The organism is Ensifer sp. Root423 (assembly GCF_001426275.1).
Lineage (GTDB): Bacteria > Pseudomonadota > Alphaproteobacteria > Rhizobiales > Rhizobiaceae > Ensifer > Ensifer adhaerens.
Map to the genome: position 1 here is coordinate 230687 of NZ_LMEG01000043.1, position 115343 is coordinate 346029.

The 115343-nt window shown below is 63.3% G+C and carries 100 protein-coding genes and 2 pseudogenes (2 of these 102 running past the window's edge); 79 read left to right on the forward strand and 23 right to left on the reverse strand.

Annotation, left to right across the window (positions count from 1 at the left end):
- From urtC to ASD01_RS26360, 4 genes are all read left to right on the forward strand, one after another.
- Window positions 1–598, forward strand: partial view of an urea ABC transporter permease subunit UrtC gene (gene urtC, locus ASD01_RS26345; RefSeq protein WP_060644672.1) — the 3' portion only. Its footprint begins 551 nt before the window's first position; only the last 598 of its 1149 coding nucleotides appear in the window; its start codon lies beyond the left edge, outside the window; it ends in the stop codon at window positions 596–598.
- A gap of 4 nt (window positions 599–602) precedes the next feature.
- On the forward strand, window positions 603–1367 hold the full coding sequence (gene urtD, locus ASD01_RS26350) for an urea ABC transporter ATP-binding protein UrtD (RefSeq protein ID WP_060530435.1): 765 nt from the start codon (window positions 603–605) through the stop codon (window positions 1365–1367).
- A gap of 35 nt (window positions 1368–1402) precedes the next feature.
- Window positions 1403–2098, forward strand: coding sequence for an urea ABC transporter ATP-binding subunit UrtE (gene urtE / locus ASD01_RS26355; protein ID WP_029742910.1), 696 nt, complete (start codon window positions 1403–1405; stop codon window positions 2096–2098).
- A 306-nt stretch (window positions 2099–2404) separates the two neighbouring features.
- Window positions 2405–2863, forward strand: a complete 459-nt coding sequence (locus ASD01_RS26360; RefSeq protein WP_029742909.1) for an RrF2 family transcriptional regulator — start codon at window positions 2405–2407, stop codon at window positions 2861–2863.
- Between the two features lie 100 nt (window positions 2864–2963).
- Here ASD01_RS26360 and ASD01_RS26365 read toward each other — a convergent pair whose 3' ends face one another.
- Window positions 2964–3638: an SDR family NAD(P)-dependent oxidoreductase gene (locus ASD01_RS26365; RefSeq protein ID WP_060644674.1), complete on the reverse strand. Its 675-nt coding sequence runs from the start codon at window positions 3636–3638 to the stop codon at window positions 2964–2966.
- Window positions 3639–3689: 51 nt separating this feature from the next.
- On the opposite strand from ASD01_RS26365, the gene ASD01_RS26370 reads away from it, so the two are divergent.
- The 3 genes from ASD01_RS26370 to ASD01_RS26380 all read left to right on the forward strand — a co-directional run bounded on the left by ASD01_RS26370 (window position 3690) and on the right by ASD01_RS26380 (window position 6321).
- Window positions 3690–4316, forward strand: a complete 627-nt coding sequence (locus tag ASD01_RS26370) for a Crp/Fnr family transcriptional regulator (protein WP_060644676.1) — start codon at window positions 3690–3692, stop codon at window positions 4314–4316.
- A 57-nt stretch (window positions 4317–4373) separates the two neighbouring features.
- Window positions 4374–4949: a class I SAM-dependent methyltransferase gene (locus ASD01_RS26375; RefSeq protein WP_060530437.1), complete on the forward strand. Its 576-nt coding sequence runs from the start codon at window positions 4374–4376 to the stop codon at window positions 4947–4949.
- A gap of 145 nt (window positions 4950–5094) precedes the next feature.
- Window positions 5095–6321 (forward strand): acyl-CoA dehydrogenase family protein, encoded by a 1227-nt coding sequence (locus ASD01_RS26380; protein ID WP_051659709.1) that lies wholly within the window; start codon window positions 5095–5097, stop codon window positions 6319–6321.
- 79 nt (window positions 6322–6400) lie between these two features.
- Here ASD01_RS26380 and ASD01_RS26385 read toward each other — a convergent pair whose 3' ends face one another.
- Together ASD01_RS26385 and ASD01_RS26390 are read right to left on the reverse strand one after the other, a co-directional pair.
- Entirely contained in the window at window positions 6401–7798 is a 1398-nt protein-coding gene (locus ASD01_RS26385) for an LLM class flavin-dependent oxidoreductase (RefSeq protein ID WP_060644678.1), read from the reverse strand.
- Window positions 7799–7877: 79 nt separating this feature from the next.
- Window positions 7878–9095: an SfnB family sulfur acquisition oxidoreductase gene (locus ASD01_RS26390; RefSeq protein ID WP_060530440.1), complete on the reverse strand. Its 1218-nt coding sequence runs from the start codon at window positions 9093–9095 to the stop codon at window positions 7878–7880.
- 396 nt (window positions 9096–9491) lie between these two features.
- Here ASD01_RS26390 and ASD01_RS26395 point away from each other — a divergent pair, with 396 nt between their 5' ends.
- The 14 genes from ASD01_RS26395 (at window position 9492) to ASD01_RS36990 (ending at window position 26922) form a co-directional block, all read left to right on the forward strand.
- Complete coding sequence (locus ASD01_RS26395; RefSeq protein WP_034805768.1) at window positions 9492–9878, forward strand: BRA0787 family protein; 387 nt, start codon at window positions 9492–9494, stop codon at window positions 9876–9878.
- Between the two features lie 157 nt (window positions 9879–10035).
- Window positions 10036–10938, forward strand: coding sequence for a LysR family transcriptional regulator (locus ASD01_RS26400; RefSeq protein WP_034805970.1), 903 nt, complete (start codon window positions 10036–10038; stop codon window positions 10936–10938).
- 89 nt (window positions 10939–11027) lie between these two features.
- Entirely contained in the window at window positions 11028–11516 is a 489-nt protein-coding gene (locus tag ASD01_RS26405) for a GAF domain-containing protein (protein WP_034805770.1), read from the forward strand.
- Between the two features lie 57 nt (window positions 11517–11573).
- Window positions 11574–12692, forward strand: coding sequence for an NAD(P)-binding domain-containing protein (locus tag ASD01_RS26410; RefSeq protein ID WP_060530441.1), 1119 nt, complete (start codon window positions 11574–11576; stop codon window positions 12690–12692).
- A gap of 215 nt (window positions 12693–12907) precedes the next feature.
- Window positions 12908–13852: an ABC transporter permease gene (locus ASD01_RS26415; RefSeq protein ID WP_060522018.1), complete on the forward strand. Its 945-nt coding sequence runs from the start codon at window positions 12908–12910 to the stop codon at window positions 13850–13852.
- Window positions 13849–14667: an ABC transporter permease gene (locus ASD01_RS26420; protein ID WP_060644680.1), complete on the forward strand. Its 819-nt coding sequence runs from the start codon at window positions 13849–13851 to the stop codon at window positions 14665–14667. Before ASD01_RS26415 ends, ASD01_RS26420 begins: the two co-directional genes overlap by 4 nt.
- Window positions 14664–16292 (forward strand): ABC transporter ATP-binding protein, encoded by a 1629-nt coding sequence (locus ASD01_RS26425; protein WP_060644681.1) that lies wholly within the window; start codon window positions 14664–14666, stop codon window positions 16290–16292. Before ASD01_RS26420 ends, ASD01_RS26425 begins: the two co-directional genes overlap by 4 nt.
- Window position 16293: 1 nt before the next feature.
- A complete protein-coding gene (locus ASD01_RS26430) occupies window positions 16294–17151 on the forward strand; it encodes a serine hydrolase (protein ID WP_060522020.1) in 858 nt (285 codons plus the stop codon).
- A gap of 37 nt (window positions 17152–17188) precedes the next feature.
- Window positions 17189–18733, forward strand: a complete 1545-nt coding sequence (locus ASD01_RS26435) for an ABC transporter substrate-binding protein (protein ID WP_060522021.1) — start codon at window positions 17189–17191, stop codon at window positions 18731–18733.
- A gap of 113 nt (window positions 18734–18846) precedes the next feature.
- A complete protein-coding gene (locus tag ASD01_RS26440) occupies window positions 18847–20286 on the forward strand; it encodes a M20 family metallopeptidase (RefSeq protein ID WP_060644683.1) in 1440 nt (479 codons plus the stop codon).
- 250 nt (window positions 20287–20536) lie between these two features.
- Window positions 20537–21796, forward strand: a complete 1260-nt coding sequence (gene repA, locus ASD01_RS26445) for a plasmid partitioning protein RepA (protein ID WP_060644791.1) — start codon at window positions 20537–20539, stop codon at window positions 21794–21796.
- A gap of 5 nt (window positions 21797–21801) precedes the next feature.
- The gene (gene repB / locus ASD01_RS26450; protein ID WP_060644684.1) at window positions 21802–22878 is read left to right on the forward strand and encodes a plasmid partitioning protein RepB; all 1077 of its coding nucleotides are present in this window, start codon (window positions 21802–21804) and stop codon (window positions 22876–22878) included.
- Between the two features lie 341 nt (window positions 22879–23219).
- On the forward strand, window positions 23220–26087 hold the full coding sequence (locus ASD01_RS26455) for a DNA translocase FtsK (protein ID WP_060644686.1): 2868 nt from the start codon (window positions 23220–23222) through the stop codon (window positions 26085–26087).
- Window positions 26088–26238: 151 nt separating this feature from the next.
- Window positions 26239–26922: a DUF930 domain-containing protein gene (locus tag ASD01_RS36990; protein ID WP_244495307.1), complete on the forward strand. Its 684-nt coding sequence runs from the start codon at window positions 26239–26241 to the stop codon at window positions 26920–26922.
- A gap of 76 nt (window positions 26923–26998) precedes the next feature.
- Here ASD01_RS36990 and ASD01_RS26465 read toward each other — a convergent pair whose 3' ends face one another.
- The 6 genes from ASD01_RS26465 to ASD01_RS26485 form a co-directional block, all read right to left on the reverse strand.
- A complete protein-coding gene (locus ASD01_RS26465; protein WP_060644687.1) occupies window positions 26999–27877 on the reverse strand; it encodes an SDR family NAD(P)-dependent oxidoreductase in 879 nt (292 codons plus the stop codon).
- Entirely contained in the window at window positions 27874–28656 is a 783-nt protein-coding gene (locus ASD01_RS26470; protein WP_060644690.1) for a hypothetical protein, read from the reverse strand. Before ASD01_RS26470 ends, ASD01_RS26465 begins: the two co-directional genes overlap by 4 nt.
- A 10-nt stretch (window positions 28657–28666) precedes the next feature.
- Window positions 28667–29254, reverse strand: coding sequence for a protein-S-isoprenylcysteine O-methyltransferase (locus ASD01_RS26475; RefSeq protein WP_034805804.1), 588 nt, complete (start codon window positions 29252–29254; stop codon window positions 28667–28669).
- A gap of 218 nt (window positions 29255–29472) precedes the next feature.
- Entirely contained in the window at window positions 29473–30045 is a 573-nt protein-coding gene (locus ASD01_RS26480; RefSeq protein WP_060581005.1) for a hypothetical protein, read from the reverse strand.
- Window positions 30046–30190: 145 nt separating this feature from the next.
- Window positions 30191–30322, reverse strand: coding sequence for an ABC transporter (locus ASD01_RS36995; RefSeq protein ID WP_077963089.1), 132 nt, complete (start codon window positions 30320–30322; stop codon window positions 30191–30193).
- A gap of 190 nt (window positions 30323–30512) precedes the next feature.
- Complete coding sequence (locus tag ASD01_RS26485) at window positions 30513–31100, reverse strand: L,D-transpeptidase (RefSeq protein WP_060530487.1); 588 nt, start codon at window positions 31098–31100, stop codon at window positions 30513–30515.
- Window positions 31101–31430: 330 nt separating this feature from the next.
- Between ASD01_RS26485 and ASD01_RS26490 the strand changes: the two genes are divergently transcribed.
- From ASD01_RS26490 to ASD01_RS26550, 13 genes are all read left to right on the forward strand, one after another.
- Window positions 31431–32186, forward strand: coding sequence for an SDR family NAD(P)-dependent oxidoreductase (locus ASD01_RS26490; protein ID WP_034805810.1), 756 nt, complete (start codon window positions 31431–31433; stop codon window positions 32184–32186).
- A 180-nt stretch (window positions 32187–32366) separates the two neighbouring features.
- On the forward strand, window positions 32367–33440 hold the full coding sequence (locus tag ASD01_RS26495) for a LacI family DNA-binding transcriptional regulator (RefSeq protein ID WP_034805813.1): 1074 nt from the start codon (window positions 32367–32369) through the stop codon (window positions 33438–33440).
- Window positions 33441–33459: 19 nt separating this feature from the next.
- Window positions 33460–34206, forward strand: coding sequence for a transporter substrate-binding domain-containing protein (locus tag ASD01_RS26500; RefSeq protein ID WP_034805816.1), 747 nt, complete (start codon window positions 33460–33462; stop codon window positions 34204–34206).
- A gap of 74 nt (window positions 34207–34280) precedes the next feature.
- Window positions 34281–35936, forward strand: coding sequence for an amino acid ABC transporter permease (locus ASD01_RS26505; RefSeq protein ID WP_060644691.1), 1656 nt, complete (start codon window positions 34281–34283; stop codon window positions 35934–35936).
- Window positions 35937–35946: 10 nt separating this feature from the next.
- On the forward strand, window positions 35947–36609 hold the full coding sequence (locus ASD01_RS26510) for an SDR family oxidoreductase (protein ID WP_060644693.1): 663 nt from the start codon (window positions 35947–35949) through the stop codon (window positions 36607–36609).
- A 12-nt stretch (window positions 36610–36621) separates the two neighbouring features.
- The gene (locus ASD01_RS26515) at window positions 36622–39654 is read left to right on the forward strand and encodes an aminotransferase class III-fold pyridoxal phosphate-dependent enzyme (protein ID WP_060644695.1); all 3033 of its coding nucleotides are present in this window, start codon (window positions 36622–36624) and stop codon (window positions 39652–39654) included.
- Window positions 39655–39848: 194 nt separating this feature from the next.
- A complete protein-coding gene (locus ASD01_RS26520; protein WP_060522036.1) occupies window positions 39849–40997 on the forward strand; it encodes an ABC transporter ATP-binding protein in 1149 nt (382 codons plus the stop codon).
- Window positions 40998–41017: 20 nt separating this feature from the next.
- Window positions 41018–42247, forward strand: coding sequence for an ABC transporter substrate-binding protein (locus ASD01_RS26525; protein WP_060581002.1), 1230 nt, complete (start codon window positions 41018–41020; stop codon window positions 42245–42247).
- 25 nt (window positions 42248–42272) lie between these two features.
- The gene (locus tag ASD01_RS26530) at window positions 42273–43226 is read left to right on the forward strand and encodes a carbohydrate ABC transporter permease (RefSeq protein WP_244495308.1); all 954 of its coding nucleotides are present in this window, start codon (window positions 42273–42275) and stop codon (window positions 43224–43226) included.
- The gene (locus tag ASD01_RS26535) at window positions 43219–44031 is read left to right on the forward strand and encodes a carbohydrate ABC transporter permease (protein ID WP_034805833.1); all 813 of its coding nucleotides are present in this window, start codon (window positions 43219–43221) and stop codon (window positions 44029–44031) included. Before ASD01_RS26530 ends, ASD01_RS26535 begins: the two co-directional genes overlap by 8 nt.
- A 4-nt stretch (window positions 44032–44035) precedes the next feature.
- Window positions 44036–45739, forward strand: a complete 1704-nt coding sequence (locus tag ASD01_RS26540; RefSeq protein WP_060644698.1) for an amylo-alpha-1,6-glucosidase — start codon at window positions 44036–44038, stop codon at window positions 45737–45739.
- Window positions 45740–45753: 14 nt separating this feature from the next.
- Complete coding sequence (locus ASD01_RS26545; RefSeq protein ID WP_034805837.1) at window positions 45754–46788, forward strand: LacI family DNA-binding transcriptional regulator; 1035 nt, start codon at window positions 45754–45756, stop codon at window positions 46786–46788.
- Window positions 46789–46914: 126 nt separating this feature from the next.
- The gene (locus ASD01_RS26550; protein ID WP_060644700.1) at window positions 46915–48927 is read left to right on the forward strand and encodes a beta-galactosidase; all 2013 of its coding nucleotides are present in this window, start codon (window positions 46915–46917) and stop codon (window positions 48925–48927) included.
- A gap of 104 nt (window positions 48928–49031) precedes the next feature.
- Here ASD01_RS26550 and pcaF read toward each other — a convergent pair whose 3' ends face one another.
- From pcaF to ASD01_RS26565, 3 genes are read right to left on the reverse strand one after another with little or no spacing between them, the layout of a single operon-like run.
- Complete coding sequence (gene pcaF, locus ASD01_RS26555; RefSeq protein ID WP_060644702.1) at window positions 49032–50237, reverse strand: 3-oxoadipyl-CoA thiolase; 1206 nt, start codon at window positions 50235–50237, stop codon at window positions 49032–49034.
- Window positions 50237–51019: a CoA-transferase subunit beta gene (locus ASD01_RS26560; protein WP_060522042.1), complete on the reverse strand. Its 783-nt coding sequence runs from the start codon at window positions 51017–51019 to the stop codon at window positions 50237–50239. Before ASD01_RS26560 ends, pcaF begins: the two co-directional genes overlap by 1 nt.
- Before the next feature lie 11 nt (window positions 51020–51030).
- Window positions 51031–51891, reverse strand: a complete 861-nt coding sequence (locus tag ASD01_RS26565) for a CoA transferase subunit A (RefSeq protein ID WP_060580997.1) — start codon at window positions 51889–51891, stop codon at window positions 51031–51033.
- Between the two features lie 180 nt (window positions 51892–52071).
- On the opposite strand from ASD01_RS26565, the gene ASD01_RS26570 reads away from it, so the two are divergent.
- The 4 genes from ASD01_RS26570 to ASD01_RS26585 all read left to right on the forward strand — a co-directional run bounded on the left by ASD01_RS26570 (window position 52072) and on the right by ASD01_RS26585 (window position 60575).
- Entirely contained in the window at window positions 52072–52827 is a 756-nt protein-coding gene (locus tag ASD01_RS26570) for an IclR family transcriptional regulator (RefSeq protein ID WP_060580996.1), read from the forward strand.
- A gap of 548 nt (window positions 52828–53375) precedes the next feature.
- A complete protein-coding gene (locus ASD01_RS26575) occupies window positions 53376–54359 on the forward strand; it encodes a LytTR family transcriptional regulator DNA-binding domain-containing protein (protein ID WP_060644704.1) in 984 nt (327 codons plus the stop codon).
- 253 nt (window positions 54360–54612) lie between these two features.
- Entirely contained in the window at window positions 54613–59598 is a 4986-nt protein-coding gene (locus ASD01_RS26580) for an autotransporter domain-containing protein (RefSeq protein ID WP_060644706.1), read from the forward strand.
- Between the two features lie 314 nt (window positions 59599–59912).
- Window positions 59913–60575 (forward strand): sulfite oxidase-like oxidoreductase, encoded by a 663-nt coding sequence (locus ASD01_RS26585; RefSeq protein ID WP_060644708.1) that lies wholly within the window; start codon window positions 59913–59915, stop codon window positions 60573–60575.
- On the opposite strand, the gene ASD01_RS26590 is transcribed toward ASD01_RS26585, so the two are convergent.
- Together ASD01_RS26590 and ASD01_RS26595 are read right to left on the reverse strand one after the other, a co-directional pair.
- Window positions 60560–61225: a TetR/AcrR family transcriptional regulator gene (locus ASD01_RS26590; RefSeq protein WP_060580992.1), complete on the reverse strand. Its 666-nt coding sequence runs from the start codon at window positions 61223–61225 to the stop codon at window positions 60560–60562. The two genes, ASD01_RS26585 and ASD01_RS26590, sit on opposite strands and share 16 nt — an antisense overlap.
- Window positions 61210–62679, reverse strand: coding sequence for an amidase (locus tag ASD01_RS26595; RefSeq protein ID WP_060644710.1), 1470 nt, complete (start codon window positions 62677–62679; stop codon window positions 61210–61212). Before ASD01_RS26595 ends, ASD01_RS26590 begins: the two co-directional genes overlap by 16 nt.
- 31 nt (window positions 62680–62710) lie before the next feature.
- On the opposite strand from ASD01_RS26595, the gene ASD01_RS35790 reads away from it, so the two are divergent.
- Together ASD01_RS35790 and olsE are read left to right on the forward strand one after the other, a co-directional pair.
- Entirely contained in the window at window positions 62711–63154 is a 444-nt protein-coding gene (locus ASD01_RS35790; RefSeq protein ID WP_143556290.1) for a hypothetical protein, read from the forward strand.
- The gene (olsE, locus tag ASD01_RS26600; protein WP_060644712.1) at window positions 63154–64095 is read left to right on the forward strand and encodes an ornithine lipid hydroxylase OlsE; all 942 of its coding nucleotides are present in this window, start codon (window positions 63154–63156) and stop codon (window positions 64093–64095) included. The genes ASD01_RS35790 and olsE overlap by 1 nt, the downstream gene beginning before the upstream one ends.
- Before the next feature lie 29 nt (window positions 64096–64124).
- On the opposite strand, the gene ASD01_RS26605 is transcribed toward olsE, so the two are convergent.
- The gene (locus ASD01_RS26605) at window positions 64125–65012 is read right to left on the reverse strand and encodes a LysR substrate-binding domain-containing protein (protein WP_060644714.1); all 888 of its coding nucleotides are present in this window, start codon (window positions 65010–65012) and stop codon (window positions 64125–64127) included.
- A gap of 98 nt (window positions 65013–65110) precedes the next feature.
- Here ASD01_RS26605 and ASD01_RS26610 point away from each other — a divergent pair, with 98 nt between their 5' ends.
- The 5 genes from ASD01_RS26610 to ASD01_RS26630 are packed head-to-tail and all read left to right on the forward strand — an operon-like array spanning window position 65111 to window position 70434.
- Window positions 65111–66205: an ABC transporter substrate-binding protein gene (locus ASD01_RS26610; RefSeq protein ID WP_082584697.1), complete on the forward strand. Its 1095-nt coding sequence runs from the start codon at window positions 65111–65113 to the stop codon at window positions 66203–66205.
- A 42-nt stretch (window positions 66206–66247) separates the two neighbouring features.
- On the forward strand, window positions 66248–67612 hold the full coding sequence (locus ASD01_RS26615; RefSeq protein ID WP_063979537.1) for an MATE family efflux transporter: 1365 nt from the start codon (window positions 66248–66250) through the stop codon (window positions 67610–67612).
- Window positions 67609–68619 (forward strand): FecCD family ABC transporter permease, encoded by a 1011-nt coding sequence (locus ASD01_RS26620; RefSeq protein WP_060644716.1) that lies wholly within the window; start codon window positions 67609–67611, stop codon window positions 68617–68619. The genes ASD01_RS26615 and ASD01_RS26620 overlap by 4 nt, the downstream gene beginning before the upstream one ends.
- Window positions 68616–69644, forward strand: coding sequence for a FecCD family ABC transporter permease (locus tag ASD01_RS26625; RefSeq protein ID WP_082584698.1), 1029 nt, complete (start codon window positions 68616–68618; stop codon window positions 69642–69644). The genes ASD01_RS26620 and ASD01_RS26625 overlap by 4 nt, the downstream gene beginning before the upstream one ends.
- 7 nt (window positions 69645–69651) lie before the next feature.
- Window positions 69652–70434, forward strand: coding sequence for an ABC transporter ATP-binding protein (locus tag ASD01_RS26630; protein ID WP_060644795.1), 783 nt, complete (start codon window positions 69652–69654; stop codon window positions 70432–70434).
- Window positions 70435–70481: 47 nt separating this feature from the next.
- Here the strand turns inward: ASD01_RS26630 and ASD01_RS26635 are convergent, their stop codons facing one another.
- Together ASD01_RS26635 and ASD01_RS26640 are read right to left on the reverse strand one after the other, a co-directional pair.
- A complete protein-coding gene (locus ASD01_RS26635; RefSeq protein WP_060644718.1) occupies window positions 70482–71930 on the reverse strand; it encodes an NCS1 family nucleobase:cation symporter-1 in 1449 nt (482 codons plus the stop codon).
- 145 nt (window positions 71931–72075) lie between these two features.
- Window positions 72076–72963: a helix-turn-helix domain-containing protein gene (locus ASD01_RS26640; RefSeq protein ID WP_060644720.1), complete on the reverse strand. Its 888-nt coding sequence runs from the start codon at window positions 72961–72963 to the stop codon at window positions 72076–72078.
- Between the two features lie 128 nt (window positions 72964–73091).
- Here ASD01_RS26640 and pobA point away from each other — a divergent pair, with 128 nt between their 5' ends.
- Window positions 73092–74264 (forward strand): 4-hydroxybenzoate 3-monooxygenase, encoded by a 1173-nt coding sequence (gene pobA, locus ASD01_RS26645; RefSeq protein ID WP_060522056.1) that lies wholly within the window; start codon window positions 73092–73094, stop codon window positions 74262–74264.
- Here the strand turns inward: pobA and ASD01_RS26650 are convergent.
- Together ASD01_RS26650 and ASD01_RS26655 are read right to left on the reverse strand one after the other, a co-directional pair.
- Complete coding sequence (locus ASD01_RS26650) at window positions 74258–74800, reverse strand: GNAT family N-acetyltransferase (RefSeq protein WP_060522057.1); 543 nt, start codon at window positions 74798–74800, stop codon at window positions 74258–74260. The genes pobA and ASD01_RS26650 overlap by 7 nt on opposite strands.
- 86 nt (window positions 74801–74886) lie before the next feature.
- Window positions 74887–75801 (reverse strand): LysR substrate-binding domain-containing protein, encoded by a 915-nt coding sequence (locus tag ASD01_RS26655; RefSeq protein ID WP_034805874.1) that lies wholly within the window; start codon window positions 75799–75801, stop codon window positions 74887–74889.
- A 300-nt stretch (window positions 75802–76101) separates the two neighbouring features.
- Here ASD01_RS26655 and ASD01_RS26660 point away from each other — a divergent pair, with 300 nt between their 5' ends.
- The 18 genes and pseudogenes from ASD01_RS26660 to ASD01_RS26745 all read left to right on the forward strand — a co-directional run bounded on the left by ASD01_RS26660 (window position 76102) and on the right by ASD01_RS26745 (window position 93280).
- Window positions 76102–77208, forward strand: coding sequence for an extracellular solute-binding protein (locus ASD01_RS26660; protein ID WP_060644721.1), 1107 nt, complete (start codon window positions 76102–76104; stop codon window positions 77206–77208).
- Between the two features lie 113 nt (window positions 77209–77321).
- Window positions 77322–78308 carry an ABC transporter permease gene (locus ASD01_RS26665; RefSeq protein ID WP_156623706.1) on the forward strand — a complete coding sequence of 329 codons (987 nt, stop codon included), beginning with the start codon at window positions 77322–77324 and terminating at the stop codon, window positions 78306–78308.
- A complete protein-coding gene (locus ASD01_RS26670; RefSeq protein ID WP_034805885.1) occupies window positions 78308–79102 on the forward strand; it encodes an ABC transporter permease in 795 nt (264 codons plus the stop codon). Before ASD01_RS26665 ends, ASD01_RS26670 begins: the two co-directional genes overlap by 1 nt.
- Window positions 79102–80184 carry an ABC transporter ATP-binding protein gene (locus ASD01_RS26675; protein WP_060580985.1) on the forward strand — a complete coding sequence of 361 codons (1083 nt, stop codon included), beginning with the start codon at window positions 79102–79104 and terminating at the stop codon, window positions 80182–80184. The genes ASD01_RS26670 and ASD01_RS26675 overlap by 1 nt, the downstream gene beginning before the upstream one ends.
- A gap of 69 nt (window positions 80185–80253) precedes the next feature.
- Entirely contained in the window at window positions 80254–81363 is a 1110-nt protein-coding gene (locus tag ASD01_RS26680; protein ID WP_176960305.1) for an NAD/NADP octopine/nopaline dehydrogenase family protein, read from the forward strand.
- On the forward strand, window positions 81364–82551 hold the full coding sequence (locus tag ASD01_RS26685) for a glycine C-acetyltransferase (protein ID WP_060644724.1): 1188 nt from the start codon (window positions 81364–81366) through the stop codon (window positions 82549–82551).
- A gap of 90 nt (window positions 82552–82641) precedes the next feature.
- A pseudogene (locus ASD01_RS26690) lies at window positions 82642–82869 on the forward strand (aminotransferase class I/II-fold pyridoxal phosphate-dependent enzyme); the annotation flags it as partial.
- 11 nt (window positions 82870–82880) lie between these two features.
- On the forward strand, window positions 82881–83701 hold an 821-nt coding region (locus ASD01_RS35025), incomplete at its 3' end, for an alcohol dehydrogenase catalytic domain-containing protein (protein WP_244495309.1).
- 1 nt (window position 83702) lies between these two features.
- Window positions 83703–84114: pseudogene (locus ASD01_RS37000) on the forward strand (zinc-binding dehydrogenase); the annotation flags it as partial.
- Window positions 84115–84242: 128 nt separating this feature from the next.
- Window positions 84243–85238 (forward strand): LysR family transcriptional regulator, encoded by a 996-nt coding sequence (locus ASD01_RS26705; protein WP_060520883.1) that lies wholly within the window; start codon window positions 84243–84245, stop codon window positions 85236–85238.
- A gap of 63 nt (window positions 85239–85301) precedes the next feature.
- On the forward strand, window positions 85302–86402 hold the full coding sequence (locus tag ASD01_RS26710) for an extracellular solute-binding protein (protein WP_060584579.1): 1101 nt from the start codon (window positions 85302–85304) through the stop codon (window positions 86400–86402).
- A 78-nt stretch (window positions 86403–86480) separates the two neighbouring features.
- Window positions 86481–87461, forward strand: coding sequence for an ABC transporter permease (locus ASD01_RS26715; protein WP_060529775.1), 981 nt, complete (start codon window positions 86481–86483; stop codon window positions 87459–87461).
- 9 nt (window positions 87462–87470) lie between these two features.
- Window positions 87471–88262 (forward strand): ABC transporter permease, encoded by a 792-nt coding sequence (locus ASD01_RS26720; protein ID WP_060584577.1) that lies wholly within the window; start codon window positions 87471–87473, stop codon window positions 88260–88262.
- Window positions 88263–88267: 5 nt separating this feature from the next.
- Window positions 88268–89338: an ABC transporter ATP-binding protein gene (locus tag ASD01_RS26725; RefSeq protein WP_034801840.1), complete on the forward strand. Its 1071-nt coding sequence runs from the start codon at window positions 88268–88270 to the stop codon at window positions 89336–89338.
- A gap of 13 nt (window positions 89339–89351) precedes the next feature.
- Window positions 89352–90821 carry an NAD(P)-binding domain-containing protein gene (locus ASD01_RS26730; protein ID WP_060644729.1) on the forward strand — a complete coding sequence of 490 codons (1470 nt, stop codon included), beginning with the start codon at window positions 89352–89354 and terminating at the stop codon, window positions 90819–90821.
- 31 nt (window positions 90822–90852) lie between these two features.
- On the forward strand, window positions 90853–91353 hold the full coding sequence (locus ASD01_RS26735) for a CMD domain-containing protein (protein WP_060520885.1): 501 nt from the start codon (window positions 90853–90855) through the stop codon (window positions 91351–91353).
- Window position 91354: 1 nt separating this feature from the next.
- A complete protein-coding gene (locus tag ASD01_RS26740; protein WP_060644730.1) occupies window positions 91355–91933 on the forward strand; it encodes a peroxidase-related enzyme in 579 nt (192 codons plus the stop codon).
- Window positions 91934–93280, forward strand: coding sequence for an MATE family efflux transporter (locus ASD01_RS26745; RefSeq protein WP_060529779.1), 1347 nt, complete (start codon window positions 91934–91936; stop codon window positions 93278–93280).
- 18 nt (window positions 93281–93298) lie between these two features.
- Here ASD01_RS26745 and ASD01_RS26750 read toward each other — a convergent pair whose 3' ends face one another.
- Window positions 93299–94537, reverse strand: a complete 1239-nt coding sequence (locus ASD01_RS26750) for an NAD(P)/FAD-dependent oxidoreductase (RefSeq protein ID WP_060644732.1) — start codon at window positions 94535–94537, stop codon at window positions 93299–93301.
- Window positions 94538–94562: 25 nt separating this feature from the next.
- A complete protein-coding gene (locus ASD01_RS26755) occupies window positions 94563–95387 on the reverse strand; it encodes a M55 family metallopeptidase (protein WP_060644734.1) in 825 nt (274 codons plus the stop codon).
- 111 nt (window positions 95388–95498) lie between these two features.
- On the opposite strand from ASD01_RS26755, the gene ASD01_RS26760 reads away from it, so the two are divergent.
- From ASD01_RS26760 to ASD01_RS26800, 9 genes are all read left to right on the forward strand, one after another.
- Window positions 95499–96956, forward strand: a complete 1458-nt coding sequence (locus ASD01_RS26760) for a M81 family metallopeptidase (RefSeq protein ID WP_060644735.1) — start codon at window positions 95499–95501, stop codon at window positions 96954–96956.
- A 175-nt stretch (window positions 96957–97131) separates the two neighbouring features.
- The gene (locus tag ASD01_RS26765) at window positions 97132–97764 is read left to right on the forward strand and encodes a helix-turn-helix domain-containing protein (protein WP_034801861.1); all 633 of its coding nucleotides are present in this window, start codon (window positions 97132–97134) and stop codon (window positions 97762–97764) included.
- A gap of 123 nt (window positions 97765–97887) precedes the next feature.
- A complete protein-coding gene (locus ASD01_RS26770; RefSeq protein ID WP_034801826.1) occupies window positions 97888–99429 on the forward strand; it encodes an ABC transporter substrate-binding protein in 1542 nt (513 codons plus the stop codon).
- 132 nt (window positions 99430–99561) lie between these two features.
- Window positions 99562–100575, forward strand: a complete 1014-nt coding sequence (locus tag ASD01_RS26775) for an ABC transporter permease (RefSeq protein ID WP_034801824.1) — start codon at window positions 99562–99564, stop codon at window positions 100573–100575.
- 2 nt (window positions 100576–100577) lie between these two features.
- Window positions 100578–101486, forward strand: coding sequence for a D,D-dipeptide ABC transporter permease (gene ddpC / locus ASD01_RS26780; RefSeq protein ID WP_060520890.1), 909 nt, complete (start codon window positions 100578–100580; stop codon window positions 101484–101486).
- Entirely contained in the window at window positions 101483–102508 is a 1026-nt protein-coding gene (locus ASD01_RS26785) for an ABC transporter ATP-binding protein (RefSeq protein ID WP_082584699.1), read from the forward strand. The genes ddpC and ASD01_RS26785 overlap by 4 nt, the downstream gene beginning before the upstream one ends.
- Complete coding sequence (locus ASD01_RS26790) at window positions 102505–103497, forward strand: oligopeptide/dipeptide ABC transporter ATP-binding protein (protein WP_060644737.1); 993 nt, start codon at window positions 102505–102507, stop codon at window positions 103495–103497. Before ASD01_RS26785 ends, ASD01_RS26790 begins: the two co-directional genes overlap by 4 nt.
- A gap of 389 nt (window positions 103498–103886) precedes the next feature.
- Entirely contained in the window at window positions 103887–104711 is an 825-nt protein-coding gene (locus ASD01_RS26795) for a creatininase family protein (RefSeq protein WP_060644739.1), read from the forward strand.
- Window positions 104712–104768: 57 nt separating this feature from the next.
- Window positions 104769–106388 (forward strand): ABC transporter substrate-binding protein, encoded by a 1620-nt coding sequence (locus ASD01_RS26800; protein ID WP_082584700.1) that lies wholly within the window; start codon window positions 104769–104771, stop codon window positions 106386–106388.
- Window positions 106389–106748: 360 nt separating this feature from the next.
- Here the strand turns inward: ASD01_RS26800 and ASD01_RS26805 are convergent, their stop codons facing one another.
- Both ASD01_RS26805 and ASD01_RS26810 read right to left on the reverse strand, forming a co-directional pair.
- On the reverse strand, window positions 106749–107360 hold the full coding sequence (locus ASD01_RS26805; protein ID WP_060644742.1) for an outer membrane protein: 612 nt from the start codon (window positions 107358–107360) through the stop codon (window positions 106749–106751).
- A gap of 97 nt (window positions 107361–107457) precedes the next feature.
- On the reverse strand, window positions 107458–108612 hold the full coding sequence (locus ASD01_RS26810) for an ATP-binding protein (RefSeq protein WP_060644744.1): 1155 nt from the start codon (window positions 108610–108612) through the stop codon (window positions 107458–107460).
- A 398-nt stretch (window positions 108613–109010) separates the two neighbouring features.
- On the opposite strand from ASD01_RS26810, the gene ASD01_RS26815 reads away from it, so the two are divergent.
- From ASD01_RS26815 to ASD01_RS26840, 6 genes are all read left to right on the forward strand, one after another.
- The gene (locus ASD01_RS26815) at window positions 109011–109847 is read left to right on the forward strand and encodes a MurR/RpiR family transcriptional regulator (RefSeq protein WP_063891251.1); all 837 of its coding nucleotides are present in this window, start codon (window positions 109011–109013) and stop codon (window positions 109845–109847) included.
- A 130-nt stretch (window positions 109848–109977) separates the two neighbouring features.
- Window positions 109978–111099: an ABC transporter substrate-binding protein gene (locus tag ASD01_RS26820; protein WP_060644746.1), complete on the forward strand. Its 1122-nt coding sequence runs from the start codon at window positions 109978–109980 to the stop codon at window positions 111097–111099.
- Window positions 111100–111160: 61 nt separating this feature from the next.
- Window positions 111161–112906: an ABC transporter permease gene (locus ASD01_RS26825; protein ID WP_060529787.1), complete on the forward strand. Its 1746-nt coding sequence runs from the start codon at window positions 111161–111163 to the stop codon at window positions 112904–112906.
- Entirely contained in the window at window positions 112903–114003 is a 1101-nt protein-coding gene (locus ASD01_RS26830) for an ABC transporter ATP-binding protein (protein ID WP_060520903.1), read from the forward strand. The genes ASD01_RS26825 and ASD01_RS26830 overlap by 4 nt, the downstream gene beginning before the upstream one ends.
- On the forward strand, window positions 114000–114605 hold the full coding sequence (locus ASD01_RS26835; protein WP_034801808.1) for a histidine phosphatase family protein: 606 nt from the start codon (window positions 114000–114002) through the stop codon (window positions 114603–114605). Before ASD01_RS26830 ends, ASD01_RS26835 begins: the two co-directional genes overlap by 4 nt.
- A gap of 22 nt (window positions 114606–114627) precedes the next feature.
- On the forward strand, window positions 114628–115343 hold the 5' portion of the coding sequence (locus ASD01_RS26840; RefSeq protein WP_060529789.1) for a Na/Pi cotransporter family protein. The gene runs 970 nt beyond the window's last position; the window shows 716 of its 1686 coding nt (coding positions 1–716); its start codon is at window positions 114628–114630; its stop codon lies beyond the right edge, outside the window.

The window sequence follows — 115343 nt, forward strand, 5'->3', positions numbered from 1 at the left end:
CGGCGGCAACAACGGCCTCACCGACTTCAAGGACATCCTCGGCTTCAACATCCAGGCTAACGGCACGCGCGCCGCCTTGTTCGCTGCCTCGGCGCTGATGCTGGCGCTCTGCCTGATCCTGACGTCGGCGATCGTGCGTTCCAAGTACGGCAAGGTGCTCGTGGCAGTCCGCGACGCGGAAAGCCGGACGCGCTTCCTCGGCTACCGGGTCGAGCACATCAAGCTCTTTGCCTTCACCCTATCGGCGATGATGGCCGGCATTGCCGGCGCACTCTATGTGCCCCAGGTCGGCATCATCAATCCCGGCGAGTTCGAGCCCGGCAATTCGATCGAAGTGGTGATCTGGACGGCGGTCGGCGGGCGCGGCACGCTGATCGGCCCGATCGTCGGCGCCATTCTCGTCAATGGCGGCAAGAGCATCTTCACGGCAGCGTTCCCGGAATTCTGGCTCTTTGCGCTCGGCGGCCTCTTCGTGCTCGTCACCCTGTTCCTGCCGAAGGGCGTCGTCGGAACGGCTGGCGCGTACTTCGCCCGCCGTCAGACGCGGGCGGCTGAAACACCGGACAATCTGGCCGTTGAACCCATGGCGGCGGAGTAACGACATGAACCAGACAATCGGGCAGACCAAGCCGACCAGCCTTCTCTATCTCGACGGCGTCTCCGTCTCCTTCGACGGCTTCAAGGCGTTGAATGCGCTCTCCTTCGTCATCGAACCCGGCGAGCTACGAGCGATCATCGGCCCGAACGGCGCTGGCAAGACGACGATGATGGACATCATCACCGGCAAGACGCGGCCGGACGAGGGGCAGGTGTTCTTCAAGGGCGAGATCGACCTGTCGAAAAAGGACGAAGCGGAGATCGCTTCGCTCGGCATCGGCCGCAAATTCCAGAAGCCGACGGTGTTTGAAAGCCACACGGTTTGGGACAATCTCGAGCTGGCGCTCAACCGCAAGCGCGGCGTGTTTCCGACACTCTTTTACCGACTGACGGCAGCGGACAAGGCTCGGATCGAGGAGATCCTTGCGACCATCCGCATGTCGTCGCGCAGCAGCGATCTCGCCGCCAACCTTTCGCACGGGCAGAAGCAATGGCTGGAGATCGGCATGCTGCTTGCCCAGGAGCCGGAACTGCTGCTGGTCGACGAACCGGTCGCCGGCATGACCGACGCGGAAACTGCCGAGACAGCCATCCTGCTGAAGGAGATCGCCAAGACCCGATCGGTCGTGGTTGTCGAGCACGACATGGGCTTCATCCGTGAACTCGGCGTCAAGGTCACCTGCCTTGCTGAAGGGGCGGTGCTGGCGGAAGGCTCGATCGACTTTGTCAGCAGCGATCCGAAGGTGATCGAGAACTACCTTGGCCGGTGATGACCCACACCGAAAATCCAAAAGGAGGGCGCGCCATGCTCAGCGTCGAAAACGTCAATCTTCACTACGGCGCCGCGCAGGCGCTGCGAAACGTGTCGATCACGGCCGAGATGGGCAAGATCACCTGCGTGCTCGGGCGCAATGGCGTCGGCAAGTCGAGCCTGCTTCGGGCGATCACCGGTCAGCATCCGGTCAGCGCCGGCGCGATCGACTTCAACGGCGCAGCACTCGCCGGCATGGCGCCCTATCGGCGGGCAAAAGAAGGCATCGGCTACGTCCCCCAGGGGCGTGAAATCTTCCCGCTGCTGACGGTCAAGGAGAACCTGGAGACCGGCTATGCGCCCCTGAAGCGCGGCGACCGCTCGATACCCGAGGACGTCTTCAACCTCTTTCCGGTGTTGCGCTCGATGCTTGGTCGCCGTGGCGGCGACCTCTCCGGCGGGCAGCAGCAGCAACTGGCGATCGGCCGCGCGCTGGTGACGCGACCGAAGATCCTTGTGCTCGACGAGCCGACCGAAGGCATCCAGCCCTCGATCATCAAGGATATCGGCCGGGCTATCCGCTATCTCAGGGATTCGACCGGCATGGCGATCCTCTTGGTCGAGCAGTATCTCGATTTCTGTCGCGAACTCGCCGACCACGTCTACATCCTCGATCGGGGCGCTGTGGTCCACGAGGGCGCAGCCGAAACGCTGGACACATCAGAGGCGCGCCGCCATCTGACGGTGTGATCGCATCCTGAACAGTTACACCTGCGGTGCTCCGGCGTCGGGTTTCGCGGCGTCCGAGGCAAGCGACTGCTGGCTCTTGAGGCAAAGCCACCTTCTCAAGGGAGCGGAAATTCTCCCCCTGCCATAAAAGCGCCTTCTAAAATCACTAAATCTATGCAGTAACTGACGTATTTTATTGAGAATGGTGCAGTTTGGGTGTAGGACATCCTAAGCGAAAGAGTGCGGCCGTCACAACCCGTTACCCCCGGTAAATGCCGCGGGAAGGGGCGTTGTGGCGGCTTTCCTTGTTCAGGAAAGTGAAGTGACATGTTGACCAAAAAAGGAAAATACGGGCTCAAGGCCCTTGTCGACCTGGCTCAACTGGAGCCCGGAGAGACCGCCTTCATCACCGAGATCGCCACGCGGAACAATATTCCGAAAAAGTTCCTGGACGCGATCCTGCTCGAACTGCGCAATGCCGGCATCCTGCGCTCGAAGAAGGGCCCGGGCGGCGGCTATTCGCTCTCCCGGCCAGCCTCCGACATCCGCATCGGCCAGGTCATCCGCACGCTCGACGGTCCCCTGGCGCCGATCCGCTGCGCCAGCCGCACCGCGTTCGAGGCCTGCGACGACTGTGCCGATCCGGTCAACTGTCATGTGCGCAAGTCGATGAGCAACGTTCGCGACGCGATCGCCTCGATCCTCGACAACATGACGCTGGAGCAGTTCGCCGCCAACGACAACGCGTCCGAGATCGTCGCCTTGAGGGACGCGGAGGCTGGCTAACCTTCGCGCAAAGGCCCGCTGTGGGGCCTGCGATCGCAAGATGCCGCTTGAGAACTGCAGCGTCACAGCTTTCTGATGATCGCGGCGGCTGCAGGCGGCGCTATGATTTCGAGCAGGCGCAGCAATCGCGCCTTGCCGACATGGATGCGGGTTGCGCCCGGCTCGAGCGCACGCAGGATTTCCTTCGCCGCATAGGCCGCGCTGACCTGCCCTTTCCCCGCCCTGATGTCATCGGGGTATCGACGAGCGGCAGCACCACATCAACCACTTTGACTGCGCCTGCCTGGTGCTGGACGGAAAGTGCATCCGAAAACATGCGCAGCCCCGCCTTGGTGGCGCTGTAGACCGCCGCCGTCGATTTCGGATAACGGGCGAGTGCTGAGCCGACATTGACGATGACGAAGGGGCGCCCGGGCGTCTTCGGCAGAAGCAGCCGCGACAGCAGCATCGGCGCGACGAGATTGGTATCGACTTCGTCCGCGATTTGTCCGGCGTCGTAATGCGGGTTGTCGAATCGGACATTGTGCTGGATGGCCGCGTTGTTGATGAGACCGTCGATCGGATCGCCCGCCATCTTGGCTCCGCAGGCGTTGGTTGCGGCCCGATCGCAGAGATCGAGCACCCGCGTTTCGATCCTCCGGTTTCGCAGCGTCAAGTCCTCCAGTCGCTCCCGGTCGCGGCCAAGTGCTAAGACATTGTGCCCTCTCGCGGCCAGTTGCAGTGCGATCTCCCTGCCGAATCCCGAGCTTGCCCCGGTGACGACGTAGCGTGCCATGTGATCTATTTCCCGTTGTTGCGCAGTCGAATCTGCAACGGGAGGACGGGGATGGCATTAACCGAAGTTAAGCGCGCAGAGGGCGCTGCGATTTCGCTGTTCGAGCGCATCGCCCGGCATCCGCTGGCGCAGGCGGAGCGACTGGCCGAGGCGATGCAGGTGCGCAGCGTGGGGGCTGGCGAAGCGATCTTCCATCAGGATGAGCCGCATCCCTATGTCTATGTGATCGAGCGCGGCCTGGTGAAGCTCACCTATCTGCGTGCCAATGGCGAGGAGTGGATCAAGTCCTTCGCCATCGAAGGGCGGTTCTTTGCGAGCCTCTCGGCGCTGGTGCCCGCCGGGCGGGCGAGCTTTTCGGCAATTGCGGTCGAGGAGAGCCGCCTCGAGAAAATTCCGTTCGTGACGCTGCAGGCGCTGGCCGACACCGACCTTGGCTGGTCGCGGATGATCCGAAGTGCGCTGATGATGCTTGCCGAGCGCAAGGAGCGCCGTGAACGCCAGTTCCTGACGCTTGATCCCGAGGAGCGCTATCGCGCACTGCTCGTCGAGGAACCGGAGGTGGTCGCACGGGTGCCGCAGAAGGACCTCGCCGGCTATCTCGGCATCACCCCGGTCGGCCTCAGCCGCATCGCCAAGCGAGTGCGGGGGGAGGCCGACACCAGGCTTAACCCGGGTTAATGCGCGGCATCCGACAAGGAGCGATACCAGGCACCGTTGCAACAACGGAGGCGCGACTTGACCAAACAGAAAGCGGCATCGGATTTCCTGCTCTTCCTCAGATCCTGGGCGGCTAGACCGCTGGAGGTCGCGGCGATCGCGCCTTCGAGCAGACGGCTGGCGGTCGCCATGACCACCGAGATCGGACCGCTCTCCGGCAATGTGCTCGAACTTGGGCCTGGCACCGGAGCCTTCACGCGGGCACTGCTTCGCAACGGCGTTTACGAGGACAATCTCATCCTGGTGGAGCGCAATCCGGCTTTCGCTATGCTGCTGCGGGAGCGGTTCCCGAGCGCGACGCTGATCGAGGGCGACGCCCAGCACCTGGCCCTGCCGGCGGTGAAGTCCGTCGGGGCGGCGATCAGCGGCCTGCCACTTCTGTCCATGCCGGCGCAGACCGTGCGGGCGATCCTCGCCTCGGTCTTTCATCACCTTGCCGAGGATGGAAGCCTGTTCCAGTTCACCTATGGACCGCGATGCCCGATCTCGCTCCAGGTTCTGGGCGAGCTTGGGCTCAAGGCCTCCTTTCGGCGCTGGGTGCCGCTCAACCTGCCGCCTGCCAGCGTCTATCGCATTTCCCGGAATAGTGCCTGAGCGCGATGGCCCCGTTTCCCGCCGGCGCGTGGGCGGCACCGGGTGACAGGTAAGACTTTCTCGGGCTTCCGCCCAAGTCAAAATCCATTTGCTGTCATTGTCTATAGAATAAGTTCATTATTACGCCTCAACCAAGGAGAGGCGGATGAGCAACGTACACTTCCTCAGAGAACCGGCGCCGGTGAACGCCGAACATGACGAAAGGCGACGGGAGCTTTTTGCCCGTGCCGAGGCGCTGTCAACCGATCTTGCCCGTCGGGGCGCCGAACTCGACCGGGTGGGCGCGCCGCCGCGCGAGGAGATCGAGGCGCTCCGCCAGGCTGGTCTGTTGACGGCGTTGCATTCGCCGGAGATCGGTGGGGCCGGCTTGAGCTGGATCGACGGGCTGCGGCTGGTGCGCATCGTCGCGCGCGGCGAAAGCTCGATCGGGCAATTGCTGGGCTACCACTACGTCAATAGCCAATACGTCTATTGGGCCGCCGCCGATCCCCGGCAAGCCTGGGTGCTGGGCGCCGAAACGGTCGAGCGGCAGCTCTACTGGGGTGCAGCCGTCAACCCGCGCGACCCCGGCCTGACGCTCGAGCGGCGCGGCGCGCACTACGTCTTGAACGGCCGCAAGACGTTTTCGACCGGCGCGCATGTCTCCGACCGCATCAACGTCAATGCCACACTCGACGGCAAGATCGCCAATTTCGTCGTGCCCACCGACCGTCCCGGCTATATCGCGAACGACGACTGGGACAATATCGGCCAGCGCCTGTCGGACAGCGGCAGCGTCGAGTTCCGCGACTTTCCGGTTTATGGGCGAGACTTCATCCAGGCGCTTGCCGAACCCTTAGATCCGCCACCGGTGCAGGCGACCTTCAACACGCCGCTGATCCAGCTCGTCTTCGTCAATTTCTATCTCGGCACGGCGCAGGGGGCGCTGGCAGCAGCGCTCGACTACGTCCGCAGCACAACGCGTCCCTGGGTGACGTCCGGCGTCGAGCGTGCCGGCGACGACCCCTATATCCTTGAGGCGATCGGCGAGCTCCAGACGAACCTGAAGGCGTCGGTTGCGCTGGCCGATGCGGCTGCGGCAGCGGTCGAAGCGGCCTTGTCCGAGGGCAGCTCGGTAACGGCCGAGGCGCGGGGCGCGGCGGCGATCGAGGCCTATGCGGCCAAGGTGCATTCCACCCACGTGGCGCTCGACGTGACGGCAAGGGTGTTCGAATTGATGGGCGCGCGCGCCACGGCTGGGCACTATCGCTTCGACCGCTACTGGCGCAATGTCCGCACCCACACGCTGCATGACCCGGTCGCCTACAAGGCGCGCGAGGTCGGCGACTTTGCGCTCAACGGTCGGATCCCGCCGATAAGCCTTTACAGCTGAACCTGACGCATAGGGTGACTGTGCGTAGAAAAACGCCGCCTGAACAAAGGTTCCGGCGGCGTTTCTTTGATGTCTTCGCTTAAGCGGAGGCCGCGATCGTCTGCCGCTGGCCGGCGAGGTCGCGATAGCCGGCGCCCGGATGCGGCGCTGCAAGCCTCGGACCGGCCCCGAAGAGCTTTTCGCGGAGCGTGCCTTCGCGGTAGCCGGTCTTGTAGACGCCGCGCCTTTGCAGTTCCGGCACCAGCAGCTCGACGGCGTCTTCGAAGGTCCCGGGCGTGATGGCATAGGCAAGGTTGAAGCCGTCGACATCGGTCTCCTCGACCCATTCCTGCAGGAGATCGGCGACCGTCGAGGGCGAGCCGACGAAGACGGGGCCGAAGCCGCCGATACCCACCCAGTCGGCCATTTCGCGCACGGTCCACACCCGATCCGGGTCGATGGTCGTAAAGGTCTCGACGGCCGATTGCACCGCGTTGGTGTAACGGTGGCGAAGCGGCTCGTCCGGGGCGAACTGGCCGAAATCGATGCCTGTCCAGCCGGAGATCAGCGCCAGGGCACCCTCGTAGGACACGTGGCTGCGGTATTCGTCGAACTTCTTCTTCGCCTCCGCGTCGGTTTCGCCGAGGATCACCGTCTGCAGATTGAAGGCGAGGATTTCGCGTGGGTTGCGGCCGGCGCGCGCGGCTGCCTCGCGGACATTGGCGACATAGCGCTTCAATACGGTTTTGGATGGCGCGGCGACGAAGATGCATTCGGCGTGCGCCCCGGCAAAGTCCTTGCCGCGGCTCGAAGAGCCGGCCTGGTAGAGCACGGGCGTGCGCTGCGGCGACGGTTCGCTCAGGTGAATGCCGGGAACCGTGAAGTGGCGGCCGTGATGGTTGATCGGATGCACTTTTTCCGGATGGGTGAAGATACCGCTTGCCCGATCGCGCACGACGGCGCCGTCCTCCCAGCTTCCTTCCCAGAGCTTGTAGCAGACCTCCAGATATTCCTCGGCGAGATCATAGCGGTCGTCGTGGCGCGCCTGCTGCGCCTGGCCGATGTTGAGCGCGCCGCTGTTGAGGTAGGAGGTGACGATGTTCCAGCCGACACGCCCCCGGGTCAGATGGTCGAGCGTCGAGATGCGGCGGGCGAAGGTATAGGGATGCTCGAAGGAGAGCGACGCCGTCAGCCCGAAGCCGAGATGCTCGGTCTCGTAGGCCATGGTCGGCACCAGTTGCAGCGGGTCGTTGACCGGGACCTGGGCCGAATGCCGAAGGGCTGCATCCGCATTGCCGTTCAGCACGTCATAGACGCCCAGCACGTCGGCGATGAACAGGCCGTCGAACTTGCCGCGCTCGAGCGTTTTTGCCAGATGCACCCAGTAATCGAGATCCTTGTAGCGCCAGGACTGGTCGCGCGGATGGGTCCAGAGCCCTGGCGACTGGTGGCCGACGCAGTTCATGTCAAAGGCATTCAGCCGGATTTCGCGGCTCATGGGGCTCTCCTTCGGGCAAGGTTGGGCGTTGCCCAAAGCGCCGGTCACGCCTCGGGACGATCGCGCGCGGTCGATGGGCTCAGAGTGCGCCGTTCTTCGGCGGCTTGATGCCGTTCAGGTGGTAGTTGCCGACAACGTGATGCTTCCAGCGCACCGGGTCGTGCAGCGTGTGGGTGCGGGCGTTTCGCCAATGGCGGTCGAGGTTGAGGCCGATCTTCGTCGATGCGGTGCCGGCGAGTTCGAAGAGCGTGTTGCTCGCTTCCAAGGCGATTTCGGTCGTCAGGACCTTTGCCGCGGCAACGGCAAGCGTCGCTTCGATCACGCTTTCCTCGGTACCGTTGATCTGGGCGACGTCGACCTTTTTGCCGGCACGCTCCACCGTGGCCGTTGCCGCCTCCAGGCGGATGGCAAGCTGGCCGATGCGGGCGATCGTCAACGGATCGTCGGCCGCCCGTTCGGCGCCACTGTCCATCCAGGGGCGCGCATGATTGCGGACAAAGTCGAGGGTTTCGGCAAAGGCTGCCCGGGCAATGCCGAGATCGATGCCGGCATGGATGATCTGGCCGACGCTACCGATCGTCGTCGGCCTTTCGAAGCCGCGGTGATGGCGCACCACCGCATCGGCGGCCACATAGACGTTCTGCAGCACGGTCGTGCCGCTGCCGGTCGTGCGCTGGCCGAAGCCGTCCCAGTCGTCGATGATCTGCAAGCCCTCCGCGCCGCGCGGCACGAAGGCCATGGTCAGCTTGTCGTTCGGATCAAGGGCGAAGATGACGATCCATTCGGCAAACAACACGCCGGTCGAATAATATTTGCGCCCGTTCAGACGGAAGCCGGGGCCGTCGCAGGAAAGCCGGGTCTCATAGTCGCCGACGGTTTTCGTGCCACGCTCCGAAAGGGCGTTGCCGAAACGGTCGCCGGCAAGCGCCCGGCCGAAGAAAAAGGCCTTTTGCTCCTCGGTGCCATCGGTACGCAGCGCCTCGAGAATGTAGAAATGGTTCTGCGGGATCTGGCCGATCGAGGAATCCGCTTCCGAAAGGATGGCGGTGACTTCGGCAAGAACGGCATTGGAGACGTCTATGCCGTCATACTCCGGCGGCACGGTGATCGCCAGCAGGCCGGATTGGGCGAGCGCATCGAGCTCGTCGAAGGGCAGAATGCGATCCGTGTCCCGCTCGTTGGCACTCCCTGCAAATTCCGCCGCCAGCTCACGCGCGATCGACAGCGCTTCCTCTTCGCTTTCGATCCGGTGCGCCGGGGCTCTAGTTTTCTCGGAAAGCCGCGAGATCGTTCCCATGTGACTGCTCCCTGTCGATTGAGGTGCATATCAGTGAATTATCTGGCCTGATCGGGTAAGATAGTATATTCTATAGAAATTATCGATTTGAGTATTTCGTTTCGGCCTTGATGGCGACTTGGTGTTTACCTTCGGGTCGGGATGGGTAAGATCGATTCGGGGGAAGGCCAGGGAAGAGGACCCTGGTGACGGTCGGCGGCGTGTATGCTCACCGATTTCCCGCCAAAATTGACTGCGGCTCAGGGAACCATCGCCCGATTTGTGCATTTGCCTCATCGCCTGCAGTTTGACCCGTCGTGTGGCCCCAGAGTATCGGCCACCCGGCACGAACACAAACATATGCTGACAGAATTGGCCATTCGCGTTTCCCGGCCTTAACCACTGAAGGAGACACAAATGACGAATTTCCTGCCTGCTCTCCATGAAGGGCACGCCTCCATCACGCTGCAGAACCTGTTTCGTGATGCTCTGGAGGCCTATGATGACTGGGGCGCCAACATGCCCGAGCCCATCGTTGCGTTCGAAGGCAAGCGCATTCCCATCAGCGAGGTCTTCGACTGGATGAAACCTTGCAGCGACATCATGCCGGCAAACCTCATCGGCATCGTAACCGACCGACTGAACAAGCCGTGGAGCGGTGAAGGGCCGCTCGACGCCATGACCGTCTCGACGGCCGCGCGTGTCATGTCGGTGCTGACGCGGCGGCAGCTGCGCAGCTTCGGTCGCGGCTCGATCGAGATCTTCGCCGACCGCTTCAACCATCCGGTCCACGCCAGCGCGTGAGACCGGTGACCTCAGAGGAGCGCGCGTGCGCGCTCCTCGTTCCCGGCGGGTATCCGTCACGGATTTCCCCGCACCTTGCCGACCCCTTCCTTGAAGCATCGCCTTCCCGTAAACACGAGGGGAGAGCAAGCGGATGTTCGAGCGGACCGGGGGCGGCGTGAATTTTCGACAATTGGAAGTGCTGCGCACGCTGTTGGCGACCGGATCGACGATTGCGGCCGCCAAGACGATGGGGCTCAGCCAGTCCGGCGTCAGCCGGCTGTTGCAGCAGCTCGAGGAAGAGCTGTCGCTGACGCTTTTTGCCCGTGACAAGGGCCGGCTGATTGCGACGCCCGAGGCGATGAAGCTCGCCGAGGATGCGGAGCATATCTTGCTCGGCATCGACCGGTTCACCAATCTGGCGCAGGACCTGCGCAGCGGCGCAGTCGGCCCAGAGGTCGTGCGCATCGGCCTGCCGAACAGCATGTCCGAGACCTTCGCCCCGGCGATGCTCGCCGACTATGCCAAGGATTTTCCCGGCGTGCGCGTCGAAACCTTCTTCGACACGACCGTTGCGATCGCCCGCCTCGTCGAGCAGCGCATCATCGATTTCGGCTTCCTGCGTTATGAGGGGCAGCTGAGCGCCGGTCTCGAAATGCAGCCGGTCGCAACCGGCCTCAGCGTCTGCGTCATGGAAAAGGGGCACACGCTTTCGCAGCACGAAACCGTGACGCCGAAGGAACTGCGCGGCGTGCCCTTGATCCTGATCGGCCGCCGCCGGCCGACGCGGGTCATGCTCGACGAGATCTTCCGCAAGGCCGGCGTGCCGCAAAAGGTCAAGATCGAGACCCACAGCAACAGCTCGGCCTGCGCCTACGCGGCCTACGGCCTTGGGGTCGCGATCATCAGCAGCTTCTTTGCCAATCTGCACCGGCACCTACCGATCGAGATCCGTCCGTTTTCGCCGCACCTCACCCAGGATTTCGGCGTCGCGACGGCGGCTGGCGTACCGCTGTCGCTTGCAGCCCAAGCCATGATTGACTGCCTCAAAAGGCAGGTCGCCGCTTCGCAGCAGCCGTGAGACAATGGCCTCAAGGTTGCGGCCATTGGCAATGGGACGGGCGCGACACTACATTGCCGGCCGATACGAACATTAGAGCGGATAAGATCATGTTTCAGGCAGCCACCATCGACACAGGCGACAAGCGCGCTTTCTATGCGGAGTTGGCCCAGCAGCTCGAATCGCTGCTTCATGGCGAGCCGAACCTGATCGCCAACGCGGCCAATACGTCGGCGCTGATGTTCCAGACCATGCCGAGCCTCAATTGGGCGGGGTTTTATTTCCTCGAAACCGACGACGAACTCGTGCTGGGACCGTTCCAGGGCAAGCCTGCCTGTGTGCGCATCGCCGTCGGCCGCGGGGTCTGCGGAACGGCCGTCAAGGAAGACCGCTCGATCCTTGTGGAAGACGTCCATGCCTTTCCGGGGCACATCGCCTGCGATGCGGCCTCGCGCTCGGAACTCGTGGTTCCGGTGCGGCGTGACGGCCGGGTGATCGGCGTCATCGATCTCGACAGCCCGGAGCCTGCACGCTTCGACCGCGACGACCAGATCGGCATCGAAAAACTTGCGGCGATCTTCGCAGCGGCAATTGCATAGGGCCGCCGCCGTGGATGATCTGGCAAGGACTGACAGGCTTTTGCTTCGGGCCGCACCATGACGGATGCGGCTCAGCCTGTCGATGTCGAAACGCATGCGCGCGTGGCCCGCAAGATCGACATCGTCGTCATCGGCGCCGGGCAGGCGGGATTGTCTTCGGCCTATCACCTGGGCCGGCTCGGGCTGGCGCCTCACAGGCAATATGTCGTCATCGACCGGTCGCCGCAGCCGGGCGGGGCCTGGCAGTTTCGCTGGCCGTCGCTGACCTTGAATACGGTCAACGGTATTCACGATCTTCCCGGCATGAGATTTTCCGAAGCGGTCGATACCAGCAAGGGCGAGGTTCACGCGGCCGTCGCCGTGCCGCAGTATTACGGCGCCTATGAGAAGGCATTCGGTCTGCCGGTCCGCCGGCCGGTGGCCGTCAAGGTCGTGTGTGACCGGGGCGAGCGCTTCAGGGTCGAGACGGACGACGGGGCTTATGCTGCCCGCGGCATCATCAACGCGACCGGCACCTGGGAGGCCCCCTATATCCCGCCCTATCCGGGAGCGGAGCGCTTCAAGGGGCACCAGCTGCACACGAAGGATTATCAGTCGGCAGCGCAATTCGCGGGGCAGCATGTGCTGGTCGTCGGCGGCGGCATCTCCGCCATCCAGCTGCTCGATGAAATATCGCAGGTGACATCGACCACGTGGGTAACGCGGGAGGAGCCGGCCTTCCGCGACGAACCGTTTACGCCAGAGGTTGGACGCGCCGCCGTAGCCATGGTCGAGGACCGGGTTCGCCGCGGCCTGCCGCCGGGCTCGGTCGTCTCGGTGACGGGCATTCCGGTGACACCTGCGATCATGGCCGCGCGTGCACGCGGCGCGCTCGAGCGCCAGCCGATGTTTGCCGAAATGACCGAAAACGGCGTGCGCTGGTCCGACGGGCGCGAACTGGCCGTCGACGTCATCCTCTGGAGCACCGGCTTCAGAAGCGCGCTCGATCACCTGGCGCCGCTGCAACTGCGCAATGCTGACGGCGGTATCCTGATGACCGGTCGGCTGGCGACTCAGGTGGCAAAAGACCCGCGCATCCATCTCGTCGGCTACGGGCCGTCGGCTTCCACCATCGGTGCGAACCGGGCAGGAGGCGCTGCCGCCCGCGAACTGGCCGATTTTCTTCATCTGACCTGAGGAAGCCGGCGCGATCGCGCCGGCTTCCTCGCCAGCGAGCAGCCGGGCAGCGCCCACCCGGTCGCGATGAAGTTGCATGCCCTTTTCATAGAGGTATGACATTTACTCATAATATTGCGCGATTTTTTCCAATCGATCATAGTCCCTGCAACAAGAGAGCCGACGGGCAGGAGAATCGCGGTAACGCGTGCGGCCTGCCTCAGTACGGGGAACCCATGATCAAATTCATTCTCAATCGTCTCGTGATGGCGATACCGACGATCGTGATCGTCTCGGTTGCCGTCTTCACGCTTATCCGCCTCATTCCCGGTGATCCGGCAGCGCTGATGCTCGGCGATATGGCCGAACCGCAGCAGATTGCCGCGTTGCGCGCGGAGCTCGGTCTCGACCGCAGCATCCCGGAGCAATTCGTCATCTGGGCCGGCAACATCCTCTCCGGCGATTTCGGCACCTCGATCGTCACCGGCGAGCCGGTGCTGCATCTGGTCGTCAGCCGCTTCTTCGTCAGTGCCGAAATCGTCGTCATCGCCGTGTTTCTCGCGAGCCTTATCGCGGTTCCGGCCGGCGTCATCGCCGCCTGGCGGCAGAACAGCCTGACCGACCTGGCGCTTGTCGGTTCGGCGACCGTGCTTCTGTCGATCCCAACCTTCTGGCTCGGTCTTCTCTTGCTGCTCGCCTTCGGCCTGAAGCTCGGCTGGCTGCCGGTGCTTGGCTACGTGCCGATCTCGGAGAACTGGAAGGCCGGCCTTCTCTATCTGGTGCTGCCGGTCATGACGCTTGTCATCCACGAGATGGGCGTGATCATCCGCATGGCCCGCGCCTCTACGCTCGAAGTGTTGCGGCTCGATTACATCACCCATGCCCGCGCCAAGGGGCTTTCGGAAAGTGCCGTTCTCTGGCGCCACGCCTTCAAGAACGCCTTCGGCCCGACCTGGACGATGATTGGCCTGATCCTCGGCAACCTGCTTGGCGGCATCGCCGTCATCGAGACGGTGTTCACCATTCCGGGTCTCGGCCGCCTGATGGTCGATGCGATCTTCCAGCGCGACTATCCGGTGATCCAGGGCTGCCTGCTGCTCGTCGCCTTCTCCTATGTCGTCGTCAATCTGGTGGTCGACCTCCTCTATCCTCTCTTCGATCCGCGGGTGGTGGCAGAATGAGAAAGCTCACTTTCAACGGCGCCATCGGCGGCGGCCTGATCGGCCTGCTGGTCATCACCGCCCTCACCGGCCTTTTCTGGACGCCTTATGATCCGATGGCGCTCGGCTTCACCGCGCGGCTTGCCGCACCCGGTGCAGCGCACTGGCTCGGCACCGACGAGTTCGGCCGCGATGTCGCCACCCGCCTGATGGTCGGCGCCCGTGCCAGCGTCTGGATCGGCTTCCTGACCGTCACCTTCGCCGTCGTCTTCGGCACCTTCATCGGCATCGTCAGCGGCTATGCGCGCGGCTGGGTCGATGGCGTGATCATGGCGATCAACAACGCCCTCCTGGCCTTTCCCGGCATCCTGCTGGCGCTCGGCCTGCTCGCCGTCTTCGGCGCCAACCAGTACGGCATCATCTTCGCGCTCGGCATCGCCTATACGCCGTCAATGGCCCGCGTGGTGCGCGGAGCGGTGCTGTCGCTGCGCGAACGCGAATTCATCGAGGCGTCGCGGGTGATGGGCAATGGCGAGATTTATACGATGCTGCGCCATATCCTGCCGAACTGCGTCGCGCCGATCACGGTGCTTGCCACCTCGATGTTCGGCTGGGCGATCCTCTCGGAAAGCGCGCTTTCCTTCCTCGGTCTCGGCGTGCCGCCACCGGCACCCACCTGGGGAAACATGCTCGCCGCCGGCCGCCCCTTCATCGAACAGGCCGTCTGGCTCGGTTTCTTCCCCGGTCTCTGCATCGCTCTCACTTTGCTCGGCATCAACCTTCTGGGCGACGCGCTACGCGACCGTCTCGACCCCCGCATGCGAGGCCTGAAATGACCGGCAATCCTCTTCTCAGTGTCCAGCGCCTTTCGCTTGCCGTCACTCACTCCGGCAACCAGGTAGTGAAGAACGTCAGCTTTGACGTCGCGCCCGGCGAAATCGTCGGCATCGTCGGCGAAAGCGGCTCCGGCAAGACACTGGCGACACGCGCGATCATCGGGCTCATTCCGCCGGCCGTCCGCCGTATCGGCGGCACGATCCTCTACCGGGGTAAGGATGTGCTCGGCATGAAGGACCGGGATCTCCGCCAGCTGCGCGGCGGGGAGGTCGGCGTCGTCTTCCAGGAGCCGATGACCTCGCTCAACCCGTCGATGACCATCGGCCGGCAGCTCGAGGAAGGGCTGATCCTGCACACAAAGATGTCGGTCGAGGAGCGCCGCACGGCGATTCTCTCGATGCTTGGTCGCGTCGGCATACGCGAGCCGGAGCGGGCGTTGACCGCCTATCCACACGAGTTCTCCGGCGGCATGCGCCAGCGCATCATGCTCGCCTCGGTGATGCTGTTGAAGCCAGCCTTGCTGATCGCAGACGAGCCGACGACCGCGCTCGATGCCGTCGTCCAGCGCGACGTCATGGAGCTGATGGTCGAGTTGACCCAGGCCGAGGGCACTGCAGTGCTGCTCATCAGCCACGACCTGCCGATGGTCGCCCGCTACACCAACCGTTTCGTGGTGATGGAAAAGGGCGTCGTCGTCGAGCAGGGGCTGACCGAGGAGATCCTGCATGCGCCGCAGCATCCCTATACCCGCAAGCTGCTTTCGTCGCTGCCGTTCCGTGGTGCTGCGCGTGAGCTCGACATGACCCGCACGCCGATGGTTTCGGCGCGCAATATTGTCGTCGAGTATCCCGGCCGCAAGGGTCTCTTCCGCAGGCACGAGCCGAAGCGCGCGCTGCACGGCGTCAGCGTCGATATCCATGTCGGAGAGGTCGTGGCACTGGTCGGCGGTTCCGGTTCCGGCAAGACGACGCTCGGCCGCACCATCGCAGGCCTCGTCCAGCAGGCCGAAGGCGACATCCTGTTCCAGGGCCGCGAGCGCAGCGCCGACTGGCGCGATTATAGGCTGAACTGCCAGATGGTCTTCCAGGATCCCTATTCGTCGCTCGATCCGCGCATGACCATTCAGGCGCTGGTCGAGGAAGCGCTGCGGCTGGTGCCGGATCTCGACACGCCGGCCAAGCGTCGCCGTGCGCTCGAAACGCTTGAGGAAGTCGGGCTCAGCGCCGATTTCGCCAATCGCTATCCGCATGAGCTCTCGGGCGGCCAGCGCCAGCGTGTGGCTATCGCCCGCGCCATCGCACGGCGGCCAAAATTCCTGATCGCCGACGAGCCGGTGTCGGCGCTCGACGTAACCGTTCGCTCTCAGGTGCTGGAACTCTTCTCGAACCTGCAGAAGCGCTACGGCTTCTCGTGCCTGTTCATCAGCCACGACCTCGGCGTCGTCGAGCAGGTCGCCGACCGCGTCATCGTCATGCAGGACGGGCGCATCATCGAAGAAGGCGACCGCAACCGGATCTTCGATGCGCCGAAGGAGGCCTATACCCGCAAGCTGCTGTCGGCGATCCCGGCGCTCGATCTCAACCAGACCGGTGGCGTCACCCTCAAATGGCGGCTGGAGGCCTGAGATGAGCACGGAAATTAAGACCGGTGCGATCGCGGACGAACTCCACGCGATCGCCGACGCGGAGCCCTTCGTCACCCGCTTCCTCGTGCGCAATCTCCAGACCGGTGAAACCATCGGCCGTGGCGAGGGTGAGGAAACACCATCTGCCAGCACCCGCAAGACCTCGATCATGATGGCGGCGCTGAAGGCGGTGGCAGAAGGCCGGCTTCATCTTGACGAGCGCATCACCTACGAAGCACGGCTCGCCCAGGAAGTGGCGAGCGGGATGTTCCGCTACTTGACGCCTGGAATCGTCATTTCGCTGCGCGACGCGATCGTCGGCATGATGGTTCTGAGCGACAATGTCTGCACCAAGATGGTGTTCGAGCGGCTGACGCTTGAAGAGGTCGACGGCTATTGCAAGGCGCTCGGCATGGTGGGCACGCACCATCGCTTCCTCATTCCGCCGCTGGCGCTCAAACCCGATCATTCGCTGGCCGACGTCACGACGACGACGGCTGCCGACCAGGTGATGCTGCTGGAACTGATCCTCGCCGCCGAGCACGATGCCGCTGCTGCCGCCAGACTTGGCATCACGGTCGAGCTCGCCGCCTTCGCTGTGCAGACGCTGAAGAACCAGGTTTTGCGCTATGGCATCCGCTCGCGGCTGCCCTTCGATACGGTCGCCGCCTGCAAGGGGGGTCGCGGCAAACGCGGCCGCATGGATGCCGGCGTCGTCTATCGCGACGGCAAGCCGCTCTATGCGATCGCCGCCTTCACCGACGGCGTACCCGCGCTGATGCCCGACGGCACGCCCGGCTACACCATCGCGCTCGAAACCATCGGCAAGCTGTCACAGGCCTGCTGGCGCGCCTTTTGAACCGACAACACCAACAATCAGAAAAGAGAGAGGAACCATGAAAACCATACTTCTTGCCGGAACCATGCTGATGAGCGCGATCGCGCTCGGCCATGCGCGTGACCTGACGGTCGCCCAGAGCTCGGACATCCGCAGCAACGAGCCCGGCGTCAACCGCGACGGCAACACCGACTCGGTGATCTTCCACATCGTCGAAGGTCTGGTCGGCTACGCCGAGAACGGCGAAGTGAAGCCGCTGCTCGCGAAAAGCTTCGAGGTTTCGCCCGATGGCCTGACCTATACGTTCAAGCTGCGCGACGACGTGAAGTTCCACAACGGTAAGGCGCTGACCGCGGAAGACGTGGTCTGGAACTGGAATCGCTACATGAAGCCGGAGACCAAGTGGACCTGCGCCGGCGACTTCGACGGCAGCAAGTCGATCAAGGTGACGAGCGTCGCCGCAGCCGACGCCTCCACCGTCACCATGAGTATCGAGAAGCCTTCGGCCGTCTTTCTCGGCCTGATGGCCCGGCCGGAATGCGGCTACACCGGCATCGTCTCCCAAGATTCCGTCGGCGCCGACGGCGCTTACACTGCGCCCATCGGCACCGGCCCGTTCAAGTGGGCGGAATGGAAGAAGGGCGAATATGTCCGGCTCGAAAAGAACGCCGACTACGTCTCACCCGCCAATGACGGCAAGCCCGATGGCATGGTCGGCTCGAAGCGGCCGCTCGTCGACGGCATCAAGTTCATGGTGATCCCGGACGCCTCGACCGTGAAGACCGGCCTGCTTTCGGGCGCGCTCGACACCGCCGAAGTCTCGGCCGATCTCATTGCCGAGTTCAAGGACAGCGACACGATGCAACTCATCGTCAAGCGCAACAACGGCAAGAACCTGCTTTACTTCCAGACCCGCGACAAGATCCTGAGCAACGTTGCGGTTCGCCGCGCCATGGCCGAAGCGCTCGACCTCGACCAGCTCGTCGCCGCTGTTTCCAACGGCACCGGCGAAGCCAACGCATCGATGGTCTCGGCCGACTCGATCTTCTACTCCGACGTCCAGAAGAAGAAGATCCCGATGGATCTCGAAAAAGCGAAGAAGAACCTGGCTGATGCCGGCTACAACGGCGAGCCGATCACCATCATCGCCAACAAGCGCGGCAACGTGCCGAGCTTCCCCGCTGCCGTCGTCGCCCAGGCGATGATGCAGCAGGTGGGCCTCAACGTGCAGATCGAAGTGCTCGACTATGCGACCCAGGTCGATCGCCGCCGTTCCGGCAACTATCAGGTGATCTCGCAGTCGGTGTCGCCGCGTCTCGATCCGGCGCTGATGTACAGCTTCTATGTCGGCAACAAGGACAAGAACGCCTCGCTGATGTGGGACAACCCAAAGGCGGTTGAACTGATGAAGGCGGCCTATGTCGAGGCCGACCAGGCCAAGCGCCAGGCGATCTTCGACGAGTTCCACCAGCTGATGCTCGACGAGGTCCCCGGCATCTTCATGTACGACATGGTCGACATCTGGGGCGCCACCAAGAAGCTGCACGGCCAGCCGGTCTGGCAGTCCAACACCCGCCTCTGGGAAGTGACGCTCGACGACTGATGCGGGCGTAGTCCGTTTTCCCCAGCGGATGGCGGCCGTTTGCCGCCCTCCGCACCTCCTTAGACAAAACTGCTGATGCGACCGCGCCCCGCGCCGTCGCAAAAGGATGATTGATGCCAAATCCAGCCGCCCGGACCGCCCTTGTCGACACGATCGAAGCGCTGAAGCCCGAATTCGCCGCAATGAGCGACGCGATCTGGGACCATGCGGAACTGAGTTTTCATGAGGAAAAGTCGGTAGCGACGCAGATCGCCATGCTGGAGAAGCATGGGTTTCGCGTGTCGCGCGGACTGGCGGACATCGATACCGCCTTCGTCGGCGAGAGCGGGCAGGGCCTGCCGGTGATCGCCTTTCTTGGTGAGTTCGACGCGCTTGCGGGTCTGAGCCAGGTGGCCGGCGTCGCCGAGGCGAAAGCGCTCACTGAGGGCGGTACGGGCCATGGTTGCGGTCACAATCTGCTCGGCACGGGTTCGCTGCTCGCTGCCGTCGCGCTTGCCCGCTACCTCAAGGAAAACGACTTGCCGGGTACGGTGCGCTATTACGGCTGCCCCGGCGAGGAGGGCGGTTCCGGCAAGACCTTCATGGCACGCGCCGGCATCTTCGCTGATGTCGATACGGCGCTGACCTGGCACCCGGCACCCTTCAACGGCGTACGCTCGACCAACAATCTCGCCGTTCTTGAAATCTATTACCGCTTCAAGGGCGTCGCCGCGCACGCATCGAACGGTGCCCATCTCGGCCGCAGCGCGCTCGACGCGCTGGAACTGATGAATGTCGGCGTCAACTTCCTGAGGGAGCATATGCCGCAGGATTGCCGCGTGCACTATGCGATCACCGATGCCGGCGGCAAGGCGGCAAACGTCGTCCAGGCCCGCGCCGAGGCGCTCTATCTCGTGCGGGCGCCGCAGATGCCCGAGGCCTTAGCGCTCGCTGCCCGCATCGACAAGACCGCCAAGGGGGCGGCGATGATGACGGAGACCGAGGTCGAGATCGTCTTTGACCGGGCGGCGACCAATCTGCTGCCCAACATCGCGCTGGAAACGGCGATCCACGACAACATGGTGGCGCTCGGGCCGGTTCCCTTCGACGAGGCCGATATCGCCTTTGCCAAGGACATCCAGAAGACGCTGACGCAGGAAGCAATTTCGAGCAGCATCCGGCTTTACCAGATCAAGGGCGATGTATTTGCGAACAGCCGCATGGACGGTTCGACCGGTCTGCATCTCGGCCTTCGCGATTTCGAGGGCCAGTCGCATTTCCGCGCCGGTTCGACCGATGTCGGCGACGTCAGCTGGATCACGCCGACCGCGCAATGCTGGGCGCCCGCCTGGGCGATCGGTACGGCGCCGCACACCTGGCAGGTGGTGGCGCAGGGCAAGAGCCCAGCCGCCCACAAGGCTTTCGCCCACGCGGCAAAATCACTGGCCACGACCGGCCTCGACCTGATCCTCGATGCCGATCTTTTGGCACGGGCAAAGGCCGAGTGGCGTGAAAAGACCGAGGGCAAGCCCTACCAATGCCCGATCCCGGATCATATCGGTCCGAAACTCTAAAATCATTTTTTCGATGCCTGCAAACGCCCGCGCCACCCCGCGGGCGTTTCGTTTTGTCGGCGTCCGGAACGTCTGCCCGGTGAGTGCACGCGCCTTTGAATGGCGCCAGACTCTTGACGCGAATCGCAGGCTCCGGCATCTCTGTTACGGAGTTTTCCGAATAAGTGCCGATTGGCCGTATTTGAATTGAATCTCTGTTAGCGTGATGTGGCGCCGTTGGGCCGCTGACGCGCGCAAGGAGCATGGCAGAATGAATATGACGGCAACCCAGGCAAGACAGGACGCGGTTCACTCCCAGGCACGCCGTCCGGCCGACGAAGCGATCGCGGCCGATGCCCGCGCGCTTTCCGAACAGTTGAAGGCGATGCGCGAGCGCCTGTTCGCGCCGACGGCGATGAAGACACTGCGCAGCTTCACCTCGGGCGAGGCGGCCAAGCTGATCGGCGTTTCTGACGGCTATCTGCGCCAGCTCTCGCTTGCCGGTGAAGGCCCGCAGCCCGATACCGGGCTTGGCGGCCGCCGCTCCTATTCACTCTCCGACATCAATGCGCTTCGCCGGCACTTGGCCGAACAGGCGCTTGCCAAGGGCAATGCCGCCAAGGCGCGCAGCTATCTCAAGTGGCGCGATGCGGAAGCGGGCGAACACCTGCAGGTGATCTCGGTCACCAACTTCAAGGGCGGCTCCGGCAAGACCACATCGTCGGTGCATATCGCGCAATATCTGGCGTTGACCGGCCACCGCGTGCTCGCCGTCGACCTCGACCCGCAGGCCTCGCTGTCCGCACTCTTCGGTTACCAGCCGGAACTCGACCTTACCGGCAACGACACGCTCTATGGCGCGATCCGCTACGACGCCGAGGCGCGGCCGTTGAAGGACATCATCCGCAAGACCTATTTCGACGGCCTCGATCTCGTGCCGGGAAATCTCGAGCTGCAGGAGTTCGAGCACACGACGCCGCAGGCACTGAGCGCCCGTCACAATGGCACGGACGCTGGCCCGCTGTTCTTCGCCCGCGTGCAGGCCGCCCTTGCGAGCGTTGCCGACGACTATGACGTCGTCATCATCGACTGCCCGCCGCAGCTCGGCTATCTGACGCTGTCAGCGCTCTGCGCCTCGACGTCCGTCGTCGTCACTGTGCATCCGCAGATGCTCGACGTCGCCTCGATGAACCAGTTTCTCTACATGACGTCGGACCTCCTGAGCGTCGTGCGCGAGGCCGGTGGCGAACTCAACTTCGACTTCCTGCGCTACCTCGTCACCCGCTTCGAGCCGAACGACGGGCCGCAGGCCCAGATTGTCGGCTTCATGCGTTCGCTCTTCGGCGACCGGGTGTTGACCTCGGCCATGGTGAAGTCCACCGCGGTTTCCGATGCCGGCCTGACGAAGCAGACGCTCTACGAGGTCGGACGCGAGAATTTTACCCGCGCCACCTATGACCGCGCGATCGAATCGCTGAACGCCGTCAACGGCGAGATCGAAACGCTCATTCACGCGGCCTGGGGGCGCTGACCGACATGGCTGGCAACCGCAAGAACGAACTGCGCGCACTCTTTTCCGGCAATGTCGCCCCGGCGGCGCCTGCCGCGGAAGCGGATGACAAGGCGCCCGCCGCACCAAGCGTGCAGCCGGCAAAGCCAGTCGTGGTCCCCGCCGCCCAGGCCGACGTGCCGCGGGCCGCCTCCGGCGCGATCAAGGCCATGGGTCTTTCGCTTGGAAGTATCACCCGCGAGGCGGAAGAGGCCCGTGCGCTGCGTGAGGCCCTGCATCAGGGCGAGCGCGTCGTCGAGCTCGATCCGGAGCTGATCGATGCGTCTTTCGTCGGCGACCGCCTGACCGACGGCGAGACCGACGATCCGGAATTCCTGGCGCTCGCCGACAGTATCCGCGACAGCGGCCAGCAGTCGCCGATCCTCGTGCGCCCGCACCCGCAGAAGCAAGGCCGCTACCAGACCGCCTACGGCCATCGTCGTCTCAATGCCGTGCGCAGCCTCGGCATCAAGGTCAAGGCCATCGTCCGGCCGCTGACTGACGACGAGCTGGTGCTGGCGCAGGGCAAGGAAAACGCCGAGCGGCGCAACCTGTCCTTCATCGAGCGTGCCATGTTTGCGTCGGCGCTCGCCGACCGCGGCTTCGACCGCAAGGTGATCGGCGAGGCGCTCGCCGTGCAGAAGAGCGAGCTGTCGCGCCTCCTGCAGGTGGCCGAAGGCGTGCCGCCGGCGATTGCCCGCGCGATCGGCCCGGCACCGAAGGTCGGCCGCGAACGCTGGATGGCCTTCGGCGCGCTGCTTGAGGATATGGTGACCGTCGAACTGGCGCAGGAGGAGTGCCGCTCGCGCCGCTTCCTCGAAGCCGAAAGCGACCAGCGGTTCCAGATCGTCTTCGCGCGCCTGTCGCGCAAACCGAAGCCGGACACAGCGGCCAAGCCGGAGACGCTGGTCGACGCCGGCGGACGCGCCTTTGCCAAGCTCAAGCGCGACGGCAAGAATGCCCGCATCGAGTTCTCAGTCGATGTCGATCCAGCCTTCATCGACGAGGTCGTCGAACTGCTTGCCAAGCAGCATGCGGTGTTCGCGGCGGGCCGCGAAGGCTGAACGAAGTCTGCCCTTCTGAAAGTTCCAACCGGGCCTGCGTGACGCTCTCACGCAGGCCCGATTCGTTTTCCCGGCGGAGCCGATGGCAGGCCGCCGCGAGCATCCCCGTGCGATCGCCGCTATCGCCTCCATCCAAGAAATATTTTCGGCCGTGTGAGGCCGGCGACGGGATGTCGCGGCGGCCTTGGGACGTCGGGCATTGCCGTTGCATGGAGCCCACAGAAAGGCAGCAATCGACCACGGATCCCGGTTCGAAACGGGGCGTTGGAAGGGACTTGTTAACCTTCATTTCCTATCGCTTAGAAGGCCCCGCGGCGATGTCTCTAGCTCTTCCAGGACCCATGCGTATTCCCAGGACAAACTTCTCACAGGCTGCTTTGCATGATGCAAACCAGGCGGATTATTTCGATGGTCCGCAGGATGATGCGTTGAGCGGTATGCCCACCCATGAGGCGGAACCCGCCGACCCCTATCAGTTGTACGAGGCGCCGGCGGCGCCTCGCCGGCCGGCGAACCAGCAGGCTGAAACCACGAGCCGTGCGACCCGCCTCTATGGGCAGGGTTCCGCCTACGCTCCTGCACAGGTGACGTCGACGATGAGCGAACCCTTGCCGACCCTTTCGGAGATTGCCGGCCACTACGGCGATTCCACCTGGGAGAGCCATTTCTTCCTGGCGCCGAACGTGCGCTTCACCCGCACGCCCGAGCGCGAATTCATGAAGCGACGCGCGCCGCAGGTCGAAGAAGGCGAAACGGCAACCGAAGTCGAAGAGGCGATCGTCGCGGTGGCGGCGGAGCCTGCTGCGGTCTTGGTGGAAACCGTTGAGCCCGTCGCGACGGCCACGGTCGAGCCGGTACAGACGGAAGCTTCGGCCGTTGCTGATGACGAGGCGCCGCTGGCCGAGGTCGCGCTGCCGTCCTACAGCCCGTCCGAACTATTGCGCATGCTGACCAACCAGTTGCCCACTTGGACCGCCGCGCAAAACACGATCGAGCCGGCCATGCTCGCGCGTGTCGAAGCTCCGGCCGACGAGGGCGTAGCCCTTGCGCCCGTTCTGACGACGCAGATCGCCGTTTCCGCGCCGGTCGCCGAAGTCCAACCCGCGCCCGCTCAGGCAGGCGACGCTTCCGTCGATCAGGGCGCTGCGCATTCTGTCTTCCTGTCGGATTTCGCCTTCTTCGAATTCGGCCCGGCCGACGATGCTGAGGTTGCCGCCACGGACGCCACCCATCCGAAACCCTTTGTCGAGACGCCAGCCCCGGTTGCGATGACGCCCGCCATCGTTCCCGTCGCCGTTGCGCCTATTGCGGTCACGCCGCCAGCGCCCGTGCGCCCGGTTGAAATACGCCGTATGCCGCCGACGGCGATCACTTCGCTGTTCCGTGTTGTCGATGTCCGCGGCGCAAAGCCGGAGGATGTGCCAGCCCAGCAACCGCCCGCCGCCGCTGAGGCCGTTGCCGACGCTGCGCCGGCACCCGTTGCCGTGGCTGAAGAACCGGTGACTATAGCCGCCGCTGAAATCATTGACGCCGCACCGGTCGAAATCGAACAGCCGGCGCCGGTTGCCACGAAGGCGGCCATCACCATGCCGGCGCAGGTCACGCGCGCGCCCAGCAATATGCCGGCGATCGGCTCGACCGACCGCGCGCCGAGCGCCGACGGCTACGAGTTCCCATCCGAGGAACTGCTGCAGGAAGCGCCCGTCGGTCAGGGCTTCTTCATGACGCAGGAGCAGCTGGAACAGAATGCCGGCCTGCTCGAAAGCGTGCTCGAAGATTTCGGCGTCAAGGGTGAAATCATCCATGTTCGCCCCGGCCCGGTCGTCACGCTCTATGAATTCGAGCCGGCGCCCGGTGTGAAATCGTCGCGCGTCATCAACCTTGCCGACGATATCGCCCGCTCCATGTCGGCGCTTTCGGCCCGCGTCGCGGTCGTGCCCGGCCGCAACGTCATCGGTATCGAACTGCCGAATGCCACCCGCGAGACCGTCTATTTCCGCGAGCTGATCGAATCTGTCGATTTCCGCAAGACTGGCTACAAGCTGGCGCTTTGCCTGGGCAAGACGATCGGCGGCGAGCCTGTCATTGCAGAGCTTGCGAAGATGCCGCATCTGCTCGTCGCCGGCACCACCGGCTCGGGCAAGTCGGTCGCGATCAACACCATGATCCTGTCGCTGCTCTATCGGTTGAGCCCGGATCAGTGCCGCCTGATCATGGTCGATCCGAAGATGCTCGAACTCTCCGTCTATGACGGCATCCCGCATCTGCTCACCCCCGTCGTAACCGACCCCAAGAAGGCGGTCATGGCGCTGAAGTGGGCCGTTCGCGAGATGGAAGACCGCTACCGCAAGATGTCGCGGCTCGGTGTGCGCAATATCGACGGCTACAACCAGCGCGCTGCCGCTGCCCGTGAAAAGGGCGAACCGGTGATGTGCACGGTGCAGACCGGTTTCGAAAAGGGCACCGGCGAGCCGCTGTTCGAACAGCAGGAAATGGACCTGGCGCCGATGCCGTACATCGTCGTCATCGTCGACGAGATGGCCGACCTGATGATGGTCGCCGGCAAGGAAATCGAAGGCGCGATCCAGCGGCTGGCGCAGATGGCGCGTGCTGCCGGTATCCACCTGATCATGGCGACGCAGCGTCCTTCGGTCGATGTCATCACCGGCACGATCAAGGCGAACTTCCCGACCCGCATCTCGTTCCAGGTGACCTCGAAGATCGACAGCCGCACGATCCTTGGCGAGCAGGGTGCCGAGCAGCTGCTCGGCCAGGGCGACATGCTGCACATGCAGGGCGGCGGACGCATCGCCCGTGTCCATGGCCCGTTCGTTTCGGATCTTGAGGTCGAACACGTCGTCGCACATCTGAAGACGCAGGGACGCCCGGAATACCTCGACACCGTCACGGCGGAAGAAGAGGAAGAAGAGCCGCAGGAAGAGACCCCGGTCTTCGACAAGAGCGCGCTTGCGTCGGAAGACGGCAACGAACTTTACGACCAGGCCGTCAAGGTGGTCCTGCGCGACAAGAAGTGCTCGACCTCCTACATCCAGCGCCGCCTTGGCGTCGGCTACAACCGTGCTGCCTCGCTGGTCGAGCGCATGGAAAAGGAAGGCCTCGTCGGGTCGGCGAACCACGTCGGCAAGCGCGAGATCATCTACGGCAACCGCGACCATATGAGCGCGCCCGACAACGACGACATGGATTGATACCGGGCGTAGCCCAGGCCAGGATTTCGAGCCGTCGCTGACAGGTTGTTGGCGGCGGCTTTTCTATCTTCAAGTTGCTGGTAGTGTCGCCTGCACCAGGAGCGGTCGTGACCCTTCCGGCCCTAATGTCGCGCATGGGATGATCTGATCGGTGCAAGCAGTAAAGCATCGTCGCAATGAGACACCGATCTGGCCAAGCCTGACGCTTGCTCTCATCCTTCATGCGCTCGTCGTGTTGGCGCTTTTCCTCCTCCCGTCACCGCGGCCACCTGTTCCGAGCCCGGACGAGGGGATCGCCGTTCAGATACTGGAATTGCCGCTCCCACGCCCTGAGGTGGTGCAGCCCGTGCTCGGACCGCAAGATGCGCCGCCCGTCGCGCATTCCGTCCCGGAGACGGCGCCTGCCGCGGAAACAGCCACGCTGCCGCCAGCTGCCCAGCCGATGGTGCAAGCGAAGTGGTTCTTCTCGGCGGCGATACTGGCTGATCCACGCAGCAGACAGGCGCTGGAAGGGCTGTCACAGCTCGCCGCCGATGAACAGATTGTCCAGCTCTGCAATCTCGAGGCGATGGAGCAGGTTCATCGCTGGCGCGTTGACTTTACCCCCGACCTGCTCGTCGCCTACGCCACGTCGGATATCGTTTTGGCTGGGCGGAACCTCCGTGCGGATGGCGCCGCCTTTCGCAGCAAGGGTCGCTGGTTCAATATCAAGTTTGGCTGCGCCGTGGCGCCGGATATCAAAAGCGTCGCCGCATTTGAGTTTCAGGTTGGTGACGAAATTCCGGAAAGTGAGTGGGAGGCAAATTTCCTCTCCGCTGGCGCCGCAGCCCACTGATCGTGGCCATCGATCGAAGTCCGTTCCCTGCGCCCTTTGGCGAAGGACGTGACGAGAAGCAGGCTGCGGAGCCGGATCACGCCGGGGCCGTTCCGCCTTTGGCGTGGCCTGCGCGGCAGCAGTGCTTCAGTTGCTTGCCAGATCCGCAGGGGCAGGGGTCGTTGCCGCGCAGTTGCAGACGACCAACAAGCGGCAAGAGCGCTGCGGAGGGAAGGAGGCCCGCCATCAGGATTGCCAGCCTGGCGGAAATGCCGGGAATGACCAGCCGCCGACGCGCCTTGAAGCCGCGCCAGGCGCATTTTGCCACGTATTCCGGAGTGGCTTTCGGGAGCGCCTTGAACAAGGCAGCCCTGTTGGCGCCGGATTTTTCGAGGAACTCGGTCGATACCGGTCCCGGCGCAACGCAGGTCACGGTTACGCCGGTCCTTCGCGTCTCCTGGTATAGCGCTTCGGAGAACGAACGAACGAAGGCTTTGCTCGCATAATACATTGCCATGTACGGGCCGGGCGTAAAACTCGCGACCGAGGCTAGATTGATGATGCCGCCGCGGCCGCGCGCGACCATGCCCGGCAACAGGTGCAAAGTAAGGGCCGCAAGCGCACGCACATTGACGTCGATCATTCCAATCTGGTCGGCAATCGGCAAAGCGGTCGCCGCGCCGCGCAGGCCATAGCCGGCACTGTTGACAAGAACGTCGCAGACGAGGCCTTCGCGCGAAAGAAATTCGTCGAGAATGCGCGCGGCATCGGGCGAGGCCAGATCGACCGGCAGGGAGAATGCCTCGCCGCCCGCCTGTCCGATCGCGGCCTGCACGACGTGCAAGCTTTCGATGGATCGCGCGACCAGAACGACCGGCGCGCCGTCTCGTGCGGCAAGTTCGGCAATTGCCCTGCCTATGCCCCGGGACGCTCCGACAACGACAATGGCGGGTCGTGGTGACTGCTGCGATGTCATGCCGATGGCTCCGGCGTAGCGATTGGCGGCTTGTCAACTTCGGAAAGGATCGCCACCTCATCGGCGATCTCACCGTTCAATATTTCCTCGAAACGCGCCAGGGCTCGCGCGACATTGGCGCCGTCCATGACACGGTGGTCATAGTGGATCCTGACCGTGACCGATCCGTCGTCACCGATCGGCCCATAGTTGAAGATGGTCGTCAAAGGCGTCAGCGGATTAAGCGACTCCGCACCCAGGCCGGAATAGACCGACAATTGGAAGGTGCCGAAGCGGTGGCCCCGCTGGCGCCCCATGTTCAGGCTGAGCCACATCAGCAGCCGCCGCAACGGTGCAGGCAGGCGTGCGATCTTCAACGCCCGCCGGAATTCCCTGATCTCGAGCACGGGGCGGGACCGGGCCTCCTGGAGCAGGGCGCTCAATTCGGCAAGGGACCGCCTCTCGGGTTGCTTGATCGTGCTGAGAAGGACGACCCGTTCGCCTTCGTGCTCGCGCTCGTGCGCCACGGACGCGATGCTTCCGGGATACTCATAGAGTTGCGGTCTCGGAAGCTTGACATAAGCCCGGCGAAACTCGGGCGTCTCCATCGAGAGTAACCCGTAACCCTTGAGAAACAACACCATCCACGAAGGCCGGTCAGGTCGGCCTGCCCGGGCTTTGTGCAACGCGCTGATGTCCATCTGCCGTTGCACCGTGACCCGCGGCACGCCGATGGAAAATCGCATCAGATCGCCGACGAGGCGTCGTGCGGCGGAAAGCTTGATCGGTCGGCCGCGCATAGTGCCACCTCTAATAGATATAGGGTATAATTCGCTTCGTCCTGTCCATGTAAGCGCGATATTCGGGCCCGAAGAATTCCAGCATCAGGCGCTCCTCCTTGCTTACACGCAGGAAGAAAAGCACAGCGAAGCCAAGGACACCCACGAGGCCAGCCACCCAGTTCGACAGCAGAAACAGCTGGCCAACGCCCATGAGCAGGAAACTGGTGTACATCGGATGGCGCACGAGGGCGTAAGGGCCCCCGCAGATCAACTGATGTTTTTCGCGAATTTCCAGCGAGATCGACCAGTTTCGGCCGAGTTCCTTGTGGGTGCGGCGGAACGTCCATAGAGCCAAGGCGAAGATGACGCCGCCAAGACCCACCGACCATGGGCGCCCCGTATAGTCGGCGAAAGCGGGGATTCCCGTTGCAACATACAATCCGGGCAAAATCGCAAGGCCCGCCAACGCAGCGGCCAGACCGATCGTATCGCTCGCCGAGCGACGACTGCTCATCACCCGCACGCGCTTTGCCCGGCGCTCAAAGGGATAACGGATAACGTACCAGGCAATGATGCCTATGACCCAGACGATTTCGCCAATGGAAGCGACAGACATGTTCACGTTGTTTCACTCAAGCTCTTTTGCTGCAGGGTTCGATCACCGAAGCGGCAAGCGTAGGTGAGACTGCCACGCGCCGCCTCGACCTGACAAGGTACCGAAACGTCGACGGCCAGCCGATACCCATAATCAGCAGCCAAGGGTGGTGATGGCAGCCGATGATGGCGCAAGCGGTCCTTGTTGACCGTTCGGAGGGGTGCGCGTGTTCTTTCAGCCTATCCGCCGTTCATCTCGCGTAGTCTCGTGATGAACTGCTGGGGCCTGAGCCAGATGCCTGGTGTCTTGTAGCCCATGGAGCGGGCGATGTCGGCGACGAAAGCGTTGCAGTTGTAGATTGACGCCTGCCAGAAGCGGGCTTCGGACTTGAGCTTTCGGATCTTGGCAACGACGTCGCGATACTCCGCTTCCGTCAACATGACGCGCCAGCTCGCGGACCTGTACTGTTCCTCCAGATCACCGTCACTGGCGCCAGTTTCGGCCGGCACCGGCAAAACGTGACCAATTACATAGGGAGCGGTATCGTTTGTCGCTGGGGCAAGCCCCGCAACTTCTGGATTGACCATTGCTCCAGACTTGCTGAGCCGGCCAAAAATTACGTAGGAGTGACCGTAACTGAGGGCATAACGAGAGCGGAACTCAATGAAATAGCCCTGATCGCGCTGTTGTGACGTTGTGCCCGCGTAGCTTGAGACGAATCGCGGCTGAGGGCCCTTGTCCTGCGATTGACACGCCGTAACCGCGATTGCGGCCAGGACGGCGAACGAAATACGACCTCGTGAACGAGTCATTTCTGCGCGATGTCTCCCAAATTCTGATCAGGCTGCGAAGGTGCGACTGGTGGATTTCGATTCGCGCCGCGAAATGTGGCCAAGCCGGCCACGGTCAGACAGGGCGGGAAGGACTGTGAGGTCCTCCCCGAACTAAGGTCAGTGACTATTTGTAAACGGGCGCTGGTTCTTCAGCCACCGGTGGTGGCGCCTTGCCTTTGCCTTTACCGATTGTCCCGCAAGCGGCGAGGCTGGCCACGGAAAGCAACGCAACTGTCACGATTAGAATTCGGCTCATCAATATTTCCTTTCCTCTGTTGTCGGAATGGTTATTCGAAGGCTACATTCATAGTATTACCGGCAATTCGAGATTCGTCCTAGTGCAGAAATAACACGCTCGTTGGTCGGTTTATCGTTACCGAAGTTTAAATAATCCATCAAAGCGTGCTGGGCCCTACTCCAATGTCAAACTCAGATAGAGTACGGCTTCAAATGATCAATACCGAAGTTCCAATCGGTGTCCGTGCGTATAGGTCGACGATGTCCTCGTTGGTGAGGCGGATGCAGCCGTTGGAAACGGCTTGCCCTATTGTCCAGGGCGCATTCGTACCGTGGAGCCGGAACTTGGTGTCCTGTCCATTGCGATAAAGGTATAGAGCCGACGCCCCTAGCGGGTTGTGAGGGCCGCCTGTAACGCCACCGGCGTATTGCGCCAATTCCGGCTTGCGTCGGATCATGCTTGCCGTCGGTGTCCATGTCGGCCATTCCGCCTTTCGACCGACAACTGCCCGCCCCTTGAGGGTTAGGCCTTCTTCTCCGACGCCGATTCCGTAGCGCATCGCCCATCCACCACTTTCGATCGAGTAGAGGTAGCGTTGCGATGTGTCGACAAGGATCGTTCCGGCCGGCTCGTTGCCGTCATATCGGACGTGCCGTTTTCGGTAGCGACGATCAACGCCCGGGGTGCCGCCGTATAGGGACGGAAAGGAGACGCCTTGCCAAGTTGAACTGCATCCCGCCAACAAGCCAAGGCTGCCGATTAACAGGAGTCTCCGTGTAATGCGGTGATTGTCCATCTTTACCTGCTGAGAAAAATGGTACGCCCCGAATCTTTCTAGCATTACAATATTGCCTGGCCAAGTTCCAATGAATCAAGTGAGGCTTGCAAGCAGATAATCAGATGACGCTTAATATTTTTTCTGCGTCCCAGGGGATGAACGAAAAGGATTGTATATCTGGAACGAGAGGATGGGTGTGATGCATGGATTGGATTAAAATTTGCTGCGATTCTTGTGTGTAGTTGCATCAGCCAGGTTGGAAGATCGGGGCCCGATGTGCGCCCATGAAATGACTTGCGATGTCGTGCACGCTCGACGGGTCGAAACATGTAAATTAGGAATGGCAGCATGAATTTAGGCTTCGCTGGCAAGGTAGCGCTCGTGACTGGCGCGGGTTCGGGAATTGGCGCAGCCGTGTGTCGGCAACTCGCTGCCGAGGGGGCAGAAGTGGTGGCTGCCGACGTCGACGCTGAGGGTGCGCGCAACATCGTTGCGGAGCTTCGCGCGAAGGGGGGCGCAGCCCACGACGTTGCCGTCGATGTTGCTGACGCTGCCGCCGTGGAAAAGCTGGTTGCCTTCGCTGTTAAGACCTGCGGCGGTCTGCATCTGGCGGTCAACAATGCCGGCGTCGATGGGGTCCGCAAGGCGACCGCCGACTATCCAGTTGATGGCTGGCACGCATTGATGAATGTGAACCTGCACGGCGTCTTCTATTGTATGAAGTACGAGATCGCGGCCATGGTCGCTCAGGGCGGGGGTGCCATCGTCAATACCTCTTCCATTCTGGGCGCTGTCGCTCTGCCGGCCGCAGCCGCCTACACGGCCGCCAAGCATGCAGTGGTTGGGCTGACGAAGGCTGCTGCAATCGAATATGCCCGAACGGGAATTCGTATCAATGCCGTGGCGCCTGGTTGGATCGACACGCCGCTCTCGGCGGAAAATGCTGACGTGGCAAAAAACAGGCGCATGATGTCTCTGCAGCCGATGGGTCGTCTCGGTACGCCGGATGAGGTTGCTGCCCTGATCTGTTTCCTGTTGTCCGAGCAGGCGAGTTTCATCACCGGGAGCGTTCATCTCGTTGACGGCGCCTACACCGCTCACTAACGGGCGGCGTATTCACTCTTTAGATCACCTCCCTATGGTTCTAGGCACGTAGATGCGCGCGTCCGGTATCGCGCTGCGGCTTGTTGCGACGCGAAAATAAAAACGTTTTTATTTTCCTTGAAAACGTTTTTATTGGCTGTTACCTCTATGTTCAGGAGAGGTCGAGGCCTGGGAGGGTGCATGGCGACTGAGATGCACAGGGCGCGGCGCACGCCGACGCCGACGATCAAGACCCTGGCCGAGATGACGGGCTATTCCATCGCAACGATCTCGAAGGCCTTGCGCGAATCCCCGGTGGTCGCGCCGGCGACCAGAGACATCATCTACAAGGCAGCCCGTGAGGTCGGCTATCAGGCCAACGCCCGCGGCATGGCGCTTCGCACCGGCAAGAGCTTTCAGGCCGCCGTGCTGATGCCGGTGACTGCGGCACGCGACTATGAATGGGACGGCGTCGAATACACCCAGACCCTCAGCGGCATCAGCCAGGCACTCGATGGCACCGACTACCGCATGTCGGTGCACGTGATCCGCGACGCGGCCGATGGCGCGGACGCGGCGCGCCGCATCGTCGATCAGGGGCTTGCCGATGGCCTGATCTTCTCCGGTATTCTCGCCGATGACCCGCGCATCGATCTGCTCGTCGCTGAGGATTTCCCCTTCGTCTCGATGGGGCGCTGCCGCGGGGATCTCAACTATGCCCATGTCGACATCGACAACGAATGGGCAGCGCATGCGGCGACCGCGCGGCTGATCGCCGGCGGCCACCGGCGGATCGCGCTCGTCAATCCGGAGCGGCGGCTTTCCTACGCGCTCGACAGGATCGACGGTTTCGTCCGGGCGTTTCGCGAGGCCGGCCTGGAAGCCCCGATGGATCTGATTGCCGAAGGCGACCTCTCGACCCATTTCGGCCGGCAGACGGTGATCGATTTCCTGCAGCTCGACGACGCTCCGACCGCCTTCGTCTGCATCAACGAATCCACCACGCTCGGCGTGCTCTCGGGGCTCGGCAGCCTCGGACGCCAGGTCGGCGTCGATGTTGACGTCATCGCCTATGACGACATCAACGTCAGCGCCTATTTCACGCCGCCGATCACGACTTTCTATCAGCCGATCGAGGTGCTCGGTCGCACGCTCGGGCAATTCCTGCTGCGCCGCATGGAGGGGGAGGACCCTGACGCGTTGCGGCAGGTCTTCAGGCCGACACTGATCGCGCGCCAGCCCGATAATCTCGGCGGCCGCCTGATCCAAAGTTAATCATCCAAGGAGGAGAACCATGAAGAAACTGATGATTGCCCTGGCCGTAGCAGCCCTTGCTTCGAGCGTGTCCCATGCCGCCGACCTCGGCGGCAAACTGCTGAAGGTCGGATCCGACACGACCTCGCCGCCGATGGAGAGCATCGATCCGGCAACCGGACAAGTGGTCGGTTTCGATGTCGACGTGGTCAATGCCGTCTGCGCCAAGATCAACTGCCAGGCCGAATTTATCACGACCGGCTGGGATGGCATCTTCGCAGCACTTGACCAGGGCAGCTTCGACCTCGTCGCCTCCGGCGTCTCGATCACTGAGGAACGCAAGAAGGCGATGGATTTTTCCGATCCCTACATCGTCAACAGCCAGGCTGTGCTCATGCGCGCTGACGACCAGGGCATCACGCTCGACGCGTTCAAGAATGCCGGCAGAAAGCTTTCCGCCCAGGCAAACACGACGGACGCCCAAGTCGCCGAAAGCGTCGTCGGCAAGGAGAACGTCGCTGCTTACGACACGTTCAGCGCCGCGATCATCGCGCTCAAGAATAAGGACGTCGACGGCGTCGTCATCAACGGCGCCAATGCCGCTGCCTATGAGCGCGAGTTTGCCGGCGAGCTCGTCGTAGCCATCAAGGACCTCGAATCTGACCCGCTCGGCCTCGTCTTCCGCAAGGGCGATGAGAATGTTGCGGCTTTCAACGAAGGCCTGAAGATGATCAAGGACGACGGCACGCTCGACCAGCTGATCAGCAAGTATTGGGGCCTGAAGTAAGTTCTCAACGCCGATCGGACCCGGAGCATGCTCCGGGTCCTCCGTCTGTCTAATCTATGCCCCCGGAGGAATGAATGTCGTTCCTGAGAAGCGTGCGTCCGAGCAATCTGATCATCCTGACCGCGCTGCCCTTCATCATCTACCTGTTTATTTCCTCCGGCGACTATCAGCGCTCGCTGCGGGCGATCCTCGGTGTCGAAAACGGTTCGTCGGCCTTCGTGCCTGGCTTTCTGGCGCTGGCGATCGCATTTACTTCGGGCATCGCGGTGCTCGTATTCTCGCGCGCCAAGGCGCCGCGTCCGCGCCTCGCCAATGTGGCGGCGCTCCTCAATCTCGCTGCCGCCGCCGTTCTCGTCATCGGCCACAATATCCATCCCTTCATCGCGTCCGTCGTCGCCAATGGCGTCGATCCGTTCAAGTCGACATTGATCGCAAAGGGCGTGACACCACGGCAATTGACCGAGGCTGCGGATCTCATGGTGCAGGGCGTCGAGGCCTGGCTGTTTCCCGCCTATCTGGGGGTCACGCTGATTGGTCTTGGTCTTCATTTCTGGAGCAGACGTCCCGATGCTCCTCCTGACGGAAGGTCGCGCCGCATCGCGCGCTGGATCATCGGCCTCGTCAACGGTGCGGGTCTCGTCTTCATCTTCTTCTTCGCCCATATCGCCTTTGCGGCCGGTGTGGCGACCACCATCCGCGCGGCGATCGCAGCTTATATCCTGGCGGCGCTCATGGGCCTTGTCTGGGTTGGGCTGTTGCAACTGCACTCAACCGTCAGGACCAGCCTCTATTTTGCGATCGCCACCCTGGTGCTGGCGGTTGCGGCCGGCTGGTTCCTCATGCAGCCGCGCGACACCTACGTGCTCGCCGGCACGCTGGACGGCAAGGTCGGCATCATCACCAATACGCCGGCGGGGCTCATCAGCGCCGTGCGTTTCGGTCAGTATGAAGGCGCGCCGCAGACGGAAACGCCGGTCCGCACCTTCGTCGGCCCGACCGAGGCGCTGGCGTCGATCGCCAAGGGCGAAGGCGTTTCCGGGGCCTTGCTGCCGGCTGCCTCCGCTCCGACAGACATGCCGGTCCTGTGGAAGACCGAGGCGCTCAACGACCGCGACCGTGCCGCCGGTGTCACCGTCGCCGTACTTGCCATCATCCTTGGCCTTCTCACTTTCGGCGGCTATCTGCACCAGCGCCATCCTCTGGCGATCGGCTCGGAGTTCATCGTCGATACGATCCGCGGCATTCCGATGCTGGTGATCGTGCTTTATGTCGGCCTGCCCTTGAGCGGGGCGTTGAAGGACGCGACGCAAGGGGTGCTCGACCCGCCAAACCTGATGCGCGGCATCGTCGCGATGGCACTCGCCTATTCGGCCTATCTCGCCGAAATCTTCCGCTCGGGCATCAATGCAATCCCGGTCGGCCAGGTCGAAGCGGCGCGCAGCATCGGCCTCAACCGTTGGCAGACGGCGCGTCTCGTCGTGCTGCCGCAGGCTTTCCGCATCATCATCCCGCCGCTTGGCAACGAACTGATCGCGATCCTCAAGGACACGTCGCTGCTGTCGATCCTGTCGATCCGCGACATCACCCAGCGCATGCGGGAGTTCCAGTCGGCAAGCTTCCTGCCGTTCGCGCCCTATAACTCGGCGGCGATCTTCTACATCTTCCTGACGTTGGCGGCGGCCAGCCTCGTCAACATGATCGAGCGGAAATATGACATCAAGCACCGCTAAATCTCGCACGGTGCTGATATCAGGTACCTCCCGCGGCCTCGGCTCGGAACTCGCGCGGCTTTACGCCGAAGACGGCTGGCGGGTGATCGCCTGCCAGCGGGGACCGGTCGCGAGCGAAGGTTCGGCGGATCGGTTGGTGCTGGACGTTGCCGATCCCGCATCGATCGAGGCTCTCGGTCAGTCGCTGCAAGGCGTCGCGATCGATCTGCTGATCAACAATGCGGCCGTGCGCGGCGATACCGGCGGCCTCGCGACGCTTGAACCGGGCGATTTTCTCGACGTTATGCGCGTCAATGCGCTGGCTCCGCTGCTGGTGACGCGGGCGCTCCTTGCGAACCTGCGCGCCGGCGAACATCGCGTCGTCGCCAATATCAGCAGCCGCGCCGGCTCCCTTGCCGAAGGCACGCTCGATGATGATGACGGCGACTATGCCTATCGCTGCTCCAAGGCGGCCCTGAACATGGCGACGGTCAAGCTGGCGCAGGATCTGAAGGGCGACGGGATTTCCGTCGTCTCGCTGCATCCTGGTTGGGTGCAGACGGATATGGGCGGCAGCGAAGCCGTCGTTTCGGTGGCGACAAGTGCTGCCGGGCTGAAGGCGATCATCGACAGCACAGGTTTGGCCGATAGCGGCAGTTTCCGCGCCTATGACGGGCGCCGGGTTTCGTGGTGACAGGACAGTGAAATGGCAGACAGAGATTTGAGAACCGAGCAGGAACTGGCAACGATCCGGATCTGGCTCATTGAGACCTACGGCATCGAGGCAAGCCTCTCGCCGCTGCCGGGCGAGCACGATCTCAACTATCGTGTCTCTGCTAACGATGGTCAGGAGTATCTGTTGAAGCTGCACGCTGCCGGCGATGCGGACGAACTCGAGATGCAGATTGCGGTGCTCGAACACATCGCCGCCAAGGATTCGGGGCTGCCGATCTCACGGACGTTTCGCGATCGCTCGGGTGGCGTCACCAGCAAGATCGAACTTCGAGGCCCGCGCACCGCACGGCTGCTCGCCTGGCTGCCCGGCGATATCTGGGCGAAGGCGCCGCTTCGCGACATGGCGAGCGCCGAAAGCCTCGGGCGCCTGCTCGCCGGTCTTGACCGCGGCCTCGAAGATTTCTCCCATGCGGGCGCCAATCGGCTCTATGCCTGGGACATCGGCCGCGCCGACATGCACGCTTGCCATGTGGAACTGATCGACGGCGCCGACAAGCGGGGAGCGGTTCAGGCGATCCTCGAGCACTTTTCTTCGACGGTCCTTCCGCGTCTTGCCTCCTGCCCGAAGCAGGTCATTCACAACGACGCCAACGACTACAACGTGCTGCTCGACAAGGATGGCGTTGTCAGCGGCTTGCTCGACTTCGGTGATATGGTCGAGACCTGGCGCGTGATCGAGATCGCCGTCGCCTCTGCCTATGCGCTGATCGGGTCTCCCGATCCGGTCGGCACGGTTGCAGCCCTTGCCGGCGCCTACCATCAGGTCAATCTGCTAAGCGAGGCGGAAGTCGACCTGGTCTTCGATCTGGTCAAGACCCGCTACGCCGTCAGCATGTGCATGGCGGCAAAGCAGATCCGCGACAATCCTGAGAATACCTATCTGCTCGTCAGCCAGGAGGATGTCTGGCGCGAACTCAATCGCCTGCAGGGCGAAAACCGCGCAATCGCCATCGCGCGCATCCGGGATGCCTGCGGCTTTGCGCCGATCCCGCATGCCGCTGCCGTGGTTCGCTGGCTCGAAAAGAACGCGCATGACTTCGCGCCGATCGTTCGGCCCTCGGTCAAAAAACCGAAGGTGACGGTGTTCGATTTCTCCGCCGCCGGCCCGGAGGCCGCGCGATGGTCAAGCCTCGATGCGGCGGAAGCTGAAGCCCGCATCATGGCCCAGATCGGCAGCGAAGGCGCCGCCTTCGGCATCGGCCTCTACGGCGAGGATCGCGGGATCTACCAGGGCGACGCCTATGAGACCGCGATCGAAGGCGCGCGGCGCTCGGTGCATCTCGGCGTCGACATCTTCGCGCCGGCGGGCGAGCCGGTCTCGGCACCCTTCGCCGGCAAGGTCGCCTACATACACGACGACGCGGTTGCCTTTGGTTTCGGTCCGACCGTACTTCTCGAGCACGAGGTCGAAGGCGGTCTGCGCTTCTGGACGCTCTACGGTCATCTTTCGCGCAACAGCGTTGCCAAGCTCGCCAAGGGGCAGGCGATCGCCAAGGGCGAGGTTTTTGCCGCCTTCGGTTCCGCTGACGAAAACGGCAACTGGGCGCCGCATCTGCATTTCCAGATCGTCACCGATCATCTCGGTCTCGCCGGACAGATGCATGGCGTCGGCGTGCGCGATCAATGGCAGGTCTGGCGCGAAGTGAGCCCGGACCCGAGCGTCGTGCTTGGCCTTTCGGTGCCGGTCTCTGTGATCGTCCCGCGCGACAAGGCCTTTCTTGTGCGTGAACGCCATCGTCGCATTGGTCGGTCGCTGAGCATCGCCTATAGCGCGACACCCTTGAAGATCGTCGGTGGCGAAGGCGCGTATCTGATCGACGAGGACGGCACGCGCTGGCTCGACATGGTCAACAATGTCTGCCACGTCGGCCATTGCCACCCGCGCGTCGTCAAGGCCGCACAGGCGCAGATGCAGCGGCTGAACACCAATTCGCGCTACCTGCACGATTCGCTGGTCGAATATTCCCGCAGGCTCGCCGCTCAGTTTCCGGATCCGCTCAACGTCTGCTTCTTCGTCAATTCCGGCAGCGAGGCGAACGACCTCGCGATCCGGCTGGCGCGCGCCTATACCGGCAATCGCGACATCATCACCGTCGACCACGCCTATCACGGCCACCTGTCGAGCCTGATCGACGTCAGCCCCTACAAGTTCGCCGGCAAGGGCGGGGAAGGGCAGGCGTTGCATGTGAAGGTCGCCGAGATGCCGGACCTTTATCGCGGGCGCTATCGCTATGGTGACGCGGATGCGGGCCGGAAATATGCCGAGGATGTGCGCAGCCAGGTTGCGGTTCTTGCTGCCGATGGTCGCCGCCCGGCGCTTTTCTTCAGCGAAGGCATTCTTGGGACCGGTGGGCAATTGTCGCTTCCGGAAAGGTATCTGCGCGAAGCCTATGCGCATGTGCGCGCCGCCGGCGGCCTCTGCCTCGCCGACGAGGTGCAGGTGGGCTTCGGCCGCGTGGGCAGCCACATGTGGGCGCATGAACTCCAGGGCGTCGTGCCTGACATCGTCACCATGGGCAAGCCGATAGGCAACGGCCACCCGATGGCGGCCGTCGTCACGACCGAAGCGATCGCGGCCTCCTTTGCCAACGGCATGGAGTATTTCAACACCTTCGGCGGCAATCCGGTCTCGGCCGAGATCGGCCTTGCCGTGCTCGATGTCATCCGCGACGAGCGGCTAATGAACCATTGCCGCGTCGTCGGTGACAGGCTGATGGACGGGGCGCGGACGCTCGCCGGCAAACACGCGATCATCGGTGATGTCAGAGGCCACGGCCTCTTCAACGGCATCGAACTGGTGCGCGACCGCGAGACGCTGGAGCCGGCAGCGCCCGAGCTTGATTTCGTCATTGCCGAGATGAAGCGCAAGCACCGCATTCTCTTGAGCAGCGAGGGACCGCACCACAACGTGCTGAAGGTGAAGCCGCCGGCGCCCTTCAGCGCCGAGGATTGCGACCGCTTCCTCGATGCGCTGGACGATACGCTTCAGCGTCTAAGCGTCTGAGACAAAAGACCAAAAACGGCCGCCTCCGGGCGGCCGTTGTGTCATTGCTCTCTGCTCTCAACAGCAAAATCGGATCGATGCGATTTTCCGCTTTACAAGAAAGTTAAACGTTTTTATCGTGCATATAAACGTTTAACTTGGTGCTGCAACTCGGCCGTTGGCCGCAGCAGTGCTCCGCCGGCAGGGAGGGCCCGTTGGCAGCGATCCGCATCGACAATTTGCGCAAAGGCTTTGGTTCGCTCGAAGTCTTGAAGGGTATCAACCTCGATATCGCCGACGGCGAGTTCGTCTGCTTCCTCGGTCCGTCCGGCTGCGGCAAGAGCACGCTGCTGCGCTCGATCGCCGGCCTCGAGGATCTCGACGGCGGCTCGATCCATCTCGGCGATCGCGATATCACCGACGTCGCTTCGGCCAAGCGCGACATCGCCATGGTCTTCCAGAACTACGCGCTTTATCCGCACATGAACGTGCGCAAGAACCTGTCCTTCGGTCTGGCGCTGAACGGCATGAAACGCGACGAGATCGACCGCCGCGTCGAGAGCGCTGCCGACATCCTGCGCATCAAGGAACTGCTGGCCCGCAAGCCGCGCCAGCTTTCCGGCGGCCAGCGCCAGCGCGTGGCGATCGGCCGCGCGATCGTGCGTGAGCCAAAGCTCTTCCTGCTCGACGAGCCGCTGTCGAACCTCGACGCGGGCCTGCGCGTCACCATGCGCGTCGAACTTGCGGCGCTGCATGAACGTCTCGGCGTGACGATGATCTATGTGACCCACGACCAGGTGGAAGCGATGACGCTGTCCGATCGTGTCGTTGTGCTCGACAAGGGCAAGGTCAGCCAGTTCGGTACGCCGCTCGAACTCTTCTATCAGCCGGCCAACCTGTTCGTCGCCGGCTTCATCGGCTCGCCGCGCATGAACTTCGTGACCACCGAAGTGACGTCGCAGGTCGATACGGCGGTGACGCTCAACGGCGGTGGTCTCGCCCATCCGCTCACGCTTGAAATGCTCTCGGCCGCACCGGTCGCCAAGCCCAAGTCGGTGACGCTCGGCATTCGCCCGGACAAGATCGAGCTGGTTTCGGCCGAGGAGGGTCACCTCGTCGGCGACGTGCGCCTCGTCGAGCGGCTCGGCACGGAAAGCCACGTCCATATCAGCCTTCAGAATGGTGGCGACATGACCGCGGTCGTGCGCGGCACGCATCCGGTTTCCGCCCGCGAGCGCGTGCATCTGCGTCTGCCGGCCGAGCATTGCCATCTGTTCGACGGCGATGGCCAGGCGGTTGCCCGACGTCTCGATGGCGAGACGCAGGCGCTCATCAATCAGGAAAAGGCAAAGCGGGTCGCGTAACCCGAAGGAGGAGGAGAAACATGCTCAACAGGAAGTCGATCATCGGCTCGCTGATGGTTCTGGCGATCGCCGGAACCGCCACGGCTCGCGCAGAAGAGACCTTGCGTTTTGCGACCTGGGATACGGACGAAAGCCTGGCGATCCAGCAGGAAATCGCCAAGAAGTTCGAGGAAAAGCATCCAGGCGTGAAGGTTCAGGTCGAACCTTATGCCGACGGTTACGATCAGAAGCTGATCGCCGCCTTCGGCGCCGGCAACCCGCCTGACGTCATGTATATGTGGAACTTTCCGCAATATTACACGTCGCTGAAGCCGCTCGACGATCTGATCGCCAAGGATGCGGCCGAGATCAAGCCGGACGATTTCCCGAAGGGCCTGATGAACACGGTTCGTGTCGAGGGCAAGACCTACGGCATGCCGTCGGGCTTCACCACCCAGGTGGTGTTCTACAACAAGGACATGTTCGCCAGGGCCGGCGTCGAGGAACCGAAGGACGGCTGGACCTGGGACGACCTGCGCGCCAAGGCTGCCAAGTTCCGCGACGAGCCAAACAAGGTCTATGGCTTTGCCGTCGACGCCAAGCCCGACCCTTATGATTTCGAGCAGTTCCTCTGGTCGAACGGCACCAAGTACATTTCCGACGATGGCAAAAAGATCGACGGCTACATGAACAGCGACGCCGCCGCCCAGGTCCTCGACATGTTCGGCGACATGGCCAAGAAGCAGGAAGCGATCACGCTGAACCTCGGCGACGACACGTCGGGCAGCACGCTGTTCAAGGGCGGCAAGATCGCGATGTTCCAGAGTGCCATGTGGTCGAAGTCGGGCATCGATGCATCCGGCATCAAGTATGGCGTAGCACCACTGCCGAAGTTCGGCGACAAGACCGCCCACTCGGCGCTCGGCGTTTCGGCGATCTCGATCGCCAAGGATGCGGCCCATCCGGACCTCGCCTGGGAATTCGTCAAGTTCTTCTCCTCGCCGGAAGCGGTTGCCATGCGCATCAACGACCTGCCGGTGCGCACCAGCGTTGCGGAAGAAAAGGGCATGACCAAGGACCCGATCTACAAGCCGTTCTTCGACATTCTCGCGACCTCCAACACCGAAACCCATGCGTTCCTGAAGAACGCCAACTGGGGCAAGGTTCAGGACAATCTCGCTCGCGCCATCGAGGCGACGATGATCGACCAGGGCAATGCCAAGCAGCATCTCGACGAGGCGGTTGCCCGCTCGAAGCGGCTGATCAAGTAAGACAAGGGAGCCCGGGGAGATGGACATGACCTATGCAACAGCCGCAGTGCCGGCCGCGGCCAAGCGCAAGCGCTCGGCCTTCGCCCGCCATATCGCGGCCTATCTGTTCATTTCCCCGTGGATCCTCGGGTTTCTGTTCTTCACGCTTGGCCCGCTCGTCTTCTCGTTGACAATGAGCTTCTACGACTGGCCCGTCGTCGGTGAACGCACGTTCGTCGGGCTCGAAAACTATTGTTCCATGCTGTTCGAGGATCCGCAGTTCTGGGAAAGCCTCTGGATTACGGTCAAGTTTGCGGCAATCTATGTGCCGTTCAACATCGTCATGTCGTTCCTGCTGGCGCTGATGTTGCATAACATCACCTTCGCCAGCGGCTTCTTCCGCACCGCCTTCTACCTGCCGAGCGTCATTTCCGGCGTCGCGCTGGTGACGATCTGGAGCTGGATCTACAGCCGGGAATACGGGCTCTTGAACTTCATGCTCTCCTTCGTCGGCATCGACGGGCCGAACTGGCTCGGCGATCCGAACCTGGCGATCGTCGCCATCATCATCGCCAGCCTCTGGGGGCTCGGCGGCACGATGCTGATCCTCTTGACGGGCCTGAAAGCCATCCCGAAGGAGCTCTACGAGGCCGCAACCGTTTCGGGCGTTCCCGGCTGGGCGCAGATGGTCTTCATCACCCTGCCGATGCTCGGGCCGATGCTGCTCTTCACCTTCATCACCTCGATCATCTCGGCCTTCCAGCAGCTGACGATCGCGCTGCTTCTGACCAAGGGCGGACCGCTCGGCTCCACCTATTTCTTCGCCATGTACATCTACGACAACGCCTTCAAGTATTTCGACATGGGCTATGCCGCCGCCGGCTCCTGGGTGATGTTCATCATCGTGCTCCTGCTCAGCCTCGGCGTCATGCGCTGGTCGGCTGCCTGGGTCTATTACGAAGGCGAAGTTCGCCAGAACGATGGAGAGCACAATGCGTAAGACGCTGCTCTATTCCGCGCTCATCCTGCTCTCGGCGCTGTTCATCGCGCCGTTCTACTGGACCTTCATGACGGCGATCAAAAGCTCCGCCGAGCTCTACCAGTTCCCGCCAGTCTTCTGGCCGTCGGAATGGCACTGGGAGAACTTTGCCGCCGCCTGGAACAAGCAGCCCTTCGGCACCTACCTCACCAATTCGGTGATCGTCGTCGTGCTGTCGACGATCGGCCAGCTGATCTCGTCGTCGCTGGTTGCCTATGGCTTTGCCCGCTTCCGCTTCCCCGGCCGCGACCCGCTGTTCATCCTGCTGCTCGCCACCATGATGATCCCGTGGGACGTGAAGATGATCCCGCTCTACATGGAGTTCAACCTGCTCGGCTGGATCAACACGCTGAAGCCCTTGATCGTGCCCGCCTATTTCGCCGATGCTTTCTTCGTCTTCCTTTTGCGCCAGTACATCATGACTGTGCCCATGGAGATCGACGAAGCCGCCCGCATGGATGGCGCCAACGCTTTTGACATCTACTGGCGCATCCATCTGCCGCTAATGATGCCGGCGCTGGTGCTGGTCGGCACCTTCCACTTCATGAATGCCTGGAACGACTATCTCGGCCCGTTGATCTTCCTCAACGACCAGTCGAAATACACCCTCACGCTCGGCCTCTCCATGTTCAAGGGCCTGCACGAAGTGGACGTGACCTCGATCGCGGCGATCACCGTCATCCTCTGCCTGCCGCCGCTCGCTCTCTTCTTCGTCGCCCAGCGCTATATCATGGATGGCGCGGTCGGCTCGTCGGTGAAGGGATAACGGCATGCTGTTCGATATCGATACCGTGCCCTTCAGCCGCAGGGGCCGTTTCCTGACGCTCTCGATGATGCGCGTGCCGGGCCGCGACGGCGAACGTGCGCTTTATCTTCGGCACGTCGCCGGTGGCGACGAGCGGCCGTCTCTCGGCCGTCTCTGCCGTGTGGAATTTCTTGATGCGGAAGGCAGGGCCGTGACCCCGGTGCTCGTGCTTTCACCCGAACGACTCGACGCACGCGTCGGTGACGGCGAAGTCACCTTCGTCATCGGCGAAGGGGAGCGGCTGCACATATCCGGCAGACAAGCCGGCGTGCGCTTTCATCTCGAAGGCTCGCGTTACGATTATGTCTACCGCACGCCGAACGGAGAGGATTGCCTCGTCGCCGCGGTCGAAAACGTCAAGTTCATCCCGCGGGCGATCACCGGCGACCTGAAGGTCACCGGCGCCTGGCATCGCGACCATTCCGAAGACGTGTCCTTCGCCTTTTCGGGCGCGGATGCCTTCGAGGGCAATGTCGACTTCTTCCGCACCGTGCCGCCGGCTGATCGGCCCGGTCGGTTCGCCGAGGCGCTTTCGGATGCGACGGCAGAATTCTCTGTGTGGCACGCGCGCGTTCCCGGAGGTGTTGACGGCCAGGGCGAGGCGCATCGGCTGGCAAGCTATCTGCTCTGGGCGAACGGCGTGCCGGCCGGTGGCGCGTTGACGCGGCCGGCGATCTTCATGTCCAAGAACCACATGATCAACATCTGGAGCTGGGACAACGTCTTTTCGGCGCTGGGCGTTGCGGCCTTCGATCAGGATCTCGCCTTCGATCAGTTCGCCGCAATCTTCGACCACCAGGACGCCTCCGGCCTGCTGCCGGATTACATCAACGACCGCGACGTGCTCTTTGCCTTCACCAAGCCGCCGGTGCACGGTTGGGCGGTGTCGCTGATCGCAGCTGCCAATCCGGGCTTCCTGACAGCGGAGCGCAAGTCCTACCTGCGCGACGCCATCGGCCGACAGGTCGATTACTGGCTGACCCATGGACGCAAGGATGCCACGAGCCTGCCGTCCTATTTCCACGGCAACGACAGCGGCTGGGACAACGCCACCTTCTTTGCCGAAGGCGGCCCGGTGATCTCGCCGGATCTGCCGGTTTTCCTGATCCTTGCCTGCGAGGCATTGGCCGAGCTTCTTGAAGACGATCGAGAACGCCGGGCGATGTGGCGGCAGAAGGCAGACGAGCTGCAGGCGCTGCTGTTCGAGCGCCTCTGGACCGGCGAGACCTTTGGCGCCCGGCTCGCTGCGGATCCGGAGCGGATCTTGCCGGGCGAAAACCTCATCCAGTTCATGCCGCTGCTGCTCGGTTCGCGGCTGACGCCCGACATGCGCGAGAAGCTGGTCGCGCGGCTCGTCGCCGGCGGTTTCATCACCGAATGGGGCCCGGCGACGGAAAGCCCGAAGAGTTCCTTCTACGAAGACGACGGTTACTGGCGCGGGCCGATTTGGGCGCCGACCACACTGCTTCTCTGGGATGGACTGCGCCGGCAAGGGAAGATTGAGCTCGCGCGCGAAGTCGCGGAAAAGTTCTGTTCACTTGCGAGCAAAAGCGGTATGGCCGAAAACTTCGACGCGCGCTCGGGGAGGGGCCTTCGCGATCGCGCATTCGCCTGGACATCCGCAGTCTATCTTGTGCTGGCAGCATCGCTCAGCGCTGACAACCCGTGACGAGCAGAACCGCCATGCAGAGACCGACGATCAAGACCATTGCGCAGGAGACGGGGCTTTCCATCGCCACCGTTTCCAAGGCCCTGAAGCATTCGCCTCAGGTTCGTCCGGAGACGCGCGCGATCGTGATCGAAGCGGCGGAACGCGTCGGCTACGAACTGAACATGCATGGCGTGCAGTTACGCACCGGCAAGACCTATCAGGTCGCAGCCATCATGACCGCGCCGGGTCCGAAGCAGAACGAATGGGAAGGCGTCGAATACGCCCAGCTCCTGAGCGGCATTTCCTGGGCGCTGGAAGACAGTCCCTATCGCGTCTCGCTCTATGCGGTCCGCAATTTCGAGGAGAGCCAGGCGGTCATCAAGCAGATCGTTTCGCTGAAGAAGGCCGACGGCATCATCATCTCGGGCACCCGCGCCGACGATCCCCGCATCCGCACGATGCAGGCGGCCGATTTCCCCTTCGTCACCTATGGCACCAGCATTCACAATGCGCCGCATGCCTATGTCGATGCCGACAACGAGCAGATGATCCGGGTGTCGATGGCGCGGCTCACCGAGCGCGGTCATCGCCGCATCGCGCTGCTCAACCCGCTCTCGGACTTAAGCTACGGCATCACCCGGCACGAAGCCTACAGGCATGCGCTTGATGTCGCGGGGCTTCCCTATGATCCGGCGCTCGTCGCCCATGGCCGTCTGACGCCGGCTTTCGGCCGCGAGAACGTGCTGACCATGTCGGAGCTCGGCAACCCGCCGACCGCCTATATCTGCGCCAATGAAGCCTCCGCGCTCGGCGCCTTCTCGGGCTTCCACGAGCGCGGGCTGGTGCATGGCCGCGATGCGGTGATCAACGCCACCGACGATCTCAACGTCAGCCAGTATTTCGCGCCGCCGATCACCACCTATTACCTGCCGATCAGCGAGCCGAGCAGCCTGCTCGGCGCCTATATCCTCAGGCGCATGGAGGGTGAGCCGCCGGAAGCGCTGCAGACGCTGCTCATGCCGAACCTGATCGAGCGATGCGACGACCGCTTGAACCCGAACCGTTGACGAATTTCACGCCCACTCAGGGCGCCCATTCATGCCCTTGAATATAAACGTTTATATTCAAGGGCGCACAGACAAAACCCGAGGTCGGACCCAACCGGCCGTAATACATGACGAAGGACCGGACCCGTGCACATGCCCCTGACGAGATCGAACCGCTTCAACGCCAAGGAACAGCAGACGGACATGCTGGAACTCGGCGTCTGCTACTATCCGGAGCAGTGGCCGCGCGAAAAATGGGAAGAGGATGCCCGCCGCATGGTCGAGCTCGGCCTTGCCTGGGTGCGCATCGGCGAATTCGCCTGGGCGAAGATCGAGCCCCGCTCGGGCGAATTCCACTGGGAGTGGCTGGACGACGCGATCGAGGTGCTCGGCAAGGCCGGTCTTAAGGTCATTCTGGGAACACCGACCGCCGCACCTCCGAAGTGGCTGATCGACCGCTACCCGGACATCCTGCCCGTCGACGTCAAGGGTGTGGTGCGCAAGTTCGGCGCCCGCCGTCACTACTGCTTCTCCAGCCGCCGCTACCGCATCGAGGCGGCGCGGATTTCCGAAGCCATGGCCGAGCGCTACGGCAAAAACGCCTTCGTCCATGCCTGGCAAACCGATAACGAGTACGGCGACCACGACACGATCTACAGCTATTCCGACGAGGCGCTGCGCGCCTTCCGCGAATGGCTTGAGGCCCGCTATGGCACGGTCGAGGAGCTGAACCGCGCCTGGGGTACGGCCTTCTGGGCGATGAACTATCTGAGCTTCGACGAGGTCGAGCTTCCGAACAACCTCGTCGAAGAGCCGAGCCCGACCCATATCGTCGACTACATCCGCTTCTCCTCAGACCAGGTGAAGAGCTTCAACAAGGCGCAGGTCGACATCATCCGCAAGCACTCGCCGGGCCGTCCGGTGACGCACAACTTCATGTCGCAGAACACCGACTTCGACCATTACAAGGTCGGCGAGGACATCGATATCGCGTCGTGGGACGTCTATCCGATGGGTGGCCTGCTCAATGGCCGTCTGTCCTCGGAAGACAAGGGCCGGTATCTGCGCGTCGGCGATCCCGACCAGCCGGCCTTCAACCACGATCTCTACCGGGCCGTCGGCAACGGTCGTGTCTGGGTGATGGAGCAGCAGCCGGGCCCGGTAAACTGGGCCTCGCACAATCAGTCGCCGGCCGACGGCATGGTCCGGCTCTGGACCTGGCTCGCTTACGCTCACGGCGTCGACATGGTCTCCTATTTCCGCTGGCGCCAGGTGCCGTTTGCGCAGGAGCAGTTCCATGCCGGCCTGCTGCTTCCGAACAGCGAGGCTGACCAGGGCTATCTCGAAGTCGCGCAGGTGGCCGATGAGATGAAGCGTTTGCCGAAGGGCGAGCGCCGCGAGAAGGCGAAAGTCGCGATCCTGCTCGACTACAATTCGCGCTGGGCGACCAGGGCGCTGCCGCAGGGCCGCACCTATCTGGCTTCGCAGATCGCGCTCGACTGGTATTCGACCGTCGCCCGCCTCGGCGTCGATGTCGACATCATCGGCCAGCACTCGGACCTCGAAGGCTACCAGCTGGTGCTGGCACCCGACCTCGTGATCCCCGAACAGGCCTTCGTTCAAAAGCTTGCGGCGTCGGGTGCCAAGGTGCTTTTCGGACCGCGCAGCGGCAGCAAGACCGAGGACATGCATATTCCGGAGGGCCTGCCGCCGGGTCCGCTCGCCGCGCTGATCGACGTCAGCGTCGCGCGTGTCGAGTCGCTGCCGGAATTCCACGGCGAGAGTGTACTTTACGGCAACGAGACCTATCCGGCCGGCGTCTGGCGCGAGACGGTTCGCACCAACGAAACCGTGCTTGCGACCTTCGAGGGTGACTACCGCAACGGCGCCCCGGCGCTCGTCGGCAACGACAAGGCACGCTACATGGCAACGGGTGCACGCGGCGAGCTCTTGGACAAGGTGATTGGCGATGCGCTCGGCTGGGCTTCGGTTGAGGCGCTCGCCGATCTTGGCGATCTGCGCATCACCCGCCGCGGCAAGCTCACCTTTGCCTTCAACTACGGCAAGACGGCGGTGGACGTGCCGGCGTCTGCGGGCGCAACCTTCCATGTCGGCGGCCGCAAGCTCGGCCCGGTCGACGTCGCGATCTGGACGGAGTGATCGGAAGGCGGGTTATCGCCCGCCGACCGACCGGTAGCACCTAAAAGCAAAGAGCCCGGCTTTGGAAACAGGCCGGGCTCTTTGCGTTTCGTACTTTTCCGTGGTCAGGCGCGTTCCAGCGCCACGGCGATGCCCTGGCCCACGCCAATGCACATGGTCGACAGCGAATAGCGCCCGCCGGTCTCGTGCAGTTCGAGTGCCGCCGTGCCGGTGATGCGGGCGCCGGACATGCCGAGGGGGTGGCCGAGCGCGATCGCGCCGCCGTTGCGGTTAACGCGCGGATCGTCGTCGGCAATGCCGAGGTCGCGAAGCGTGGCGAGCCCCTGCGAGGCGAAGGCCTCGTTGAGTTCGATCACGTCGAATTGCGCCTGCGTGAGACCGAGGCGGGCCATCAGCTTCTTCGATGCCGGAGCCGGGCCGAAGCCCATGATGCGCGGCGGTACGCCGGCGGTAGCCCCACCGAGGATGCGGGCGATCGGCCTGAGGCCGTATTTCTTCGCTGCCGCTTCCGAGGCGATGATCAGGGCCGTTGCGCCATCGTTGACGCCGGAGGCGTTGCCGGCGGTCACCGTGCCGCCTTCTTGTCTGAAGGGCGTGCCGAGCTTGGCAAGCGCCTCCATCGTCGTCGCGCGCGGGTGCTCGTCGCGATCGACGATAACGGGCTCGCCCTTGCGCTGCGGGATCGTCACCGAAACGATCTCTTTCGCCAGCCGGCCATTGGCCTGCGCGGCCGCTGCCTTTGCCTGGCTGCGCACAGCAAACGCATCCTGGTCTTCGCGGCTGACGTGAAAGTCAGCCGCGACGTTCTCGCCCGTCTCTGGCATCGAATCGACGCCATATTGCTTCTTCATCAGGGGATTGATGAAGCGCCAGCCGATGGTCGTGTCGTAGATTTCGGCGTTGCGGGAGAAGGCGGCATCGGCCTTCGGCATCACGAAGGGCGCGCGTGACATGCTCTCGACGCCACCGGCGATCATCAGCTCGGCTTCGCCCGATTTGATGGCGCGGGCTGCCGTGATGACCGCATCCATGCCGGAGCCGCAAAGCCGGTTGATCGTCGTCCCGGTGACGCCGACCGGCAGACCGGCCAGGAGCAGCGACATGCGCGCGACGTTGCGGTTGTCCTCGCCCGCCTGGTTGGCGCAGCCGAAGATCACGTCGTCGACGGCGTCCCAGTCGACATCGGCATTACGCTCCATCAGAGCGCGAAGTGGGACCGCACCGAGGTCGTCGGCCCTGACCGATGAGAGTGAGCCGCCGAACCGGCCGATCGGGGTGCGGATGTAGTCGCAGATGAAAGCCTCGGCCATCACGCAGCCTCCTTGTCGCCCTGATGCGCCTTCTTGGTGCGAGCGTTGATGTCACGAAGGGTCTTGAGTTCGAGTTCGGACGGGGCCGGCGTCTCGATCACTTCCTCGGCGAACCTGATCGCCCAGCCGCAATTCTCGACGATCTGCTCGCGCGTGACGCCGGGATGGATCGAAACGACGGTCAGTTCCTTGGTTTGCGGATGCGGCTCCAGGATGCAGAGGTCGGTGATGACGCGCGTCGGTCCCTTGGTCTTCATGCCCAACCGTTCGCGGTGGTCGCCGCCGTCGCCGTGGCCCATGGAGGTAATGAAGGGCAGCTTCTCGACGAAGCCGCGCCTGGAGAGCGCCATGGTGATGAAGATGCGGCCGCAATTGGAGGCAATCTCCGGAGCGCCGCCACCACCGGGCAGACGCACCTTCGGGTGGTCATAGGGGCCGACGACCGTGGTGTTGAGGTTCGCGAACTTGTCGATCTGGGCGCCACCGAGGAAGCCTGTCGTGATACGCCCGCCCTGCAGCCAGTAGCGGAACATCTCCGGCACCGACACGGTGAAAAGGGCCGTGTCGCAGAGTTCGCCATCGCCGATCGAAAGCGGCAGCACATCCGGCTTGGTGCCGACCGTGCCGCTCTCGTAGATCAGCGTGATATCGGGTGCATGCGTCAGCCGCGCGACGTTGCAGGCGGCCGAGGGCGCGCCGATGCCAACGAAGCAGACGTCGTCGTTGGAAAGCGCCCGGGAAGCGGCGATGGTCATCATTTCGGTAGGGGTGAAGTCGCTCATTCTATCCTCCCTCAGGCCGCTTTTGCCGGTTTGTTGCCGGCATGCTTGGCGAAATCTTCCGGCCTGGCGTCGAGCACGTTTTCCTTGATCCAGGCGGTGAAGCTATCGCGGTCGCGGGCGATCTCGTCCCAGCCGATGTAGAAGGCGTTGGAGCGCGGGTAGTAACCGTGCGCATAGGACGGGAAGGCGCCGCCCGGAACGTGAGCAACCGATGTGACGGCCCAGCGGGGCAGCACGAGGGAATTGGGCGACGGTGGGTTGAGCTCGTCGACGATCTCCTCCACCGTGACGATCGAGCGCTTGGCGGCAAGAACCGCCTCCTTCTGCACGCCGACGATGCCTTCGATCAGCACGTTGCCCTTCCTGTCTGCGCGTTGCGCATGAATGATCGTGACGTCAGGGCGGATCGCCGGTACGGCCGCAAGCACTTCGCCGGTAAACGGGCAGGTGACCGACTTGATGTTGGGGTTTACCTTCGGCAGGTCGGCGCCGATGTAACCACGCAGCGTCGCAAACGGCAGGTTGGCGGCACCCGCCTCATAGGCGTTGGCCATCGCCGCGTGGGAATGCTCCTCGATCTCCAGCGGCCGCGGCCATTGGTTTTCGACGGCGTCGCGGAAGCGATGCAGCGAGCCGACGCCGGGATTGCCGCCCCAGGAAAACTTCATGCCACGCGCCGCACCCACGCCGATCAGCTGGTCATAGAGAATGTCCGGCGTCATACGCACCAGATAGAGGTCCTTGCGACCCTGGCGGATCACCTCATGCCCCGCGGCATAGGGGATCAGATGGGTGAAGCCTTCCATGGCGACGGTGTCGCCATCCCTGACATTGTCGCCGACAGCCTCGGCGAGCGAAACGATCTTCGCCATGTTTCCTCTCTTGGTCTCAGTGATCTGTTCGTGGCCTTCGTCGCCCCACGGGCAGCCGGCGCCTTCCTCTTCCGGATGCCAATAAGCGCCGATCGAAACGCTCGGTCAATTATTTTGTGCGATATTTGACTTTTGTTCGTATATCGCACAAAATCGTTGGCGATGATTTGGGAGGCAAGGATGCGGGAAACGGACTTCGTCAGCGGCTTTGCGCGCGGGTTGGCAGTGATCGAAGCCTTCGATGAAACCCGGCCGAAACTGTCGATTGCCGAGGCGTCAAGGATTACCGGGCTTGACCGGGCGACGGTGCGCCGGTCGCTGCTGACCCTCTCCGAGCTCGGCTATGCAGACTATGACGGCAAGTTCTTCGCGCTGACGCCGAAGATCCTGCGCCTTGGCCATGCCTATCTCTCGGCAACGCCGCTGCCGACGATCATCCAACCTTATCTCGACCAATTGTCCGACCGCGCCGGGCAGAGCGCCTCGGCCTCGGTCTTGGATGGAACCGAGATCGTCTACATCGCCCGCGCCTCGCAAAAGCGGGTGATGTCGATCAACCTGACGACGGGGTCGCGCCTGCCGGCCTATTGCGCCTCCATGGGGCGGGTATGGCTCGCGGCACTGCCGGAGCATGAGGCACGAGAGATCCTTGCCCGATCGAACCTCAAGGCAAACACGCCCTATACGAAGACCGATCCGGAGGACCTGATCGCCGAGTTTCGCCGTGTGCGCGACCAGGGCTATGCGTTGATTGATCAGGAACTCGAACTCGGTCTCTGTTCGATCGCAGTGCCGCTCGAAAACGACCGCGGCCGGATCGTTGCGGCGCTAAACATCGGCGCGCCGGCAGCCCACGTGGCCGCAGCGGAGATGGTTGAGCGTTACCTGCCGCTGCTCAAGGAAACGCAAGGGGCGCTCCGGCTGGTGCTGAGATAACAGCTCCCTGCGTCGGCGCTTGATGTTTTGCTGTCGCGCGTTGGAAGCACGCCAGCACCGCAGGACCTGGTCCTTGCTGGCGCCGATTGATGGTGATCGGAACGGCTGGCAACGAGCATGGGGGATTTGAGTATGGGCACCCTTGGGTCTGTGCACGTCGTCTCGTGTCAGGCCGTTCCATTGGCGCCAAGGCCGTTCATCTGCTCCGGACCGCTTGGTCTGCAGCTCATTCCATCGGCAAGCACAGATTTGGGTAGCGACCGAACGGCCGGAATACCCAAAAATGAGCCACCGGGCGATGCAGTTTACGCTTGCATTTATTTAACCTACAAATTTTAGTGGTCCACGCGGGTGGTGCTGGCGGTGAGAAACGCCGGCACAGGACGATGGAGGGGGCCATCGCGCCGCAAGAGCCAGGTATTTGTCGAATTTTGTCCAGCGCCGCTCTCGGCGATGTCTGGGCGTTGCTGTCATTGTTGCGACCCGGACCGCCGGGAAACCCGAATTTTTGCTGAGCGATCCCTTTTCGCCTTTCCATATCGAGCGTCATGAATGAGCAATTGCACCGGTCCGATCATTCCATAGGCCTGCCGCCCTACGAACTGATCGCGACGAACGAGCCGCCTTGCCCCGCCGTGGCGCAGCCCACACGAGACTGGGCCTATCTGGCCGCCACCCACCTCATCGGTTCTCCGGCCAACGCGGCGATCGCCGCGATCCTGGAGGAAACCGGCAAGCTTGCCGGCGCCGACCGGGCGTGGATGTTCGAATACACCGACGATCTTCTGCGCTTCCGCAACACTGACGAATGGGTGCGAGGCGAGGTGTCGTCACATGTCGGGGACCTGCAGCAGACGCCGATGACGATGATCGGCTGGCTCCATCAGTGGCTGGTGGCGGGCAAGGCGGTCATGATCAACGATGTCGCAAGGCTACCGCGTCCGGCGCGGGCGCTTCAGGCGGAAATGCTTCGCCAGAATGACAAGAGCGTTCTCTGCGTCCCGGTTTTTCACGAGGGCACGTTGCGTGGCTGCATCGGTTTCGATGCGACGCGGGCGGTGCGTCGGTGGCCGGTCGAAGAAATCCACCAGCTCGTCCGCTGTGCAAAGCTGATCGGGATCGCGCGCTACGGGCGCACGCGGACATATGGCGACCGGGACGATGCTGGCGCAACGACGTCGGCAGAGATAGGCGCGCTCGTCCATCTGCATATGCCGGGACGCACCCGCGGCGTGCCGCTGTCTGCGATCGTCGGGCTTCGCTCTGCCAAGGACTACACCCAGGTCTGGCTGAAGGACGAAGCCGCGGTGCTGGATCTTCGTCCGCTTTCATTCTGGATCGGCCTTTTGCCCAAGGCGAACTTCCTGCGCATCCATCGGACCGCGGTGGTCAACCTGTCGCACGTGACCGAGCTGGACCGTCATTCCGGTCCGACGAAACAGGCCTGGGTCGTGCGTCTGCGCAGAACAGACGAATCCTGGACCGTGTCCCGCCCCTACAGGCAGGAATTGCGCAGTCGTCTCGGCATCTGAATTTTCCACAGAGGCTGATATCGGGGTTTGTCGCTTCGTCGAACCCGTAGGTTGTTTCGTCGATAAGGCGTTGCCGCTGTAGGGTTGCTATGCAAGCGAGCTTCCTGGGACATTTTTGAACGATGGCGGGGGCAAGCCTTTGAAAAAGATCAATTGTCAGAATCAGGGCTTGGGAAGCGGACGTGAGAGCGAAGCGCGCAACGATCGGCGGCGGACGACGCGTCGTTCGGTAACCAGTAGCCGGCGCTTGCTGATGAACAGCACCGCTCTGTGGCTGTTCGCAGCCACCGGCCTTGCTCTCGGCATGGTCGCGTCCGTTCCGGTCGCGCATGCGGCAGGCAAGGGCGGCACCGGCGGGAGTTGGGGCGGCGCCGGCGGCAGCGTCGACGGCAACCTGCAGGGAACGCCCGGCGGCGATGCCATCGATAGCGGAAACGGCGGCGGCGGCGGCGGGCCGGGTGCGGCCGGTGGCGCGGGAAGCCAGAGCGGCGCCGGGGTTGGCGGCACTGGTGGTGCCGGCGGCACCAGCGGCAGCCCGAACGGAGGAACCGGCGGAAGCGGCATCGGCAACGGCAGCGACTTTGGCGGCGGTGCGGGTGGCGGCGGCGGTGCGCACGGCAGCGTCGGCAATGTCGCTGGCCGCGGTGGCGATGGAGGCACGTCTCCGAACGGGGACGGCGGTGGCGGCGGGGCCGGCGGATACGGCCGGATTGTTGCCGCCGGGGGAACGGAGAGCATAACCGGACCGGCAGTTTCCGGTGGGCGGGGCGGACACGGCGGTGCTGGCGGGGCAGCGTCGGGGGCTATCGGTATCGGTGGCAGCGGCGGCGACGGTGGCGACGGCGCGGCGCTCGTCGGTGGCGGCACATTGACGGTGAACACGAACGTCACGGCCGGCAACGGCGGCAATGCCGGCGCCGGCGGTCACATTCTCGAAAAGTTCAATGGCGACGGCGGTCACGGCATCAGCGCGCTGAACGGCGGCACGGTGATCATCAACAGCGGCAGCGTGACGGGCGGTGTGGTTGGAACCGGCGGGACCGGCGGCGTGCACGGAGCTGGGATCTTCGGTCGAAACCTGGACGTGACTCTCGGCGCATCCGGTTCGATCATCGGCGGCAATGGCGGGACCGCCAACGCCATGACCTTCGATGGCGGCGCCAACACGTTCCGGTTCTCTGCGGCGAACCCGGGTCTTTCCGGCAACATCGCGATCAACAATACCGCCAGCCTGACGATCGACCAGAACAGCAACGGCAGGATCAACAATACGATTACGGGCGACGGCTCGCTCATCAAATCCGGCAGCGGCACGCTGACGCTGACGGGCATGAACACCTATACCGGGGCGACGAGCATCGGGGCGGGCGGTACGCTGGCGCTATCGGGCCAGGGACGCATCAATGCCTCCAGCGGATTGACGGTGAACGGCACCTTCGACGTTTCCGCCGCCGCTTCTGCACAGGTCAGGTCGCTGGCCGGCAGCGGACAGGTCACGCTTGGAAGTCAATATCTGATCATCCACAACGCCACGGGTACGTTCTCGGGCGCGATCAACGGCACCGGTGGCATCAATGTCATGGCCGGCACGCAGGTCCTGACGGGTACCAATACCTTTGCCGGTGGCGCAGGTACGAATACTGGCGCGACGTTGCAGATCGGCAATGGCGGCACGGGTGGCTCGCTCGTGTCGAACATTACCAACGGCGGCTCGGTGATCTTTAACCGCTCCGATGACGTGACCTATGGCGGCGAGATCACCGGCAACGGCACATTCTCGCAGATCGGCAGCGGCACGCTGACGCTGACGGCGACCAGCAGCACGCGCGGAGCGGTGACGATCGGCACAGGCAGCACGCTGCAGCTCGGCAATGGTGGCACCACAGGCTGGATCGGCGGCACGGGGAACTTTGTCGGCTCGATCACCAACAATGGCGCGCTGGTCTACAACCGCTCGAACAATGTCAGCTATGCCGGCAAGGTCTCGGGCACCGGCACGATTTCGCAGGCGGGAACGGGCAAGCTGACGCTGACGGGGGATAGTTCGCTGTTCGCTGGAGCAACGTCGGTGACGTCGGGCACGACCTATGTCAACGGCCAGCTTGGCGGCAACGTCAATGTCGGCACCGGCGGTACGCTCGGGGGATCGGGCAGGATCGGCGGCAGCGTCGTCGTCGATGGCACGCTCTCGGCCGGCAACAGCCCGGGCACAATCACGATCGGTGGCGATCTGACGCTCAATGCCGGCTCCAATTCGGTTTTCGAGCTCAATACGCCTGGGCTCGTCGGCAGCGTCGGCAGCAACGATCTGGTGAAGGTCGGCGGCAACCTGACGCTCGGCGGCGCACTGAACGCGCAGGTGGCATCGGCCGGTTACTACCGGCTGTTCGAATATGACGGCGCGCTGTCGGGCAGTTTTGCGACGACGACCGCGACGTCGACGGTTCCTAGCTTCACGATCGCCAGCCAACAGGTCCAGACCGGCATTGCCAAGCAGGTCAATTTGTCGGTGCTCGGCGCCGGCCAGACGATGCACTTCTGGGATGGCGGCGACACGACGGGCAACGGTACCGTCAACGGCGGTACCGGCACCTGGACGTCTGGTGGCACCAACTGGACCGGCGCTCCGGGGCGCGCCAACATCAACGGCAGCTTCGGCGGCTCTGTCGGCGTCTTTGCCGGTGCCGCCGGCGGCACCGTCAATGTTGTCGGCACACAGAGCTTCGATACGCTGCAGTTCTCCGCGACCAACGATGGCAGCGGCTACACCATCAATGGCGGGGTGCTCAGCTTCAATCCGGCAAGCGGCACGGCGGCGACGATCAATGTCGGCAACGGCGTCGCAACCACGATCGGCTCGGTGCTGCAGGATGGCGCGACCGGCAGCGGCCTCAACAAGGTGGGCAACGGCACGCTGACGCTGACGGGCATGAACACCTATACCGGGGCGACGAGCATCGGAGCCGGCGGCACGCTCGCGCTTTCGGGTCAGGGTCGGATCAACGCCTCGAGCGGTTTGACGGCCGATGGCACCTTCGACGTCTCGGCTGCGGCTTCCGCACAGGTCAAGTCGCTTGCCGGCAGTGGGCAGGTTGTGCTCGGTAGCAAAACGCTGATCATCAATAACGCGACCGGCACGTTCTCGGGCACGATCAACGGTACCGGTGGCATCTCGATCGGTGCCGGCACGCAGGTCTTGAGTGGCACCAACGGCTTTACCGGCGGCGCCGGCATTTCCCAGGGGGCGACGCTGCAGATCGGCGATGGCGGCGCGGGTGGTTCCCTCGCATCCAATGTCACCAACTACGGTGCCCTCGTCTTCAACAGCTCGGCCAATTCGACCTATGCCGGCTCGATCACCGGCCCCGGGTCGTTCTCGCAGATCGGAGCGGGCACGCTGACGCTCACGGCCAACAACAGCACATCGGGTGCGGTGACGATCGGCACCGGCAGCACGCTGCAACTCGGCAACGGCGGCACGACCGGCTGGATCGGCGGAACCGGCAAATTCGTCGGCTCGATCACCAACGACGGCGCGCTGATCTACAACCGCTCGAACGACGTGACCTATGCCGGCGCGGTCTCGGGCAACGGCACGCTGACCCAGGCGGGCACGGGCAAGCTGACCCTGACAGGCGCAAACACCTTTACCGGCGCGACAGACATCACCTCGGGCGAACTGATCGTCAACGGTTCGCTCGCGAACTCCAGCCTGACCACGATCCGGCGCGGAGCGCGTCTTGGCGGCACCGGCACGCTTGGCAACACGACCATCCAGGCTGGCGGCGTCCACGCTCCGGGCAACTCGATCGGCACGCAGACGATCGCCGGCAATTACACCAACAACGGGGTTCTGCAGATCGAAGGCTCGCCCACCGCCACCGATAAGCTGGTCGTTTCGGGCAGCGTCGACATCTCCGGTGGGACCCTTGATCTCCTGCTTTCGCCCAACACGGCGTCGAGCTGGAACCCGGTCAATGGCCCGTTCATCCTCATCGACAAGACGAGTTCCGGCACGATCACCGGCACCTTTGCGTCGATCGTCGACAACCTGGTGTTCCTCGATCCGACCGTCGACTACAGCGGCGGCGACGGCAACGACCTTTCGCTCAAGCTGACCCGCAACGATATCAGCTTTGCAAGCGTCGGCCAGACCCGCAACCAGACCGCCACCAGCGTCGGTGTCGAAGGGCTCGGTTTTGCCAACCCCATCTTCAACGCGGTGGCGTTTGCCGCAACGCCCGAGGCGGCGCGCACGGCCTTCGATCTGCTTTCCGGCGAAGTGCACAGCTCGTTCCAGTCGATCCTGATCGAGGACAGCCGGTTCCTGCGTGATGCCGCGAACGATCGTCTGCGCACTGTGCTCGGCACCGTGGCGGCGAAGCAATCGAGCGAGATCACCGGCGCTATCGACAGCGGCGAACTTGCTCTGTGGAGCCAGGGCTTCGGTTCCTGGGGGCGGATCGACGGTGACGGCAATGCCGCCAAGGCGGATCGCTCCATCGGCGGCTTCTTCGTCGGTGCGGATACGCAGGTGGACGAATGGACCGTAGGCGCGCTTGCCGGCTACTCGCGTTCCTCGATGGACATCGACGCGCGGTTCTCCTCGGCAACCTCCGACAACTATCATCTGGGCATCTATGCCGGCGGACGTTGGGGCGATGCGTCGCTTAGAACCGGCGCCGCCTATAGCTGGCACGATATCGAGACGAACCGCACCGTTTCGTTCCCGGGCTTCACGGACAGCCTCGATGCCGACTACAGCGCCGGGACGGGCCAGGTCTTCGGCGAGTTCGCCTATGCGTTCACGGCCGGCTCGGTTGATCTGGAGCCGTTTGCCAACCTGGCCTATGTGCATCTCAATCGCGACGGCTTTGCCGAGCGGGGTGGAGCCGCCGCGCTCTTCGGCAAGGACGCGTCGCAGGAAACGACGTTTACGACCCTTGGTCTTCGCGCGGCGTCCAGCTTCGACCTTGGCGGCGTGCTGGCGACGGCCCGTGGCACCATCGGCTGGAGACATGCCTTCGGCGACACCTTGCCGCTGTCGTCGAACGGGTTCTCGCCGGCGAGCACGTTTGTCATCGCCGGCGTCCCGATCGCCGAAAACACAGCGGTGCTCGAAGCCGGCCTCGATTTCGCCGTCGCGCCGGAGGCGACCCTCGGCTTGACCTACACAGGCCAATTCGGCGGCGGCGTCAGCGACCAGAGCGTCAAGGCAAATCTGAGCGTCAAGTTCTGATTGGACGCAGTCGACCCAAGCGGCCGCCTGTCCGGGTCATGGGTGACCTTGGCAGGGGGCCCGTTTGGCTTTTCAAGGCTGGCTTGATGTGCGTATGGATGCGGCACGCCAGCGGCCATGCGTCCACGCTTCACCCGCTCCGCACGTCGCCGCGACGGGGATGGTCTGGCGTTATCTGCCGCTGCTCAAGGAGATACAAGCAGCCTTGCGCGGCGTACTGAGATAGCGCCGGCCGCATCCTTGCGCTTGACGCCACGCCCCGACACGCTTTCTATCTCGCCTGGGGTGTGAATTCGGGCTGGGAGTGGACCACTATGACTGACGATACGCAGCCGCCGGAAACCAAGCTCACGACGACGAAGCGGCGCTGGGCCGCCGATGGCAAGTTCCTGACGGGGCGGATCGTGCGCCCCGAGGACGAGCGCCTTCCGCCCGGGCAACATCTGGTCAAGGACTGGCCGGTGCTCGACCTCGGCCAGCAGCCGATCATCCGGACGGAAAGCTGGCGGCTCGATATCACCGGTCACGTCGAGCATCCCCTGTCGCTCGACTGGGCCGCCTTCAAGGCTTTGCCGCAGAGCAACCGTCTTTCCGACATGCATTGCGTGACGACGTGGTCGCGCTACGACAACCGCTGGCAAGGCGTGACCACACGTGATCTGCTCGACCAGGTGATGCCGAAGGCCGAGGCGAGCCATGTCATGCTGACGAGTTATGACGGCTACACCACGAACATGCCGCTTGCGGATTTCGCCTCCGAAGACGCGATCCTTGCGACCGACTGGGAGGGCCAACCGATCGGCCGCACCCATGGCGGACCGATGCGGCTCGTCGTTCCACATCTTTATCTGTGGAAGAGTGCCAAGTGGCTGACGCGTATCGATTTTCGCGAAGGCGACATGCCCGGCTTCTGGGAGCGGAACGGCTACCACATGCGCGGCGACCCGTGGCGCGAGGAGCGCTATTCGGACGACTGATCGGGGCCTGTGAAGGCTTGACGATCACCGCCCAACGCGTCCGGGTCCAGAAGCGATTGCAGCCCCGCAAGCTGGTAGCGCCAGAAGAGCGAAATGGCCGACTGGATAGACGGGGCGTCGCTGTATTCGCTGAGCGTATCGGCAATGGTGTCCAGCGTTCGAGTGAAGGTTCGCTCGAGCATGAAACCCATCAAAGGCGTCAGGGCTTGCTCGCCGCCATTGTCGGTCAGGTAGCCGGAAGCCAGCCGCACCATCTCCCGGATCATCAGCTTGCGGACATGGGCGTAGCGCGTCCCATCGGCCCCGCGAAGCAGGATCAGCACCACGAGCCGCTGGTCGATCCAGAAGGACAGCAGCGCCCGGGCACGTTCGGATCCGGAAGCATCGGCCTGCAGCCAATCGCCGATCGATCGCAGTTCTCGTACACGGGCGCGCAGCAGGCGCAACAATCGCCCGGCGAGCGCCGGTGTCACGATCTCATAAAACAGCGCTTCCTTGTCGGCGACGTACTTGTAGATGTTGCTCGAACTCGTACCCGCCCGTTCCGCCACATCGGCCAGCCGGGCCTTTTCGAACCCTTGCTCGGCAAACACCGCTGCCGCTGCCGCAAGCAGACGCTCGCGCACTTCCTGCTTCAGGCGCTGGGGCATGCGAGCCTTTCTGCAAGCTCGGTGAGCCTTGGTTGCCAGGGGGCAGCTTCTTCCAGCTGGAAGGCGAGTGAGAAGAGCAGCGCGTCCTCGCCCGTTGCTGCAGCGAAATGGCAGCCGACCGGCAGCCCCTCGCGCGACCAGCAAAGCGGCACCGACATGGCGGGCCATCCGGCAAAGGACGCCACATTGGTGAAGCCGGCGAGGCGTTCCGTAAACGCGATGAGTTGGTCTGCATCCTCGGTCGGTCCTTGCGTCCCCAGCGGAAAGGCCGTGAAGGGGACGGTGGGCGAAAGCAGCACGTCATAGCCGGAGATCGTCTGATTTGCGCTCGCCTCGGCCCTCTTCGTCGCGCCGATCGCCTCCATGATTGCCGCCTCCGGCAGCCGCCTCGCGCGGCGGACGAGCTCGACCGTGTAGGGCTCGAACAAGGTCTCGTCGAAGGCGCCGCCCATTGTGGCCGCGACCTGGTCGAACAGGCCGGACAGAACGATCCCGGTCAGATTGAAAAAGGCGCGGCTGGTTTCCTGCGCGTTGACGTCAGGCCCCGCGCATTCGACGACCTCGTGCCCCAAAACCGTGCACAACGTGATCGCCGCGTTGAGCGCGTCCTCGACCGCTTCAGACACGCCGCGCCCGAAAACATCATGGCGATAGACGCCAATGCGCAGCCGCTTCTGCGGGCCGCGGCGCATATCGTCGATCGCAGGCATTGGCCGCGCCAGGTCCTGCCGCTCGGTCGCCGCCAGCCACGCGGCGCTGTCGCGCACGGAACGGCTGACGCAATGGTCGCTGATCAGCCGCGCCGTCGGCATCGCCGGCGGCAGGCCGGCATTCACCGTGCGGTCCCGGCTCGGCTTGAAACCGAATAGCCCGCAGAAGGAGGAGGGGCCACGGATCGAGCCGCCGCCGTCGGACGCGTGGGCGATAGGCACCATGCTGGAGGCAACGGCCGCCACCGCGCCGCCGGACGAGCCGCCGGTCGAAAGGGCAAAATTCCAGGGGTTGCGCGTCGCGCCATGGGCGAGGGTTTCGGTGGTGCCGAGCAGGCCGAACTCCGATGTGGTCGTCTTTCCAAGAACGATCAGACCGGCCTTGTCGATTGCGTCCGTGTAATCCGATCCGCCTTGGGCGGGCTGTCCCTTGAAGAGGCGAGAGCCGAAGCCGGCCGGATGGCCGGGGTAGGCAAGCAGATCCTTGAGCAGGGTCGGTACGCCCGGGAACGGCATGTCCGCGTGCGGCCGAAGAGCTCCGGCGCAGTTGCGCGCTTGGTCGAAATCCGTGGATGCAAGGGCGTTGACGTGCGGCTCGATCCGCTTGATGCGCCGGATGGCGGCATCGACGAGTTCGAGCGGCGAGGCTTGGCCCGTCGAGACGAGACGCGCCTGTTCCGTTGCGTCCAGCGCGGAAAAGTCGTCCGTTTCCTGTTGCGAAAATTCGGGATTGGGCGCGCGCATCTGTCCAGATTCCATTGACGATGAAAAGAGAATGATAGATTCTTTTTTCATCGTCAATGGGCGGTTGCATCCTCCAGCAACTGATTGCATCTTCCCGTCTCCTGCAATGCTGGTGCAACCCACCCCCCGCAAAGCTCGTGCAACGTTTCAACAAAGGACGTTGTCGATGCGCCTGGCCATTTTACCGATGTGGATGATCCTCTTCAGCGCGAGCCCGAGCCATGCCGAAGAAAAGGGAATGTGGATTGCGGACAATCCGTATCGGACCGTGCAGCCTTTGTACGATCCCTGTCGTGATGGTCGGCTAAGTGATGGAACGCCGCGAACCTGCGCCGAGATCAGACGCATGTACCGGCATGGACGAGGCGGCTGGTCCGAGCAGGACCATCGCCTGGATGCATGCAGCAACGGACGCGTCAGCGACGGCCGGCCGCGCACATGCCGGGAACTGCTTGAATGGATGGAGCATCGTTGATGAAGGCAGAGCGCAGAGCCACCGTGTCGAGGCTCGGACAGGTTTTCAGATTAGTGCTTGGGTATCTGTCCTGGCCGCTGGTGTTTTTCGGTGGACTGCTCGGCGCCTACTACGCGTTCGCGAGCGCGAAACCGATGGTCGGATTCGTGGCGGTCTATGCGGCTGCCGTCTTCATCCTGTTTCTTCTCGAACGCTACATTCCCTACGAGCGGGGCTGGCTGCAATCGGATGGCGAAACGGTGAACGATATCGGCCACACGCTGGCGACGAAGGGCCTGCTGCAGGCGGCTGGCCTGATCGCCGCCGTCTTTCCCATGTATGCCGCCAACATCCTGCAGCCGCTCGCAGCGCTCAAGTTTGGTCTCTGGCCATCGGATTGGCCGATGGTGTTTCAGGTGGCTATCGCCGTGGTCGTTGCCGAATTCGGCCTCTATTGGTCGCATCGGATCGCCCACGAAAAGCTGTTCTTCTGGCGGTTTCACGCGCTGCATCACAGCGTCGTTCGGCTCTGGGTCATCAATACCGGCCGCTTCCACGTGGCCGATTCGCTGTTCAAGATCGCCATGAGCCAGATCCCGCTCTATTGCCTGGGCGCTCCGTTGCACGTTTTCTGGTGGCTCGGCGCGGTCACGGCCTTCATGGGCATTCTTACCCATTGCAACGTCGATATGCGCACCGGCCCCTTCGACTATCTCTTCAGCACGCCGCGGCTGCACCGCTGGCATCACTCGAAGGACCTTCGCGAGGGCAACATGAACTACGGCGAGAACGTCGTGGTCTGGGACCTTTTGTTCGGCACATACTACAACCCTGACCGTCCGTCCTCCACTAACATCGGCATCAAGGGCCAGATCGCCCGAGGCTTCCTGGCACAACTGGCGCAGCCCTTCACCAAGAACGGCGTACGCGAAATCCTCGGCCTCCCGAAGAAAAGCTCATGACGGCGTCGCGTGCGGAGTAGCGTTCCCGGCTAGATTTCCGCGTGGCCCCATTGGGAAAGCCATGTGGAAAAGCTGTCCGGCGTGCCTGACGGCGCGCGCCTCGCGATCTCATACGCGCCGACGATCGGCGAGATCGATGGGCAAAGCGCGATCAGCTGGCCGCTTCGCAGCTCCTTCTCGATGAAGGCCGGGCTGACCTGAGCAATTCCTAGGCCGGAAATGCAGGCGTCGATTGCGGCCTCGTCCGTGTCGAAGCCGATGCTGCCGCCCTTCGGCTCGAAAGGGATCGCAGCCGCATCGCACCAGCGCCGCCAGGACCAGGCGTCGGCCGTATCGAGAAGGATCGGCAGGCCGAGCACGTCGCGGGCGTCGAGTTCGCGTTCCGATCGCGCAAAGAACTGCGGCGAGCACACCGCAAGCGTGCGGTCCACCAGAAAGGCCAGCGCGTGATCGTCGCTGTCGCCGCAGCGGCGATAGGTGATCGTGATATCCGCCGGTTCGGCAGCACCCAGCGCCAGGGACTGGATGACGAGATCTTCGCTCGGATGCGCCTGCCGGTAGGAACCGATCCGGGGGATCAGCCAACGGCGGGCAATGGTGATCGGCGCCTGGATCACCAGGCACGAGCGTTCGGGGCTGACCGCGCGCGCGCCCGTCTCAAGGGTGGCGAGCGCCCCGTTCACGTGGGTGAGGAACTGTCGCCCGGCGGCCGTCAGCGCAGTCGCATTGTGGCTGCGGTGAAAAAGCGGCGTGCCCAGTGCGTCTTCAAGTGCCTTGATCTGGCGGCTGACCGCGCCCGGCGTCAGGTGCATCTCCGCGGCTGCGAGCGTCAGGCTACCCGTGCGCGCCGTCGCCGAGAAGGCCGGCAGCACACTGAGCGGCGGAAGCTTGAAGCGTTTGGCTTGCGATTTTTTCATGCCGGCGTGAGAACCTTTCGCTTGCAAATAACTTGACCATAAATATCAACAATCCTCCATATTGGAAGGCAGGAAGCCTGATGTCGGGAGGTTTGTTGATGGCGATCGCGCGTTTTCTTCGTCTGAGGTTCGGCGGGCCGCAGCGGCGCGCAGACGCTGCCGGCGATCTTCGGCATGTGTCTGCCGCAAGCGGCGAGCCGTGCGGTGACGGCCGTGGCTACCGGCTTTCGGCCTTCATCGGCGCCGTCGTTCTTGCAGGCTGCGTGCTCGGCCAGGCGACCGGTGCCGGTGCCGAAGACGCCGTTACCTTCAACGTGATCGACGATCGCGGTGTGGCGGTCACCATTCCGGCGAAGGCACAGAAGGTCGCCTCCGTTTCCTATTTCGCCGCGGATGTCGCGCTCGCCCTCGGGCTGACGCCGGTTGCGACGACCTACATGGTGGAAGGCCGTCATCCCGATTTCCTCGGCGGCCACGTCGATGGCGTCAAGCAGATCGGCCAGCGCGCCACCCCGAACATCGAGCTGCTCGCGGAGGCAAAACCGGACCTCACGGTCGCGATCCGCCGCTACACCGAAGGCAATGCTGCCCAATACGAGAAGGTCGCGCCCTATCTCGCCTACGACCTTGAACTCTACGCCGACAGCGACCGCACCATTGCGCAACTGGCGACGATCCTTGGCCAGCCGAAACGCGGGCAGGAGATCAACGCCGCCTTCAAGAGCGACCTCGAGGCCTTTGCAGCGAAGGCGCCGAAGGACAAGCACCCGCGTTTCGTGGTGATGTGGGGCGGGGACATTCCCTGGGTCTTTCGATCGGAAAACATGACTGCCGCCATCCTGGTGGCGCTTGGTGGCGACAACATCGCCGGTCAGAACCCGACGCCGTCCGTTCCCGGGAACTGGGGCATGGAAATGAGCCTCGAAACCCTGCTGGAGCAGGATCCGGAAGTCATCTTCGTCTATGACTACGGCCCGGACCGCCCTCAGGAAAACAATCCGATCTGGCAGCAGCTCTCGGCGGTGAAGAACGCACGCGTGCACTATGTCGGCGACCATTGGGTTGAGGCGCACGGGCCGATCGCCCGCCAGATGGTACTGCGCGAGGCAGCGCATCTGCTCTATCCCGATGCCTTTCCAGCCATCGACGTGAAGGCGGAGGCCCGCAAGTTCATCCCCGCCTCAATCCAGTAACAGGTGAACCGGCCCTTGCACTTGCGGGGCCGGCAAATTCTCATGCCCCGTAACCGTCCTGCAGTTTCCGAAGCGCACCGCATCGTCGGGCTGGCAACGCCGCTGGCGCTGGTACAGCTGGCGCAGGTCGCAATCTCGACCACCGACCTGCTGATGCTCGGCTGGGTCGGTGGCGAGGCGCTTGCGGCTGCCGCACTCGGGCTCGCCGTGTTCAATCTGCTGCGCACGATTGGCTTCGGTCTGATCGTCGGCACGTCGAATCTCGTTGCCGAGGCATCCGGCGAAAAGGTGGCGCCGTCTCATTTGCTGGGTTCGCTGAGCATCGCTGCCGTTGCCGGGCTGATTTCGGCAGCGTTGATGATGATCGGCGGCAGCGGCCTGCGCTGGCTCGGACAGGATGCCGGCGTCGTCGAGCTTGCGCGCGAGTATCTAATGTTTCTGGCGCCCGGCATCATCCCGCTCTTCTGCTTTTACGCCTATCGTGGCGTCGTCGTCGGCCGGCGTCAGGCGAATGTCCTACTTACGATCACGCTCGCGACCATTCTGATCAATGCCCTGCTCGACTATGGCCTGCTGTTCGGCACGTTCGGCCTGCCGAGGCTCGGCGTTCCGGGCGTCGCAGCCGCAAGCACGCTCGCCTTCCTGGCACAGTTCGCTGCCATAGCCTGGATAACGCACCGGCGGCTGTCGTTCTCGCGCCTCGTGTCGATGGGGGAGGTCGTCGCAGCCATCCGGCGGCTGCTTGCGATCGGCATTCCGACAGCCGGATCCTACGCATCCGAGGCCGGCTTCACCGCGCTGGTCACGCTTATGGTCGGGGCCTGGGGTGCCGCCGCGCTCGCCGCGCAGGCGGCGGTCAATCAGGTCGTCTATGTCGTCTTCATGCTGTCGGTCGGGCTTTCGCACGCAACCTCCGTCGGGGTCAGCGAAGCCTTTGCGGCCGGCGACAGCGAACGCGCGCGGCGGGTCGGCGGAACGGGGCTGCTGCTCGGCATTTCAGTCGCCTCCGTCTTCGCTCTGATTATCCTGTTGCTGCCGGCGCAGATCCTGGCTCTGTTTTCCCTGTCGCCGGCCGGATCCGAGGGCGCAACCTATCTGGCCGCGTCCGCCCTGCTGTCTGTCGCGGCGCTCGCCCAGCTGCCCGATTTCGCGCAGAACATCGGTATCGGCGCGCTTCGCGGCGTCGGCCGTGCCGCGAGCGGCTTCTGGATCACGCTTGCAAGCTATTGGCTGATCGGTGCGCCGGCCGCCTGGCTCATCGGTTTCCACCTCGCTCCCGGCGCCGTCGGTGTCTGGCTCGGCATGGGGCTTGGGTTCGCTGCCGCCGCGACCGGTCTTTTCTGGGCCTTCCATCGCGCGACGGCCGATATGACCGCTGTAGGGAACGTCTCGGAGCAACGGCCATGAGCGACCAGGCGCGCGCACCGATGTGGTTTGCGATATTGCTGGCGGTAGCGCTGATTGTCAGCGTGACGGCGCTGATCTTCGGCGCAAAACCGATGACGCTTTCCCAGGCGCTGGCGGCACTGTCATCGCCTGCTGGCGGTACTGATTCGATCATCGTCTGGACACTGCGCATGCCGAGAAGCATTGCCGCCTACCTCGCAGGCGCGGCTCTCGCCGTCTCGGGCTACCTGCTGCAATCGATCACGCGCAATCCGCTAGCCGCACCCGACCTCACCGGCGTCACCGCCGGCGCCGTGGCGTTCATCGTCGCGAGCTTCGTCCTTTTTCCTGCCGTTTCTTCCACGCTCTATCCGGCAATCGGTATGGTCGGTGGATTGGCGGCGGCCGCGCTGACACTGTGGACGGCAAGGGGCGGGCGGGCGTCGCCGCTGCACCTGGCGCTGGGCGGGATCACGGTCGCCCTGTTCTTAAATGCGGTCACCACTTACCTGCTCGTCCGGGGCGGGCCACAATCGCCCTCGGTGCTGTTCTGGCTTTCCGGCGGCTTTCAAGGGAGATCCTGGGCGCAGGTCGGCTACATGCTGCCGTGGATCGTCGTCGGGCTCGGCATCGCTCTTTGCTGCCACCGCATCATCGCGCTCCTGTCGCTCGGCGACGAGGCCGCCGCCGGCATGGGCGCCAATCCCGTCCTGTGGAAGCTCGTGCTGCTTGCCGCAGCCATCTGCCTCGTTGCCGGCGTAACGCCGGTTGCCGGGCCTGTTGCCTTTGTCGGGTTGGCCGCCCCGCATCTTGTCCGGCTGCTGCGGCCGGGCTCGGCGCTCTGGGCGCTTCTCCTCAATATCGCGCTTGGCGGATGCCTGTTGATGACGGCGGACGCACTCGCCCGCTCGGTCGCCGCGCCACGGGAAATTCCGGTCAGTATCTTCACCGCTCTGATCGGCGGCCCGGTGTTCGTCTATCTGACCCAACGCGGCCCGCGGCCCGGTGCTGGAGGCGGGCGTCGATGACGAGGACCACGACCGAAATACCGGCGCTGCGGCATACCGCGCTGCTGGTCGCCCTATTTCCCGGCCTCCTGCTGGTGGCGAGCCTGCTCGGGGTCGCCGACCTGCCTCTGTCTGATGTCGCCGCCGTCCTCATCGGACGCGGATCGGACAATGCGCAGCTGATCATCGAGACCATCCGGATCCCGCGCATCCTGACCGGCATGCTCGCCGGTATGCATTTTGCGGTCGCCGGTGCCCTGCTGCAGACGGTCACGCGCAACCCGCTGGCCGACCCGACCATCATGGGTATTTCTCAAGGGGCGACGCTGGCGGTGACCCTGTTCCTCTTCGTCGCGGTCTATGGCGTCGCCTCCGATGCCAACACGCTTTACGCCCTGCCGGTTGCCTGGCTGCCGCTGGTCGGCGCCATCGGCGGGCTTGCGGCCGGGGCGCTGATTTATGGCCTTGCCGTCCGCAGGGGATTGAGCGCTCTGCGCGTAACGCTGTGCGGCGTCGCGATCGGCGCCTTTCTGCATGCACTTGCCATGGGCATCATCGTCGGTTGGGGCAGCGCCCGGTTCGAGATCGTCATGCAATGGCTTGCCGGCAGCCTTTATGCGCGTGGCTGGGAGCATGTGGTCTTTCTCCTGCCGTTCACGCTCGCCGCGCTCGCTGTGCTTCCGTTCCTCCACCGTTCGCTGACGCTCTTGCGCTTCGAGGAGGACGTCTCACGCTCCTTCGGGCTGAATTATCGCCTGCATTTCACCCTGGTTCTCGCCGTTGCCTGCGTCCTTGCCGCCAGTGCCGTCGGCGTCGTCGGTCCGTTGATTTTCATCGGGCTCGTGGTGCCGCATCTTGCAAGGTTCCTGGCCGGTCGCCATTTCGCGGCGGTCCTGCCGCTGACGGCCCTCATCGGCGCGACACTGGTCGTGGCGGCCGATCTCGTCGGACGGCTAGCCGGCGGCGCCGAGGAGATTCCGATCGGCGTCGTCACCGCCTTTGCAGGCGCGCCGTTCCTGCTCGTTCTACTTCGCCGCTACCGATGAGGCCGTGATGCATCTCAAAGCCGCCGACGTCACCATTCGCTATGCCGGGCATTGCGCACTCGCGACCTTCGCCCTCGCGCTCAGCCGCGGCGAAATCGTTGCGCTGATCGGCCCCAACGGGTCGGGCAAGAGCACCGCACTCCATGCGCTTGCAGGATTGACGGTGCCGGAGGCCGGCGACGTGACGCTCGATGGTCGGTCGGTGCGCTCATGGAAGCGTCGCCAGCTCGCGCGCCGGCTTTCCTTCCTGCCGCAGGCGCCGCTCTCGCCCGAGGGCATGACGGTCGAGCAGCTGGTCCGGCATGGACGCTTTGCCCATATCGGCGCCTTCGGCGGCTTTTCCACCGCAGACCGCCAGGCGGTCGATTGGGCGCTCGACAGCGCCGATCTGCACGATATCGCACATCGGGATCTGAGAGCCTTGTCGGGTGGTGAGCGCCAGCGGGCCTGGATCGCGGCGGCGCTTGCGCAGGAAGCCGAGATCCTGCTGCTCGACGAGCCGACCTCGTTTCTCGACATCGGTCATCAGGTGGAAGTGCTGGAACTGCTTTGCCGCCTGCGCCGCGAGCGGCTGGTAACGGTCGTGGTCGCCATCCATGACCTCAACCAGGCCATGGCGATTGCCGACCGGATCGTGCTGCTGGCGAAAGGTCGGACCCTGTTTTGCGGTACGGCCGATACGCTCGCCGACAGCGGGCTCGTCGAGACGACGTTTTCGGTCAGCGGCGCGTTCGAGCGCCCGCGCGATCAGGCGGGCGCTGTCTATTTCAACGCCCACATCGCCACGTGAGCGGCAATGCGCCCGGTGCACTTAGGCCCGGGCGAATTGTGAAGTTGTCAGGCCGCAAAGGCCGGCTTGCGGGCGCCGATCCTCAAGACGTAGTAGATCGCCCCGCCGATGGCGACGCCGAAGAACCAGCCATAGATTCCCCACCAGGCGGGCAGGATGGTGGTGAAGGTCGGCAGGATCGAGGAGAACAGTGCGCCGATGGCAAAGGCGATAAACGCGCTGCCGTGCCAGCCGCCCTGGAAGCGGAACTCGCCGTCCTCGTGATAGAGCGCTTCGACATTCAGCTGGCCGCGGCGGATCAAATAATAATCCACCATCATCACCCCGAAGATCGGCCCCATCGTCGAGCCGATGAAGTTGACGAAATGCGCAGCCCCCGTTTCCCAAGGGGCGAACGGATAGAGGATGAGCGCAATCAGCGCCGCAATGTAGCCGCCGCGCTTGAAGTTGATCTGCCGCGGAAAGACGTTGGCAAAGTCAAAGGCCGGCGACACGAAGTTCGCCACCACGTTGATGCCGAGCGTCGCGACGGCGAAGGTAAGTGCTGCAAGCAGCGCCAGGAACCAGCTGTCGAATTTCGCCGAAATCTGGTCCGGATGCAGCAGCACTTCGCCATAGACGGCAAAGGCGGCGGTCGTCGTCACGCCGGCGACCAGGCAGAAGGCGAGCAGGTTGATCGGCAGGCCCCAGAGATTGCCCTTGCGTAGCGTCTTCACGTCGGTCGCATAGCGCGAGAAGTCGCAGAAGTTCAGATAGAGCGCTGCGAAGTAGGTGATCCAGGTGGCGGCGACCGCGGCCAGCGCCGGGAAGCTGCCGGGCTCCCAAGGAACGCCTGCGTCCTTGGTCTTTTCGACGAGCACGTCGCGCGGGATTTCCGAACCGAAGGAGAACGTGCCTGATTTGACGATCAGATAGACTGCGAGGATCAGCATCATGATCCAGACGGCCGGGCCTGCCCAATCCTGGAACTTGCGAACGGTCTCCATGCCGCGCTGGATGATAAGCAGTTGCAGCGACCAGACGACGACGTAGCAGATGACCTCAAGCGTCGAGTGGCCGAGCATGTGGCTGTTTTGATGGAAGGCCAGCATGCTTTCGTTGCGAATGAGAAGCGCCACGATCGCGCCGGACGCTGCAGCCGTCTGCGCGCCGTACCAGAAACAGGCGACGACGGCGCGCACCAGCGCCGGAACGTTGGCGCCGAAGGTACCGAAGGAGGCGCGGGCGAGAACGGGGAAGGGCACGCCGGTGCGTACGCCCGCATTGCCGACAAGGCTCATCAGGAAGAAGATCACCAGCGAGCCGATGCCGATCGCGATGACGAAGTTTATGAAGCTGCCGCAGAGCAGGAACAGGCTTGCCGCGAGGTAGTATCCCCACAGGCTATGCACGTCGGATGTCCACACATTGAAGATGCTGAAAGCGCCCCACCGGCGCTCCTCGGCCGGTGCCAGATCCTCGTTGTACAACGAGGGCGACGGATCGCGTACTGCCATGTCTTCCTCCGTATTTCCTCCGGGCCCCCCTCGGACCCGAGCTTGATTCTGCTCCCGTTTTGAGTCGTTGCAAAAAGCTTTTTTCGGATTGTATACAATCTCACCCTGGCGTGCATGGCCAGCCGCCGAAAGCTGCGCTGGCGCTTTATGCACCAAGCCGTTCGCGCTCTGCCAGCCGCCAGGCGCGGGGCGTCACGCCTGTCTGGCGCAGGAAAAAGCGGGAGAAATAGGCGGGGTCGGCGAAGCCGAGGCGGAAGCTGATTTCCTGGACGCTGGCGCGGGTGAAAACGAGTTCGCGCTTTGCTTCACCGACGAGCTTTCGCGAGATCATTTCGTGGGCGCTGAGGCCGGCGACGGCGCGCGTGATCCGGTTGAGATGGGTTTGCGACAGACCGAGTTCGCGGGCATAGGCGGCGGCCGGCCAATGCGAGCGGAGATGCTGCTGCAAAAGCGCCTGGAAGCGCTGGACCCGCCGCTCGTTTTCACTCTGGCTGCTGTCATCCCGGTCGTCGCTCGTCTCGTCGAGACGGGCCGTCAGCGTCAGCGCGGCGGTCAGGTAGGCGTCCAGAAGATCGGCGCGGTTGCCGCGGCTGGTTTCCCATTCCCTGGCAAGACGTGTGAGGGTTGCTGCGATGTAGGCAGCATCTTCGCCGCCGTCGAGCCGGATCAGGTGCGGGACGGCGAGCCAGGCGCCAAGGCGGCTGCGCTCGCCGGGCGTTGTCTTCAAGTGCGAAGCAAGGATGGTGAAGACGAAGCCGTCGATGTCGCGCGAGAAGCGGAAGCCGTGGCTGAGCGCCGGCGGAACGGTAATGACCATCGGCGGTTCGATCATGTTGACCGCATTGCCAAAGACCGCATCGCCGGAGCCGCCGGCAATGTACAAGATCTGAAAGAAGCTCTCGTGCCGGTGCAGCCCGATCTCCCAGTGGTAGAGGCTGCTTCTTGACGGAATAGTCTCGCAATGCAGCCAGAAATCCGGCCGTTCTCCGGTCTTTTCGCCGTAGAGTTCGTAGGTCGGAACCGTCTTCCTCATGCAGCACATCCTGAAGCCATGTTCGATTTGTGCAATTTCATGGCGGATTTGTCCATTGAGAGCGAAGCCGGCCCGGCGCAGATTTTGCCAAAAGACAATTCTGACAAAGAGCAATTCCGGAGGAGAGCATGCGCACCAAGGTGGTCATCATCGGGTCGGGCCCGTCAGGGCTTTTGCTCGGGCAATTGCTGACGGAAGCGGGCATCGACAATGTCATTGTCGACCGTGTCAGCAAGGACTACATCCTCGGGCGCGTGCGCGCCGGCGTGCTGGAGGAAGGCACGGTCGGCCTGATGGATCGCGCTCAAGCCGGGGCGCGCATGCATCAGGAGGGCCTGCCGCATGACGGCTTCTCGCTCGCCTTCGATGGCCGCGATCACCGCATCGATCTCAGGCAACTGACCGGGGGCAAGCGCGTCATGGTTTATGGCCAGACGGAGCTGACGCGCGACTTGATGGAGCATCGCGAGCGCTCAGGGGCTGTCACGATCTACGAGGCGGCCAATGTCCAACCGCATGATTTCGACGGTCATCTGCCCTATGTGACCTTCGAGAAGGATGGCACGGCGCAGCGCATCGACTGCGACTTCATCGCCGGCTGCGACGGCTTTCACGGGATCAGCCGCAAGTCGGTACCGGAAAAGGCGCTCAAGACCTTCGAGAAGGTCTATCCCTTCGGCTGGCTGGGCATTCTCGCCGACGTGCCGCCGGTCGACCACGAACTGATCTATGCCAACCATCCGCGCGGTTTCGCGCTTTGCTCGATGCGTTCGACGACGCGCAGCCGCTACTACATCCAGTGCGCGGTGAGCGAAAAGATCGAGGATTGGTCCGACACGCGCTTCTGGGACGAACTTCGCCGGCGGCTGCCGTCTCATCATGCCGAAGCAATGGTAACGGGACCGTCCTTTGAAAAATCAATCGCGCCGCTGCGCTCTTTCGTTGCCGAGCCGATGCGTTTCGGCCGGCTGTTCCTGGTCGGCGATGCCGCCCATATCGTGCCGCCAACCGGCGCGAAGGGTCTGAACCTTGCCGCCAGCGACGTGCATTATCTCTTCGAGGGGCTGCTCGAACACTACCAGGATCGCTCGAATGCCGGCATCGACGCCTATTCGGCGCGGGCGCTGGCGCGCGTGTGGAAGGCCGTGCGCTTCTCCTGGTGGATGACGACGATGCTGCACCGTTTTCCGGATACCGGCGATTTCGACCAGCGCATCCAGGAAGCCGAACTCGACTACCTCACCCATTCGGTGGCGGCAGAAACGGCGCTGGCGGAGAACTATGTCGGCTTGCCTTACTGAGCGGCGGCGGTGCGGTCGGCCCATTCGCCTCTAAGCATGCCATAGATCGCTGTGTCCCACCTGGCATCTCCGACCTTGGCGGAGGAGCGTCTGACGCCTTCCTCGTAAAAGCCGAGGCTTCGGTAGGTGCGGATCGCCGCCTCGTTGAACGTGTAGACGTTGAGCTCCAGCCGCTCGAAGGCGGGGTCGGCGAAAAAGCGGCGGGTGACTTCGCTGAGGAAAGGCTGGGCGAGGCCCTGGCCGCGCATGCGTGGATTGATGGCAACCCGGGCGAGGCGGCCGACGCCGTTTGCCCAGTCGAGCGCTACCTGCGCATGGCCGGCGAGCTTGCCGTCGGCGACGCCTGCAAACATCAAGCGCTCAGGTTCGGCACCCTTGGTTCCGGCGAGCATCGCTTCGAGCTGTGCCGCTTGCAGCGGAAAGGAGAGGCCGGGGCCGCCCCATTGCACCAGCGCCTCCAGGCTTGAAAACCAGTCGAGCATCTCGGGGATATGCGCTTCGGAAAATGCGTCAACAAGGAGGGGAGCGGTCGGCATGGTTCACCATTTTGTCGGGGTCGCAAATCTCGGCTGTGGGGCGGGGCTTGTAAAGCCGCGAAATCCCACGGGCCGCCGACAGGGCCTCAGTTCGCTTCCATCGCCAGCCGCATATCCTGCACCGTGGCGCGGGTCGCCTCGACATAGGCGTCGACCAGGTGGCGGTTTCTCGTTTCGCGGAGCCAGCAGAGGCTGAGATCCGACGCAATGCTGGGGAGAAACGGCTTGATTGTCAGCCGGTCGCGCTGGCCAAAGGCGAACACCGGATCGACGATGGCGATCCCCAGTCCGTTGGCGACCATTTCGCATACCGCCGGCGCAAGGGTCGCATCCATGATGTAGTTCAACCGCGTGCCATAGACATCGAGCGTGCTTTCGATCTTTTGCCGGATGCGGTTGTCCGCGGCAAAGCCGATATAGGGCTCGCCGTGGATATCGGCGGGCACGATCTCCTGTTTCGCAGCGAAGCGATGGTCGCGCGGCGCAATGCAGACGAGGTCTCCGCCGCGCAAGGGAACGCACTCGATGTAGGGGTTGTCCGTATTGCGGTTGATGAGGCCGATATCGACCTGCTTGGAAAGCAGCCACTCGACGATGAACTGCGAACTGCGGATCACCACCGAGATGTAGGCGTCGCCGTGCCCCGCAAGAAAGCGCTTGTTGGTGTCGCTGATGAAGAGGCCGGAAAGCGCCGGCATCACACCGACCGAGATCTGCCCCAGTTCCTCGCGCCGGATCAGGTCGACGGCGCGCTCGATCTGCTTGATGCCGGCGAAGACACGATCGATCTCCTTGTAGAGCCGCATGCCATGCTCTGAAGGAATGAGCCGCCCCTTGATGCGGTCGAAGAGTTCAAGCTCCGTATCTTCTTCCAGATGCGCCAGGAGCTTGCTCACGGCGGGTTGCGAGATATGCAGCACTTCCGCGGCACGGCTGACCGTGCCGCATTCGATCACGGCTTTAAGAGCCTCGATTTGTCGCAGGTTCGGTGCGCGCTTCATTTCATAACTTCATTCGGGGCAAACTTGCCCATACCCTAGCTTTGTGCGCGGAGGTTGACAATCCGGCCGACCAAGACCCCCGCAAAATATCGCCGTTTGCCGTGCCGGCTTAAATTCTGGGCTATAACCTTTTGGAATGGATGCAGGCTCAAAAACAATTAGACGGACCAAATTTGCTGCGCCAATCTTTATGCAGGCTGCAACTGGATCGATCCGGCTGCGCGATCGGCGACGGGATCAGAAGCGCGTATGCGCGCTCTGGCGCCATCAAGTCACGCTGGGAGGCGAGAGGAGAAACAAATGATTATCGGGCAGAAGATCAATCGCAGGAACGCGCTCAAGCTGTTGGGGGCAGGCGGTGCAACGGTGCTCACCGCGCCTTACCTCATCCGGTCGGCGCGTGCTGAGAGCTCGGTTCTCAACATCACCACCTATGACAAGTTCCTGCCGCAGGATTTCATCGAGCAGTTCCAGAAGGACACAGGCATCGAGGTTCGCATCCGCCTGACGGACGACCAGGGCAAGCAGTACAATCTCTTGACGGCGGAAGGCGCAAACCCGACCACGGACATCGTGACGGTCGCCGGCCATCGCTACGGCCAGTTCATCGGTTCGAAACTGGTGCAGGCGCTGGATACGGCAAAGCTGCGTAACTGGTCGAACCTCAACCCCGCCTATCAGGACGCCGCCTGGGCGCGCTTCGAGGGCAACCTTTGGGGATTGCCGATCCTTGCCGGCTACGAAGGCCTCGTGCGCAACACCGACTACGTGTCGGAGGCCGACAGCTGGGGCATCATGTTCGACGAGAAGTACGAAGGCCTGACCGCCTATATGGCGGGCGACTTCATGTCGATCACCATGAAGTATCTGGGCCATGACGGCGACTTCGTCACCTACACCGACAAGGTCGAGGAGGCCCAGAAGGCCGCCAGCCAAGCGCGCGACCACCTGATCAAGCACAAGCACATGGTTCGCAAATACTACGATGCGGCCAGCGAAGTGCAGCAGATGTTCATCAACGAGGACATCCATCTGGCGCAGGCCTGGTCGGGCCCGGCCGCCAAGCTGATCATGGACGGCGTGCCGGTCAAGCTGTCGGTTCCGAAGGAAGGCACCTACGGCTTCTGCTACACGCTGAACATCGTCAACAACGCGCCGAACGCCGAGAACGCCTACAAGCTGTTCGACGCGATCCTGGCGAACCCCGAGGTCGGGGCGGCGATGACGCGCACCTCCGGCTTCAGCTCGACGATATCGGGTGTCGACAAGCTGCTCGACGAGAGGGAGCGGCTGGCATCGACCCTGCCGCAGGACGAGCTCGAGCGCGTCACCTTCTTCAGCTCGCTCAACCGCTCGATGAAGAACGAGATCATCGATCGCGCCGTCGCCGAACTGAAAGCGGCCTAAGCAATCGCATTGCGATGACTGACTGACTGACCTCGCCGTGGCGGCGGGGTCAGAACGGTGACGCATGTTCTGCCAACGCCCGTCGGGTCGCGGACAAGCTTTGGGATAATTCAATGGCCGTGGGAACACATGCGGCAGGTGGCGGTCTCCCCGTCCGTGCTGCGCACATGAAATACTCGACCGGTGTCGCGAGGGTGATCAACTCACTGCTCTATCGCTACACCTTGGGCGCCGTTGCCGAGTGGCGATACGGACGCATCCTGCTTTTGGCCGGCGTGCCGGTCGTCTGGATGCTGATGATGCATATCGGCCCCATCTACGAGATGCTGCGCATCAGCCTCCTGTCCAGCTATCCGCCGCAGCCGGGCGTCGAGGCCGAATTCACGTTCGACAACTACGCGCTCTTCTTCAGTGAAAAGCTCTACTGGATGCCGCTGCTGCGCAGCTTCATCTATGCCTCCATCGCAACCGCCGTCACCCTGGTCGTGGTCTATCCGGTTGCCTATTACGTGGCGAAGGTGGTTGCGACCGGCAACAGGTCACGGGCGCTGCTCCTGCTCTTGGCCCCGTTCTGGGCCGGTGAAATCATCCGTATCTTCTCGGTCATCATGCTTCTCGCCAATCGCGGTGCCGTTAACGTGCTGCTCAGGGAAATCGGGCTGACCGAGCGTCCGATCCAGATGCTCTACACCTCGTTTTCGATCAGCTTCGGCCTCGTCTACATGGTCTGCCTTTACATGCTGCTGCCGCTCTATTCGGCGATCGAGAAGATCCCGAAGTCGCTGCTCGATGCCTCAGCCGATCTCGGGGCAGGGCCGTTCACCCGCTTTCGCCGCATCATCCTGCCGCTTTCGCGCGACGGCATCGTGTCGGGATGCTCGCTGGTCTTTCTCACCTGCATGGGCGTGTTTGCCGCTCCCATTCTGCTCGGCGGGCCGACCACCAGCATGTTCTCCGAAACGATCAGCAGCTTCTTCCACGGCGCCAGCAGCCGTTGGCCGGCCGGTGCCGCCTTCGCGATGATCATGCTTGCCGCATCCCTCGTCACCGTCGGTCTGTTCATGCGGGTCGTCGGCGGCTCGAAGCAAAGGACATTCTGATGCGCGCCCTGTTTCACGATTGGCCCGGGCTGGCCCTCAAGTCCTTCTACTGGCTGTTTGTCCTGTACCTGTTTCTGCCGTTGTCGCTGATGGTGGCGGTCAGCTTCAAGGACGCGAGCTTCATTTCGTTTCCGCTCGGAAACCTGACGATCGACTGGTACGCCAAGGTCATAAAGGACAAGCAGTTCCTGGACGCCTGCCTCTATACAATCATGATCGCCGCGGCGACGACGGCCATTGCAACGGTGATCGGTGTCTGGATCGCGATGCTGATCGGGTCGCTGCGCGGGGCCGCTCAATACGTGGCCTTTGCGGTGGCCTGCCTGCCGGCCGTGGTGCCGGGCATGATCTCGGCGATTTCGCTGCGCATCTTCATCACCACCATCGATCTGCCGACGGGCACGGTCGCCATCATCCTCGGCCACGTCGTCCACGCCGTGCCTTTCGTGGTGGTCATGGTGCTGACGCGGCTGCGCTCGATGCCGGGCAATCTGGTCGATGCCGCGCGCGATCTCGGTGCCGACAGTATCGTAACCTTCTTCCGCGTCACGCTTCCCTATCTGGGACCGGCCATCTTCGGCGGCATGATCTTCTGCCTGCTGCTGTCGAGCGACGACTTCGTCCGCACCTTCTTCCTCGGCGGCTATCGCCCGACGCTGCCGATGCTGATCTTCGCTCGGGTGCAGTCCGGCATGTCTCCGGAGATCAACGTCATGGCGACGCTCGTCCTGGTCGTGACCGCCGTGGTCGGGCTCTACGCAGAATATCTCACACGTCGTTCGAGGATCCGCTGATGCAACCGGTTGTTCAGTTCGAAAATATCCGCAAGAGCTTCGGCAGCTTTGTCGCCGTCGATAATCTCAATCTCAACATCGAGCGCGGCAAGTTCGTCACCCTGCTCGGCCCCTCCGGCTGCGGCAAGTCGACAACGCTACGCATGCTGGGCGGGTTCGAAACGCCGACGGAGGGCCGCATCCTGCTCTCCGGCCGCGACGTGACAATGGTTCCGCCGAACCGGCGCAACGTCAACATCGTGTTCCAGGATTACGCGCTGTTCCCGCACATGTCGGTCGCGAAGAACATCGCCTTCGGCCTGGAGTTGAAGGGTGTCGACAACCGCCAGATCCAGCGGCGCGTATCGGAGCTTCTGGAACTCGTGCAGCTGCAGGATTTTGCCGGACGTCTTCCGTCCGAGCTGTCGGGCGGCCAGCGTCAGCGCGTCGCGCTGATGCGCGCCTTGGCGCCCGATCCCGACGTTCTGCTTCTGGACGAGCCGCTTTCCGCCCTCGACGCCAAGCTTCGCCAGACGATGCAGATCGAGCTCAAGGCGATCCAGGAACAGACCGGCAAGACCTTCATGTTCGTGACCCACGACCAGGAAGAGGCGCTCACCATGTCGGATACGATCGTGGTCATGAACAATGGCCGGATCGAGCAGATGGGCGATCCGGCGACCCTCTACAAGCGCCCCGGCTCCGCCTTCGTGGCGACCTTCCTCGGCGAAACCAATCTGTTGCATTCCGACGTCGTCGGTACTGACGCCGGCGAAGCGGCGGTGCGGTGGAACGGCATGACGATCAAGGCGTCCGCCGGCGCGCTCTCGCCCAAGGCCGGCGACGCGATCTACGTCGTCCTGCGGCCGGAAGCGATCCAATGCTCGGCGCAGGAACCGGGTGTCGCCAACCGGATCCGTGGACGGATCCGCCAGCGGGTTTTCAAGGGCAACCACACATCGCTCAAGGTCGAGATCGGCGAGGGGCATCTGCTCAACGCGCTCGTTCATCCGAGCGAGGTGGAAGGCCTAAGCCGCGACGACATCTGGGTCGGCTGGTCGTCCGAAGCGACCACGCTCATCCCCGCCCGAAACGCGGCTTAGCCGCAACACCTCGACAGCGGGCGCCCCGGCTGCGCCCGTCACCCGATATCAATGAAAGTGGAAAACGACATGCGCGTAGGTATCGCAGGTGCTGGCTCTATTGCCTTTGGCACCGCTGCACTTCTTGAAAAACTGGGACACAAGGCAACGCTCTGGTCGCCGTCCGGCACCGGCACTGTGGCACTCGCAGAGGGAGGGCGCCTCACGGCCGAGGGCGCCATCGAAGGCACCTTCCTTCCGGCCGTTGCCAAGCGTGCGGAAGATCTCGTCCACGATACCGATGCGATCCTCATCGCGCTGCCGGCCTATGGTCACCGCTTCGTGCTGGACGCAATCGCGCCGCATCTGACTGCCGGTCAAGTGGTGATCTTCAGCTCGCATACCTCGTTCGGAGCGCTTTATCTCTCGTCGCTTCTGGCAGCACGCGGCATCACCTTGCCGATCGTTGCCTGGGGCACGACGATCGTCAGCGGCCGGAAGCTCGGCCCTGCGCTGGTGCAGGTGAACACCATCCGCAAGCAGGTCGATCTCGCGACCGTTCCGGCATCGGAAAGTGCGCGCGGCCATGCGGTCTGCACGGCACTCTTCGGCGAACATTTTGTCGATCGCGGCAGCCTTCTGGCGATCGCGCTTTCAAACCTCAATCCGCAAAACCACCTCGGGATCGCGCTCGGCAACATGTCGCGCATGGAGCGCGGCGAGACCTGGGTTCAGGCCCAGAACGTCACCCCCAATATCGGTCGTCTCCTGGAGACACTCGACCTCGAACGCCTGGCTGTCGCCGAGAAGCTGCAGCTGAAGGTGCGCGACATTTTTCAGCATTTCCACCTGTCGTTCCATGTGCCGGTCAGCACGATCTCGCAGATGAACCAGGAAATGCATGAGGCCGGACATAACGGCACGGGTCCTGCGACGGCCGACAGCCGCTACGTGACGGAGGATGTTCCCTTCGGTCTGGTCGTGACGGCGCAGCTCGCGCGCCTTGCCGGATGCCCGGCAGACCTGCACGAGGCCGGTATCCGCATCTTCTCGGCCATGTACGGCCGGGACTTCGAAGGCGAGAACGACCTCCTTCCGGAACTGGGCCTCGAGCGACTGGATCTCGAAGGTCTCGATGCCCTGTGCCGCACCGGGTTTCCGCCTGTTGCTGCCGCCGATCGAGCCGAGGGACGTGCCTGAATGAGCGACCGCTACCTCACCCATCTCCGTTTAGAACTCGAGGGCCTGAAGACGGCCGGGTTGTACAAGTCGGAGCGTGTGATCACCTCGAAGCAGGCGGGTGAGATCGAAGTCGCCTCGGGCGAGCGGGTGCTCAACTTCTGCGCCAACAACTATCTCGGCCTTGCCGATAACGCGGAGCTGGCCGAGGCCGGCAAACAGGCGCTCGACCGCTACGGTTACGGCATGGCCTCGGTGCGCTTCATCTGCGGCACGCAGGAGGAGCATAAACAGCTGGAGGCACGCATTTCGTCCTTCCTCGGCCTGGAAGACACCATCCTCTATTCCTCCTGCTTCGACGCCAATGGCGGCCTGTTCGAGACGCTGCTCGGCGAAGAGGATGCGATCATCTCCGATGCGCTCAACCACGCCTCGATCATCGACGGCGTGCGGCTGTCGAAGGCCAGGCGCTTCCGCTATGCCAACAACGACATGGCGGCGCTGGAGGAGGAACTGAAGAAGGCCGAGGGCAGCCGCTTCAAGCTGATCGCCACCGATGGCGTGTTTTCGATGGACGGCATCATCGCCAATCTCGGTGGCGTCTGCGACCTCGCCGACAAATATGGCGCCATGGTCATGGTCGACGACAGCCATGCGGTCGGTTTCGTCGGGAAGAATGGCCGTGGCTCGGCCGAACATTGTGGCGTCGAGGGCCGGATCGACATCATCACCGGCACGCTCGGCAAGGCGCTCGGCGGTGCCTCGGGCGGCTACACCGCGGCCAAGGCCGAAGTGGTCGACTGGCTCAGGCAGCGCTCGCGCCCTTACCTGTTTTCCAACACCCTGGCGCCGGTGATTGCCGCCGCCTCGCTGAAGGTGTTCGACCTGATCGACAACGGCGATGCCTTGCGCGAACGGCTCTATGCCAATGCGAGCCTGTTTCGCACCGAGATGTCGAAGCTCGGCTTCACGCTGGCCGGCGAGGGCCACCCGATCATCCCGGTGATGCTCGGTGATGCCGCACTCGCCCAGGAGATGGCGGCGCGCATGCTGAAGAAGGGCGTCTATGTCATCGGCTTCTCCTTCCCGGTGGTGCCGAAGGGCCAGGCGCGCATCCGCACGCAGATGTCGGCAGCGCATAGTGAAGCGGACGTCCGGCGGGCAATCGCCGCCTTCGAAGAGGTCGGCCGCGACCTCGGYGTGATCTGAGGGAGAGACTGATGACGAACATGATGAAGGCGCTGGTGAAGTCGAAGCCGGAAGAGGGCCTCTGGATGGAGCGCGTGCCGGTGCCGGAGCGAGGGCCACCCGATCATCCCGGTGATGCTCGGTGATGCCGCACTCGCCCAGGAGATGGCGGCGCGCATGCTGAAGAAGGGCGTCTATGTCATCGGCTTCTCCTTCCCGGTGGTGCCGAAGGGCCAGGCGCGCATCCGCACGCAGATGTCGGCAGCGCATAGTGAAGCGGATGTCCGCCGGGCAATCGCCGCCTTCGAAGAGGTCGGCCGCGACCTCGGCGTGATCTGAGGGAGAGACTGATGACGAACATGATGAAGGCGCTGGTGAAGTCGAAGCCGGAAGAGGGCCTCTGGATGGAGCGCGTGCCGGTGCCGGAGATCGGCCCGAACGACGTGCTGATCAAGGTGAAGAAATCGGCGATCTGCGGCACCGACGTGCACATCTGGAACTGGGACCAGTGGGCGCCGGTGCCGGAGATCGGCCCGAACGACGTGCTGATCAAGGTGAAGAAATCGGCGATCTGCGGCACCGACGTGCACATCTGGAACTGGGACCAGTGGGCGCAAAAGACCATTCCGGTGCCGATGGTCGTTGGTCACGAGTTCATGGGCGAGATCGCCGAGGTCGGCTCGGCCGTCACCAAGTACCATGTCGGCGAGCGGGTCTCGGGCGAGGGCCACATCGTCTGCGGCAAGTGCCGCAACTGCCGGGCCGGCCGCGGGCATCTGTGCCGCAACACGCTCGGCGTCGGCGTCAACCGGCCRGGTTCGTTCGGCGAGTTCGTCTGCCTGCCGGAGTATAACGTCGTGCCGATCCCGGAGGATGTGCCCGACGAGATCGCGGCGATCTTCGATCCGTTCGGCAATGCGGTGCACACAGCACTCTCCTTCGATCTCGTCGGCGAGGACGTGCTGGTGACCGGCGCCGGGCCGATCGGCATCATGGGGGCGCTGGTCGCCAAGCGTTCGGGCGCGCGCAAGGTGGTGATCACCGACATCAACCCGACGCGGCTGGCGCTCGCGAAAAGCGTCGGCATCGACCATGTCGTCGATGCCTCGAAGGAAAACCTTGCCGACGTGATGAAGGCGATCGGCATGACCGAAGGTTTTGACGTCGGGCTNCAAAAGCGTCGGCATCGACCATGTCGTCGATGCCTCGAAGGAAAACCTTGCCGACGTGATGAAGGCGATCGGCATGACCGAAGGTTTTGACGTCGGGCTGGAAATGTCGGGAGCGGCCCCTGCCTTCCGCGACATGATCGACAAGATGAACAATGGCGGCAAGATCGCCATCCTCGGCATCGCGCCGGCCGGCTTCGAGATCGACTGGAACAAGGTGATCTTCAAGATGCTCAACCTCAAGGGCATCTATGGCCGCGAGATGTTCGAGACCTGGTACAAGATGATCGCCTTCGTGCAGGGCGGCCTCGACCTTGCCCCCGTCATCACCCACCGCATCAAGATCGACGAGTTCCGCGACGGCTTTCAGGCCATGCGCTCCGGCAATTCCGGAAAAGTCGTCATGGACTGGTAAGGCCGCAAGGGCCGGCCCGATCCGGCCCGGTCGACCCCATCCGAGAAAAATTGTCTTTTGTCACTAGAACTAAGAATGCGTTTTATGCACTATTGATCGTCCACCATGCAAGGAGCGCATGATAGCCGATGGAAGTACGCGATCTCGAGGCCTTTCTCGCCGTTATGTCGACGGGCAGCATCACAGGTGCCGCCCGCCTGCTCGACCGCTCGCAGTCGCAGGTGACGCGCCTGATCCAGGACCTGGAGACGTCGCTCGGCTTTGCGCTGTTCGAGCGGAATGGCCCGAGGATCGCGCCGACCGACAAGGGCATTGCCTTCCATGAGGATGCCGAGCGTTTCGTCAGCGGCATCGGGCACCTGCGCAATCGCGCCAAGGCAATCGCCGGCAAGGAACCCGAGCCGATCGAGATCGCCGCAACGCCGGCCTTTGCCAGCGGCATCATCCCGATCGCGCTTGCCGAACTGCCGGAGCATCTGCTGCCCCACACGATCAATCTGCGCAGCATGCCGGCCGAGGCCGCCGTGCAGTCGGTGTTTGCGCGGACGGCGGATTTCTGCGTGACGTCGCTGCCGGCCGATCAGCCCGGCCTGGACGTTCAGGGTTTTTTCGAAGGGCGCTGCGTCGCCGCGGTTGCGCCGCACGATCCGCTGGCTGCGAAAGACGTGATCTCGATCGCCGATCTGGCCGGGCGCACGCTGGTCACCATGTCCAATCCGTTTCGGCTGCGCCATAGCGTTGATGAAGTGCTCAATGCGGCCGGCGTGCGGCCCAATCGCATTATCGCGACCAACGCGGCCAATAACGCCGTGCAGGTCGCATCGCTCGGCCTTGGCGTGGCGATCATCGAGCCGGCGACGGCCTACGGTCTGCAATCGGCGCCCATCGTCATTCGGCCTCTCGATGTCGAGATCCCCTTCCTATGGGCGATCCTGTCAGCCGGCTCGCGCCCGCTCTCGGCCGGCGTTCGGGAACTCATTCAACGGATAGCGCGGATCGCTTCGGAGCGGATGCCGGATCTGACAGTGCATGATCCCAAGCAGATGGCGCGTATCGCCGAAAGGAGCTTTGCCGGCAGGAACGCCGGCAATGGTGCGCTGCCGGACAACCCGGCGGCGAAATAAAGGGGAGCAAAAAGCTCTGAACGCCCACACGAGAATTGAGCCTGCCAAAATGAGGAGAACGAGATGAACAATTTTGATGTCACCCGCCGATCGGCAATGAAGCTGTTGGCGGCCGGCGCCGGTGTGCTCGCAGCGCCTTCGATCATCCGCCCGGCCTTCGCACAGAGCAAGGTCGTCAACATCACGACCTATGACAAGTTCGTACCGCAGTCCTTCATCGATCAGTTCCAGAAGGATACCGGCATCGAGGTGCGAATCCGGCTGACCGACGACCAGGGAAAGCAGTACAACCTTTTGACCGCCGAAGGGGCTGCACCTTCCACCGACATCGTCACCGTGACCGGCCACCGCCTGTCGCAGTTCATGAAATCGAATCTGCTCTCGTCGCTCGACACCGCGCGCCTGAAGAACTGGGGCAAGCTCGCCGCCGCCTACAAGGGCGCGCCGCAACTGACCGTCGACGGCAAGACCTTCGGCGTGCCGCTGCTTGCCGGCTTCGAGGGCCTGGTGCGCAACACCGAATACGCCAAGGCTTCCGACAGCTGGGCGATCATGTTCGATGACGAGAACAAGAACCTGACGTCCTACATCGTCAGCGACTTCCTCTCGATCGTCATGCGCTACCAGGGCAACGACGGCGACTATGTGACCTACGGCGACAAGCCCGAAGTCGCACAGGCCGCAACGAACCAGGCCCGCGATTTCCTCATCCAGCACAAGGACAAGGTGCGCAAGTACTACGATGCCGGCTCCGAGCTGCAGCAGATGTTGGTCAACGAGGACATCTACCTGGCGCAGGCCTGGTCCGGTCCGGCCGCCAAGCTCATCATGGACGGCCATCCGATCGAGATTTCGGTGCCGAAGGAAGGGACATTCGGCTTCCTCTACTCCTTCAACATCGTCAACAACGCGCCGAACGCGGACGCGGCCTACACCTTCCTCGACGCCATCCTGTCCTCGCCGGAGATTGGTGCTGCGATGACCCGCCAGTCCGGCTTCTCGTCGGCCTTCGACGGCGTCGACAAGGTGCTGGACGAGAAGGAGCGTGCCGCGCTGTCGCTGCCGCCCGAGCAGGTCGAACGCATCCAGTTCTTCAGCTCCGTCAACCGCGACATGAAGAACGAGATGATCGACAAGGCAACGGCCGAGATCAAGTCGGCCTGACCTATCAAAATCCGGGCGATCGGCTGAGGCCGGTCGCCCGTCATAAAATGGACTCTTCCAGAGCCGGGAACAAAGACAATGCTGGATACGACAACACAACCGCCATCCGTCGGTTTGTCGACGGTGCCGCGCTATGCCGGATGGATCGGCAAGGCGGCACGTTCGGGGCTTTATCGCCATACGATCGGCCTGCTCGTCGAAAGCCGGCGCGTGCGTCTCGCCGTGCTGGCAGGCGTGCCGCTTTTCTGGATCGCCATGTTGCATATCGGGCCGATCCTGCAGATGGCCAATATCAGCCTACTTGCCAACTATCCGCCGCAGCCGGACAAGAGCAGCGAATACACGCTGGCCAACTACGCGCTGTTCTTCTCCGATCGGCTCTATTTCCTGCCCTTTGTCCGCAGCCTGATCTTTGCCGCCGTGGTCACGATCTCGACACTGGTGATCGTCTATCCCGTGGCCTACTACGTCGCAAAGATTGTGCAGCCGAAGAACCGGATGCGGGCCCTGTTGCTGCTGCTCATCCCCTTCTGGGCCGGTGAGCTGATCCGCACCTTCTCGGTCATCATGCTGCTCGCCAACCGCGGGGCGCTGAACGTGCTCTTGCGGGAATTCGGCTTCATCGACCGGCCGATCCCGATGCTCTACACCTTCTTTTCGCTGAGCTTCGGCGTCATCTATCTGTTGGCGCTCTACATGCTCCTGCCGCTCTATTCGGCGATCGAGAAGATCCCGACGCCGCTGATCCAGGCGGCAGCCGATCTTGGGGCTGGGCCGTGGCAGCGGTTTCGCCGGGTCATCCTGCCGCTATCGAAGGACGGCATCGTCTCGGGCTGCAGCCTCGTCTACCTGACGGCTGTCGGTGTCTTCGCTGCGCCGCTGCTGCTTGGCGGCCCGAATTCAGTGATTTTCCCTGAAGTTATCGCGACGCTGTTTCACGGCTCAAACGACAAATGGCCGGAAGGTGCTGCCTTCTCGATGATCATGCTTGTCGTGTCCTTGACGACCGTCGGGCTCTTCATGCGGGTCGTCGGCGGTCGCTCCGTCCGGCTGATGTGAGGGCGAACGATGCGAACCTATTTCAACGACCTTCCGAAAACCGCGCTCGGTGCTTCCTACTGGATCTTTGCCGTCTATCTGGTCCTGCCGCTGGCGCTGATGACGGCGATGAGCTTCAAGGACGCGAACTTTATCGCCTTCCCGATCGGCAACTGGACGCTGTCCTGGTACGGCAAGGTGATCCAGGACAAGCAGTTCCTCGAAGCCTCGCTCTATTCGATCGGCATTGCGCTCGCGACCACCGTTTCGGCGACGATCATCGGCGTCTGGATCGCACTTCTCGTTTCGGCGGAAAACATCTGGGGCAAGGCAGTGATCTTCGCGCTCGCCTGTCTTCCGGCCGTGGTGCCGGGGCTGATCAACGCGATCTCGATGCGCATCTTCATCCGCGCCGTCGACATTCCGACCGGAACCTTCGCGATCATCCTTGCGCATACGGTTCATGCCGTGCCCTTCGTCGTCATCATGGTTCTGACCCGGCTGCGGTCGATGCCGGCCAATCTGGTGGATGCGGCGCGCGATCTCGGCGCCGATCCCTTCATCGCCTTCCTGCGCGTCACCATCCCCTATCTGATGCCGGCGCTCTTCGGCGGCATGATCTTCTGCGTGTTGACCAGCATCGACGACTTCGTCCGCACCTTCTTCCTCGGCGGCTACCAGCCGACCCTGCCCATGCTGATCTTCGCCAAGGTGCAAGGTGGTATGTCGCCGGAAATCAACGCCATGGCGACCATCGTGCTCGTCGTCACCACCGCCATCGGCCTTTATGCCGAGCATTTCACCCGCCGATCGAGGAGCTGACGCAAATGCAGCCTGTCGTCCATTTCAAGAACGTCAACAAGTCCTATGGGGCGCTGACCGCCGTCGATGATCTCGATCTTGCGATCGCGCCCGGCCAGTTCGTCACGCTGCTTGGCCCATCCGGCTGCGGCAAGTCGACGACGCTGCGCATGCTCGGTGGCTTCGACAGCCCGACGTCGGGGGAAATCTACCTCGAGGGCAAGCCGATCTCGCACCTGCCGCCGAACAAGCGCAACGTCAACATCGTCTTCCAGGACTACGCGCTCTTTCCGCATTTGACGGTCGGCCGCAACATCGCCTTCGGCCTGGAATTGAAGGGCATGGAGAGCGCCGCGATCCACAGACGGGTCAGCGATCTCCTCGCCCTCGTCTCCCTTCAGGATCACGCCGAACGCATGCCGGCACAGCTTTCCGGCGGACAGCGCCAGCGCGTGGCGCTGATGCGGGCGCTGGCTCCGGATCCGAACGTGCTGCTCCTCGACGAGCCGCTGTCGGCGCTCGACGCGAAGCTGCGCCAGCAGATGCAGATCGAGCTGAAGTCGATCCAAAAGAAGACCGGCAAGACCTTCATCTTCGTCACCCACGACCAGGAGGAAGCGCTCACCATGTCCGACGTCATCGTCGTGATGAACAAGGGCAGGATCGAGCAGATGGGAGGACCGGACGAGCTCTACGCCCGGCCACGCAGCCGCTTCGTTGCAAACTTTATCGGCCAGAGCAATTTCCTCGAAGGCACGGTTGCTTCGGTCTCCGGCGAGATCGCTGCCGTCGAGTGGCGCGGCAACATCGTGCATGCGGATGTGAACGGCACCTCGCCGATACCGGGAGACCACGCCACCGTGGCGCTGCGACCGGAGGCGGTTTTCTGCCTGTCGCGCAAGCCGGAAGACCGGCCGTCGCTCAAAGGGCGCATCGATCAGCGCGTCTTCAAGGGGGCTCACACGTCGCTGACCGTCAAGCTCGACAACGGCAGCACGCTCGAGGCGCAGATCGATCCGGTGGCGCTTTCGCACATCGAAGGGGACGACGTCTGGGTGGGGTGGCGCGACCGCGATGCCGTCCTTTTGGCGAAGTGAAGGGAGATCTGGGATGACCGACAGTCAAAAGCAGCAACGGCTTGCCGCGCTCAATGCGCGGGTAAGACAGGACCTGAGCTACCTCAACTATCCGCCGGCCAACTGGTCGAAGCCGGTGACGACTGCGGCGGGCGATGACGTCAGCGATGTGATCGTGATCGGCGGCGGCATGTGCGGGCTCGTTGCCTGGCATGCCTTGACGCGTGCCGGCATTGCCAATCTGCGCATCGTCGACCGCGCTCCGAAGGGTTTCGAGGGCCCTTGGGTCACCTATGCGCGCATGGAGACGCTGCGCTCGCCGAAGATCCTCCTCGGCCCGGCACTGGGCGTTGCGTCACTCAGCTTCCGCGCCTGGTTCACGGCGCTTCATGGTGAAGCGGAATGGGAGGAGCTGTTTCGCATCCCGCGGCCTATGTGGATGGATTACCTGCGCTGGTATCGCGATGTCATGGACATTCCGGTCGAAAACGACACGCATGTCACCCGCGTCGTGCCGCGCCCCGATGGACTGCTGGAACTTGAAATCGCCGGCGGCGCAAAACCGTCGATCATCACCCGCAAGCTGGTGATGGCGACGGGCCGCGATGGGCTCGGCGAGCCGACCATTCCGGATTTCGTCAAGGGCATGGCGCGGCACAAGTCCTGGGCGCACTCGGCCGACGAGATCGAATTCGATCGCCTGAAGGGCAAGCGCGTCGTCGTCATCGGTGTCGGTGCTTCGGCGGTCGACAATGCCGCCGAGGCACTGGAGCAAGGGGCAGGGGAGGTGCGGCTTCTCGCCCGCCGCAAGGAAATGCCGACGGTCAACAAGCTGATGGGTATCGGCTCTTATGGTGTAACCGCAGGCTTTGCCGAGATCTCGCCGGAATGGCGTTGGCGGCTGATGGATTATGCGGCCAAGCAGCAGACGCCGGCGCCGCACAATTCGACGCTGCGCGTCAGCCGGCACCCGAACGCTCACTTCCACTTCGACTGCGGCATCCGGTCGATGAGGGAAGAGGGCGGCGAGGTCGTTATCACCACCACCGGCGGGCGCATCTTCCGCACCGACTTCGTCATCCTCGGCACTGGGTTCTCGATCGATCCGCTGAGCCGCAGCGAGCTTGCCCCCTATCAGGACCAGATCGCCTGCTGGGATGACCGCTACGCGCCGCCACCGGGCGAAGAGAACCCCGGGCTCGGGCGCTTCCCCTGGCTGAACGGAGACTTCTCCTTCACCGAGAAGGAGCCGGGAACAGCCCCCTGGCTGAAGGACATCCACTGCTTCAACTACGGCGCCTCCGTCAGCGTCGGCAAGGTCAGCGGCGACATCCCCGCCATCAGCGAGGGCGCTCTGTGGCTGGCGCGCGGGGTCGCGGCTTCGCTCTTCATTCGGGATGTCGACTACCATTGGGAAGCGCTAATCGCCTACGAAAAGCCGGAGCTCGACGGGACCGAATGGGTGGATGCCGACGCGCCGACGCCGGCGCAGAAGACGGCCTGAACCTCCCGCGTTTCAGATGACAGGAAAACCAATGACCTCTCCATCGACAACTGACGTAATTGACACCGTGCTCGGGCTCGATCGCTTTCCCGACCTGCAGGCGCTGCGCGAACAGCGGGCGAAGCTGAAGCAGTTGAGCCAGACGAGCTATCAGGCTGCCCTTCGCCCAGCCGATCCGCGCAACTTCTCCTATGCGCTCCGAGCAGCCCTTGCTGCGCGCATGGCGGCACTCTGGAAGTCGCAGGAGCTTTCCGCGCATTTCCGGGCGCTGCTCGAACGCGAGGACGAGGGCTCCGCGTTGGCGTCTATTGCCGATCCTGGCAACGGCATCGAAGACCCCCGCCTTCAGGCGATCCTCGCCCATGTCGATCTCGTCACGCTTTCGCCGAAGGAGGCGACGCGCACCAACATCGAAAAGCTCGCCGCCGCAGGTCTCGACGACCGGGACATTGTCACGCTCGCCGGCCTGATCGCCTTCGTGAACTATCAGGTGCTGGTTACGGCCGGCCTCAAGATGCTGAGGGACAACTGAGATGTCGCAAGCCGTGCACGAATTCACCGTCGAAGCGCTCGACTGGAAGCCCTATGTCAAGCCGGTCGATGTTGAGACAGCCACACCCGAACAGCTCGACGCGCTGAAGATCACGCCGTCCAACAAGAAGATTTCGGACTATGTACTGGTTCTCGCCAACGAGCCGGAAACCCTGAAGGAGCGCACGCCGCTCTTCAACGACATCATGTATAGCGAGGGCGGGCTGTCGCGCGGTGGCCGGGAGATCGGCGCGCTTGCCGCATCCTTCGTCAACCGCTGCATCTATTGCGCCTCGGTTCATGCGGCGCGCTACATCCAGCTCGAAAAGCGGCCGGAGGTGGTGGACGAGATCTATGACAGCGGCCTTGACGCGAACCTGCCGGAATTCGAGCAGGCGCTGTTCAATTTCGGCGTCGACCTGACGGCGCATCCCGACAATGTCGGCGCCTACCAGTTCTACCATCTGCGCGAGATCGGCCTCGACGACCTGCAGATCCTCGACCTTATCCACGCGGTTGCAATCTTCGGCTGGGCCAATCGGCTGATGCATACGCTCGGCGAACCACACCGGCTGGATTGAGTGAAACACGCTTCCGATCACGCTGCGGTCACGGTCCGTCCCTTCGACATCGCGCATCGCGACGTGCTTCGCATCGCGTTGCCGATGATGATCGCCTATCTGTCGAGCCCGCTTGTCGGGCTCGTCGCAACCGGCGTCATCGGCCAGTTGCGCGACGAGACCCTGATCGGCGGCGTGGCGCTTTCGACCGTCATCTTCGACGTCATCTTCGTCACCTTCAACTTCCTGCGAGGGGCGACCACGGGCTTTACGGCCCAGGCGCTCGGCGCCGGTGACCGGCGTGAAGAGCAGCGCATGCTCGCAAGCGGCCTCATCATCGCGATCGTGGCGGGGCTGGCACTGCTTTTACTTCAAAAGCCGATCGGCGCGCTTGGCCTTGCCGCCATGGGCGCGGAAGGCAAGGTCGCCGAAGCGGCCGCCACCTATTTCGCCTGGCGGGTCTGGTCGGCGCCCTTCGTCCTCTTCAATTTCGTGGTTTTCGGCTGGATCATCGGGCGTGGCGATGCGCTCTGGGGCATGATCCTGCAAACCTTGCTCAATGCGCTGAACGCCGGCTTGAGCGTGCACTGGGTCCTCGGTCTCGGCTGGGGTGTGGCGGGCGTTGCTGCCGCGTCTCTCGTTGCCGAAGCCGTCACGGCACTGGCGGGGCTCTACCTCATCTGGGCAAAGACCGACCGGAGCGCGTGGAACCTGCCGGATCTGACGGCGTTCCGCCGCGCTTTTTCGGTCAACGGCGACATGATGATCCGCTCCTTCGCGCTTCTGATCGGGCTTTCCTTCTTCACCCGCCAAAGCGGCATGCTCGGCATCGAAGTCCTTGCGGCCAATACGATCCTGCTGCGCTTCTATTTCTTCGGCGTCGCCTTTCTCGACGGGGTGGCAACGGCGGCGGAGCAACTGGCCGGACGAGCCGTCGGCGCGCGCTACCGGCCGGCGTTCGACCGTGCTGTTGGTTTGACCACGGTATGGGGCTTCGTCTTTGCCGGGCTCGTCGCGCTCTGTCTCTTTGTGGCCGGCGACTGGGTGATCGGCATCACCGCCCCGTCGGAAAGCGTGTCAGCACTTGCACACGCGTACCTGCCCTATGTTGCCGCCCTTCCGATCTTCGGTATCGTCGCCTTCCAGATGGATGGCGTCTATATCGGCGCCACCTGGTCGCGGCAGATGCGAAATCTGATGGTCGCCTCGCTGGTGATCTACTTTGCCGCCTGGGCGATCCTGCAGCCGGTCTTCGGCAATGACGGACTGTGGATCGCGCTGATCCTGTTCCAAAGCGCCCGCAGCGTCGCCTTCCGGCTCATGCTGCCGCGGCTCGCCGACCGCACATTTTCGACCGTGCGCCAATGACCGGGCCCTGACGTTCGGCTATACCCAGTCTCGGGTCGACGGCAACAGGGGCAGGGCCAGCGGATTGTTGCGATCCCCGGCAACCTGCTCGGCCAGGAGAAGTGCTGTCGTCGGCCCCAGGGTGAAGCCCTGGTGCCCATGGCCGAAATGGAACCACAGGCCCTTGTGACGACTGGGCCCGACGACGGGAAGCATATCGGGCATGCAGGGACGGGTACCCGACCATGGCGCTGCTTCGATGGGGTCGCGGAGTGCAAAGAGCGTTCGTGCGGCGCTGACAGCGTGTCGTATCTGTCGGGATGCCGGGGCGGTGCCGAGCGGCGCCAGGTGCGCGCCGGTCAAAACCCGCCACCCCGCGTTCATCGGGGCGATCAAGGCGGAGCTGTCGATGTCCAGCATCGAAATGCGTGGGCCTTCCTTGCCGCCAAAGTGCCAGTGGTAGCCGCGCTTGAACACCATGGGGACACGATAGCCAAACCGCGCCAAAAGCATCGGCGACCACGGCCCCAGGGCGACGACCGCGTTTTCAGCCGTGAGATTGCCACCCTCCGACAGGACCCGCCAGCCCGCGCCGGTCTGCTGCAGGGACATGGCATCGCCCTGGGCGACCTTGCCGCCGCGGGCGACGAAGAGCGCGGCGTAGCGCGAGACCAGGTCGCCCGGATCACGGCAGGTCCAGGGTGAGGTCCAATGGACTGCGCCCGCCAGCCGGCTTTTGAGCGCAGGCTCGCTTGCCGCAAGCTCGTCGGAGGTAAGCACGTCCGACGGCACGCCGTATTCCCGTTTCAGACGCTCGGCGGTCGCGACAGCCGCATCGAGCTTTCCTGGCGAACGGTAGACTGCGCGCCAGCCCTCGCGAACGATCAGGTCGCCGGCATTGGCGGGTTCGATGAAGCGCGCATGATCGTCGCTCGCCCGCAGCGCCAGCTTCGAGTAGGCCGCGACGGTTCTCGCATAAGTCGCCGGCGCCGATTGCGTGAAATAGCGCCAGAGCGGTCCGGCCAGCCGCGGCAAGTCGCCGAGCCGCCAGTCCGTATCGTTGCCGCGCTTCAATCCGACCCTGACGATCTCGGCAAGCGAGCGAGGAAAAGCATAGGGTTCGACGGCCTCGGTCTGGATGATGCCGGCATTGCCGTAGCTGGTTTCCCGGCCCGGTGCCTTGCGGTCGATAAGCACCACCTGGTGCCCGGTTTCCTGCAAAGCGAGCGCTGTGGAGACGCCGACCATGCCGGCGCCGAGGACGATAGAGGTGGTCATGGATTGGTTCCGCGGAAATGCTTCGTTAGAAGGTGAGGCGGGAATTGTAGCCGACCACGAATTGGATGAAACGCGAGACGTCGACCATGTCGTCGCCCTGGTAGCGGATCGTGTACCCGTCGGTGCGTTCGACGCCCTTGAGATAGGAAAGATATTCGGCCGGAAGGCGGTTGCGGAAGACGATCTCAAGGACGGGGTTCTCCAAATTGAACGGCTTTGCCGAACCGGCCCTCGACAATGCCTTCTTGACGCCCTCGCGGATGCGGCGATGGGCGACGGCGGGCGTCAATGTGATAGCCGATTGCGTGCTGTAGACTTGCTTGACCGGCACCGTCACGATGTCGCCGATCCGCTCCTTGATTTCGTCGAGGGCAACGTTGTCACCGGATGCGAGCAGCACCGGTACGCCAAAATGTCCGGCAATGGCGGCGTTGATCCCGGCCTCCGGCATGACGGTGCCGTTGATGCGCACTTCGGCAAAGGCGGTGCCGCCGATCGTGTGCGACAGCACGCCGCCCTTGTGGCTTGCGCCGGCATGGTAGCCGAGAAGCATCGCGCCGACGAAGGAGCCTAGCTCGACGCCCTGCATCATCATCAGCGGCCGCGGCCAGCTGCGCACGACCTGCACATAGTCCGGCAGGCGGTCGATCAGGATGCTCTCGCCATTTCCATGGGAATCGCTGAGGATGACCTCCTCGACGCCTTCCTCGTGCGCGGCTTCGCAGGCGTGAACCACGGTGTCCGTCATCCAGCGCCGGGCGTTCTCGTACTCGAAACCTTCGGGCATCAGCTGGTCGCGGCTCACGACCCCGACGATCCCTTCGATGTCAGCGGAAATATAGATGCGCATTCCTGCCTCCCCGGTCAGCCGCGCAAGGGCGCGGATAATGCATTTGACTTTCCGACGATAAACATAGTTTTATGATTAGAAAATATCTTTCTTGATAGGCGAGAGGCGAAAATGAAACTTTTCATCGCGGGGCTGGATACGGAGACCAACACCTTTTCGCCCATGCAGACCGGCATCGAGGCCTTCCGCGAGAACTTGATCGCCTATGGCGATGCCACCGGCAAGCCGCTCAACTGCTGCTCTTCGCAAATGTTCGTCTGGCGCAATGCCGCGCAAGAGAAAGGCTGGGATGTGGTGGAGAGCTTGTGCGCCGTGGCCGAGCCCGGCGGCAGGACCACGCGAGCGGTCTATGAGAGTTTCCGCGCCACCATTCTCGACGATCTCAAGGCCGCGATGCCCGTTGACGCCGTGATGCTCGCGCTGCACGGCGCCTGTGTGGCCGACGGCTACGACGATGTCGAAGGCGATCTGCTCGCGCATATCCGGCAGGTGGTGGGGCCGGATGTGCCGGTCGCAGCCGAACTCGACCTGCACTGCCATATCACCGAACGCATGCTGGCCAATGCGACCATGATCTCCACCTACAAGGAATATCCGCACACCGACATCGAGGAGGTTGCGGAGCAACTGTTCCGGCTGATGGAGCGCACACTTGCGGGCGAAGTGAAGCCGGCCATGGGCATGCATGACTGCCGCATGATCAACACCTTCCACCCGCATCGTGCACCATTGCGCGGCATCGTCGATCGCATGAAGGCGATGGAAGGGCAGGACGGTGTGCTCTCGGTCTCCTTCGGTCACGGCTTCCCCTGGGGCGATGTCGAGGATGTAGGTGCCAAGATGCTTGTTGTGACCGACAACGATCCGGAAAAAGCCGCGCGTGTCGCCCGGTCCTTCGCTCGCGAGATATTCGAGGCGCGTGAACAGATGCGGGGAGACTATCTCGGGATCGACGCGGCGCTGGACCGGGCCGTTGCCGCGACAAGCGGTCCGATCGTGCTTGCCGATGTTTCGGACAATGCCGGCGGAGGCGCGCCTGGAGACTCGACCTTCATCCTGCGTCGCATCATCGAGCGCGGTATCGAAGACGTGGCCTCCTGCCTCTATTGGGATCCGATTGCGGTTCGCATGTGCCGCGAGGCGGGGGAAGGGGCCACTTTGGCACTGAGGATCGGCGGCAAGGTCGGGCCTGCATCCGGCGACCCGCTTGACCTGACGGTGACGGTCAGGCGCGTCGCGTCCGGCATCACCCAGCGCTTCGGGCCGACGCCGCTTGCCATCGGCGATGCCGTGTGGGTGTCTTCCGGCAGCATCGACATCGTGATCAACACAGTGCGCACGCAGACCTTCCATCCGGAATGCATGACAGCGCTTGGCCTCGACCCCGCGCAAAAGAAGATCGTCGTGGTGAAATCCAGCAACCACTTCCGTGCCGGCTTCGAACCGATCGCGCGTGACATTCATTACGTCAGTGCGCCAGGCGCCTTGCAGCCGACATTCGAGGATCTGGCTTTCACCAAGCTGAAGCGCCCCTATTGGCCAAGGGTCGCCAACCCGTTCGCGGAGTAGGCGGGCTTCGAAACGCTGCAAGTGGTTGTGGGGCAGGGATTGCCGTCAACACGATGTTGCTTTCGGCCACGTATTATAGGAAATGGTTTTCCTATCATGCCAATCGGATTCTGTGTTGTGGCGGGCGAAGCCTGGCGAGCACTTCGATGGCTGCAGGCAAATGGAGACGCCAACGATGACCGACGCGAAATCCAGCCTTGGCGAGATCCTCAAGGATATTCGCAATCGCAACCGCTGGACCTTGGCCGAAGTCAGCTCCATGACCGGGCTTGCGGTCTCGACCCTTTCCAAGGTCGAGAACAACCAGATGCAGCTCACCTACGACCGCTTGATCCAGCTTGCCCAGGGCCTGAAGGTCGACATCGTCGAGCTTTTCGGGACGATGACGGGCGCGGAAGACGTCCCCAACATGATGGGGCGGCGCACCTATACCAAATCCGGAGACGGTCGGGAGATCGTCACGCAGAACTACGACTATCTCTATGTTTGCACGGAGATTTCCAAGAAATCGATGGTCCCAATCCTAGCGATGGCACGGGCGCGCACGCTCGAGGAATTCGGGCCGCTCATCCGCCACAAGGGCGAGGAGTTTTTCTACGTCCTCGACGGCGAATTGGAACTTCACACCGAGATCTACGCGCCCCTTCGGCTGAAGAAGGGTGATTCCTGCTACTTCGACGCCATGATGGGACACGCCTATTTGAGCGTCAGCGAGGAGCCGGCGCAGATCTTATGCGTTTGCTCGACCCCGGAAACCGAATTGGTCTCCACACTGGCAAACGCGCAGACGATCAAGCTCAAAAGCTGATCGAAACTAAAAAACAAATACGATAAGAAAAAATATTGCACTTAGGAAAATCGTTTCCTAGTCTAGGACTGCGGTGGGTGCCGGGAGGGCATCGCACGCCGCAGTTCTGGGGAGGACGACGAGATGAACGGTTCCAAGTGGAAATCGATCGGCATTGCATTGCTTCTGGCATCGACGCCGCTTTCCGGCGCGATTGCTGCGCAGGACGTGCTGGTGCTGGCGCGCGCGGAAGATCCGCCGACGGCCGATCCAGGCATTGAGATCAGCAACAGCGGCTACACGCTCACTTACGCCGCCTATGAAAGGCTCGTCGCCTATAAGGGCGCCTCGACGGAAGTCGGGCCGGAACTGGCCGAAAGCTGGACTGCCGACGATGCCGGCCTCGTCTGGACCTTCAAGATTGCGGCCGGCCACAAATTCGACGACGGCTCGCCGGTCGATGCCGCCGCCGTCAAATTCAGCTTCGACCGGCTGATGAAGCTGAAGGCTGGCCCGTCCGACGCGTTCCCGGTCTTGAAAGAGGTCGAGGTCGTCGACCCGCAGACCGTAAAGTTTCACCTGACCGCGCCGTTTGCGCCGTTCATTTCAACGCTTGCCGTCTCCGGCGCTGCGATCATCAATCCAAAGGTGATGGAGCATGAGAAGGACGGCGACATGGCGAAGGCCTGGCTCGCCGAGCATACGGCCGGCAGCGGTCCCTATCGCATCGCTTCCTGGGAGCGCAACCAGAGCATCGTGCTCGACAGCAACGAACATTATGCAGGCGCCAAGCCGGCGCTGAAACAGGTCGTGCTCCGCATCGTCGGCGACGTGTCGGCGCGTCGCCTTCAACTGACCAACGGCGATGCCGACATCATCGAACAGATCCCGCTCGATCAGGCCGAAGCGCTGCAGAAGGATGCCTCCGTCGTCGTCGAGAGCAATCCGAGCATGTATGTGAACTACATCTACATGAACAATCGCCAGCCGCCGCTCGACGACGCCAAGGTGCGTCAGGCGATCTCCTATGCGGTCGACTACCAGGGCATCATCGACGGCATCATGCTCGGTCAGGCCAAGCAGATGCGCGGCGCGGTGCCGAGCGGCATGTGGGGCCATGATCCGCAGGGTTTCCAGTACAGCTACGACATCGAGAAGGCCAAGGCGTTGCTTGCCGAATCCGGCAAGGGCGACATCCATTTGACCTATACCTTCTCTCAGGCCGATCCTGCCTGGGAACCGGTCGGTCTGGCGCTGCAAGCCTCTCTCGCAGAAATCGGCGTCAAGCTCGATCTGCAGGCGGTCGCCGACACGACGAAGCGCGAGTTGGTCGCCAACGGCAAGTTCGACATGGCGCCCGGCGCCTGGACGCCTGATTTCGCCGACCCCTACATGTTCATGAACTACTGGTTCGACGCCGGTAAGATGGGCGGTCCGGGCAACCGTTCCTTCTACAACAACAGCAAGGTGACGGGTCTCGTCCAAGAGGCAGCTTCGATCGTCGACGAAGCAAAGCGCAAGGCTCTCTATATCGAGGCGCAGAAGCTTTCGACTGACGACGCGCCATATCTCTACATCATGGAGAAGAACGACATCTTCGCCCGCCGCGCCGCGGTGAAGGGCTATGTCTACAATCCGATGCTGATCCAGGTCTACAACTTCGGAACGATGTCGAAGACGGAGTGAGGAGGAACGGTCAAGCTTCGCTTGACCGACCGCATTCCACGGAACGCCTGCCGCCGGCCCCTGGCCCTGGCGGCAGGGGTTCTTCGTTTCCCAAGCTAGGCCGGGGTTCCCCTGCCGGAAGGGCTGACGTCCATGGCAATCACCCGCATCATTCTTCCGCGTCTGATCCTCTTGCTTTTCGTCGTGCTGGGGGTTGCGGTCATCACCTTCACGATCTCGCATCTCATTCCCGGTGATCCGGCGCGCATGATCGCGGGCGACAGGGCAAGCGCCGAGACGCTTGAAAATGTCAGGCGCAATCTCGGTCTCGACCGGCCGGTCGTCGAACAATTCACCATCTATATCGGCAATCTGCTTCAGGGCGATCTCGGCACGTCGCTCAGGACCAATCGCCCCGTCGCGGCCGATATCCGCACCTTCCTGCCGGCGACGCTGGAGCTCGGCGTGGTCGCGCTTTTCATCGCGATCTGTCTCGGCGTGCCGCTTGGTGTGCTCTCGGCCGTCTACAAGGACGGTCCAATTGATCAGGTGGCACGAACGGTCTCGGTCTGCGGCATCTCGATGCCAGTCTTCTGGTTCGGCCTGATCCTGATCTACGTCTTCTATGCGAAATTCCAGATCCTGCCCGGCAGCGGGCGCCTGGCCATGGGTATTGCGACACCCGAGCGCATCACAGGCTTCCTGCTGATCGACTCGCTGCTGCAGGGCCGTTTCGACGCATTCCGCAGCGCCCTTTACCACATCATCCTGCCGGGCTTCGTGCTCGCCTTTGCCAATATGGGCGTGATCACGCGCCAGATCCGCGCCTCGATGCTCGACGTGCTGCAGGAAGATTACATCCGGACAGCGCGCGCCAGTGGCCTGCGCAAGGGCATGATCATCTTCAACTATGCGCTCAGAAACGCGCTCATCCCGTCGATCACGCTGCTCGGGCTGGCGCTCGGCGATCTGCTCTATGGCGCGGTGCTGACGGAGACGATCTTCGCCTGGCCGGGCATGGGCACCTATGTTGTGACCTCGATCCAGACCCTCGATTTCCCCGCCATCATGGGTTTCACCATCGTCGCATCCATCGGCTACGTGCTGATCAACCTCCTGGTCGATCTCGCCTACATGCTCGCCGACCCGCAGATCAGGGAGGTCTGATCATGTCCGCCGTCATGCCGACAGAGCCTGCCGCGTCGAATGCAGCAATGCGCAGGACCAAGTCCTTTTCCGAGCGGCTGCGCTATTTCTGGTACCTCAGCCGCCGCAGCCCGCTGACGTTGGTCGGCGTCGCGATCATCCTGCTTGTCCTCGTGATGATCGTCGCCGCACCCGTGATCGCGCCCTACAATCCGGACAAGGTGTCACTGACGGCGCGCCTGTTGCCACCGAGTGCGGCGCACTGGTTCGGCACCGACGAGGTCGGCCGCGACCTGTTCTCGCGCGTGATCTTTGGGGCAAGGGCTTCCTGCGGCGCCGCCTTCATGATCGTCCTGATCTCGATGTCGGTCGGGGTGCTGATCGGCTGCTTCTCGGGCGTCGTCGGCGGTCGGGTCGATACCGCCATCATGCGGCTGATGGATGTCGTGCTCGCCCTGCCGGCGCTGGTGCTCGCCATGGCGCTGGCCGCGGCTCTTGGCCCAAGCCTGTTCAATTCGATGCTGGCGGTCGCGATCGTACGCATCCCCGCCTATGTGCGCCTCGCCCGCGGCCAGACGCTGTCGCTGCGCGAGCAGGTCTTCGTCAAGGCGTCGCGCACCTTTGGCGCCTCGCCGTTCTACATCCTGCGCTGGCATATCCTGCCAAACGCCATGTCGCCGATCATCGTCCAGGCGACCCTCGATCTCGGCGGCGTCGTGCTGATTGCAGCCGCCCTCAGCTTCATCGGCCTCGGCGCGCAGCCGCCGACCGCCGAATGGGGCGCGCTCGTCAGCAGCGGCCGCAGCTACATGCTCGACCAATGGTGGTACGCGACCTTCCCGGGCCTGGCGATCCTGATCACGGCCATGGGGTGCAATCTCGTCGGCGACGGCATACGCGATATGCTCGACCCGCGCTTGAGGGGCAGATGATGACGATGGGAACGGCAGAACCACGCGGCCAGGCGCTGGCCATCAACAATCTCTCGCTGGAGTTTCCAACCTTCAGCGGCGCCGTCAAAGCGCTCGACGATGTCACGATCAGCGTCGGCAAGGCTGAGATTGTCGGTATTGTCGGCGAATCCGGCTGCGGCAAGTCGGTGACGACGATGGCGGCAACGGGGCTCCTGCCCAAGGGACGCTACCGCATCACCGGTGGCACCGTCAGGCTCTTTGGCCACAGCACGCTTTCCATGGACGACAATCAGTTGCAGGACCTGCGCGGCAAGGTGGTCTCGACCATCTTCCAGGAACCGATGAACGCGCTGAACCCGACGATCCGTATCGGCAAGCAGCTGACCGACGTCATCATGCGCCACGAGGAAATAGGTCTCGCCGAGGCAAGGCGCGTGGCGCGGGACATTCTTGCCGACATGCTGATCGGCGAACCAGAGCGGGTCATGAACCTCTATCCGTTCGAACTCTCCGGCGGCATGCGGCAGCGGGTGCTGATCGCCATGGCGTTTTCCTGCAACCCCGGCCTGATCATCGCCGACGAACCGACGACTGCACTCGATGTTACCGTGCAGGCGGTGATCCTGCGGTTGATCCAGAACCGGGCGCGCCGGACAGGCACGTCAGTCATCTTCATCTCGCACAATGTCGCCGTCGTCTCGCAGCTCTGCGATCGGCTCTACGTGATGTATGCCGGGCGGATCGTCGAGCACGGCGCGACGCGGACGGTCCTTGAAACGCCGCAGCATCCCTATACCCAGGCCCTGTTGCGCTGCCTGCCGGAGCGGGTCGCGCCGAAGCAGGAACTCGAAGCGATCCCTGGTGCTGTGCCGAACCTTCTCCACCCACCGGCGGGTTGCTACTTCCAGCCGCGATGCAAGGAAGCAGTCGAACAATGTCGAACCCAGTCTCCGCAACTGGTGGGGGCCAGCGGCCAGCAGGTCGCCTGCTGGCGTCGCGGTGCGGCGACCGAACTCGTAGAGCAGGGAGGCCGGCAATGACCGAAGGCGTTGGTACGATAGCGCGGCCGGTGCTCGAGGTTTCCGACCTTCATGTCCGCTTCCCGGCCTCCCGCAACTGGTTGGGGCGGCCCACGTCTTATGTGCATGCGGTCAATGGCGTGACCCTTGAGGTCGGCGCCGGCAAGAGCCTCGGCATCGTCGGCGAGTCAGGCTGCGGCAAGAGCACGCTCGCCCAGGCGATCATCGGGCTTGCGCCTTTTGAACAGGGCAGGGTGGCGATCGACGGCGAGGATTTTCAGAAGGCTCAGGGCAAACAAAAGCGCGCCTTGCGGCAGAAGATGCAGATCGTCTTTCAGGATCCGCAATCCTCGCTCGACCGGCGCCTGCCGGTCTGGCGGCTGATCAGCGAGCCGCTGCACATTCGCGGTGGGCACAGCAGGGCCGAACTGCATGAGAAGGCCGAGGAACTGGCCGTCGCCGTCGGGCTCCGTCCGGAACACCTCGATCGCCTGCCGCACGAGTTTTCAGGCGGCCAGCGCCAGCGCATCGCCATTGCCCGCGCGATCAGCACGGACCCGGAGCTGCTGGTGCTGGACGAGCCGACATCGGCGCTCGACGTCTCGGTACAGGCGCAGATCATCAATCTGCTCTTGAAGCTGCAGCGAGAGCGCGGGCTCACCTATCTCCTGATTTCGCACGACGTCGCGCTGGTGCGCCATTTCTGCGACGACGTCGCGGTGATGTATCTCGGCCAGATCGTCGAATCCGGCCCGGCCGACGAAGTGTTGCGCAATCCCCGCCATCCCTACACGCAGACGCTTCTGGCGGCTGCGCCGAGCTTCGAAAGCCCGCTGCCGGATATTGCGCAGGTGCGTGCGGGCGAGCTTCCCAACAACCGCCATCTGCCGGACGGCTGCTTCTACAAGCAGAGGTGCGACCGGATTGGCGGCGGCTGCGAGGCGGGCCAGGTGCTGCGGCGCCTGAGCGAGAGCGCCCGCCATGTCAGGTGTCACCTGGCGCAGACGTGAAAGCGCAGACGACGCGCCAGATCCGCGCCCGCCGGCCCAGCCGCCGGAACGGCGCGGTGCGGCCTGTGCCATTTGATGCGCAATTTCGATAGTTTGAGAAATATAATTTTCTTATAGGAAAAATAATTTGATTGATATTTCCGACTGTGCAAATTTGTAGCCGCCGCCATCGGGCGGCGCTTGCCAATCGGGACCGCCTTTTCGCGACCCCGCCGCTTGCCGGAGATGAGATTGACTGACCCAACGCTGCTCGACGCCTTTCGTCAGCCTGCGGCAATCGGATGGGCGCGCGGTGACCCTGCGGGTCGATGCCCGCGGACGCCAGACGGCGCGTGTCGCCGGCGAGGCGGCGAACAGAATTTGCTTTGATGACATGAAAGAGGCCTGACATGACCAAGGAAGTTGAATGGGCGCGCATGACCGCGCCGAGCCTGCGCGAAATTGCCGGCAAGCCGGGGGCGCTTGCAATCCTGCCGATCGGCTCGCTGGAGCAGCACGGCCCGCACCTGCCCGTCATCACCGACACCGCGAGCGCATCGGCAGCCGCGATCCGCGCTGCCCGGCTGGTGGCCGACGACATTCCGGTCGCCGTCCTTCCGGGCTTGTGGACTGGCATGAGCGAACATCACCTGCCCTTCGGCGGCACGATCACGCTCGATTACGATACGCTGAGCCGCGTCCTCCGCTGCATCGTCCGCTCGCTGAAGACGCTCGGCTTCCAGCGCCTGTTCATTGTCAATGGTCACGGCGGCAACATGGATCCGCTGGCGGTCGCCGTGCGCGAACTGGCGGTCGAGTTCGCCATGCCGATCGTCGCGACGACGCCGTGGATGCTCGCGACGGAGGAGGCATCAAAGATCTTCGAAGTCGACACCGGCGCCCACCATGCCTGCGAAGGTGAGGCCTCTGTCATGCTGGCGATCGTGCCGGACGCGGTAAAGACCGAGATGTTCGGTCAGGCTTTCGGTAATCAGCAGCACCCGGTCGACGTCCCGGCGGACGTGTCGCGCTTCTATTCCTTCTCCGAGCGCGCGCCGGTTACCGGCACCTGGGGCGATCCGCGCAGCGCAACCGCTGAAAAGGGCGAGCGTTTCCTCGACCTGCAGGCGAGCGAACTGGTGAAGCTGATCCGCAACGACGTGCTCTGGACCAAGCCGGATCCGGTCTGGACCCCCGGCCGCGGGCTCGGCACCACGGCCGGCAGGGCCGAATGATCCTACCGGCGCCATCGGCCGGCACTCGCATTCCATTCGTTTAGGGAGGACAGACCAATGAACGTGAAATTCGCGCGGACGCGCAACACCCTTGTAACGCTCTTCGCTGCCACCATGCTTTCAGGCGCCGCGCTGACGCCGGCCATGGCAAAGACGCTCGTCTATTGCTCGGAAGGCGCGCCGGAAGGCTTCGACGCGGCACTGTACTCGGCTAACAGCACCTGGGACGCCTCGGCCGAGACGGTCTATGACCGCCTCACCGAATTCGAGCCCGGCACCACCAATGTCGTCCCGGGCCTTGCCGAAAGCTGGACCATTTCCGCCGACAATCTCGAATACACGTTGAAACTGCGCGCGGGCGTGAAGTTCCAGACGACGGACGATTTCACGCCGACGCGTGATTTCAATGCAGACGACGTGCTCTTCACCTTCAACCGCCAGATGGACAAGGACGATCCGTGGCATAGCTATTTCGCCGGCGCGAACTGGGAAATGTTCAACGCGATGGAGATGCCGGCGGCGATCAAGGAGATCGTCAAGGTCGATGACAGGACCGTCAAGTTCGTACTGAACCAGCCGGATGCGTCACTGCCGTCCAAGCTCGCGCTGAACTTCGGCTCGATCGTGTCGAAGGAATATGCCGACAAGCTGGCGGCAGACGGGCGGCGCGAGGACCTCGATCGCAAGCCGGTCGGCACCGGACCGTTCCGCTTTGTCGATTACCAGCAGGACGCTGCGATCCGTTTTGCCGCCAATGCCGACTATTGGGATGGCGCGCCGAAGATCGACAATCTCATCTTCGCGATCACCACCGACCCGACCACCCGCATGCAGAAGCTGCAGGCGGGCGAATGCCACATCGCTCCGTATCCGGCACCGGCCGATATCGCCAAGCTAAAGGCAAATCCGGACCTCAACGTCATGGAGCAACCGGGCCTCAACGTTTCCTATCTGGCGATGAACACCCTGGTGGCGCCATTCGACAAGCTGGAGGTGCGCCGCGCCATCAACATGGCGATCGACCGCAAGGCGATCGTCGAGTCCGTCTATCAGGGCATGGGCCAGATCGCCAAGAGCGTCCTGCCGCCGACGATGTGGGGCTATAACGGCGGGATCGAGGGCTATGGCTACGATCCTGAAGCGGCCAAGAAGCTTCTCGACGAGGCCGGCGTCAAGGATCTGAAGATGAAGATCTGGGCAATGCCCGTCAGCCGCCCCTATATGCCGAATGCCCGCCGCGCCGCGGAACTGATGCAGGCGGATCTTGCCAAGGTCGGCATCGGTGTCGAGATCGTCTCCTACGAATGGGGCGAATACCTCAAGAAGTCGCGGGACAAGGCGCGCGACGGCGCCATCATCCTCGGCGGCACGAGCGACAATGGCGACCCCGACAACCTGCTCAGCTACTTCTTCAGCTGCTCAGGCGTCGGCGGCAGCAACAATGCAAACTGGTGCTACAAGCCACTCGACGAGATCTTCCAGAAGGCCCGCGCCAGCTCGGACCAGGGCGAGCGGACGAAGCTCTACGAAGAGGCCCAGGCGATCATCAGCGATCAGGCGCCCTGGGTTCCGATCGCACATTCCACCGTCGTGCTGCCGATGTCGAAAAAGGTGAAGAACTACGTGATGGAGCCTCTGGGCTCGCATCGCTTCGACAAGGTCGACATCGAGGAGTAACCCGCCCGATCCGGGCTGGGCGCGAGCTCGATTTTCTCGCGTGACTTAGGCGGGCGTTCGTCCCGTCCCGCCCGAGGCGCTGGAGATTTCACTCTCCAGTGGTCCCCGGGGGCGGGTGAACGACCGCGACAATGCCCGGCTGGCGGCGGCCAACGGCAGGGCGTTGATCGGCCTGTTCCAGTGACTACATCTTGCAACTCCCCAGTGTGGAGCGCAGCGGATAAAGAGCCGTGCGCCCTGTACGGAACCGCGGAATACCCGAAGCGAGGAAGTCTGCGCCTGCCGAGGCGCCGCCGGTTGGCGAAGTGTTGCTGCTCACCCGACCGGTGCTAGGGGACAGTACAACCGGGCGTGTCGAGATCAGAAGCGGAAGTTCAGGCCCGTCTTGATCGCGTGATTGACCAGATTGTTCGAGCCCTTCACGCCACCGATCGCGGAGTCCACGCCGTTGAAGCGGGTCTGGGTATATTCGACCTTGCCGGAGATGTTTTCGGTAAATCCCATCTCTGCGCCCGCACCATAGGTCCAGCCCGTGTGCCAGCGATCGCGTGAGGTTAGGTTGCCTTTGCCCTCGAAGCGGGCGGTGGTGACGCCCACCGTGCCGTAAAGCAACACGTTGTCGAGTGCGTAGCCCGCCTTGGCCCTGGCCGTACCGCTCCAGGTCTGCTGCAAGGCGCCGCCTTTGCCAACCTGGTACTGCAAGCCGCCGGCGCGCGCCGCCTCGATCTCACCACCGATCACGAAATCGCCGAACTGTTGATTGTAGCCGACCTGGACGCCGCCGTTGATCTTGTTCTTGCTGCCCTTCTGGTTCGAGGAGCCGGTGCCGATGTGGCCGCCCGCATGGGCCCCCGTCCAACGATCCACATTGGCAAAGTCGACGCCCGAATTGTTGAAATCAGCGGCCTGTGCGGTCGAAGCGGCTGCGGCAACGGTCAGAGCAAGCGCGGCCGTCTTGAAGTTGAGTGTCATCGATCGTTTCCTTTATTGTCGCGGACCGGTCCGGCCCGTTCAATGCGATCGGTTTGCCTCATCTGCTTGCAGGTTCCACGCAGAGTTCATCCGGTTTTCATGGAGAGAGTAAGCTTTGCGAGCCTCTGCTCCCGCAGTCTGTCGGCAAGGCGATTTCGAAGGTCATGCCGCCGAACTCGTTTCGCCTCGCGCTGGTCGAACCTCCATGGGCCTCGGCGATCGCGCGAACCACCGATAGGCCGAGACCGCTGCCGCCGCTCGCCCGGGATCGGGAGTCATCCGCGCGCCAAAACCGATCAAACGCGTGCTCGATGTCGATGTCGGACATACCAGGGCCGGAATCCTGGCATTGGAAGATTGCCTCCGAACCTCTCATCTTCGCCACGATGGAGAGCCGGCTTCCAGACGCATAGCGGGTGGCATTGTGCATGATCGCAAGCAAGGCCTGTCGCACTTTGCCGCGATCAAGCATCATCGGCGCCCGACTGAGGTTGAGCGATACCGGCATCCCGGCCTTGTCGAACTCGCCGAGCATCGCGGCTACGGCGGTCTCGACCTCTTCGCCCATGTCGCCTGGCTCCAACCGGAGCTCCAGCCGCCCTACATTCGAGAGCGCCAGGATGCGGAGATCCTCGACGATGCCGGTCAGGTGATCGATCTGACCGATCAAGCCATCGTAAAGCTCGGTGGTTGGCTTGAAGACGCCGTCGCGCATTCCCTGCAGGCGGCCCCGCAGCACCGTCAGCGGCGTTCGCAGCTCATGGGCAATGGCGTTGTTCTGGTACTGCAACTCCTTCTCTGCGTTCTCCAGCAGTTCAGCCATCCGGTTGAAATGGTCGATCACATCGTCGACCTCCCCCAGTCGTCTTGATCGAACGGGCACGCGGGTGGAGAAATTTCCCATCGCGATCGCCTTTGCGGCATCGCGGATGAGCACCAGTGCGTTCACGATCCGGTGGCTGAGGCGACCGCCGATGATCGCAGCGATGATGAGGCTGACGATGAGCACTGCGGCCATAACCAGGAGCTCGAACAGGGTGACCGGCTCGAGGACCGCGTCGGGGTGCGTCAGATAGAGGACGTACATGTAAATGAACGATCCCGACGTCAGCACCCCAATGGTGGCCGTCACCGCCAGAAACATGTGTTTCGTCAGCAGCCAGCTGAAGCCTCCGATCGCCCATTCCCGTTTCCTGGGACGGCTGCCCGGGGTTGGGCCGAAGGTAAGGTCTGTCGTTTGGGGATCGCTCATGGTGGTTCTCGGAGTTTCTCTGCAATCAGCGGTGCAACCGGCAGGCACAGGATTCGTTGAGGCCGTGTGTGGGTTGCGTGGAGAGAGCGCCGAAATCGGAGGAGCAATCGTTCGAGGGACTTAGCTTGTCCGGCGCCATCACGGCCGGCGGCATCGGTTTGCGGTGCTTTGCAAAGAATCTGTCGGGCAAACGCACAGGTTGCAGGTTGTCCTGCCGGGAGCGCGCGCAGGTAGGTTTGTTGGGGCGTCTAGCCGGTAACCTGCAGGGCCGGGACCCCATCTGCAGACAGGAGGCATCACCCATTGCAGACCCTTGCAAAGATTCTTGCATTGCCATTATTGACGGCACGGAAAATTGCAGGAACGATGGATCCTGCAAATGAACTTGCGGGGACGTCATGACGATACTCGATCGCATTAAGACGCATTCCAGGCGGCTTACCGATGCGGATCAGAAGCTGATCACCACCATGCTGGAAAACCGGGCGGAGGCCGCGTTCCTGTCGGGCCCGCAGCTTTCCCAGCGCGCCTCCGTTCATGAGGCCACCGCCACCCGGCTGGCGCAGAAGCTTGGCTACAAGGGCTTTCCGGACCTTCGCGCGCAGCTGCAGCGCGAGGTGCTGGACGATCAGGACGCGGCCAACCGCATGCGCCGCTCGGTCTCGAAGGTCGAGCATGGCGACTACCTGACCGATCTGATTGCGGCCGAGATCAGCGCGCTCGAAACGCTCGCCCGGTCCGTCGAGCAGACGGATATCGACAGGGCCGCGGACATGATTTTTTCCGCACGTCGCGTCTTCATCTTCGGGCAGGGGCATGCGCAATCCGTGGCCGGCTTCCTGCAGCGTCGCCTCGATCGCTTCGGCATGACCACGATCCAGCTGACGGGGCGCGGCCGGGACATCGCCGAGCGCCTGGTCAGCATGGAGGCAGGCGACCTCATCGTGGCGCTTGCCTTTCGCAAACAGCCGCAAAGCTACGCCCCGCTGATGCGGCATGCGACACGGGTCGGTGCGCCCTCGATCCTCGTTTCCGATCTGGTCGGGCCGCTGATGGAGCCCGCTGCCGATCTGATGCTTGCAGCGCCGAGGGGACGCTCGGGCAGCGAGTTTCAGACACCGACGATCCCGTTTGCGATCGTCAACGCCATCGTGCTGACGATCGCCGGCCGCCACCAGGGGCAGGTGATCGGCAGGCTGGAGAAGCTGTCGGAGTTGTTCAACGACTTCGACTAGAGCGCCTGCGTTCACAGGAACGCACAAAGGACGTTCTAATACTTTGATTCTAGAGCATCTTTCCGCCCGCAAGTGATCCCACTTGAAGGCAGGATGCTCTAGCGGGGAACTATAAAGGGAGGAGAACGAAATGCTGAAAAAACTGACCAGTGCCGCACTTGCCGCATGCTTTGCACTGCCATCCTTGACGATGGCGTCCGATCTCGACGGGCTGACGCCGCAGCAACTGCTGCCGCTCGCACAGAAGGAGGGAAGCGTTACAGTCTTCTCGTTGTCGAGCCGCATCGCCAAGATCGAAAAGGCCTTCGAAGAGACCTATCCGGGCATCGACCTCATCGGTCTCGACATGAGTTCGACCAAGCAGATCGCGCGTGTCGAAGCGGAGCAACAGGCCGGTGTGCATGCTGTCGACGTGCTCTATATCGCCGATACGCCTGTCGTGTTCACCAAGCTTCTGGAGGGGAAGCGGATCGTGAACTATGTGCCGCCGCGGGTCGCGAACGAACTGGAGGATCGCTACAAGGCGCCGCTCCTGACCCAGCGCCTCTCCACCAAGGTGCTGATGTACAACGAGAAGGCGTTTCCTGATGGTTCGCCCGTCAGTAATCTCTGGCAGCTCACCCAGCCGGAATGGCAGGGAAGGGTGCTGATGGTCGACCCGAGCCAGCGTGGCGAACTTCTCGATCTCCTGACCGAGATCGCGCTGCATCCGGACGAAATGGCCGCCGCCTACAAGGCCCATTTCGGCAAGGATATCGAAGTCGAAAGTGATCTTCAGGGCGCCGGCGAGCAGTTCATCAAGGACCTCTTCGCCAACGACCTGATCCTGGTTCCCAACAGCGACGTGCTCAACAAGTCGGTGGGAGACGTCAACGCCAAGAGCCCGCCCGTCGGTTTCGGCACCTATTCCGACCGTCGTGATAACGAGAAGGAGGGCTGGGCGCTGCAGATCGCCAACAATGTCGAGCCGGCCAACGGCATCCTGTTTCCGGCGGTACTGACGGTCGCAGACAAGGCGCCGCATCCGGCGGCCGCTCGGTTGCTGATCGACTTCATGTTCGGCGACGATACGCCGACCGGCGGGGCGGGCTTCGAGCCCTTCAACGTCCCCGGCGACTACGCGACCCGCAAGACCATCGCCCACCATCCGGACTCGGTGAAGCTCGATGACTTAAAGGCCTGGACGATCGACCCGGCAAAGACGGCCGCCGCGCGCGGGCGCATTGCCGACCTGATCATCACGCTCCAGTAACGGAAACCGTCTGTCGGCACGCTTTTCCAAAACGCGTGCCGACAGACGCCGAGGCTCTGACATGACATCCCTATCGATATCCGCACCATCGGGCAGCCGGCTGCTCCGATCGGGCTTCCTCTTGCCGGCAATTCTCGTCGCCATAGTCGCGATCCTGGTCGTCGCTCCGCTCTTGCGCATCCTCTTCACGACGCTGACGCCTGAGGGCATCGCGGCCTGGAAGGCCGTGCTCGCCAGCCCGCTCTCGGCCAACCTCTGGTGGCGGCCGCTCCTCAATACCATGATCCTCGGCTTCAGCGTCGGCGCCGGCTGCTTGCTCATCGGCGGCTTCCTTGCCTGGCTTGTGGTGCTGACGGACGTGCCGGGCCGCCGCTTCCTCGGCCTGATGGCGTCGCTGCCCTACATGATCCCGAGCTTTGCCGCAGCCCTTGCCTGGGGCACGCTGTTTCGCAACTCGCGTCTCGGCGGTTCGGCCGGCTTCTTCGAGACCAGCGGCCTTGCCATTCCCGACTGGCTCGCCTGGGGGCTCATCCCGACGGCGATCGTGCTGATCGCGCACTATTATTCGCTCGCCTATACGATCATCGCCGCGGCCTTGAGTTCGGTCGGCGCCGATCTCGTCGAGGCAGGCCAGATGGCCGGCGCCAAGCGCCCGCGCATCTTCTTCGGCATCATCCTGCCGGTGGTCACGCCGGCGCTGATTGCCGCGGCATCGCTGACCTTCGCCGGTGCCGTCGCCAATTTCGCGGCACCCGCTTTGCTCGGCCTGCCGGTGCGGATGCAGACGCTTTCTACCCGTCTCTTCGGCATGATCGAGACCGGGCAGAACGAACGCGGCTTCGTGCTTGCGCTGCTGCTCATTGCAGTGTCGGCACTGTTCCTGTGGCTCTCCGATCGTATCGTCTCCGGTCGCAAGGCCTTCATCACGGTGACCGGCAAAGGCGGGCGGACCAAACGCTTCCCGCTTGGCGCCTGGCGCTGGCCACTCTTTGCCATCGCCGTCATCATCGGGTTTCTGACCACGGTGCTGCCGGTCCTCGTGCTGGCCGCGTCGAGCCTGGCACCGCAGAGCGGCGCGCTGTTTTCCAACTGGACGCTGCACTTCTGGATCGGCGAAGGTGGCGGCGAGATGGCGCAGGGGCAGGCGGGTATCTTCCGCAATCCGGTGCTGATCGACGCGATCTGGAACACGATCCGTCTCGGGCTGGTCGTCGCCTTCACCACGATGCTGCTCGGTCTTGGGCTGGCCTATACCATCGTCCAGCGCCGCGGCAGCCTGCTCGCGACGCTGCTGAGCCAGCTTGCTTTCCTGCCGCTTCTGGTGCCGAGCATCGCCTTTGCCGCGGCCTATATCGCGCTCTTCGGCGCGCCGATCGGGCCGCTGCCTTCGCTCTACGGCACCTTCGCCCTGCTGGTCATCGCGGCATCGGCGCACAATCTGCCCTTTGCCGTGCAGTCGGGGCGGTCGGTGCTGGGCCAGATCTCCGCCGACATCGAGGAAAGCGCCCGGCTGACGGGTGCGGGACTGATCCGTCGCCTGTTCGCGATCATCTTTCCCCTCGCGATCCGGGGCCTCTTTGCCGGCGCGATCCTCGTCTTCGTCAAGATGGTGCGGGATCTCTCGCTGGTCGTGCTGCTGTTCACCGCCACCTCGCCGGTCTTGAGCATGGTCGCCTATCGCTATGCTGCGGAAGGCTTCCTGCAGTTCGCCAATGCCATCACCCTCGTCATCCTCGTCGTCTGCCTGGCTGCCTCCTTCGTGGCCCACAGCCTGCAGAACCGTGTCCAGAAATGGAAAGCACCATGAATGCTTTAGCAACCGGCACTGCGGACGCCATCAAGATCCGCAGCCTCGTCAAACGCTTTGGCGCCTTTACCGCCGTCAAGGACGTCAACATCTCGGTACCGGCGGGGTCCTTTCTCGTGCTCGTCGGCCCCTCGGGTTGCGGCAAGTCGACCCTTCTGCGCATGCTGGCCGGGCTTGAAAGCCCGAGCGAAGGCGAAATCGCCTTCGTCGGGCAGACCGTATCGAGCGGCGCGGGCGGCGTCATTGCCGACGCCGGCAAGCGCAACGCCGGGCTCGTGTTCCAGAGCTATGCGCTCTGGCCGCACATGACGGTCGCCGGCAACATCGCCTGGCCGCTGAAAGTCGCCAGATGGCCGCGCGACAAGCGCGAGCAGCGTGTGCGGGAAGTGCTTTCGCTTCTCGGCATCGACACGCTTGCCGAACGGTATCCGGCCGAGATCTCCGGCGGCCAGCAGCAGCGCGTGGCGATCGCCCGCACGATCGCGCCACAGCCGAGCATTCTTTTGTTCGACGAGCCGCTGTCGAACCTCGATGCCAAGCTGCGCATCGAGATGCGCAGCGAGCTGATGCGCATCCACCGGGCGACGGGGGCGACATCGGTCTACGTCACGCACGACCAGGTCGAGGCGATGACCATGGCGACCCATGTCGCCGTGCTCAACAACGGCCGCGTCGAACAGTTTGGCAAGCCGATCGATCTCCTGCGCAATCCGCAGACCACCTTCGTTGCGACCTTCCTCGGCACGCCGCCGGCAAACCTGATACCGGTGCACCGCGCCGGCGACGGCCTCGTCTTCGGCGATATGGTGCTCGCGCCGGCTTCCGTGGCGGCCGGCCGCGACGATGCGCAACTGCTCTACCGTGCCGAAGACGTCAGCGTCGGCGCGGTCGCCGGAGCACCGTCGCTTATGGCCCGCTTTGCCGAAGCAGCACCGATCGCGGGCCGAACCATGGTGACCGCCATGGTCGGCGGCCTGCGCGTTACGGCCATGGCCGACAGCTACTTCACCGCCACACCGGGGGAGCCGATCCCCCTTTCCTTCATTCGCACCCCCGATGCGGTTTTCGCCGCCACCGGAGAAAGGATCCAACAATGAGGCTCATCCTCATGCGCCACGGCGAAACCCAGTGGAACGCCGAACAACGCCTCCAGGGACAGGACAACTCGCTCCTGTCCGAGCGCGGGGTCGCGCAGGTGAGGCGGTTCCGCCCCTACGCCAAGGCGTTGAAGCCGGTTCGCATTATCGCCTCCGATCTCGGCCGCACCCGGCAGACGGTCGCCCTCATCGGTCACCCGGACGCGCCGACCGACGAGCGCTTCCGCGAATTGGACATGGGCGAATGGACGGGACGGCGCAAGCCGGATCTGATCGCCGAGCGGCCGGAAGAATATGCCGCATGGCGCGCTGGTACGTTCACGCCGGCCAACGGCGAAACCTGGGGCGCCTTTCGCGGCCGCGTGGCCGAAGGCGTGCATGACTGGATGTCGCGCACCGAAGGGGACCTGCTCGTGGTTGCCCATGGTGGCGTGGTGCGCGCCGCCTGCCACGAATTCCTCGATCTTCCCCCGTCGCGCGTCGTCCCCGTCACGCCGGGGACGGCGACCATCCTGCATTTCCCGCGGCGCGGCAGCATGACCGCGCAGCTGGAGGGCTACAACATCGGATCTGTCGCACCCGACGACTTCGTCGCCGACTGATACTTGCGGCGAGGGGCATGAGATGAACTCCGGAACATTCGTTATCCTGGAACTTCTGGGCGGCGTGGCGCTGCTTCTGTGGGGCGTTCGCATGGTGCGCACCGGCGTCATGCGCGGCTGGGGCGACCGGCTGCAGCGCTTTGTCGAAGAACGCCTGTCGAACCGGCTTACCGCCTTCGGTGGCGGGGTCCTTGCGACCGCCGTGCTCGGCAGCGCCACGGCCATGGCGCTGATCGTTGCCGGGCTTGCGGGCGCCGGTGCGATTTCGGCCCAGACCGGGCTCGCCGTCCTGCTCGGGGCGGATATCGGCTCCGCGCTCGTCTCCGGCCTCTTTGCCTCCGGCTCGTCGCTTGCCGGCGTGCTCGCTCCGCTGTTTCTCCTGACCGGATACATCGCATTCAGCGTATCCGGCGAATTCCGACCGCGTAACGCCGGCCGCATCCTGATGGGCCTCGGGCTGATGCTGATGGCCTTGAAGGTGATCGTGTCGGCGACCGCGCCACTGCGCGAAGCCACGCTTTTCCACGATGTCCTGCAGGCGGTCGCGACGGAGCCCGTGCTTGGCTTCCTCGTCGGTGCAATGCTTGCATGGCTGTTCCACTCGACGCTTGCCGTCATCCTGCTCGTCGCCTCGCTCCTGATGAACGGCAGCCTCGAAGTCGCCGGCGCCGTCCCGCTTATCCTCGGAATCAATTTCGGCGGCGGACTTCCGGCGGTCAGCGCCACGCTCGACCAGCC

Excerpts from the sequence above, each read along its gene's own strand:
- ASD01_RS26590 (WP_060580992.1), bottom strand. The coding sequence starts at position 61,225 with ATGCCCCAGCGCCTGAAGCAGGAAGTGCGCGAGCGTCTGCTTGCGGCA.
- ASD01_RS26805 (WP_060644742.1), bottom strand. The coding sequence starts at position 107,360 with ATGACACTCAACTTCAAGACGGCCGCGCTTGCTCTGACCGTTGCCGCA.
- ASD01_RS26755 (WP_060644734.1), bottom strand. The coding sequence starts at position 95,387 with ATGCGCATCTATATTTCCGCTGACATCGAAGGGATCGTCGGGGTCGTG.
- ASD01_RS26380 (WP_051659709.1), top strand. The coding sequence starts at position 5,095 with ATGAGCAACGTACACTTCCTCAGAGAACCGGCGCCGGTGAACGCCGAA.
- ASD01_RS26390 (WP_060530440.1), bottom strand. The coding sequence starts at position 9,095 with ATGGGAACGATCTCGCGGCTTTCCGAGAAAACTAGAGCCCCGGCGCAC.
- ASD01_RS26580 (WP_060644706.1), top strand. The coding sequence starts at position 54,613 with ATGAACAGCACCGCTCTGTGGCTGTTCGCAGCCACCGGCCTTGCTCTC.
- ddpC (WP_060520890.1), top strand. The coding sequence starts at position 100,578 with ATGTCCGCCGTCATGCCGACAGAGCCTGCCGCGTCGAATGCAGCAATG.
- ASD01_RS26640 (WP_060644720.1), bottom strand. The coding sequence starts at position 72,963 with ATGAGGAAGACGGTTCCGACCTACGAACTCTACGGCGAAAAGACCGGA.
- ASD01_RS26665 (WP_156623706.1), top strand. The coding sequence starts at position 77,322 with ATGGCCGTGGGAACACATGCGGCAGGTGGCGGTCTCCCCGTCCGTGCT.
- ASD01_RS26735 (WP_060520885.1), top strand. The coding sequence starts at position 90,853 with ATGACCTCTCCATCGACAACTGACGTAATTGACACCGTGCTCGGGCTC.
- ASD01_RS26630 (WP_060644795.1), top strand. The coding sequence starts at position 69,652 with ATGCATCTCAAAGCCGCCGACGTCACCATTCGCTATGCCGGGCATTGC.
- ASD01_RS26475 (WP_034805804.1), bottom strand. The coding sequence starts at position 29,254 with ATGTCTGTCGCTTCCATTGGCGAAATCGTCTGGGTCATAGGCATCATT.
- ASD01_RS26675 (WP_060580985.1), top strand. The coding sequence starts at position 79,102 with ATGCAACCGGTTGTTCAGTTCGAAAATATCCGCAAGAGCTTCGGCAGC.
- olsE (WP_060644712.1), top strand. The coding sequence starts at position 63,154 with ATGAAGGCAGAGCGCAGAGCCACCGTGTCGAGGCTCGGACAGGTTTTC.
- ASD01_RS36995 (WP_077963089.1), bottom strand. The coding sequence starts at position 30,322 with ATGAGCCGAATTCTAATCGTGACAGTTGCGTTGCTTTCCGTGGCCAGC.
- ASD01_RS26575 (WP_060644704.1), top strand. The coding sequence starts at position 53,376 with ATGAATGAGCAATTGCACCGGTCCGATCATTCCATAGGCCTGCCGCCC.
- ASD01_RS26480 (WP_060581005.1), bottom strand. The coding sequence starts at position 30,045 with ATGACTCGTTCACGAGGTCGTATTTCGTTCGCCGTCCTGGCCGCAATC.
- ASD01_RS26795 (WP_060644739.1), top strand. The coding sequence starts at position 103,887 with ATGACCAAGGAAGTTGAATGGGCGCGCATGACCGCGCCGAGCCTGCGC.
- ASD01_RS26495 (WP_034805813.1), top strand. The coding sequence starts at position 32,367 with ATGGCGACTGAGATGCACAGGGCGCGGCGCACGCCGACGCCGACGATC.
- ASD01_RS26800 (WP_082584700.1), top strand. The coding sequence starts at position 104,769 with ATGAACGTGAAATTCGCGCGGACGCGCAACACCCTTGTAACGCTCTTC.
- ASD01_RS26465 (WP_060644687.1), bottom strand. The coding sequence starts at position 27,877 with ATGACATCGCAGCAGTCACCACGACCCGCCATTGTCGTTGTCGGAGCG.
- ASD01_RS26560 (WP_060522042.1), bottom strand. The coding sequence starts at position 51,019 with ATGAGCGACTTCACCCCTACCGAAATGATGACCATCGCCGCTTCCCGG.
- ASD01_RS26385 (WP_060644678.1), bottom strand. The coding sequence starts at position 7,798 with ATGAGCCGCGAAATCCGGCTGAATGCCTTTGACATGAACTGCGTCGGC.
- ASD01_RS26760 (WP_060644735.1), top strand. The coding sequence starts at position 95,499 with ATGAAACTTTTCATCGCGGGGCTGGATACGGAGACCAACACCTTTTCG.
- ASD01_RS26535 (WP_034805833.1), top strand. The coding sequence starts at position 43,219 with ATGCGTAAGACGCTGCTCTATTCCGCGCTCATCCTGCTCTCGGCGCTG.
- repA (WP_060644791.1), top strand. The coding sequence starts at position 20,537 with ATGAATATGACGGCAACCCAGGCAAGACAGGACGCGGTTCACTCCCAG.
- ASD01_RS26500 (WP_034805816.1), top strand. The coding sequence starts at position 33,460 with ATGAAGAAACTGATGATTGCCCTGGCCGTAGCAGCCCTTGCTTCGAGC.
- ASD01_RS26720 (WP_060584577.1), top strand. The coding sequence starts at position 87,471 with ATGCGAACCTATTTCAACGACCTTCCGAAAACCGCGCTCGGTGCTTCC.
- ASD01_RS26365 (WP_060644674.1), bottom strand. The coding sequence starts at position 3,638 with ATGGCACGCTACGTCGTCACCGGGGCAAGCTCGGGATTCGGCAGGGAG.
- ASD01_RS26410 (WP_060530441.1), top strand. The coding sequence starts at position 11,574 with ATGACGGATGCGGCTCAGCCTGTCGATGTCGAAACGCATGCGCGCGTG.
- ASD01_RS26680 (WP_176960305.1), top strand. The coding sequence starts at position 80,254 with ATGCGCGTAGGTATCGCAGGTGCTGGCTCTATTGCCTTTGGCACCGCT.
- ASD01_RS26370 (WP_060644676.1), top strand. The coding sequence starts at position 3,690 with ATGGCATTAACCGAAGTTAAGCGCGCAGAGGGCGCTGCGATTTCGCTG.
- ASD01_RS26545 (WP_034805837.1), top strand. The coding sequence starts at position 45,754 with ATGCAGAGACCGACGATCAAGACCATTGCGCAGGAGACGGGGCTTTCC.
- ASD01_RS26540 (WP_060644698.1), top strand. The coding sequence starts at position 44,036 with ATGCTGTTCGATATCGATACCGTGCCCTTCAGCCGCAGGGGCCGTTTC.
- repB (WP_060644684.1), top strand. The coding sequence starts at position 21,802 with ATGGCTGGCAACCGCAAGAACGAACTGCGCGCACTCTTTTCCGGCAAT.
- ASD01_RS26830 (WP_060520903.1), top strand. The coding sequence starts at position 112,903 with ATGAATGCTTTAGCAACCGGCACTGCGGACGCCATCAAGATCCGCAGC.
- ASD01_RS26565 (WP_060580997.1), bottom strand. The coding sequence starts at position 51,891 with ATGGCGAAGATCGTTTCGCTCGCCGAGGCTGTCGGCGACAATGTCAGG.
- ASD01_RS26710 (WP_060584579.1), top strand. The coding sequence starts at position 85,302 with ATGAACAATTTTGATGTCACCCGCCGATCGGCAATGAAGCTGTTGGCG.
- ASD01_RS26705 (WP_060520883.1), top strand. The coding sequence starts at position 84,243 with ATGGAAGTACGCGATCTCGAGGCCTTTCTCGCCGTTATGTCGACGGGC.
- ASD01_RS26595 (WP_060644710.1), bottom strand. The coding sequence starts at position 62,679 with ATGCGCGCGCCCAATCCCGAATTTTCGCAACAGGAAACGGACGACTTT.
- ASD01_RS35790 (WP_143556290.1), top strand. The coding sequence starts at position 62,711 with ATGATAGATTCTTTTTTCATCGTCAATGGGCGGTTGCATCCTCCAGCA.
- ASD01_RS26815 (WP_063891251.1), top strand. The coding sequence starts at position 109,011 with ATGACGATACTCGATCGCATTAAGACGCATTCCAGGCGGCTTACCGAT.
- ASD01_RS26625 (WP_082584698.1), top strand. The coding sequence starts at position 68,616 with ATGACGAGGACCACGACCGAAATACCGGCGCTGCGGCATACCGCGCTG.
- pobA (WP_060522056.1), top strand. The coding sequence starts at position 73,092 with ATGCGCACCAAGGTGGTCATCATCGGGTCGGGCCCGTCAGGGCTTTTG.
- ASD01_RS26620 (WP_060644716.1), top strand. The coding sequence starts at position 67,609 with ATGAGCGACCAGGCGCGCGCACCGATGTGGTTTGCGATATTGCTGGCG.
- ASD01_RS26825 (WP_060529787.1), top strand. The coding sequence starts at position 111,161 with ATGACATCCCTATCGATATCCGCACCATCGGGCAGCCGGCTGCTCCGA.
- ASD01_RS26515 (WP_060644695.1), top strand. The coding sequence starts at position 36,622 with ATGGCAGACAGAGATTTGAGAACCGAGCAGGAACTGGCAACGATCCGG.
- ASD01_RS26530 (WP_244495308.1), top strand. The coding sequence starts at position 42,273 with ATGACCTATGCAACAGCCGCAGTGCCGGCCGCGGCCAAGCGCAAGCGC.
- ASD01_RS26730 (WP_060644729.1), top strand. The coding sequence starts at position 89,352 with ATGACCGACAGTCAAAAGCAGCAACGGCTTGCCGCGCTCAATGCGCGG.
- ASD01_RS26740 (WP_060644730.1), top strand. The coding sequence starts at position 91,355 with ATGTCGCAAGCCGTGCACGAATTCACCGTCGAAGCGCTCGACTGGAAG.
- ASD01_RS26440 (WP_060644683.1), top strand. The coding sequence starts at position 18,847 with ATGCCAAATCCAGCCGCCCGGACCGCCCTTGTCGACACGATCGAAGCG.
- ASD01_RS26425 (WP_060644681.1), top strand. The coding sequence starts at position 14,664 with ATGACCGGCAATCCTCTTCTCAGTGTCCAGCGCCTTTCGCTTGCCGTC.
- ASD01_RS26835 (WP_034801808.1), top strand. The coding sequence starts at position 114,000 with ATGAGGCTCATCCTCATGCGCCACGGCGAAACCCAGTGGAACGCCGAA.
- ASD01_RS26405 (WP_034805770.1), top strand. The coding sequence starts at position 11,028 with ATGTTTCAGGCAGCCACCATCGACACAGGCGACAAGCGCGCTTTCTAT.
- ASD01_RS26725 (WP_034801840.1), top strand. The coding sequence starts at position 88,268 with ATGCAGCCTGTCGTCCATTTCAAGAACGTCAACAAGTCCTATGGGGCG.
- ASD01_RS26505 (WP_060644691.1), top strand. The coding sequence starts at position 34,281 with ATGTCGTTCCTGAGAAGCGTGCGTCCGAGCAATCTGATCATCCTGACC.
- ASD01_RS26455 (WP_060644686.1), top strand. The coding sequence starts at position 23,220 with ATGCGTATTCCCAGGACAAACTTCTCACAGGCTGCTTTGCATGATGCA.
- urtD (WP_060530435.1), top strand. The coding sequence starts at position 603 with ATGAACCAGACAATCGGGCAGACCAAGCCGACCAGCCTTCTCTATCTC.
- ASD01_RS26420 (WP_060644680.1), top strand. The coding sequence starts at position 13,849 with ATGAGAAAGCTCACTTTCAACGGCGCCATCGGCGGCGGCCTGATCGGC.
- ASD01_RS26810 (WP_060644744.1), bottom strand. The coding sequence starts at position 108,612 with ATGAGCGATCCCCAAACGACAGACCTTACCTTCGGCCCAACCCCGGGC.
- ASD01_RS26360 (WP_029742909.1), top strand. The coding sequence starts at position 2,405 with ATGTTGACCAAAAAAGGAAAATACGGGCTCAAGGCCCTTGTCGACCTG.
- ASD01_RS26430 (WP_060522020.1), top strand. The coding sequence starts at position 16,294 with ATGAGCACGGAAATTAAGACCGGTGCGATCGCGGACGAACTCCACGCG.
- ASD01_RS26615 (WP_063979537.1), top strand. The coding sequence starts at position 66,248 with ATGCCCCGTAACCGTCCTGCAGTTTCCGAAGCGCACCGCATCGTCGGG.
- ASD01_RS26770 (WP_034801826.1), top strand. The coding sequence starts at position 97,888 with ATGAACGGTTCCAAGTGGAAATCGATCGGCATTGCATTGCTTCTGGCA.
- pcaF (WP_060644702.1), bottom strand. The coding sequence starts at position 50,237 with ATGGCCGAGGCTTTCATCTGCGACTACATCCGCACCCCGATCGGCCGG.
- ASD01_RS26635 (WP_060644718.1), bottom strand. The coding sequence starts at position 71,930 with ATGGCAGTACGCGATCCGTCGCCCTCGTTGTACAACGAGGATCTGGCA.
- ASD01_RS26395 (WP_034805768.1), top strand. The coding sequence starts at position 9,492 with ATGACGAATTTCCTGCCTGCTCTCCATGAAGGGCACGCCTCCATCACG.
- ASD01_RS26750 (WP_060644732.1), bottom strand. The coding sequence starts at position 94,537 with ATGACCACCTCTATCGTCCTCGGCGCCGGCATGGTCGGCGTCTCCACA.
- ASD01_RS26470 (WP_060644690.1), bottom strand. The coding sequence starts at position 28,656 with ATGCGCGGCCGACCGATCAAGCTTTCCGCCGCACGACGCCTCGTCGGC.
- ASD01_RS26490 (WP_034805810.1), top strand. The coding sequence starts at position 31,431 with ATGAATTTAGGCTTCGCTGGCAAGGTAGCGCTCGTGACTGGCGCGGGT.
- ASD01_RS26650 (WP_060522057.1), bottom strand. The coding sequence starts at position 74,800 with ATGCCGACCGCTCCCCTCCTTGTTGACGCATTTTCCGAAGCGCATATC.
- ASD01_RS26585 (WP_060644708.1), top strand. The coding sequence starts at position 59,913 with ATGACTGACGATACGCAGCCGCCGGAAACCAAGCTCACGACGACGAAG.
- ASD01_RS26790 (WP_060644737.1), top strand. The coding sequence starts at position 102,505 with ATGACCGAAGGCGTTGGTACGATAGCGCGGCCGGTGCTCGAGGTTTCC.
- urtE (WP_029742910.1), top strand. The coding sequence starts at position 1,403 with ATGCTCAGCGTCGAAAACGTCAATCTTCACTACGGCGCCGCGCAGGCG.
- ASD01_RS26785 (WP_082584699.1), top strand. The coding sequence starts at position 101,483 with ATGATGACGATGGGAACGGCAGAACCACGCGGCCAGGCGCTGGCCATC.
- ASD01_RS26820 (WP_060644746.1), top strand. The coding sequence starts at position 109,978 with ATGCTGAAAAAACTGACCAGTGCCGCACTTGCCGCATGCTTTGCACTG.
- ASD01_RS26605 (WP_060644714.1), bottom strand. The coding sequence starts at position 65,012 with ATGAAAAAATCGCAAGCCAAACGCTTCAAGCTTCCGCCGCTCAGTGTG.
- ASD01_RS26435 (WP_060522021.1), top strand. The coding sequence starts at position 17,189 with ATGAAAACCATACTTCTTGCCGGAACCATGCTGATGAGCGCGATCGCG.
- ASD01_RS26485 (WP_060530487.1), bottom strand. The coding sequence starts at position 31,100 with ATGGACAATCACCGCATTACACGGAGACTCCTGTTAATCGGCAGCCTT.
- ASD01_RS26775 (WP_034801824.1), top strand. The coding sequence starts at position 99,562 with ATGGCAATCACCCGCATCATTCTTCCGCGTCTGATCCTCTTGCTTTTC.
- ASD01_RS26570 (WP_060580996.1), top strand. The coding sequence starts at position 52,072 with ATGCGGGAAACGGACTTCGTCAGCGGCTTTGCGCGCGGGTTGGCAGTG.
- ASD01_RS26670 (WP_034805885.1), top strand. The coding sequence starts at position 78,308 with ATGCGCGCCCTGTTTCACGATTGGCCCGGGCTGGCCCTCAAGTCCTTC.
- ASD01_RS26610 (WP_082584697.1), top strand. The coding sequence starts at position 65,111 with ATGGCGATCGCGCGTTTTCTTCGTCTGAGGTTCGGCGGGCCGCAGCGG.
- ASD01_RS26765 (WP_034801861.1), top strand. The coding sequence starts at position 97,132 with ATGACCGACGCGAAATCCAGCCTTGGCGAGATCCTCAAGGATATTCGC.
- ASD01_RS26525 (WP_060581002.1), top strand. The coding sequence starts at position 41,018 with ATGCTCAACAGGAAGTCGATCATCGGCTCGCTGATGGTTCTGGCGATC.
- ASD01_RS26660 (WP_060644721.1), top strand. The coding sequence starts at position 76,102 with ATGATTATCGGGCAGAAGATCAATCGCAGGAACGCGCTCAAGCTGTTG.
- ASD01_RS26415 (WP_060522018.1), top strand. The coding sequence starts at position 12,908 with ATGATCAAATTCATTCTCAATCGTCTCGTGATGGCGATACCGACGATC.
- ASD01_RS26655 (WP_034805874.1), bottom strand. The coding sequence starts at position 75,801 with ATGAAGCGCGCACCGAACCTGCGACAAATCGAGGCTCTTAAAGCCGTG.
- ASD01_RS26715 (WP_060529775.1), top strand. The coding sequence starts at position 86,481 with ATGCTGGATACGACAACACAACCGCCATCCGTCGGTTTGTCGACGGTG.